Annotated in this window: 106 protein-coding genes (1 of these 106 only partly in view); 50 read left to right on the top strand and 56 right to left on the bottom strand. The window is 37.8% G+C overall.

Annotated features, from left to right (window positions below; all coding sequences use genetic code 11):
- The 4 genes from ACI6PS_RS01035 to ACI6PS_RS01020 all read left to right on the top strand — a co-directional run.
- A protein-coding gene (locus ACI6PS_RS01035; protein ID WP_421010682.1) for a hypothetical protein crosses the window boundary here: on the top strand, nt 1-841 show its 3' portion. 719 nt of this gene lie to the left of the window's left edge; only the last 841 of its 1,560 coding nucleotides appear in the window; its start codon lies off the left edge, out of view; its stop codon occupies nt 839-841.
- A 224-nt stretch (nt 842-1,065) separates the two neighbouring features.
- Nucleotides 1,066-1,185: an SEC-C metal-binding domain-containing protein gene (locus tag ACI6PS_RS01030; protein ID WP_421010681.1), complete on the top strand. Its 120-nt coding sequence runs from the start codon at nt 1,066-1,068 to the stop codon at nt 1,183-1,185.
- 53 nt (nt 1,186-1,238) lie between these two features.
- Complete coding sequence (locus ACI6PS_RS01025) at nt 1,239-4,811, top strand: hypothetical protein (protein ID WP_421010680.1); 3,573 nt, start codon at nt 1,239-1,241, stop codon at nt 4,809-4,811.
- 1,355 nt (nt 4,812-6,166) lie between these two features.
- Complete coding sequence (locus ACI6PS_RS01020; RefSeq protein ID WP_421010679.1) at nt 6,167-6,589, top strand: DUF6943 family protein; 423 nt, start codon at nt 6,167-6,169, stop codon at nt 6,587-6,589.
- A 554-nt stretch (nt 6,590-7,143) separates the two neighbouring features.
- On the opposite strand, the gene ACI6PS_RS01015 is transcribed toward ACI6PS_RS01020, so the two are convergent.
- The 4 genes from ACI6PS_RS01015 to ACI6PS_RS01000 form a co-directional block, all read right to left on the bottom strand.
- Complete coding sequence (locus tag ACI6PS_RS01015; RefSeq protein ID WP_421010678.1) at nt 7,144-7,311, bottom strand: hypothetical protein; 168 nt, start codon at nt 7,309-7,311, stop codon at nt 7,144-7,146.
- Nucleotides 7,312-7,373: 62 nt separating this feature from the next.
- On the bottom strand, nt 7,374-7,769 hold the full coding sequence (locus tag ACI6PS_RS01010) for a DUF5675 family protein (protein WP_421010677.1): 396 nt from the start codon (nt 7,767-7,769) through the stop codon (nt 7,374-7,376).
- Complete coding sequence (locus ACI6PS_RS01005; protein WP_421010676.1) at nt 7,769-8,527, bottom strand: hypothetical protein; 759 nt, start codon at nt 8,525-8,527, stop codon at nt 7,769-7,771. The genes ACI6PS_RS01010 and ACI6PS_RS01005 overlap by 1 nt, the downstream gene beginning before the upstream one ends.
- A gap of 862 nt (nt 8,528-9,389) precedes the next feature.
- On the bottom strand, nt 9,390-9,887 hold the full coding sequence (locus tag ACI6PS_RS01000) for a thermonuclease family protein (RefSeq protein WP_421010675.1): 498 nt from the start codon (nt 9,885-9,887) through the stop codon (nt 9,390-9,392).
- 300 nt (nt 9,888-10,187) lie between these two features.
- On the opposite strand from ACI6PS_RS01000, the gene ACI6PS_RS00995 reads away from it, so the two are divergent.
- Nucleotides 10,188-13,631 carry a T9SS type B sorting domain-containing protein gene (locus ACI6PS_RS00995; protein WP_421010674.1) on the top strand — a complete coding sequence of 1,148 codons (3,444 nt, stop codon included), beginning with the start codon at nt 10,188-10,190 and terminating at the stop codon, nt 13,629-13,631.
- Between the two features lie 120 nt (nt 13,632-13,751).
- Here ACI6PS_RS00995 and ACI6PS_RS00990 read toward each other — a convergent pair whose 3' ends face one another.
- From ACI6PS_RS00990 to ACI6PS_RS00955, 8 genes are all read right to left on the bottom strand, one after another.
- Nucleotides 13,752-14,180 carry a hypothetical protein gene (locus ACI6PS_RS00990; protein WP_421010673.1) on the bottom strand — a complete coding sequence of 143 codons (429 nt, stop codon included), beginning with the start codon at nt 14,178-14,180 and terminating at the stop codon, nt 13,752-13,754.
- A 33-nt stretch (nt 14,181-14,213) separates the two neighbouring features.
- Nucleotides 14,214-14,945 (bottom strand): hypothetical protein, encoded by a 732-nt coding sequence (locus ACI6PS_RS00985; protein WP_421010672.1) that lies wholly within the window; start codon nt 14,943-14,945, stop codon nt 14,214-14,216.
- Between the two features lie 450 nt (nt 14,946-15,395).
- A complete protein-coding gene (locus ACI6PS_RS00980; protein ID WP_421010671.1) occupies nt 15,396-15,725 on the bottom strand; it encodes a hypothetical protein in 330 nt (109 codons plus the stop codon).
- A 319-nt stretch (nt 15,726-16,044) separates the two neighbouring features.
- Nucleotides 16,045-16,557, bottom strand: coding sequence for a hypothetical protein (locus tag ACI6PS_RS00975; protein ID WP_421010670.1), 513 nt, complete (start codon nt 16,555-16,557; stop codon nt 16,045-16,047).
- Between the two features lie 487 nt (nt 16,558-17,044).
- Nucleotides 17,045-17,197: a hypothetical protein gene (locus tag ACI6PS_RS00970; protein ID WP_421010669.1), complete on the bottom strand. Its 153-nt coding sequence runs from the start codon at nt 17,195-17,197 to the stop codon at nt 17,045-17,047.
- Between the two features lie 105 nt (nt 17,198-17,302).
- On the bottom strand, nt 17,303-17,536 hold the full coding sequence (locus tag ACI6PS_RS00965) for a hypothetical protein (RefSeq protein WP_421010668.1): 234 nt from the start codon (nt 17,534-17,536) through the stop codon (nt 17,303-17,305).
- A 40-nt stretch (nt 17,537-17,576) separates the two neighbouring features.
- Nucleotides 17,577-18,734, bottom strand: a complete 1,158-nt coding sequence (locus ACI6PS_RS00960) for a zinc-dependent alcohol dehydrogenase (protein ID WP_421010667.1) — start codon at nt 18,732-18,734, stop codon at nt 17,577-17,579.
- 70 nt (nt 18,735-18,804) lie between these two features.
- Nucleotides 18,805-19,428, bottom strand: a complete 624-nt coding sequence (locus ACI6PS_RS00955; RefSeq protein WP_421010666.1) for a ferritin-like domain-containing protein — start codon at nt 19,426-19,428, stop codon at nt 18,805-18,807.
- A gap of 230 nt (nt 19,429-19,658) precedes the next feature.
- Between ACI6PS_RS00955 and ACI6PS_RS00950 the strand changes: the two genes are divergently transcribed.
- Both ACI6PS_RS00950 and ACI6PS_RS00945 read left to right on the top strand, forming a co-directional pair.
- Complete coding sequence (locus ACI6PS_RS00950; protein WP_421010665.1) at nt 19,659-20,108, top strand: hypothetical protein; 450 nt, start codon at nt 19,659-19,661, stop codon at nt 20,106-20,108.
- Between the two features lie 106 nt (nt 20,109-20,214).
- Nucleotides 20,215-20,916 (top strand): DUF421 domain-containing protein, encoded by a 702-nt coding sequence (locus ACI6PS_RS00945; protein WP_421010664.1) that lies wholly within the window; start codon nt 20,215-20,217, stop codon nt 20,914-20,916.
- On the opposite strand, the gene ACI6PS_RS00940 is transcribed toward ACI6PS_RS00945, so the two are convergent.
- The 4 genes from ACI6PS_RS00940 to ACI6PS_RS00925 all read right to left on the bottom strand — a co-directional run bounded on the left by ACI6PS_RS00940 (nt 20,913) and on the right by ACI6PS_RS00925 (nt 26,180).
- Nucleotides 20,913-21,761, bottom strand: coding sequence for an SDR family oxidoreductase (locus tag ACI6PS_RS00940; RefSeq protein WP_421010663.1), 849 nt, complete (start codon nt 21,759-21,761; stop codon nt 20,913-20,915). The two genes, ACI6PS_RS00945 and ACI6PS_RS00940, sit on opposite strands and share 4 nt — an antisense overlap.
- 177 nt (nt 21,762-21,938) lie before the next feature.
- Nucleotides 21,939-24,785 (bottom strand): gliding motility-associated C-terminal domain-containing protein, encoded by a 2,847-nt coding sequence (locus tag ACI6PS_RS00935; RefSeq protein WP_421010662.1) that lies wholly within the window; start codon nt 24,783-24,785, stop codon nt 21,939-21,941.
- A 205-nt stretch (nt 24,786-24,990) separates the two neighbouring features.
- Nucleotides 24,991-25,128 carry a helix-turn-helix domain-containing protein gene (locus ACI6PS_RS00930; RefSeq protein ID WP_421010661.1) on the bottom strand — a complete coding sequence of 46 codons (138 nt, stop codon included), beginning with the start codon at nt 25,126-25,128 and terminating at the stop codon, nt 24,991-24,993.
- Nucleotides 25,129-25,271: 143 nt separating this feature from the next.
- Nucleotides 25,272-26,180 carry an NAD(P)/FAD-dependent oxidoreductase gene (locus ACI6PS_RS00925; protein WP_421010660.1) on the bottom strand — a complete coding sequence of 303 codons (909 nt, stop codon included), beginning with the start codon at nt 26,178-26,180 and terminating at the stop codon, nt 25,272-25,274.
- Nucleotides 26,181-26,286: 106 nt separating this feature from the next.
- Between ACI6PS_RS00925 and ACI6PS_RS00920 the strand changes: the two genes are divergently transcribed.
- Nucleotides 26,287-26,670, top strand: coding sequence for a Fur family transcriptional regulator (locus ACI6PS_RS00920; protein WP_421010659.1), 384 nt, complete (start codon nt 26,287-26,289; stop codon nt 26,668-26,670).
- Nucleotides 26,671-26,707: 37 nt separating this feature from the next.
- On the opposite strand, the gene ACI6PS_RS00915 is transcribed toward ACI6PS_RS00920, so the two are convergent.
- The 4 genes from ACI6PS_RS00915 to ACI6PS_RS00900 form a co-directional block, all read right to left on the bottom strand.
- A complete protein-coding gene (locus tag ACI6PS_RS00915; protein ID WP_421010658.1) occupies nt 26,708-27,100 on the bottom strand; it encodes a VOC family protein in 393 nt (130 codons plus the stop codon).
- An 11-nt stretch (nt 27,101-27,111) separates the two neighbouring features.
- Entirely contained in the window at nt 27,112-27,771 is a 660-nt protein-coding gene (locus ACI6PS_RS00910) for a VOC family protein (RefSeq protein WP_421010657.1), read from the bottom strand.
- Nucleotides 27,772-27,873: 102 nt separating this feature from the next.
- A complete protein-coding gene (locus tag ACI6PS_RS00905; RefSeq protein ID WP_421010656.1) occupies nt 27,874-28,236 on the bottom strand; it encodes a hypothetical protein in 363 nt (120 codons plus the stop codon).
- 277 nt (nt 28,237-28,513) lie between these two features.
- Nucleotides 28,514-29,206, bottom strand: a complete 693-nt coding sequence (locus ACI6PS_RS00900; protein ID WP_421010655.1) for a hypothetical protein — start codon at nt 29,204-29,206, stop codon at nt 28,514-28,516.
- A gap of 477 nt (nt 29,207-29,683) precedes the next feature.
- Here ACI6PS_RS00900 and ACI6PS_RS00895 point away from each other — a divergent pair, with 477 nt between their 5' ends.
- From ACI6PS_RS00895 to ACI6PS_RS00885, 3 genes are all read left to right on the top strand, one after another.
- Nucleotides 29,684-30,847, top strand: coding sequence for a DUF4062 domain-containing protein (locus ACI6PS_RS00895; RefSeq protein WP_421010654.1), 1,164 nt, complete (start codon nt 29,684-29,686; stop codon nt 30,845-30,847).
- 174 nt (nt 30,848-31,021) lie between these two features.
- Complete coding sequence (locus tag ACI6PS_RS00890) at nt 31,022-32,368, top strand: hypothetical protein (protein WP_421010653.1); 1,347 nt, start codon at nt 31,022-31,024, stop codon at nt 32,366-32,368.
- Between the two features lie 733 nt (nt 32,369-33,101).
- Nucleotides 33,102-33,671 carry a pentapeptide repeat-containing protein gene (locus ACI6PS_RS00885; protein WP_421010652.1) on the top strand — a complete coding sequence of 190 codons (570 nt, stop codon included), beginning with the start codon at nt 33,102-33,104 and terminating at the stop codon, nt 33,669-33,671.
- Between the two features lie 32 nt (nt 33,672-33,703).
- Here the strand turns inward: ACI6PS_RS00885 and ACI6PS_RS00880 are convergent, their stop codons facing one another.
- From ACI6PS_RS00880 to glyA, 7 genes are all read right to left on the bottom strand, one after another.
- Nucleotides 33,704-34,204 carry a GNAT family N-acetyltransferase gene (locus tag ACI6PS_RS00880; RefSeq protein WP_421010651.1) on the bottom strand — a complete coding sequence of 167 codons (501 nt, stop codon included), beginning with the start codon at nt 34,202-34,204 and terminating at the stop codon, nt 33,704-33,706.
- Nucleotides 34,205-34,286: 82 nt separating this feature from the next.
- Nucleotides 34,287-34,874 (bottom strand): tRNA-(ms[2]io[6]A)-hydroxylase, encoded by a 588-nt coding sequence (locus tag ACI6PS_RS00875; RefSeq protein ID WP_421010867.1) that lies wholly within the window; start codon nt 34,872-34,874, stop codon nt 34,287-34,289.
- A gap of 175 nt (nt 34,875-35,049) precedes the next feature.
- Entirely contained in the window at nt 35,050-37,494 is a 2,445-nt protein-coding gene (locus ACI6PS_RS00870; protein ID WP_421010650.1) for a TonB-dependent receptor domain-containing protein, read from the bottom strand.
- 76 nt (nt 37,495-37,570) lie between these two features.
- Nucleotides 37,571-39,283 carry a M56 family metallopeptidase gene (locus tag ACI6PS_RS00865; RefSeq protein ID WP_421010649.1) on the bottom strand — a complete coding sequence of 571 codons (1,713 nt, stop codon included), beginning with the start codon at nt 39,281-39,283 and terminating at the stop codon, nt 37,571-37,573.
- A gap of 10 nt (nt 39,284-39,293) precedes the next feature.
- Nucleotides 39,294-39,674 carry a BlaI/MecI/CopY family transcriptional regulator gene (locus ACI6PS_RS00860; RefSeq protein ID WP_421010648.1) on the bottom strand — a complete coding sequence of 127 codons (381 nt, stop codon included), beginning with the start codon at nt 39,672-39,674 and terminating at the stop codon, nt 39,294-39,296.
- A 144-nt stretch (nt 39,675-39,818) separates the two neighbouring features.
- Nucleotides 39,819-41,690: an OmpA family protein gene (locus ACI6PS_RS00855; RefSeq protein ID WP_421010647.1), complete on the bottom strand. Its 1,872-nt coding sequence runs from the start codon at nt 41,688-41,690 to the stop codon at nt 39,819-39,821.
- A gap of 209 nt (nt 41,691-41,899) precedes the next feature.
- Nucleotides 41,900-43,174 (bottom strand): serine hydroxymethyltransferase, encoded by a 1,275-nt coding sequence (gene glyA / locus ACI6PS_RS00850; protein WP_421010646.1) that lies wholly within the window; start codon nt 43,172-43,174, stop codon nt 41,900-41,902.
- A 110-nt stretch (nt 43,175-43,284) separates the two neighbouring features.
- Here glyA and fahA point away from each other — a divergent pair, with 110 nt between their 5' ends.
- Nucleotides 43,285-44,568, top strand: a complete 1,284-nt coding sequence (gene fahA, locus ACI6PS_RS00845; protein WP_421010645.1) for a fumarylacetoacetase — start codon at nt 43,285-43,287, stop codon at nt 44,566-44,568.
- Nucleotides 44,569-44,620: 52 nt separating this feature from the next.
- Here fahA and ACI6PS_RS00840 read toward each other — a convergent pair whose 3' ends face one another.
- Entirely contained in the window at nt 44,621-46,060 is a 1,440-nt protein-coding gene (locus ACI6PS_RS00840) for a tetratricopeptide repeat protein (RefSeq protein WP_421010644.1), read from the bottom strand.
- Between the two features lie 185 nt (nt 46,061-46,245).
- Between ACI6PS_RS00840 and ACI6PS_RS00835 the strand changes: the two genes are divergently transcribed.
- Together ACI6PS_RS00835 and ACI6PS_RS00830 are read left to right on the top strand one after the other, a co-directional pair.
- Nucleotides 46,246-46,638, top strand: coding sequence for a hypothetical protein (locus ACI6PS_RS00835; protein WP_421010643.1), 393 nt, complete (start codon nt 46,246-46,248; stop codon nt 46,636-46,638).
- Nucleotides 46,639-46,927: 289 nt separating this feature from the next.
- Complete coding sequence (locus ACI6PS_RS00830) at nt 46,928-48,112, top strand: hypothetical protein (RefSeq protein ID WP_421010642.1); 1,185 nt, start codon at nt 46,928-46,930, stop codon at nt 48,110-48,112.
- A gap of 39 nt (nt 48,113-48,151) precedes the next feature.
- On the opposite strand, the gene ACI6PS_RS00825 is transcribed toward ACI6PS_RS00830, so the two are convergent.
- Both ACI6PS_RS00825 and ytxJ read right to left on the bottom strand, forming a co-directional pair.
- Entirely contained in the window at nt 48,152-48,781 is a 630-nt protein-coding gene (locus tag ACI6PS_RS00825) for a hypothetical protein (protein ID WP_421010641.1), read from the bottom strand.
- A 60-nt stretch (nt 48,782-48,841) separates the two neighbouring features.
- Entirely contained in the window at nt 48,842-49,234 is a 393-nt protein-coding gene (gene ytxJ / locus ACI6PS_RS00820; RefSeq protein ID WP_421010640.1) for a bacillithiol system redox-active protein YtxJ, read from the bottom strand.
- Nucleotides 49,235-49,391: 157 nt separating this feature from the next.
- Here ytxJ and clpB point away from each other — a divergent pair, with 157 nt between their 5' ends.
- Nucleotides 49,392-51,980, top strand: a complete 2,589-nt coding sequence (gene clpB / locus ACI6PS_RS00815; protein WP_421010639.1) for an ATP-dependent chaperone ClpB — start codon at nt 49,392-49,394, stop codon at nt 51,978-51,980.
- A gap of 69 nt (nt 51,981-52,049) precedes the next feature.
- Here clpB and ACI6PS_RS00810 read toward each other — a convergent pair whose 3' ends face one another.
- Nucleotides 52,050-53,177 carry a cysteine desulfurase family protein gene (locus ACI6PS_RS00810; RefSeq protein ID WP_421010638.1) on the bottom strand — a complete coding sequence of 376 codons (1,128 nt, stop codon included), beginning with the start codon at nt 53,175-53,177 and terminating at the stop codon, nt 52,050-52,052.
- Nucleotides 53,178-53,351: 174 nt separating this feature from the next.
- Between ACI6PS_RS00810 and ACI6PS_RS00805 the strand changes: the two genes are divergently transcribed.
- Complete coding sequence (locus ACI6PS_RS00805; RefSeq protein ID WP_421010637.1) at nt 53,352-54,356, top strand: hypothetical protein; 1,005 nt, start codon at nt 53,352-53,354, stop codon at nt 54,354-54,356.
- On the opposite strand, the gene ACI6PS_RS00800 is transcribed toward ACI6PS_RS00805, so the two are convergent.
- Nucleotides 54,357-54,899 carry a Smr/MutS family protein gene (locus ACI6PS_RS00800; RefSeq protein WP_421010636.1) on the bottom strand — a complete coding sequence of 181 codons (543 nt, stop codon included), beginning with the start codon at nt 54,897-54,899 and terminating at the stop codon, nt 54,357-54,359.
- Complete coding sequence (locus ACI6PS_RS00795; RefSeq protein ID WP_421010635.1) at nt 54,889-55,074, bottom strand: hypothetical protein; 186 nt, start codon at nt 55,072-55,074, stop codon at nt 54,889-54,891. The genes ACI6PS_RS00800 and ACI6PS_RS00795 overlap by 11 nt, the downstream gene beginning before the upstream one ends.
- A 121-nt stretch (nt 55,075-55,195) precedes the next feature.
- Here ACI6PS_RS00795 and ACI6PS_RS00790 point away from each other — a divergent pair, with 121 nt between their 5' ends.
- The 7 genes from ACI6PS_RS00790 to ACI6PS_RS00760 all read left to right on the top strand — a co-directional run bounded on the left by ACI6PS_RS00790 (nt 55,196) and on the right by ACI6PS_RS00760 (nt 59,926).
- Nucleotides 55,196-55,462, top strand: coding sequence for a DUF2752 domain-containing protein (locus ACI6PS_RS00790; RefSeq protein ID WP_421010866.1), 267 nt, complete (start codon nt 55,196-55,198; stop codon nt 55,460-55,462).
- Nucleotides 55,463-55,487: 25 nt separating this feature from the next.
- On the top strand, nt 55,488-55,817 hold the full coding sequence (locus tag ACI6PS_RS00785) for a CCC motif membrane protein (RefSeq protein ID WP_421010634.1): 330 nt from the start codon (nt 55,488-55,490) through the stop codon (nt 55,815-55,817).
- A gap of 246 nt (nt 55,818-56,063) precedes the next feature.
- Nucleotides 56,064-57,137, top strand: coding sequence for a 3-phosphoserine/phosphohydroxythreonine transaminase (gene serC / locus ACI6PS_RS00780; protein WP_421010633.1), 1,074 nt, complete (start codon nt 56,064-56,066; stop codon nt 57,135-57,137).
- Nucleotides 57,138-57,457: 320 nt separating this feature from the next.
- Nucleotides 57,458-58,420: a D-2-hydroxyacid dehydrogenase gene (locus ACI6PS_RS00775; RefSeq protein WP_421010632.1), complete on the top strand. Its 963-nt coding sequence runs from the start codon at nt 57,458-57,460 to the stop codon at nt 58,418-58,420.
- A 53-nt stretch (nt 58,421-58,473) separates the two neighbouring features.
- Nucleotides 58,474-59,031: a hypothetical protein gene (locus ACI6PS_RS00770; RefSeq protein ID WP_421010631.1), complete on the top strand. Its 558-nt coding sequence runs from the start codon at nt 58,474-58,476 to the stop codon at nt 59,029-59,031.
- Nucleotides 59,032-59,150: 119 nt separating this feature from the next.
- Nucleotides 59,151-59,579 (top strand): DUF6146 family protein, encoded by a 429-nt coding sequence (locus tag ACI6PS_RS00765; RefSeq protein WP_421010630.1) that lies wholly within the window; start codon nt 59,151-59,153, stop codon nt 59,577-59,579.
- A 29-nt stretch (nt 59,580-59,608) separates the two neighbouring features.
- Nucleotides 59,609-59,926, top strand: a complete 318-nt coding sequence (locus ACI6PS_RS00760) for a DUF6787 family protein (protein ID WP_421010629.1) — start codon at nt 59,609-59,611, stop codon at nt 59,924-59,926.
- Between the two features lie 68 nt (nt 59,927-59,994).
- Here the strand turns inward: ACI6PS_RS00760 and ACI6PS_RS00755 are convergent, their stop codons facing one another.
- Both ACI6PS_RS00755 and msrA read right to left on the bottom strand, forming a co-directional pair.
- Nucleotides 59,995-60,291 carry a hypothetical protein gene (locus tag ACI6PS_RS00755; protein ID WP_421010628.1) on the bottom strand — a complete coding sequence of 99 codons (297 nt, stop codon included), beginning with the start codon at nt 60,289-60,291 and terminating at the stop codon, nt 59,995-59,997.
- A gap of 44 nt (nt 60,292-60,335) precedes the next feature.
- A complete protein-coding gene (gene msrA / locus ACI6PS_RS00750) occupies nt 60,336-60,980 on the bottom strand; it encodes a peptide-methionine (S)-S-oxide reductase MsrA (RefSeq protein ID WP_421010627.1) in 645 nt (214 codons plus the stop codon).
- Between the two features lie 146 nt (nt 60,981-61,126).
- On the opposite strand from msrA, the gene ACI6PS_RS00745 reads away from it, so the two are divergent.
- The 8 genes from ACI6PS_RS00745 (at nt 61,127) to ACI6PS_RS00710 (ending at nt 70,437) form a co-directional block, all read left to right on the top strand.
- Complete coding sequence (locus ACI6PS_RS00745; RefSeq protein ID WP_421010626.1) at nt 61,127-61,792, top strand: ABC transporter ATP-binding protein; 666 nt, start codon at nt 61,127-61,129, stop codon at nt 61,790-61,792.
- Nucleotides 61,789-62,553: a TIGR02757 family protein gene (locus ACI6PS_RS00740; protein ID WP_421010625.1), complete on the top strand. Its 765-nt coding sequence runs from the start codon at nt 61,789-61,791 to the stop codon at nt 62,551-62,553. The genes ACI6PS_RS00745 and ACI6PS_RS00740 overlap by 4 nt, the downstream gene beginning before the upstream one ends.
- Nucleotides 62,554-62,680: 127 nt before the next feature.
- The gene (locus ACI6PS_RS00735) at nt 62,681-63,742 is read left to right on the top strand and encodes a HEAT repeat domain-containing protein (protein WP_421010624.1); all 1,062 of its coding nucleotides are present in this window, start codon (nt 62,681-62,683) and stop codon (nt 63,740-63,742) included.
- Nucleotides 63,739-65,166 carry a glycosyltransferase family 2 protein gene (locus ACI6PS_RS00730; protein WP_421010623.1) on the top strand — a complete coding sequence of 476 codons (1,428 nt, stop codon included), beginning with the start codon at nt 63,739-63,741 and terminating at the stop codon, nt 65,164-65,166. The genes ACI6PS_RS00735 and ACI6PS_RS00730 overlap by 4 nt, the downstream gene beginning before the upstream one ends.
- A gap of 2 nt (nt 65,167-65,168) precedes the next feature.
- The gene (locus ACI6PS_RS00725) at nt 65,169-66,428 is read left to right on the top strand and encodes a YaiO family outer membrane beta-barrel protein (protein WP_421010622.1); all 1,260 of its coding nucleotides are present in this window, start codon (nt 65,169-65,171) and stop codon (nt 66,426-66,428) included.
- A gap of 53 nt (nt 66,429-66,481) precedes the next feature.
- Entirely contained in the window at nt 66,482-68,620 is a 2,139-nt protein-coding gene (locus ACI6PS_RS00720; protein WP_421010621.1) for a DUF4838 domain-containing protein, read from the top strand.
- Between the two features lie 11 nt (nt 68,621-68,631).
- The gene (locus ACI6PS_RS00715; protein ID WP_421010620.1) at nt 68,632-69,003 is read left to right on the top strand and encodes a response regulator transcription factor; all 372 of its coding nucleotides are present in this window, start codon (nt 68,632-68,634) and stop codon (nt 69,001-69,003) included.
- Between the two features lie 84 nt (nt 69,004-69,087).
- Nucleotides 69,088-70,437 (top strand): DEAD/DEAH box helicase, encoded by a 1,350-nt coding sequence (locus tag ACI6PS_RS00710; RefSeq protein WP_421010619.1) that lies wholly within the window; start codon nt 69,088-69,090, stop codon nt 70,435-70,437.
- A 48-nt stretch (nt 70,438-70,485) separates the two neighbouring features.
- On the opposite strand, the gene ACI6PS_RS00705 is transcribed toward ACI6PS_RS00710, so the two are convergent.
- The 4 genes from ACI6PS_RS00705 to ACI6PS_RS00690 all read right to left on the bottom strand — a co-directional run bounded on the left by ACI6PS_RS00705 (nt 70,486) and on the right by ACI6PS_RS00690 (nt 73,688).
- Nucleotides 70,486-70,845: an ankyrin repeat domain-containing protein gene (locus ACI6PS_RS00705; RefSeq protein WP_421010618.1), complete on the bottom strand. Its 360-nt coding sequence runs from the start codon at nt 70,843-70,845 to the stop codon at nt 70,486-70,488.
- Nucleotides 70,846-70,896: 51 nt separating this feature from the next.
- Nucleotides 70,897-71,259 (bottom strand): hypothetical protein, encoded by a 363-nt coding sequence (locus tag ACI6PS_RS00700; RefSeq protein WP_421010617.1) that lies wholly within the window; start codon nt 71,257-71,259, stop codon nt 70,897-70,899.
- A gap of 196 nt (nt 71,260-71,455) precedes the next feature.
- Entirely contained in the window at nt 71,456-72,424 is a 969-nt protein-coding gene (locus ACI6PS_RS00695) for a phosphoribosylaminoimidazolesuccinocarboxamide synthase (protein ID WP_421010616.1), read from the bottom strand.
- Between the two features lie 313 nt (nt 72,425-72,737).
- Complete coding sequence (locus tag ACI6PS_RS00690) at nt 72,738-73,688, bottom strand: PhoH family protein (protein ID WP_421010615.1); 951 nt, start codon at nt 73,686-73,688, stop codon at nt 72,738-72,740.
- Nucleotides 73,689-73,837: 149 nt separating this feature from the next.
- On the opposite strand from ACI6PS_RS00690, the gene ACI6PS_RS00685 reads away from it, so the two are divergent.
- The 6 genes from ACI6PS_RS00685 to dnaN all read left to right on the top strand — a co-directional run bounded on the left by ACI6PS_RS00685 (nt 73,838) and on the right by dnaN (nt 79,705).
- Nucleotides 73,838-74,686, top strand: coding sequence for an SAM hydrolase/SAM-dependent halogenase family protein (locus tag ACI6PS_RS00685; RefSeq protein ID WP_421010614.1), 849 nt, complete (start codon nt 73,838-73,840; stop codon nt 74,684-74,686).
- 119 nt (nt 74,687-74,805) lie between these two features.
- On the top strand, nt 74,806-75,102 hold the full coding sequence (locus ACI6PS_RS00680) for a putative quinol monooxygenase (protein WP_421010613.1): 297 nt from the start codon (nt 74,806-74,808) through the stop codon (nt 75,100-75,102).
- 15 nt (nt 75,103-75,117) lie between these two features.
- Nucleotides 75,118-75,948 carry a class I SAM-dependent methyltransferase gene (locus ACI6PS_RS00675; RefSeq protein WP_421010612.1) on the top strand — a complete coding sequence of 277 codons (831 nt, stop codon included), beginning with the start codon at nt 75,118-75,120 and terminating at the stop codon, nt 75,946-75,948.
- Nucleotides 75,948-76,673 carry a gliding motility-associated ABC transporter permease subunit GldF gene (gene gldF, locus ACI6PS_RS00670; protein WP_421010611.1) on the top strand — a complete coding sequence of 242 codons (726 nt, stop codon included), beginning with the start codon at nt 75,948-75,950 and terminating at the stop codon, nt 76,671-76,673. Before ACI6PS_RS00675 ends, gldF begins: the two co-directional genes overlap by 1 nt.
- On the top strand, nt 76,673-78,337 hold the full coding sequence (gene gldG, locus ACI6PS_RS00665) for a gliding motility-associated ABC transporter substrate-binding protein GldG (RefSeq protein ID WP_421010610.1): 1,665 nt from the start codon (nt 76,673-76,675) through the stop codon (nt 78,335-78,337). Before gldF ends, gldG begins: the two co-directional genes overlap by 1 nt.
- A 249-nt stretch (nt 78,338-78,586) precedes the next feature.
- A complete protein-coding gene (gene dnaN / locus ACI6PS_RS00660; protein WP_421010609.1) occupies nt 78,587-79,705 on the top strand; it encodes a DNA polymerase III subunit beta in 1,119 nt (372 codons plus the stop codon).
- A 79-nt stretch (nt 79,706-79,784) separates the two neighbouring features.
- Here the strand turns inward: dnaN and ygiD are convergent, their stop codons facing one another.
- Nucleotides 79,785-80,618, bottom strand: a complete 834-nt coding sequence (gene ygiD / locus ACI6PS_RS00655; protein WP_421010608.1) for a 4,5-DOPA dioxygenase extradiol — start codon at nt 80,616-80,618, stop codon at nt 79,785-79,787.
- Between the two features lie 164 nt (nt 80,619-80,782).
- Nucleotides 80,783-81,634 carry a S1 RNA-binding domain-containing protein gene (locus ACI6PS_RS00650; RefSeq protein ID WP_421010607.1) on the bottom strand — a complete coding sequence of 284 codons (852 nt, stop codon included), beginning with the start codon at nt 81,632-81,634 and terminating at the stop codon, nt 80,783-80,785.
- A 415-nt stretch (nt 81,635-82,049) separates the two neighbouring features.
- Here ACI6PS_RS00650 and ACI6PS_RS00645 point away from each other — a divergent pair, with 415 nt between their 5' ends.
- Entirely contained in the window at nt 82,050-82,502 is a 453-nt protein-coding gene (locus ACI6PS_RS00645; RefSeq protein WP_421010606.1) for a ferritin-like domain-containing protein, read from the top strand.
- An 88-nt stretch (nt 82,503-82,590) separates the two neighbouring features.
- Here the strand turns inward: ACI6PS_RS00645 and ACI6PS_RS00640 are convergent, their stop codons facing one another.
- From ACI6PS_RS00640 to ACI6PS_RS00625, 4 genes are all read right to left on the bottom strand, one after another.
- A complete protein-coding gene (locus ACI6PS_RS00640) occupies nt 82,591-83,094 on the bottom strand; it encodes a hypothetical protein (protein ID WP_421010605.1) in 504 nt (167 codons plus the stop codon).
- A 13-nt stretch (nt 83,095-83,107) separates the two neighbouring features.
- Nucleotides 83,108-86,422: a hypothetical protein gene (locus ACI6PS_RS00635; RefSeq protein ID WP_421010604.1), complete on the bottom strand. Its 3,315-nt coding sequence runs from the start codon at nt 86,420-86,422 to the stop codon at nt 83,108-83,110.
- A gap of 285 nt (nt 86,423-86,707) precedes the next feature.
- Nucleotides 86,708-88,183, bottom strand: coding sequence for a helix-turn-helix transcriptional regulator (locus ACI6PS_RS00630; protein ID WP_421010603.1), 1,476 nt, complete (start codon nt 88,181-88,183; stop codon nt 86,708-86,710).
- 101 nt (nt 88,184-88,284) lie between these two features.
- Nucleotides 88,285-88,737 (bottom strand): response regulator, encoded by a 453-nt coding sequence (locus tag ACI6PS_RS00625; protein WP_421010602.1) that lies wholly within the window; start codon nt 88,735-88,737, stop codon nt 88,285-88,287.
- A 279-nt stretch (nt 88,738-89,016) separates the two neighbouring features.
- Between ACI6PS_RS00625 and ACI6PS_RS00620 the strand changes: the two genes are divergently transcribed.
- On the top strand, nt 89,017-89,187 hold the full coding sequence (locus ACI6PS_RS00620; RefSeq protein ID WP_421010601.1) for a hypothetical protein: 171 nt from the start codon (nt 89,017-89,019) through the stop codon (nt 89,185-89,187).
- Between the two features lie 239 nt (nt 89,188-89,426).
- On the opposite strand, the gene ACI6PS_RS00615 is transcribed toward ACI6PS_RS00620, so the two are convergent.
- From ACI6PS_RS00615 to ACI6PS_RS00600, 4 genes are all read right to left on the bottom strand, one after another.
- Nucleotides 89,427-89,930: a hypothetical protein gene (locus ACI6PS_RS00615; RefSeq protein ID WP_421010600.1), complete on the bottom strand. Its 504-nt coding sequence runs from the start codon at nt 89,928-89,930 to the stop codon at nt 89,427-89,429.
- Nucleotides 89,931-89,944: 14 nt separating this feature from the next.
- Nucleotides 89,945-93,430 carry a DUF11 domain-containing protein gene (locus tag ACI6PS_RS00610; protein WP_421010599.1) on the bottom strand — a complete coding sequence of 1,162 codons (3,486 nt, stop codon included), beginning with the start codon at nt 93,428-93,430 and terminating at the stop codon, nt 89,945-89,947.
- A gap of 691 nt (nt 93,431-94,121) precedes the next feature.
- Entirely contained in the window at nt 94,122-95,618 is a 1,497-nt protein-coding gene (locus ACI6PS_RS00605) for a helix-turn-helix transcriptional regulator (RefSeq protein WP_421010598.1), read from the bottom strand.
- A 204-nt stretch (nt 95,619-95,822) separates the two neighbouring features.
- Nucleotides 95,823-96,311 carry a hypothetical protein gene (locus ACI6PS_RS00600; protein WP_421010597.1) on the bottom strand — a complete coding sequence of 163 codons (489 nt, stop codon included), beginning with the start codon at nt 96,309-96,311 and terminating at the stop codon, nt 95,823-95,825.
- A gap of 410 nt (nt 96,312-96,721) precedes the next feature.
- Here ACI6PS_RS00600 and ACI6PS_RS00595 point away from each other — a divergent pair, with 410 nt between their 5' ends.
- Nucleotides 96,722-97,699 carry an IS110 family transposase gene (locus tag ACI6PS_RS00595; RefSeq protein ID WP_421010596.1) on the top strand — a complete coding sequence of 326 codons (978 nt, stop codon included), beginning with the start codon at nt 96,722-96,724 and terminating at the stop codon, nt 97,697-97,699.
- A 190-nt stretch (nt 97,700-97,889) separates the two neighbouring features.
- Here ACI6PS_RS00595 and ACI6PS_RS00590 read toward each other — a convergent pair whose 3' ends face one another.
- From ACI6PS_RS00590 to ACI6PS_RS00575, 4 genes are all read right to left on the bottom strand, one after another.
- Nucleotides 97,890-98,342: a carboxymuconolactone decarboxylase family protein gene (locus tag ACI6PS_RS00590; protein ID WP_013407616.1), complete on the bottom strand. Its 453-nt coding sequence runs from the start codon at nt 98,340-98,342 to the stop codon at nt 97,890-97,892.
- Nucleotides 98,343-98,410: 68 nt separating this feature from the next.
- Nucleotides 98,411-98,986 (bottom strand): Crp/Fnr family transcriptional regulator, encoded by a 576-nt coding sequence (locus tag ACI6PS_RS00585; protein WP_421010595.1) that lies wholly within the window; start codon nt 98,984-98,986, stop codon nt 98,411-98,413.
- 165 nt (nt 98,987-99,151) lie between these two features.
- On the bottom strand, nt 99,152-99,631 hold the full coding sequence (locus ACI6PS_RS00580) for a hypothetical protein (RefSeq protein WP_421010594.1): 480 nt from the start codon (nt 99,629-99,631) through the stop codon (nt 99,152-99,154).
- A gap of 457 nt (nt 99,632-100,088) precedes the next feature.
- On the bottom strand, nt 100,089-100,826 hold the full coding sequence (locus tag ACI6PS_RS00575; RefSeq protein ID WP_421010593.1) for a hypothetical protein: 738 nt from the start codon (nt 100,824-100,826) through the stop codon (nt 100,089-100,091).
- 277 nt (nt 100,827-101,103) lie between these two features.
- On the opposite strand from ACI6PS_RS00575, the gene ACI6PS_RS00570 reads away from it, so the two are divergent.
- The 4 genes from ACI6PS_RS00570 to ACI6PS_RS00555 all read left to right on the top strand — a co-directional run bounded on the left by ACI6PS_RS00570 (nt 101,104) and on the right by ACI6PS_RS00555 (nt 103,177).
- On the top strand, nt 101,104-101,559 hold the full coding sequence (locus tag ACI6PS_RS00570) for a GNAT family N-acetyltransferase (RefSeq protein WP_421010592.1): 456 nt from the start codon (nt 101,104-101,106) through the stop codon (nt 101,557-101,559).
- A gap of 4 nt (nt 101,560-101,563) precedes the next feature.
- Nucleotides 101,564-102,118 carry a YdeI/OmpD-associated family protein gene (locus ACI6PS_RS00565; protein ID WP_421010591.1) on the top strand — a complete coding sequence of 185 codons (555 nt, stop codon included), beginning with the start codon at nt 101,564-101,566 and terminating at the stop codon, nt 102,116-102,118.
- An 89-nt stretch (nt 102,119-102,207) separates the two neighbouring features.
- Nucleotides 102,208-102,759, top strand: a complete 552-nt coding sequence (locus ACI6PS_RS00560) for a DNA-3-methyladenine glycosylase I (RefSeq protein ID WP_421010590.1) — start codon at nt 102,208-102,210, stop codon at nt 102,757-102,759.
- 28 nt (nt 102,760-102,787) lie between these two features.
- Nucleotides 102,788-103,177, top strand: a complete 390-nt coding sequence (locus tag ACI6PS_RS00555; protein ID WP_421010589.1) for a DUF1398 domain-containing protein — start codon at nt 102,788-102,790, stop codon at nt 103,175-103,177.
- 170 nt (nt 103,178-103,347) lie between these two features.
- Here ACI6PS_RS00555 and ACI6PS_RS00550 read toward each other — a convergent pair whose 3' ends face one another.
- Entirely contained in the window at nt 103,348-105,279 is a 1,932-nt protein-coding gene (locus ACI6PS_RS00550) for an LTA synthase family protein (protein WP_421010588.1), read from the bottom strand.
- A gap of 125 nt (nt 105,280-105,404) precedes the next feature.
- Between ACI6PS_RS00550 and ACI6PS_RS00545 the strand changes: the two genes are divergently transcribed.
- From ACI6PS_RS00545 to ACI6PS_RS00535, 3 genes are all read left to right on the top strand, one after another.
- On the top strand, nt 105,405-107,180 hold the full coding sequence (locus ACI6PS_RS00545) for an AMP-dependent synthetase/ligase (RefSeq protein WP_421010587.1): 1,776 nt from the start codon (nt 105,405-105,407) through the stop codon (nt 107,178-107,180).
- 163 nt (nt 107,181-107,343) lie between these two features.
- A complete protein-coding gene (locus ACI6PS_RS00540; protein WP_421010586.1) occupies nt 107,344-108,132 on the top strand; it encodes a DUF2490 domain-containing protein in 789 nt (262 codons plus the stop codon).
- A 163-nt stretch (nt 108,133-108,295) separates the two neighbouring features.
- The gene (locus ACI6PS_RS00535) at nt 108,296-110,029 is read left to right on the top strand and encodes a mechanosensitive ion channel family protein (RefSeq protein ID WP_421010585.1); all 1,734 of its coding nucleotides are present in this window, start codon (nt 108,296-108,298) and stop codon (nt 110,027-110,029) included.
- Between the two features lie 7 nt (nt 110,030-110,036).
- Here the strand turns inward: ACI6PS_RS00535 and ACI6PS_RS00530 are convergent, their stop codons facing one another.
- Nucleotides 110,037-110,774: a DUF1003 domain-containing protein gene (locus ACI6PS_RS00530; protein ID WP_421010584.1), complete on the bottom strand. Its 738-nt coding sequence runs from the start codon at nt 110,772-110,774 to the stop codon at nt 110,037-110,039.
- A gap of 43 nt (nt 110,775-110,817) precedes the next feature.
- Nucleotides 110,818-111,897, bottom strand: coding sequence for a magnesium/cobalt transporter CorA (gene corA, locus ACI6PS_RS00525; RefSeq protein ID WP_421010583.1), 1,080 nt, complete (start codon nt 111,895-111,897; stop codon nt 110,818-110,820).
- A 162-nt stretch (nt 111,898-112,059) separates the two neighbouring features.
- On the opposite strand from corA, the gene hutI reads away from it, so the two are divergent.
- The 3 genes from hutI to ACI6PS_RS00510 are packed head-to-tail and all read left to right on the top strand — an operon-like array spanning nt 112,060 to nt 115,010.
- The gene (gene hutI, locus ACI6PS_RS00520; RefSeq protein ID WP_421010582.1) at nt 112,060-113,295 is read left to right on the top strand and encodes an imidazolonepropionase; all 1,236 of its coding nucleotides are present in this window, start codon (nt 112,060-112,062) and stop codon (nt 113,293-113,295) included.
- Between the two features lie 58 nt (nt 113,296-113,353).
- Nucleotides 113,354-113,947 carry a LemA family protein gene (locus tag ACI6PS_RS00515; protein ID WP_421010581.1) on the top strand — a complete coding sequence of 198 codons (594 nt, stop codon included), beginning with the start codon at nt 113,354-113,356 and terminating at the stop codon, nt 113,945-113,947.
- A gap of 7 nt (nt 113,948-113,954) precedes the next feature.
- Entirely contained in the window at nt 113,955-115,010 is a 1,056-nt protein-coding gene (locus tag ACI6PS_RS00510) for a DUF3137 domain-containing protein (protein WP_421010580.1), read from the top strand.
- Nucleotides 115,011-115,343: the final 333 nt, after the last annotated feature.

Below are 115,343 nucleotides of genomic sequence, written 5' to 3'. Positions count from 1 at the left end.
ATTAAAAGAAAAATATGATTTAGAAGATAAAACAGAATTTAATGAATATCTAGCCAACTACATAAATGAAAATGAAATTATATTTTTGATAAATGATTTGTTGGACAAAAATCATATTCTTTATGAAAGAAAAGAAATTATTCAAGAAGCTCTTAATATTTATGAAAATGGAAAAAAGATTATGTTTGCAAATGCAGTTCCAACTATTATTGAGGGTATTTTTCACGATTTATGTTTAGTATGTGGTGGTTCTGATAACGAGTTATTATCTGAAGGTTTTCAGGAAAAGCTAAATAGATTAAAAAAAATCTTTAGTTGGGAGTTACACTATGAGTATTATTCATTCAAATTTAGAATAATTAGAAATAAAGTTGCTCATGGTAGATTAACAATCAATGAGATAAACCAATTATCTGATATGCTCATTCTTGATTTATATCAGGTTGCACAGCTAGTTTCAAGTACAAAACTAAAATTAAATAAAAAAAGATTTATTATTTCTGAATTCAACAAAAGTAAATCAGAACCTAATTACAATTATGTAGTAGAATATATACTGTACGACGATATAGTACTACCTGAATTTTATAATTTAAATCCAGAGATTTTAATTATAGAAAGCATCATTAAATCTCAAGAGTTTTGGGATTACCTAGAAAATGAATTTAATAATGGTTATGAAAATGATAAGCATGGAATATTTTATGTAGTAAAAAAAATATCTCATAGAAAACCTTTTGATGTAAGATGTACTGTTTTTTTCAAAAATGCAAAATTCGATGGAATCTATGATAACAACAAAGCAAAAAACTATATTAATTATTTAATTAAAGATAATTAAAGTTTAGTGTATCCATTCATTATCTCATTCAAACTGCACAAAAATCGCTCCTAGTCCAAGTATTCCTAGCATCAATTCTTTGTTTGTTTCATTTCGCTAATTTCATTTCAAATTATATCTTAATTTATTGTTTAATAAGACGATAAAAATACCTAATCCAATTAAAAAAATTAATGTTAATCTTTACCTTAGCAAGGTATTAATTTAATCACAAAGACCTGTATATGAATAACAAAATAGGAAGAAATGACTCTTGTCCATGTGGGTCTGGTAAGAAAAATAAAAAATGTCATAATGTAGACAGATGGCCAACAATTGTATCTAATAAAACGAACATAATATAAGTATTACAGAAGAATATATAACAACGCACGAGTCAAAACACCTACTTAATGAAATGATTTCCCTGCAACTTTTGCCTGAGAATCACGGTAAGAATATACGAATTGAAGAATTAGCTACACTTGTAGTCACAAATTTAAATAACGGTAAAGAGAAAGATATCAAAAAACTTTATGATTCAATCAGGAAGGAATATTTCCACAATCATAATGAGGATCCAGCAGAGAATATGTTTTCCGAAAGTGTAATTTTCTATGGCGGTAATTATACAGTTTTTCCTGGAATAGCATTAGAACCAGTAGAAATTTTTAGGAATCTAACTCAAATAATTTTCAACACCACCATTAAACTTCCCGATGCTTTTAGGGCACAGGTCTATCAGGGTATTACCTTGCTTTTATACTTAGGTCAGGAGTTAGCTACTAAAGCTGGAATTAAAGGAAATGCAGACTGTCAAAGAGAATCACAAGAGTTAATTCATTTTGATAAAGAAGTAGATTTTTCTATTTCAAAAACTGAATTAGTTAAGATTTGTAGTTTGCTTGAAATCAGCCCCGAAATAATTAATGATTTCATCATTGCACCAGATGATAGCCATTTTCAAGATTACGATCCTCAATTTAATCCATTATTATTCTTTCCTATAGTAGAGTTTAATAATGAGTATTTTTTTCTTTTAATATCAAATCAAGTTAATGCTATAAATGAATACATTTTAAGATCAGCAAAACAATATGGTTGCGAAAAGGATTTACTATTAGCCTATCAAGAAGAAATTTGGACTGAAGTAAGAATAGCTTGCAATAAAATGGGATGGGTAGAAACTGATATTGAACTCCCTGAAGATAAAACTGATATAGGCTTTAAAGAAGCTATTCTCCATTTTGATAATAATCGATTAGCCTATGTTTCATTGCAGGCTCCTTCAGAATTGTCAGATTTATTCAGTTACCAATCTGCAAATAATCGAGAAAACTCACATCAGCGTTTAACAAAAGTAATTACAGAATTAAAAAACCGCCCTAAACTTTCAGACTGCAAGTTTCTAACCGTAAGTTTATATGATTCTATTGGAAGATTTTTCATGGGAGCAATGCATAAGCCTCAAGAACGAGAACTCAAGTTGTCATTTTCAGCATTCAACTTCATTTCACTTACTGAGGGTGAAGATTGGGAACAATTGAGTTTGTGGAAATTTGCAAAAGCAGCAGATATTTTTCTTAGTAAAACTCGTAGTATGTCATCAATGATTGATATCTATAACATTTATAAATCAAAGGGTCAGGGTTTCTATTTTTCAGACAACATAAGACCCGATTATACGATGTTAGTTCCTGGAGAAGGCAGCGAACTAATAAGACAAACAAAGCTAAAAGCAAATTATCATGCAACAAAAATCAAAATTGATGAAGAGATTGCATTTATTCCAGTTACACGGATTGCAGACTTTGCACCTATCTACAAGCCTACTAGGCACATTGGTTATTTTTTGCAGGTACTGGAAACTTTTACCTTTCCAATATGGATAACAAACAGACAGATTACGAAAAATTCTATGGTACCTGCAATACGTCTTTACGCAGATGCAATAGCATTTTGGCTACATAAATTTTATAAATCTCTTAGTGGTTATTTCAATCAAATTGGCTCTAATCCTTTAGAAATTGAAATTATAGTAAATCCTGCAACATTTCAGGCTATGACATCAATTGAAATGATGGAGCAAAAAGGAGATAAATATTCATCCTCATACATTGATGGTAAAATCACGTTTAACATTCCATTTTCTTCATTGGTAGAATTCATGGGTTCAAAAAATGAAGGTGAGCGAGTGATGATGAAAGAAATTCTCAAATCTCTAAATTTAGTTAACGGTATTTCGATTACCGATGAAGATATAAATAATATTATAGAGCATCATATGCCTCTGAATCAAGCAAAAATGATTTTGATTTCTGACAGTCAGCAAGATTTAATGATTGAACGCAGATGGCTTGTGAAAGCATTTTTGTTAACCGATGCTGAGGTTGAAATTTTACTGGATGAGTTACCTAGTTTGATTGAAACAAAAATGACTATCCCTGAAAAAATTATTAATGCTGATGAAAAAAAGGCTTTATTTAATGCGGCTACTACTGTCTTAATAGAAAAACTTAAGAAAGAAATTGGAGTATTCAATCACGAAGATCTATTAATATCTCTTTTGAAACTACATGAGGCGTTAGTTCAAAAAAGAGAATATAATAAGACTATCATCCCAGCACAATTGCTCTGCTTTGGGGGTATTGAAGCTAAAGTAAATGAAATACATGAAAATGAAAAAAATCTTGTAAGGACTTCGGTAGCCCTTAGAGGATTAATTGAATACCTTGCAGCACAACCTATATCAGGAGCATTAAGTTCTAGTTTAGATGATATTGATAGGCTTTTGGCATTGATGCATGAAATTGTGAATTATGGTTTTTTAAGTGATGCGGTACATTTTAAAATGGATGACCCTGAAGTTGGAAAATTACCTTCTGGACGTATCGGTATATCGAGAGATTTTTTTGAGGAAAAACTTAAACCTTATTCTGAATCCAATACTAAAGCTGAAATTGATGATTACATATCAAATTTCGAAAACAGATTTGAAATATATAGTCCAGTTGATGAAAACGATGCTGACCCAGAAATAATCCAATCGATAGAGGAATTAGATGAAGCGTTTCTGAAAGATTGGGGAATAACTTTTTCTAATCTTTATGCTTTATTTTATCATGCAGCAGTGTTGTGTATGCAAGCAGAAAAATCAGTCATTACAATGGCAGAAGATGAATTGATTGAAAAACTTGTTGTTGATTTCAACTATCCAAGAGAACAAGCTATAGCTGGAATTAACCGACTTATTTTATCGTCAAGGGATTCATACCTAACAGCTCCTGAAAATTACAATAATAGTGAAGTTTTCCCATGGAAATACAATCGGGAATTTAGTTTAACAAGAAGGTTTTTAGTGAGACATTCTAATTTAGATAAAAAAGATTTTTTGAGTTGGGGCTTTAGAGCTGCTATAGCTACTCAAAAGCAATTACAATTTTTATTACATAGTGGAAAATTAAATAATGGAGGTGTTGAGATTAAGCGGATAATGGGTGCATTTCGTGTTAAGAATGGAAATGTGTATAGAAATATTGTAAAAGACTGGTTTGCTTCACACTCCGATTTCATTGTTATTGATTATGAAGTCAAAATCGCTCCGAGAGGACCTTTAAATGCCGATAAACCATATGGTGATGTGGATGTCCTAGCGTTTCATAAACCAAGTAGTACTGTTTTTAGTATTGAATGTAAGAACACAACTAAAGCCAAAAATATACATGAAATGAAAACTGAAATGGATAGCTATCTTGGACGTGAAGGTGGAAAAGGAATGATTACTAAACATGTTGACCGACATAATTGGCTTATTAGTAACAAAGAAAAATTACAGAAACTTTTTAAAATTGAAACACCTATTACTGTGAAATCGTTAATGCTTTCATCAGAAGTAATTCCTTTTCCATATATTAAATCAGAGGCATTACCTTTACCTATAATAGCATTCCACAATTTAAAACGAGAAGGCACAAAACTATTATTTGAATAATAGCAATCCATCAGATATAGTTTGTTTCTAAACAAGAAAGTTCAAAAGTCATTAATAATAGATGAAATGAATTTTATTGCCCCTCCTTCCCAACGCTCCAAAAGTTTTTGTATGCCAGAAGTTAATCGCTCCGATAGATAAATGGTGCAAGGCAACAAAAACTTTTCCCAAAGCTTAGTTACATAATGTGGCATTATAGGGCAATAAAGAAAATAGTGCTCCAAAACAAGATGGTGCATTGCCCTATAATAACATTATGTAAAAAAGCCGCTCACCCCACGCTCAAAAGCCCCGCTCCAGCCACACATTTTTGGCAGCTTTCCTCGCACCACCCAGCTACCAAAAACACGTGGCTTCGCGGGTCTTACTTCGTGTTTTCATAAGAACATATCTGCAAAAAAAAATCATCACTTCGAAGGAAATCTATCAATTGTTTTTATCAGCTGTTTGTTTAAAGCGGTAGTGCTTGCATTATCTTTTGAAGGTGCATATCGTTTTCAAAAGAAAAATTTTGCAAACTGAAGATGAAACTGCCAACCATCGAAATCATGCACCCTCAAAAGATAAAATTGCCCAGCAAGAGTGTGTTTTTTTGATTTGTCAGAATATAAAGTAGTAATTGCTTTCCGGTTGCTGATGCTTTTAGAATTCCTAACAAAATTATTCAAACTTCAAGCCTTTCTATTCAATGACAAGTGAAGCATCAGCACCCAAAAAAGCAATCAGAAAGTAAGTGCAAACAAATCAAAAAACCACACACTTGCTTTCGCTACTGCCAACGCACTCGGTAGTATTTGCATTGTTTTTTTGAGGTGCTTCCCATTTTCAATAGCAAAACACGACTAACTGAGACTACTACTGCATACTTTCACGTTCAAGCACCACAAAAAATCAAACAGTGAAGCAAGAGTTTCAAATTTCAGTTATGGACAAAAGCGTTTATAATTGACTTTTTGTTTTTTGCCCAGCCCCAAAATTTGAAACCCTTGCAAGACGACCCCAACTCCAAAACAAAAATAAATCAGACTTCCAAAGGAAAATCCTGCTTCGAAAGCAAAAAAATAAAATAAAAAAAAGAGAGCAAAGGTAAGTTCCGGGTTTACAAAAAAGCAAGTTCAAGCCCTCCGGGTTTTTTAAAAAATCTCCACCACCCATACGTTTTCAAAACAACTTTCTCACCAAGCAACGAATTCCGACTTCCAAAGGATGAATCAGGGTGGTAGTATTTTTTTAAAAAAACTTGCTTTTTTGAAACCCTCCACTTGACGAGAGTGCTTTCTTTTTTTTCTTTTTTTCTTTTGAAAAAATTTTAATGGCAAAGTGTGTCCAGTCGATAAATCCTTAAAAGCCACGATATGATAAATTTTAAAATGAAACACCACCAAAACGGCGTAAAGTACGCAAATCCTCATTTCTTTATCCTAAACAAAGGTTTGAATACAGGCAAACCTTTGGATGAACCATGTCCAAATTGTTTTGTAATCATCTTTCAATGTTTGGAAGACTGCGAGAACATGCAGGCTATTATTTCAAACCTTTGGCGTATAAAATTTTGGCACCAATTTCTAATTGGTTCAGTCATTCCATACATCAGAATCAGTGATTTTGTAAAAAATTTAACCATTAAATCAAACGAAATGATGTTAGATTTTAAACAGCATAAAAAAGATGTAGAAAAGCTCAAATTTTTGGAACAAAAAGAGATACAATTTCACGAAAATATCAATTTAATAAATGATTTGAGAAGGGTTATCCTTTATCGGTATATAAAAAAATAACCCTGAATCATCAGGGTTATAATTTGTGGACAGTCAGGAATCGAACCTGAGAAGCTAACTGCAATATGTTCGTCCCTAATTCACTATCGATTAGACTTTTCTACTTTTGGTCTGTCCGCGTTAACTCCAATCCACCTTTTCAAAAAAATTCCAATGTCTTTCATATCTTCTAGATTTTTTATATAGTTAAAAACTGTTATTCCACCGAGTGCAAACTGGAAAAATGTTGCAGGAGGACATCTAAAAAGAATAACCGATAATAAACTAAGTAGTACTAATATTCATAAATAGTTATCTCAAATATAAGTATAAAATAAAAAAAGTCAAGTCTTTTCAGACCTGACTTTCATTTTGTTTAACCCAAAGGTCACCACAACTAGGGCTAAACTTATTTTTTGTGCTTCTTACAAAGGTATTTGAGCAATACCGAAATTGAAAAACTCACTACAGCTCCAACAGTTGCTAAAATAACTGTTTTTATCAAATCTTCCGAGTTCAAATTGGGTATCATACTCAAAAAAGTACCTCCAGCAGTTCCAAACAGAGTTGAATTACTATGGCTGCTCATTTTTTTCTACAGTCAACTGACTTACCGCTGAGATAACACCACCAGCAACTGCAACATAACCACCAACCGTAGTCACAATTACTGGCAGAGCGACTGGTGCAGTTAAAACAGCAGTGCCAACAGTGGCCAATACCAATCCAATAGTTCGAAGCACTTTAAAAAACTTTGGTGTGGGAGCGGTTGCTCTCTCTACAATTTTATTCATAATCGTAATTTCTAGGATTGAACAATTAATTCGACACTTTCGTTTTTATCCAAAGCTTGGTAAACAATCCTTTTAAGCTTTTCAAAAGCTATTCGAGACATCAAACCAAGTCCAGGACCAGAAAGTTTAGTAACAGGGGCAATACAGCCTTGCAATTCCTTTTGAGCATTATTGGCAGGATGAAAAAGAATGAATTTTCTATTCGGTACATCCATCACTTCCAAATGCCATTTGTATTTGGTACTGTATCGCTTTCTGATAAAATATTTCCCTTCAGGAATGCAGGAAACCTTCGTTTCGTTCATCTTCCAGGGCAATTCAATTGTGTTGCAAATCAATTTACCTTCGCATTCGAGTTTACCATTCGTTCCTTCAGGGAAATAAGTTCTAGTTAACCAAATAACCATTACACACCGCTATCAACCTTAGCAATCGATAATGGGTTAAAAGCACCATTTTTCAATGGGTACATTTGTCCATTTATCTCTTGATAAAACTCAAGTCCCAATGCCAAAAACAATGGTTTTGTTGAGTTAGCAGTAACCGCATTTGTTTGACTGATAACAGCAGTAGCGGTTCCATCCCAAGACAAGATTGCAGTTTCAGAAGTAGCAACCACAAAAGTTTCAGCTTCAAAATCCACTTCAGCACCGCCAGAGATGATTTTAAAATGCGTAGTTCCACTTGGAGCTGCAATCATATTCGCAGGAATAAACGAAGCCAAATCTACCGTGATTTCACCAGAAACACGGTCAATCGTTGCTACAAAAGGAGCAAACAAACTTGTTCCCAGTTTCCCACGAATATTGAATTCAAAACCAAATAACAACTCAGCTTCTCCATCAATCACGTTACGCAAACCTCTTTCACTCACTAAATCCGCTTGGATGACTTTCACCATTCGTTGAGTCAATCGGCTTACCATTCTGCTATCCGCAGAATTCAATAACAACGGTCTAAAAGCTGTTCTCAAAAGCTTTCCGGCTTTACCAGCTCTACCAAACTCAGAACCATTTTCACGGGTTCTTTGAAACGCAGGATCAGTGGCAATTCTACTAGCGTCAATGCCGCCTTTTTCTCTGGCCAAGTGTCCATCTTGCGTTTTATAAAAGGTAATATCCCCGATAGTACCTTTCAATTTAATTATGCCTTTCTGTCTAGCCATAACTTCAAAATTTTGTTAAACATTCATTTAAAATCTCCTTCATTCTTCCAATCAGTTGCAACTATTCTTGAATGATTTAAAACAAATTTGAAGCAAGATTATTTACAAAAGGAAACGATTGTCATTTTATGACACATATGTCCAAAATCGATACAAAAGACATCACAACAAGTTCATTAATCGTTTCTGAACCAGTTCAAAGAATGATTAATTTTATGGCTTCAAATGTTTAATTCAGATAGGTTTTAGGTAACTCAAAGCCTAGTCAAAGGCATAGATAAAGTATGAAAATTGAAAAAAAGAGGTTGTGTATCTACCCAAAGGACATACAACGCATTACAGGAAAGAGTTATAGACAAAGTGCAAGATTATTGCAAAAGATAAGAAGTGACCTGAATAAGCTTGAAAATGAGTTCGTATCAGTTGAGGAGTTCTGTAACTATACCAGCTTAAAGATTGAACAAGTAGAACCTTTAATTATCGGATGAGGTTTATAAAAAATGTATCAATTATTAAACTTCATTCTACATACTTTTTACAGTAATAACCAGTTCAATAAATGAACAATAATTTCAGTTATTCACTTTGTTTAATCATCTAATTTTCATAGTTTTGTACTATAAGATTTCGAAAAATTTGCACGTCATTTATAGATGCAAAAGCGAGACCCTAGGAATTTAAAAGATATTAAATCAACAATATCAATCGGTTAGAAATGGATGACAAATCCCTCTTTCTCCGCCAGTAAAAACAAAACCCTTAAAATCAATTGATTTTAGGGGTTTTTGCTTTTTATGATGGATTCGTAGCTTAATGCAATCTTAGAGTTTTTTATCATTTATTGAAACTAGCTGTTTGCTCTTTACGGATTTTTCTTTTTCCGTTTTAGCTTTCGCCATTCCCAGGGGGCTGTAGGGTTTTTGTCTATCCAGAGGCCTACTTTTTTTTCTCGCGCCTTGGTTTCTAGGTTTGCGTAGAGGATGGATTTGGAGTGCATTTTGTAATGCCAGGCCAGACCTTGCTCTACCAATTGCTGGTTGATGCATATTGTACCGACGTAGACTTCTGCTACGAGGCGTTTGTATCTGTCTATTGTGCCGTCGCTTACTATTCTAACTGTTTTTCCGAAGCATAGGTTGGAGGCAAGCTGTTTTGCATTGTTGCTGAAAGGCTGTCTCTTCTCGGGTGCGTCTATATGGGCCAGCCTTATGGTGGTTTCTTTTCCCTTGGCGAAAACTTTGAAGGTGTCACCGTCTTTTACGGCTGTTATCTTGCCTTCGAAGGTTATGGGTGTTTTCTTATCCGAAGGAGCTTCGGGATGGCAGAAGGTTAGGAACAGTAAGGCTATCAGGTATTTCATTCTTGCACTATAAGTTATATGTTCGTCAAATTTAGTAAAAATACTAGCGAACGATTATCATTTGATGTTGCTCTTACCTCAGATTGTATTTTTTTAATTTTTATATACTTTAAAATGTGTATTTTAGCTCCAATTAGAACGTTATTTCTGATTTAATAAACATTAAATTTCAACCCTAATTGTATTCTATTGAGATTGTTAACTACTCTACTCCGTAAAGTTTCTTGCTGCCTATTTGGGCTGGCTCTCCTATTTTCCGCTGAACTGTTTGCACAACAAAACATTATCAATGGTGGTAACATGGAGGGAGATTTTTCTTGGACTTGGATTACGAACCATAATGTTACCACTACTGACTATGTCTATCTGAATGCTCCTTACACAGGAAGCACTTTGCCTGGACAAAGCACGGTCTATCATGAACCCGATACTTTCAATACTGCCTTTATCCCGATAGATGATATGACAGAAGGCGGTGGTAGCACGTTGCTGATTGATGGAAGTACAATACCACATCAATACTTTTGGAAAGGTGGTTATGGTGGAAACGGTTTTTGTGGGCTAACTCCCGGAACTACCTATACCTTTACTTATTATATACGATCGGCAACTGCTTTGGTAACCGGTCCTGCAACACAGGCAGATGTTCGGATTGATTTTTCAAATGCTTCCAATATTACCTTACTAACCGGCAGTACCGTCGCACCTCTCCCGGCAGATGGATGGCTGAAAGTGTCCTATAGTTTTGAAGCTACGGCAGATTGTGTAGACATCAACCTTTGGAATTTCAATACTAATGCGGTAGGAAATGATTTTGCCTTGGACGAGCTTTCCTTATTGCGGGAGCAGTGGCCTTTTACGGTAACCTATGCTTTATTTCAGAGTACTTGCCAGGGAGGGATTTCGCTCGATTGGTATGCCAGTGGCGGCAATCAAAGTACTATTTCAGTATCGCTTGTAGGACCTTCTTATTCCAATACAGTAGGTCCATTTGACAATCTACAGCCAGGAAATTATACTTTAACCGCTACCGATGGCGACGGAACAATAGTTTCCCACCCAATAACCATACAACCATTGACATCTGCATTGACGATAAGCCCAGATATAACTATTTGTGATGGCGACACCACCACTCTTCAGGTCAGTGGCAGTACCACTCCTTATTATTGGAGCTCACAACCTTATGATAGCGATTTGCCAACTACCAGTACCCCAACCGTAACCGTGAGTCCTTCTGTAACCACTACCTATAAGGCCGTGTCAATAGACAATACCACTACGGGAAATTTAATCTACAATGGTGATTTTTCGATGGGGAATGTAGGCTTTGGCTCCAGTCATTATTATTATCCTACCAATTTTGAAAATGCTCCTGGCGCCTATGGCGTTGTAGATAATCCAGCTGTATGGGCAAGCACTCCTGTCTGTGGCGACCATACTACTGGAATGGGAAACATGCTTGTTGTTAATGGCATTAACCGTGCTTATGATGGTGGTGGTCATGCCGTTTGGATACAAACCGTACCCGTTCAACTTACTACAAATTACACCTTAACCTTTTGGGTAAAATCACTTTCTGCCATAAATCCTGCGAATATTACTGTAATTATTAACGGAACGATTCAGAATATCATTCTTTTTCCAGCACCTTCAACTACCGGATGTAATGATTGGGTTCAATACTCGCTCACTTATTTTTCGGGATGGATTAATAGTAGGGCCAACATCAGCATCAACAATGTAAACACCTACTTTGACGGAAACGAATTTGCCATAGACGACATCGTTTTTGAAGCGGCAGAAAAATGCCTTAGCAATGAAACAACCGTTACAGTAACACCAACAACTACAGTAGCACTCACGGCTTCTTCAACAGTTTCTTCGACGGTAGCGTTCGATTGGGAAGCACTGCCATTGGTTACAGGCTATAGTGTGAGCTATACCATCAACAGCGGCACGCCCATCAGCGGTGGTACGGTTACGGCTACTGATTTTACCGTTAACGGTCTGAATGCCGGCGATGCGGTACTGCTCACGGTAGCTCCAATTGATGCAGGTTGTTTTGCGCCTGCGAGCCTTCTGAAGAATTCCTTTTCACCTTGCGACATTCCGGTCGCGAGCATCACCCAACAGCCTACCTGTACGGTTCCTAAGGGAGTGATTACCGTTGATGCACCACTGGGAACTGAATTTGAATACAGCCTCGACGGCACTACTTTTCAAGCGAGTCCGGTTTTCAACAACCTAGCTTCGAATACTTATACCGTTACCTTGCGCAATAATCTGCTGGGCTGTATCGGTACGGGAAACACGCTGACATTTAGTACCGCTGGATTGCAACAACCTGATGTTACGGCGGTACAAACCATTGTCAACTGCCAGGTAAACTTGACGGCGAACAGCACTACGCCCAATACTTCGCTGGTTTGGAACGGTCCTACCTTGGCTCCCAACACTGCCAATCCTGCTACGACACTTTCGAGCGGCACATATACGGCAACGGCTACCAACCTGCTTACGGGTTGCACGCAGGATTTTGTGCTTCACATACTTCCATTGGACATCCCGCCTATTCCCTCAGTGGCTATTTCTTTGGGTACTTGCAGTAGCGCAACAGGCAGCATCCGTGTTTCTAGCCCCTTAAATCCTGATTATCTGTATAGCCTTGATGGAACTAACTATCAGGCGAGTCAGGATTTTCTGAACCTGCCTCCTGCTATTTATCCGGTAACGGTAAAGAATACCTTGACAAATTGCGTGAGCGCACCCTTTATGGCCGATTTGAATTTGCCATTGGTAACCCAACCTCCAGTCGCTCTTTTTCCTGCTATTGCAGTGTGCCAGAATGCTACCGATAATGAATGGGGCGTTACCGCCATGCCGGGGGCTACCTTAAACTGGTACGGACAAAATGCTACAGGCGGTACTCCATCGAGCATACCTCCTGTAATTGACACTTCGGTACTCGGCACCTTTATCTACTATTGCAGTCAGTCGGTTGGTTTTTGCGAAAGCCCTAGGATTGCCATTTCGGTAACAATTTATGTCGGTTCGTTTGCGCCTGATTTTGATGATATTGAAATTTGCCAAGAAGGTGTCGCGCCGTTATTGCCTGCTGTTTCTCCTAACGGAATACCGGGTACTTGGTCGCCAAGCGTAGTAGACATAACTACAAATGGCACATATACCTTTACCCCTGCTATTACTGCCTGTGCTTCCATGCAAACCATTACCGCTACCATAGTAACCCCTGCCGTACTCTCTTTTGATTGGTCGGTTGATACTGATTTTTCTGATAACCAAACCGTGACGGTCGTGCCTGCTGGTAGTGGCAACTACTTGTATCAGTTGGATGGTGGCGCTCCTCAGAGCAGTCCTATTTTTCATCATGTAACGGCAGGGCTTCATTCTATTACGATGCTGGATGCCGATGGCTGTTCAAAAGCAGTTACTAAAAATGATGTACTCGTGATAGGCTATCCGCGTTTCTTTACCCCGAATAACGACAGCTATAACGACACATGGACCATCAAGGAGTTGTTTTTTCAGCACGGTGCAAAGGTGGACATCTTTGACCGTTATGGCAAATTGATCAAGCATTTGAACCTAAAAAATGCCGAAGTATGGGACGGTACTTATAACGGACAGTTGCTTCCTGCTACGGATTACTGGTTTGTCCTGCAGTATACCAACTTGGGTGTACCGAGGCAGTTTCGTTCGCACTTTTCTTTAAAGCGATAAGATTCTTGTTCCTGTAATTTTTAAAATTGTTATGGATACGGTTATGGACATTCAAATTGATTGAATCCAATTTCAGTATTAAATGCTATAAACCTTGATCATAATACCCCTAAAAGCATCCTAAAAGAACCAATGCTCTATCTTTTCTATACTTAAAGCAAAACAACTACTCATTTTTCCAATCGCAACCATCAAACAACCAAACGCAACTATCAAACAACCAATCGCAACTATCAAACAGCCATGCGCAACTATAAAACAGCCATGCGCAACTATCAAACAATCAAACGCAACTATCAAACAACCAAACGCAACTATCAAACAACCAAACGCAACTATCAAACAACCAATCGCAACTATCAAACAACTAAACGCAACTATCAAACAATCAATCGCAACTATCAAACAATCAAACGCAACTATCAAACAACCAATCGCAAGCACTTTAAAATAAAAAACACCTACTTCAAAAAAAAAAGCAGGCACTTTAAAATAAAAAGCACCCACTTCAAAAAAAAAAGCACTCACTTTAAAATTAAAAGCAAGCACTTTATTTCAAACATACCTAAGTCTTTAAAACTATTATCGAATATTTCTAAAGCTTATTTTATTGATATTTTTAAATTTTTCAGAGTCAGCCCCAAATAAACCTTTGATAAAGCTCTTCGCATCAAGCATCACGTCTACATACCCAGTTTCTGGAGTATACATAAAAACATTTCTTTTTTCTCTGATATCCGTAATCTTTGCTTCTGCCTGCGCCATCTGGCTGTTATAGTCCAATAATCCCTTAGCATAACCCTTTAAACTAACAATTTTAAACTCGTCAACAACTGGGTCATACCCTTGGCAGATAGTAAGCAGTTCTATCAAATCCGAAAAATTCTCATAAAGGCTATCGTAGCTCTGGCGGGATGCCGAGTGCTTCTTAGCCTCTGGCTCGTTGGCCTCCTTCTCGATATCCACTTCTTTTGGCTTGATCAATTTAACACCTTGAATCTTTACATTGATAGCCCTTGCAGTTTCAATTTCCTTTTTAGTCATGTTAGTTCCCGAAAGAATCCCCATGATGCGGGTAGAGAATTTCTTGATGCCCCTAAACCCTTGCTGTCTTCCATCCACAATCAACGACCAGTTACCTTTCGCCTGTTGAACCTCTGTAATATAGTTATTTCCTTTTTCGTGGTAGTCCTTTAGCTCTACCAGTGTAATCTTTTTCTTTGAAGGTTTATACTCTGATGGAAATGTTTCAATCCTTTCAATTAATAACAATCCGTTTGCAACGTTTTTGTAGTGTCCTGTTTCTGAAGCCATAATGTTTTCTTTAAGTTTAGGTTTATGATTATTGATGTTGATAAACCTAAAAATAATTTCGACTCGTTTTTTTGTCTTTATCAGCTATTTTATAAAATAGCTGATACTCACTTTTTTGCGTATCCATTTACTATTGATTTTCAATAGCTTACATTTTTAGCTACTCCCTAAAAAACAGCAAAGTGAGTACGTTGATTTATGTTTTGACTTGTGTTTTATTTGTTTTGACTTATGGGCTTTAATTTTTTTTTGGGGGGATTTGGTGGGAATTGTAGTTTAGGATAAAAAAAACAGCTCCAAAATCACCTTCCACAACGTTGTAATGTCATTGCAAGGAACGAAGCAATCCCAGAATCAACTTCCACAAAGTTGACAAAATTTCCCGACAATTAAGGATGCAATTGCTTCATTCCTCACAATGAAGGTGTGGGGTGATGTCAGCAAACAAACCTACTCCACTTTTAACTTCCAAGAATTTCCATCACAGTCATTTGCTTCAAGTTCGGTCTCTCCTACCCATTGCAGTCTTACATCTACTTTATTTTTGTTTTTATCAAGTAGGGTCCCTACTCCGTATCTGCCGTACATATTTACATTTCCTGTAACACTATTGCCTGAGAGGTCCTTACCCTTTACATCGTAATTATAGGTATAACCTCCGTATTTGCGTGTACGTGGTTTGGAATGACTCATGGTGTCGATGCTACTGGCCATTTTGCTTTTCTTGATTGAGGGTGCTGGGTGCGATACCGCTAAAGTATTTACTCCTTGGGGTGTCACGGATCCCGTATTATGTTGGCAACTTGTGAGCACAAGGACTTGTAGCAGGATTACTCCTGCAAGAGTGTTTTTGTAGTAAGCGTACATTTTTGTGTATTTTTGGTTTGATTCTTATTATGAATCTCTTTCTGGATGGCTTTAAATGTAGGGGTATTGTTTTGTGCGGCAAATGTATAGGATTCCTACAAAAAAACTTACTAATTCTGTGATTTTTTTTACTATCAAATGGTGTTTCTCTGAATATGTGTGTATTGGTTTATTCATTCCTCCTCTGTATAATGACAAGACTGGATTTATTTTATTGAGGCTTTAAAATTACCTATACGGATTGCTTGTAGGTTACATATTCGACAAAAAGGTTTTGGGAGGCGCCAATGAATTCTGTGAGGCCAAGGTCTTTTTGAAGGAGTTCCCACAGGAGTATTTCATATTGCTGGTGCAGATAGGCCCGTTCTTCTTTTTCCATTTGTGTATAGGTAGCACTGCTCATGCCCAGGAGAAGGAAATCGACGGCATAGGGAAGATGGGCTTCAAAGGTCACCTGAAGCTCGTCTGGGAGCGTGCGGTGGAATTCTTCTAAGGAAATCTGGGTTTGGAAATAGATTATTAGTTGCTCGTGTGAAAAGGCCTCTGACTGCATGAGGTGTTCTATTGCGTGGTAGAAAATATCAGCCTCAAGGCGGAAATTGCTGTTGCGTTCTTCGGCAACGGCATTGGTTCGGTGCAGGGAATGGATGCTTTGCAGGACTTCGACGGTGTGGCCAAAAAGGAGGCATTGTGTAGGGGTTCCGTTGAAGTGGATTTTGGGTATGTTTGATAGGGCGGTAACCATGATTGTTTTTTTAGGGGTTTTTGTTTTGTTGTTTAAGGGTTTTCAAACGTAGGGATTATAGCAATTTTCAGACTAGGTGTTTCCCCTATTTTTTTGATGGGGATTTAGCTACTTGAGTATGTTGGTTGATTAAAGTTTTAAAATCTGATGAATCATTTACCAGAACACTAAGTATGATCCGCTCATTGCCATACGGCAGGAGTTTTTTGGCTTAAGTTGCTTTCTTAACTGGCATCTTTTTCACTACCCAATGGCTTTGCATGGGCTATCGACTGCCTGCTTTCCTGCTTTTGTATTTCCTGATCCTAAAAAACCAAAACTGCTTATATGAGGTAGAAGTTGGGGACGATAGACTTCATATTGTAAGTTTTATCAAATAAATCTAATAAAATAAATATAAAATTACTACTATAATGATGTGATGTACTATCATAAATTAAAAAAGGATGCCTTGAGGCATCCTTTTTTAATTGCATATATCCTATTATCAATATAGGATTGAAAGACTGTCGGTCACTGTGGTATTTTGCTCATCTTCAAAGTTATTACCGTCGTCACAATCTTCGCAGGAACCTGTAATGAATCCCGCAAATAGGGCAAGAACCAAATAGGTTAAGATTTTGATTTTTACTGATTTCATGTTCATTTAAAATTTGGTAGTACTAATAGGGTTTAAAGCAAAAATATACCTAAACATTTCTTAAATATTATAAGATTTCGCTTGAAAGTTATAGTATTACAATATTTACCTTCCAGCATCTGTATCTTTCCCATGTGTGTCACGCTGCCCTTTCATGTTGTGATCAATGAGGGAATCTTTTATTACCGAAGTAGTATCAACCTGCTGGGTGGATGAATTGTTATCACTTGTTGGATGATTTTTCTCCATCCTTTCATTTGCAGGTGATGCAACAGTACTGTCTTTACAGGAAGTAACCAACGCTCCCATCAGCATACATCCTACTATTGTGTTTTTCATTTTCATGATATTTTTTTAGTTATACTCTGAACTGAACACTTTAAGGCTTAAGAACTACTTTTACGCAGTTGTCTTGCTTTTTATTGAATATATCATACATCTTGGCGGCTTCATGTAATGGAACTTTATGAGTAATAATATCTTCCAAGGTCACTTTTCCAGTTTCTACCAAATCTATCAGATGGTCGATGTAATTGTGAACTAAAGCTTGTCCTCCCTTTAATTTTATGCCCTTGTCAAACCATTGGTGCAATGGAAAATTATCATAGGGCGTACCATATACGCCAACAACAGTTACAGTTCCGCCACGACGAACGGCATCCATACAACGTTCCAGAACCCGCATGGTCCCCACTTCTCCTTGAATAAAGTTTTTAGCTTTTGTCAGAAATCCATGATCGGCCTCCATCCCTACTGCATCTACGCAAACATCTGCTCCGTAACCATTGGTAAGGTTTCGAATCACTTCAACAGCATCTTCTTTTTCTCCGTTGATTGTTTCAACGTTTGCAGCTTTTCTTGCCATTTCTAATCTATAGTCACGGGTGTCTACCCCGATAACACGTCCTGCACCTTGGAGCCATGCGGCTTTCATGGCCATAATTCCGACAGGACCACAACCGTATACTACGACGGTTTCGCCTCCTTTAAGTTCTGCCCAATCGATGGCGGACCATCCGGTAGGAAATATATCCGTAAGGAACAAAGCTTGATCGTCTGTAAGGGCATCAGAAATCTTTCTGGGACCAAAATTTGCATAGGGAACACGAACGTATTCGGCCTGACCGCCACTGTATCCTCCGTATAAGTCTGTGTAACCAAACATTCCGCCTCCTTTGCCATCTGCTACACCTCCTTCTGGTCCGTAATGGTCTGGATTGGAGTTTTCACAATGCGTAGGAAGGTTCATATTGCAGAAATGGCAGGTGCCGCAGGAAACCGGAAACGGCACAACAACTCTATCGCCTACTTTTAGATTGGAAACACCCGAACCTACTTCCTCTACAATTCCCATAAACTCATGACCAAGCACCATGCTTTGAGGTTGTGGAATAAATCCGTTATAGATGTGCAAATCTGAGCCACAGATTGCCGTAGAGGTTACTTTTAGGATAACATCTGTACTTTCTTCTATGTGTGGATCATCTACATTGTCTACACTTACATTTTTTGGATTATGGAATACTAATGCTTTCATAATAATGATTTATAGATTAATTTAGATTAGAAAACCTGCTTTTAGGCAGGTTTTCTTTTTTTAATTATTGTTATTCTTCCTCCTGATCTGCCGCTTCAATGTTGATTGATGCCATCGCAATTTCGGTTAGGTTAACATCTGCATTTTTCTCTTCCTCTAATGTGGTCGCTAATAATTCGGCGGCTTCTGTTTCTCCCAAAATATTTGCAAATGCATATAGGGTTCCGTAGGTAGCTATTTCATAGTGTTCCACTTTTTGCGAAGCGGCAATGATTCCTGCATCCCTTACTACTCCCAACTCTGTTTCTTCCATTATGCCTTCTCCTTCTTTTATGAGTCCATCCATAGCATCACATTTTTTTGCGACAGCTTTTTTACCAACGGCCTCAAACACTTTCTCTAAACGTGTGATTTGTTCTTCTGTTTCAGACAAATGGTTCTCTATGGCAGCTTTTAACTCTGGTGAAGTTGCATTCTTTGCCATTTTGGGCAATGCCTTTGTTAGCGCTTTCTCTGCCCAATAAATGTCTTTTAAACTGTCTTCAAATAAAGATCTTAATCCCTCGGCGGCATTTGATTTTGCTTTTACAGTTCCGTTTGTGCCCGTCTTCTTAGTTGTTGAAGATTTTGCAGTTGTTGTTTTTTTTGCTGCGGTCGTTTTCGTTGCTGCAGTCTTAGTTGTGCTTGTTTTCATAACAGTCTTATTTGATAATTAATAATGAATATTTATTCTATGCCCACAAAGATTTACTATCTCAACAGGAATAATTTATAGTATTCCAACTGAACATTACAAGATTACAGTAAACATTATACTATTAATTATCAACATGTTAATTACACAACTATGAGTTTTTATCTTATAATGTTTAGCAAATTGATGTTTATACATTTGAAATATTAATCATTTAAAAATTTATTGCTATGAACACAAACCAAAACGACAATTACGGTCAAGACAGCCGTGAAAGTCAGAATCAAAACCAGGATTTACAAAGAAATCAAGGACAACAGTTGGGCGGAAATGAATCTGAGCGTTTAAGTGGCACAGATGAACACGCAAATGATGACGAACGACTGTCTAGTCATCCTGATGGAAATGAATCAAGTGCGAACACCTACGAAAATGATGATGAAAATCGCAGATTAGGTGAAAGAGATTTTAACTCTGGAAACAATGGTGGTAACCGTCAAACCACTGGAAACAGCGAGGAAGATAGAAGGAACAGCGATTCAAGAAATTACGGCGGCGGAGAGGATGATGCATATGCTTCAACCGATGAAGAGGATGCAGAGGAATTGAAGAATACAAGTGATTTTGATGAAGATGATGATCTGTCTGAAGACGATTTGAGTACGGATCGCAACATTTAATCTCATCCTTGACATTGCAAAAGGATAATTGGGCAACTCACCCAGTTGTCCTTTTTTGTGTTGTACAATTTTGTACATTAGAATCGTTAAACCCAACACTATCATTATGCTTTTATTTTCAGACTTTGAGCTCGATAAAATTTTAAAAGGAGAAACGGAATGGATCTTTCTAATTGAAATTGCCATTCGCACTGTTATAATGTTTGTCGCTATTTTGATAGCACTTGCCATCCTTGGAAAAAGAGGTGTCAAGCAACTTTCGGTTTTTGAATTAGTGATCATCATCAGTTTGGGTTCGGCTGCAGGCGACCCAATGTTTTATAAGGAAGTGGGAATACTCAGTGCCTTTACCGTTTTTATAATGATTATCCTCTGTTATAAATTGACCACCTATTTAGTTTTTAAAAGCGATAGGATAGAAAAAATGATAGAAGGAACTCCTATTTGTTTGATTAAAGATGGTAAATTCTCCATTACAAATTTCAAAAACGAACCCATCGGTTATGACGAATTTTTTGGTGAAATGAGACAATATAGTGTTTCCCATCTTGGTCAGATTGAGTTGGCTTACATTGAAATCTCAGGCGAAATCAGTCTTTACTATTATAAAGATGAAGATGTGAAGTATGGGTTGCCGATACTACCGCACCTGTATGAAGAACAGCATGTACAGATTATGAAAACGGACAATTATTCCTGTGCCTTTTGTGGCACTACAGAAGTAATTGAACAGACAGACAAACATTTGTGTGGCAGTTGCGGTAAAGAAAAATGGGTAAAATCCTTAAACACTACAAGGATTACCTAACTGCCAACAATTTCTCCACCATTGATATGGATGATCTGTCCTGTGATGTAACTGCTGTCTTGGGAAGCCAGAAAAACATAAGCGGGTCCAACTTCAGAAGGTTGCCCTGCCCTGCCCATTGGGGTGTCCTGTCCGAAATCTGAAACCTTATCAAAAGTGGCTACAATGAGCGGTGTCCAGATTGGTCCTGGGGCAACAGCGTTTACACGGATTCCTTTTTTTGCCAGCATCGTTGCCAATGAACGTGTAAAAGTGACAATGGCGCCTTTTGTGCTGGAGTAATCCAACAAGTGTTCACTTCCACGATAGGCCGTTACTGAAGTGGTGTTGATTATGGTATCGTCTTTTTTAAGATGTGGTAGTGCTTCCTTGACAATATAAAAAAACGGATAAATGTTGGTTTCAAAAGTTTCCTGCAAATGCTCTTTTGTAATGTTTTCTACTTTGTTTTCGGAAAATTGAAGCCCTGCATTATTGACAACGATATTCAATCCTCCCAATTCTTTGATAACTTTTTGAACAGAAGATTGACAAAACTTTTCGTCTTTTAAATCACCTTCAATAAGGATGCATTTTTGATTTTCTTTTTCAATAAGTTTTTTTGTGTTCTCGGCATCTGTCTTTTCATTTAAATACAGTATCGCTACAGCTGCTCCTTCTCGAGCAAAATGAACGGCGATACTTCTACCAATTCCGCTATCGCCACCCGTTATCAAAGCAATTTTGCCTTTTAGTTTTTCGCTTCCTTTATAATTTGCGTTGATTACTTCAGGTTGCGGCGTCATCATTGCTTCCTCGCCAGGAAGGGATTGCTTCTGCTCGGGAAATTTATTGGGCTTTTTCATAGATAGGTTTCTATTTAGTTGTAGTTTAAAAGTAATTATTTTGCTCACCTGAAAATATCAACATCTGATGTGTTTTTTATGAATTTGCTACATGTAAACTGAACCTTAATTACAAAAAAAAATAGGCCCAACAAAGTCGGACCTATTTTTAAATTTTATAAAAATATTTATTGGAAATTACCTGTTGACATATACCCAGCCCGTAATGTTCTCTCCTGTATTTTTCTTGATTACATAGAAGTAGGTTGCTGTTGGCAATTCATCTCCTTTATCCGTTTGTCCTCTCCATTGATTTGTGTAGTTTCTCTGGTGGAAAACTTCTGTTCCATAACGGTTGTAGATCTTTATTTCATCAACTCCAAGGCCTGTCAAATCAAATGAATCGTTTTTCTCATCAGCATTAGGAGAAATTCCTTTTGGGATTCTACAAAAAGCACCGAAGATAACTACATTGTCGGTTGTTGAACATCCGGCAGTGTTTGTTATAGTTACGGTATAGGTTGCTGGAAAAGTGATTGAAGCAACACTCATCAAATCAGTAATATTCAAAGTCTCTTCATTGGTTCCAACCGTAACTCCTTGGCTGTCTTTCCAAAGGTAATTCACAGTATTTGGATCAAATGAATTATTTAGAGGAAGCGCTGTCACTACGAAATCAGTTCCTACACATCTTTGATCGAAATCAATTTCAAAAGCACTAAGTGTTACCTGCAAAGTCAAAGGATTGGCACATTGTCCTGCATTTGGTGTAAATACATAGCTTGCAGCTGTGGTATTGTCTATCGACGATGGGCTCCAAGTTCCTACCACACCATTTGGCGAAGTTGTTGCCAAAGCAGGAGGCGTTTGTCCGTTGCAGATTGTTAGTGTTGTAGCAAAATCTGGAGTTTCATTTGGCGTAACCGTTACTGTTAAAGTAAATGTCTCTCCACATTGTCCTGCTGTTGGGGTAAACACATAAGTTCCGTTTGCGGTATTACTAACAGTTGCTGGAGACCAAGTTCCATTAATTCCGTTATTTGATGTTGTTGGCAAAATTGGAGCTGTTGCTCCGTTACAGAAAGTATCATTAATTGTGAATGTTGGTGCAATAGAATTAGTAATCGCTACATTCAAAGTAAAAGGTGCGCTACATTGTCCAGCATTTGGTGTAAACACATAAGCTCCATTTGTTGTATTGTTAATAGTTGCTGGCGACCAAGTTCCCGTAATTCCATTGTCTGAAGTTGTTGGTAAAGCCGGAGCTGTAGTTCCGCTGCAAAGTGTCGTAGCTATTGCAAAAGTTGGTGTAACGATAGGATTTACCGTTACACTCAAGGTAAAGGGTGCGCTGCATTGTCCTGCATTGGGTGTAAACACATAGTTACCATTTGCTGTATTGCTTACTGTTGCTGGCGACCAAGTTCCCGTAATTCCATTGTTTGATGTTGTTGGTAAAATTGGTGCAACTGTACCGTTACAGAAATTATTGGCAATTGTAAATGTTGGAGCAACTGTTGTAGTCACTGCTACATTCAATGTAAATGTAGTTCCGCATTGTCCTGCCGCCGGAGTAAATACATAAGCTCCATTTGCAGTATTGTTTACCACAGATGGCGACCAAGTTCCTGTAATTCCATTATTCGAAGTTGTTGGCAAAATCGGTGCTGTTGTACCACTGCAGAATGTATTCGCGATGGTAAATGTTGGTGTAATGCTGTTGCTAATCACTACATTCAATGTAAAAGGTGTACTACATTGTCCTGCAGCAGGTGTAAAAGTATAACTTCCGTTTGCAATATTGTTGATCGTTGCTGGCGACCAAGTTCCTGTGATTCCATTATTTGAAGTTGTTGGCAAAGCCGGAGCTGTTGCTCCTGAACAGATTGCTGTTGGCAATGAAAATGTTGGCGTAGTTGTAGTTCCTATTGTAACATTCAATGTGAAAGTTGAAGCACATTGTCCTGCTGTTGGTGTAAAGATATAAGTTCCGTTTGCAGTATTGCTTACTGTGGCTGGCGACCAAGTTCCAGTAATTGCATTTGTAGAAGTACCAGGCAAAACCGGTGCAACCGCTCCGTTACAAAGCGTAGTTGGTAAGTTGAATGTTGGTGTAACACTATTTCCTACTGTCAATGCAATAGTATCTACTACATTAGCTCCACAAGTATTGGTAGCGGTTAATGTAAGTGTAATAACCTGACCAGCAGCATTGGCTGGAATGGTATAAGTAGTTGCTAAACTGGAAGTGTTTGCAAAAGTCCCACTTGCTGCTGTCCAAGCTACAGATTGCTGTCCCTGAGCTGTACCAGCTAAATTGATGGTAGTTCCAGCACAAGCGTTCATAGTTGCCGGACCTGCATTAACCGTAAAAGGTTGTATCGGTGCAGAACAGCCATAATTTACATAAGAAGCTACTCCTGCAGCCGTGAAATTTACTGTAGCTCCTGGTGCATCTGCATTTACTCCGTTTTGATTTATAAGTAAAGATCTGTTGTATGTAACAGTATCATTACATCCTGCCCCAAAACTCATTGTGAAAGTTTTCATAATATTAGTTGTACCATAGTTCGTGAAATGCCCACTTCCTGTACTAGAATTATTTTGAAAAATGATATAAGTATCTTCTGCTAATGCTCCAAATGAATTGGAATTGGTATCCATCGTATGACTTGTAACCAAGATGACTGGAGCATTTGCTGGAAGCACCCCGTTTGTTGGCTGAAGTAGATTTCCGCAACCTCCTGCTGCATCAATGTCAGCATTTAGCGTTGCAACTTTTGCGGTAGTAGTTGCATTTTGAACGAGCCCTTGCCAAAGATTATTGGTAACCCAGTTTACACTTAGGTTACTTGTATTAACAGCTGTTGCCCCTACTCTAAAACGAACCATTTCATTGAATCCTTCAGTTTCAGGACCACCAGGTCTACACGCGGCAACCAAAATACTTTCAATTTGAAAACACTGTGCAAAAGATTTCTGAGAAGAAAAAACAATAAGAAAAAGTAATACTACAATAGGGTTAATTGTAAATTTTGATTTCATTTTTTTTAATTTAAAAAGCCTTGCAAGGTAGAGATTTTTAATTGATTGAAAATATTTTTCCATTATAAAAATGTTAAGCATTTGCAGGTTTATTGTTCTAAAATATTAAGCGATGTTATAAAAAAATTGAATTCATATTTTTTCAAAATTTTAAAACTAGAAAATGTGATAAATACATCAAAACAATTACCTGATTCATAGACCACTATTGCTTTTTAAATTCACTTGGCTTGATGTTCTTTTTCTTCTTAAAGTAGTTCGAAAGATGGCTTTCATCCGTAAAGCCAAACTCATGGGCAATTTGCTTGATGGGCATCTGGTTATTGACAGTCCGTTTTTTCATCACGCTGTTTTTTATCCACCACAGAAACAAGGCGTTGAAGTTACAACCTATTGAAATACGATAAAAAGTAAGGTCCCGAATATTAGGGACCTTACTTTTTTTTAAATGCCTTGCGACAATATAGAGTACATCAGTAGAAATATTTAAAAGTGTTCTTTGGTTATTTCAGCATTGACCATAGCTCCGGCAAGATTTCCTGCATGTACCGCATTCGCAACCGAGCGCATTGGGGAAGAATTGTCGCCGCATGCAAAAATTCCCTCTATGGTTGTCTTTTGAAAAGCATCAATCTTGATGTGTCCCATCTCGGTCAGCTCGCAACCTAATTCAAATGGCAGCGTCGCACTTTGCTCAAACGGTATTCCGGCATATACTGCTTCAAAGTTTCTCTTTTCGCCATCTTCAAAAACTAGATGTTGCACATAACCTTCCTCGTGCTGAATGTCAGTTATCGCTTTCGTAATGATTTCGATGTTGTGGGTTTTTAATTTGAATAATTGCTCTTCTGTAAACTCACTGACTGAAGGTGCTATGATGGTAATGTCGTCAGTTAAATTGTTTACTAGCATCGCCAAGTGAAAAGCCCTTTCGGCATTGGCCATAATCGCCGTTTTCTTGCTTTTGAATTCATAGCCGTGGCAGTACGGACAATGAATAACCGAAATACCCCAGCAATCGGCAAAGCCTTTTATATCGGGCATTGTGTCCTTGACGCCTGAGGCAAAAATGATCTTCTTTGCATTAAACACCCTCCCCGATTGGGTCGTAACAGTGAAACCATTTTCAGTTTTCTTTGCACCTGAAACAAGATCGTCTATGAATTGAACCGTGTCATACTGCAAAACCTGCTCCTTTGCCTTCTGTGCTATATAGGCTGGCTTTTCACCATCATGGGTAATGAAATTATGCGAATGGGGTGTCTGTCGGTTGCAGGGTTTTCCGCTGTCAATAATCAAAACTTTGCGCAGGGAGCGCCCCAAGGACATTCCTGCTGAAAGCCCTGCATAGCTTCCGCCAATGATAATGACGTCAAAATTGGTAAGCTCTTTCATTTGCTTTAAATTTGTAAAATGATTAGTATGTATCTTGCTTGTCAAAGTTACTAATTATTTTTACTATTGCAACATTGTTGCGATAACAATCCGTGAAAGTTGAACTATGAAAAGAAGAAACACAACCTCAAAAGATGCTGTTTTGGCGCTACTCACCAGCAGTGGCAAGGCCATGAGCCAGGATGCCATTGTGAAGAAAATGGAAATCACTGCCGACCGTGCCACCATTTATAGAATTCTTAAAAGTTTTTGTGAGGACGGAATTACACATAGAATAGTAGCCGAAGACGGAAAGCAATACTTTGCAATCTGCAACAAATGCGAGGAAAAGAAACAAGCCGAACACCATTTTCACTTCAGGTGCACGCAATGTCAGACACTGGAATGCCTGCCAACGGCGGTAGAGTTTTCTATTCCTAAGGGATATGCCGTGGAGGGTGTAAATTGTGTACTGACTGGTGTATGCAAAAACTGTACTGAAACACCCTAAAAAAAAGCCCGGCATTCGCCAGACATTTAAAGCTTTTCTATCCCATCGGGGTACAAATCTCGATCAGAAAACCATCTAAATCGCGTAGATACGCAACCGTTTGTCCCCAAGGTTTTGTTTTCGGTTTTTCAATCACAACTGCTCCCGCTTTTTCTGCATTCAAAATTGTTTCTTCTACGTTTTCGGTGGTGAAACCGATTTCAATTCCGAATGGTTTCTCGTTTGGGTTACTCTCCTGGAAACCATCTGCTAGATTTGATTTTGCCAATGTTACGGAAGCAAAAGAAAGGGTTGTTTCTCCAACGAGCAGTTCGGCATAATCGTTATCGGGTGAAATGAATTTTCTTGTTAGGCCGAATGCTTCTTCATAAAATGTCACTGCTTTGGTGACATCTTGTACATATAATATGGTGTAAGCAAATTTTATCATTGTCTAATTATTTATGATGTGATTTCAATCAGACTGCTTTGTGCATTGTTTGTCAGTCCTATTTTTGTCCAATTGCTTTTTGCTGGTAGTGTTGTGGGATACCAGTTGCGGTTGGTTTTTACAATAATCAAAAGTCCATTGTCGTTGCCAACTGCCGTAAAGACTTCGCTGTTTTGATTTTTTTCAAACAGGCTCAATCCATATTCTGCTGCAAACTTTTCACCGAGTGTTGCGGGATTGTCGGTTACAATTCCAATTTCACTGATGTTTAGAAGTTGGTTACTGCTAAAGACCTCCGCTTGTGTATTATCAAGATCCTTTCGCGCAATAAACTCCAACAGATTGCCATTGTTGTCATAAAAATAGACGGCATTGGCATTCCAGCTTTCAAAATTAGCAATCAGGACGGCTTCTTCTTGTTTGATCAATTCAATTCGGTTTTTGCTCCATTCTATGGCTTCGGATAATTTATTTTGAGGGATATTAAAGGCCAAATGATAGACTGCTTTTGGCTTTGCTGTACCGTCTTTGAAGGTGAGCAGTGAGGAACCTATTTTGATGGTGAGCGATTCGGCATCCTGTGAAACAATTGTAAGACCGAGTGCTTCTTCATAAAAACGCTTGGTGGCATTCAGGTCGTGGCTTAGAATTTCGATATGGTCTAGATTCATTTTGGGGTGTTTTAATTATAGTTGCAACTGTTTTTCAAAGGTAGGCATCTTCGCGCCATAAAAAAAGTCCGGCATTTGCCAGACTTTCAGTACTTCTATCTTTTACTCTACCTTTTTGTACTCTAAGGTTCCCATAGTGTCATGGGTGATGATCCTTTTCTTTGCATCAAAATAGTCGATGGTGAATTTTATAGGCAATAGCGCCGATACGATCGTGAGTTCTTTGTTGTCTTTGGAGAGCTTCCATTTGCTGTGGTGTACCTCATCGCCAACGATGCTTTCAAACTTTCCGTCGGGTTTAAAGAGTTGGAAGACTTGGTCGGTCTTGAAAGTATCGACAAGGCTTTTTTCTTTGCCGTTGTGGGTCCATTTTACCAGTTGCCATTTTCCAATGAGTTCGGCTGAAGTTTGTGCTGACATGTTGCAGATGAAGAAGAACAATACCATCGAGAAGATTGTTTTCATAAGGGAAGGTTTTGGGGTTAATTGTTTTATAAAAGTATAAAAATCATTGTTTTGAAAACATTCATTGAGGTTATTTTTTCGAAATATTTCAGTAAATCATCCTGCTACTGCCTCCATAGTATTAATAATTTTCGACGGATTTTCTTTACATCAGTACAATCCGTGATAATATCCTATTAGGCTGATAACCACAAATTGTAATAATTCCTAAACTCATGTCTATAAAAAAAGCCCGGCACAAAGCCGAGCTATTCAATCTCTAAGTCCTTAAATCTTTTCAGTCTGTCAAACCCTCATCATCTTTCCTCTCCGGAGCCCTCATCCTCTTGATCAACTTCGAAATAGTATATTCATCCTCCTTAGCCTTGCCGTCAAAAACAATCCTTCCGGCCTTGCAAATATTCTGGATAAACGCATACAGCTTCTTGTACTCCGCCTTCTCAGCCTCAGTAACACCTTTACCAGCATTCATGTGTAAGTTTTGCCTCTCATTCAGCTGGCGCATCGTTTCATTCCGATTCTTCAAATCCTCAGGATATTCCTTCTTCATCCCCTTCGATTCCAGTTCGCCGCTGCGTTCCTTAACCAGCTGAACCAAACCCTCAACGCTCTTGCAAGCCCCCTCAACATTACCGCTGTTCAGTTGCTTTTTCGCCTTCGTCACCAGTGCTGTGTCCACCCCAATTTTCCCTAATCGAAACGAAAGCGAGTTCATTTCCTTGTCCATCTCGTCCGTCTTCACATGCAACAATTTCGTTGCATCCTTCTGCTGTTGAGTAATCCCGAGCCCCTGCTCCATTTCCTCAACCACCTCAAGCTGATTGTCAAACGCATTTTCATACGCAACATCAAACTCGTTCGACAGTTTTTCCAGTTCCTTTCGGTCCTCTTTAAAACTCTCTTGAACAAACCTGCCCGCAACAGAATACTCCTCGTTGCGCATTTTCAAACTTGGCTTTTTCTTTCCCATAATATTTAGATTTAAAGTTAATTACATCGTCATATTGGGTATCACATCAAAAAACTTGGGGTTTTTCTCTACGTCCAAAATACAAAAAAATCCTTTTAAATAGTATTCAGGTAAACATTTTTCAAAAAAATATTTAATTATATTCTACATATCTATTTAATTGGCAAGAAACACAGATACACAGCCACTCCATGCCACATTCTTCAATTTCGTAAATAAATCACTACTTTATCATTAAACATTTTTTTACAGATTACGGAAGACCGTACTTCCTTATTAATCATCAGTAAATAACTTTGGGAAAATTTAGATGACAAAAAATATAGTACATTTATAAAAAAGAATAGAGAAAGTCTATATATTTAATACCAAGAATTAAAAAAGTTTATTTACCATATAAATAAGTAAGATGAAACCCAACCATGATGCAAATAGTAAGTAACCTAAAATTTATCACATAAATTTAATTTTATAATTATGCCAGAAAATATAAGTAAGTATAGAATATTTCTTGCGTCACCTTCAGATTTGACTGAAGAAAGAGAATCAATCGACGCAGTAGTTTCAGAATTAAACTTTAATTATGGAAATCAAAATAATATAATTATTGAAGTCTTAAAATGGGAAACCAATTCAGCTCCTGGAATTAGCAATACTGGTGTTCAAGATTTAATTAATAATGATATTCCTCAATACGATTTATTTATTGGTCTACTTTGGATGAGATTTGGAACACCAACAAAATTATTTGGTTCTGGAACAGAGGAAGAGTTTGAGTTAGCACATTTACGATTTTTAAAAGACCCCAGTTCAATTCAAATATTATTTTACTTTAAGAATGCACTTCCGGCTACATTTGACGATATTGATCCAGATCAATTGTCAAAAGTCAAAAAATTTAAATCTTCGTTAGGAGAAAAAAATATTTTATTTTGGGATTTTGACCAAAATGAAGATTTATGTAGATTCTTGCGAACACATATTCCAGCAAGAATTGAAACCTTAAAAAAAATATCAGTATTGCCAGTAGCAGAAGTTGAAAAGAATGAAGACATTTTACAAATTGCCGAAATTATTATAGAAGAAGAATTTGGAATTTTAGATTATCAAGAACTGATTGAGGACTCCTTTGCTATTTCAAATCATTCATTAAATATAATTAGTGAAGCAACGAGGTGGGTTGGAAATGAAATGAATAAAAAAACTAAGGAAATTGACAAATTAGTTGCACAAAATCATAATCAACCAATTAGTTTCAAAGTGCAAAGAAACATTTTTGTTAAAACAGCAAATGCGATGAATGATTTCGCAAATAGAATTGAACCAGAAATTCCAATTTATTTTTCAAATTTTGAAAAAGGAATTGACTCATTTTCTAAACTTATAAATATTTATAAATCTGATTTTGAAAATAAAAAGGAAGAAATTAACGAACTAAAAGTTTCTTTAAAAAATTTGATTGACAACATTCCTAAAACCATAGAAAGCACTAATGGATTTCTTATAACTATCGAATCACTACCAAGAATGTCGAAGGAATTAAATGCCGCTAGAAAAAATGTTACTGATAAACTTAGGGATTTGATCAATAGAATTGAAGTTAGTTTATCTATAGCTTCAGAGGTATATAAAAACATTTAAATGAGCTTTAGCTAAAAGCTTAGTTACTTGATCGTTTTGTTGTTCCTAGAATGTATTTCTTTCATAACTTGATAATGACCAACCAAGAGTTTGTAGTCCAATTTTCGTAACTAGCGCAAAGTAAAAAAAACATTAGTAATAATATTCCAAGAAGTAAAAAAAAGAATTAACAATATGGCAGAAAAAATAAAAAATTATAATCTTGGAGAAGTATTCACGCCAAGCAAACCGGCAGATGTATCATTTGTCGAAAGAAATGAAATTAATCGAAGGGTTGATAGAGCAATAAGAACGAGTGGTAAACAAATTATCATTTATGGTTTTTCAGGAGTTGGTAAAACTACTTTGTTATTTAAAAAACTAAAAGAATTCGGTATAAATTATATTAAAACTAGCTGCATCACAGGAATGACCATTCAAGATATAGTAGTTGATGCATTTAACCAACTTGATATATACTACCCAAATCAAAAAGATGTAATTGAAACAAATGCGGTCGGAGGAAATCTAGAAGCATCATTTTGGATATTAAAAGCTGGTTTAAAAGCTGAAACAAAAGGAGATACAAAGTTTTCTCAAAAAAGAGCTGTCGAACTTCCAATTACGCCTCAAACACTTGCTAAATTTATTGGCACAGCTAATCTAGTTTGGGTAATTGAAGATTTTCACAAAATAGAAGAATCACACAAGAAGCAAATGGCTCAAATAATGAAAGTCTTTATGGATGCTTCAGTGGAATTTCCAAATTTAAAAATCATTGCTTTAGGAGCAGTAAATTCTGCCAGAGAGGTTGTGCAATACGATTCAGAAATGAAGAGCAGAATTTCTGAACTTGAAGTGCCACTTATGTCCCACGATAATTTGAAAAGAATAATTGAAACTGGTGAAAAATTACTAAATGTCAAATTTTCAGATAATGTAACAAATAGAATTGTAACATACTCTAGTGGTTTACCTGCAGTTACACATCAACTTTGCCTTTTACTTTGTGAGTTAAATGATGTTTTTAAGACTAAAGGTAAGCTTACTAAAATTCAATCCCAACGATTTAACGAGGCAATGGTTGAATATGTTGAAGAAAACTCCGATTCTTTTAAAGCAATTTTTGAACAAGCTACAAAGACTATTCACACAAGAAAAAATGAAAACCCATTAGATTTATTAGGTTATATTATAACTTTAGGAAAAGAAAATTTTACAATTGCAGAGTTAAAGGAAAGTATTCAAAAAGGTAATATTAACTATCGTGGAAATAATCTTAAAAAATATATTGACGAATTTACTGAGCCAAATAGATCCGAGATTTTAAGATTTAATGAAAATCATAATACTTACTATTTTTCCAATCCTTTTATAAAAGCTTATGTTCAATGTTCTCTTAAAATTGATAGTCAGCAAAGTCAAACTATCCATTTTAAAGAAGATTTCAAAAATGTTTTAAAAGAAGAGTTAATTTTAGCACAAAGAGTATTTAAAGAGGATTTTGGCGATTTCGATTTTGGCGATTTTGATGATTTATAATCACTCCACAACTAGTGAGAGCATTATGCTCGTGCCCAACAAAATTAGCAAAGAAGTCCCAAGAAGTCCCTTCACATAGACACAATCTAAAACAAAACTGCAAGCCAAACTTGCAGTTTTTATTCCGCTCTCCAAACTCCACCAGTAATCCATTTCCATAAACTTGTCATCCCGACGCAGGAGGACACGAGCGATAGCAAACTGGCGAAGCAATCTCCACAAGTAACGATGCAAGCCATACTTCAGATTATAGTTTCCTCCTTCGTTCGCCTCAACTGCAGTTTAAGAGTCAAGTTTGAGCTACTCGTGGAGATCCCTCCTGCGTCGGGATGACAAGATTGGGGATATTACTTATAATCAATAAACAAAAACACTCCTCCGAAAGAATTTCTTAGTACGCCGAAAGAGCTTCTTGGTGCGCCGAAACAATTTCTGAGGCGCCGAAAGAGCTTCTTGGTACGCCGAAACAATTTCTGAGGCGCCGGAAGAACTTCTTGATGCGCCGGAATGATTTCTGAGGCACCGAAGGAGCTTCTTGGTGCGCCGAAACCATTTCTGAGGCGCCGAAGGAGTTTCTGAAGCGCCGGAAGAGCTTCTTGGTAAGCCGGAAGAACTTCTTGATGCACCGAAGGACTTTCCCAATATACCAACAAAGCATCCCCCTGCACCCAAAACCCAAAACCTTCCACCTAAAAATAATCCTTACCTTTACCCCCGTAAGCAAACCGCACCAATGCCCAAGTACGAACTCGACAAGACCTACACCCACCAAACCTACACCAAGGAAACCCTAGACCATACCGATTTTGAGGGGTGCGTTTTCAACCAATGTGATTTTACCGAAGCCACATTTGTAGGCGTCACCTTTATCGATTGCACGTTCAACAATTGCAATTTCAACACCGCCAAGATCAATTATGTCGCCTTCCGCACTGTAACTTTCAACAAATGCAAGATCAAGGAGGTCAACTTCGCCATGTGTGACAAGCTTATCTTCGAAATCCATTTCAACAATTGTATCCTTGATTTCTCCAAATTCTACACCCTAAAAATCAAGGGAACCACCTTTACCAACTGCAGTCTCATCGCCGTAGATTTTATGGCTACCGACCTAACCGAAGTACTCTTCGATAACTGTGACCTCTACCGCTCAGAATTCGACAAAGCCATCGCCATCAAGGCCGATTTCAGCACCAGCTATAACTACACGATCGATCCGGAAAAGACTAAAATCAAAAAAGCAGTCTTTTCAATCGAGGGACTGAAAGGACTGCTTGCTAAACATGATATTGTTGTGAAGTGATTCTTTATTTTTTATTTCTATTATTTATTCTTTTATCTAACCAACAATTTTTCCATCACATAATCTTCCATCAAGTACCCAAATTCTAGCTCTATATCTTCCTCGTCTACAATTTCAAAACCTATCTTCTTGTAGAAATGCTGTGCCTTGTTGTAACGGTTGACATTTAGTGAAAGCTTATCGGCGTGGTTCTCCAACGAAATCTTCTCTATCTCCTGGATCAAAAGCTTGCCCAATCCCCTTCCCTGCGTTTCCGGCAAAAGATAGATTTTATGGATGCGCGTGGTATTGGTTTCTTTATACAGATGCTCATAGGAAGCAAACCCCAGCACGGTATCGTCTTCCTTTACCAACAGAAAACGGTGTCCCTTTTCCATATAATTCTCGAGCAATGCCTCCTCAGAATAGAACGCACCCAGCATATATTCCAGTTGCTCCTGCGATAGAATAGCACCATAAGTATCCGGCCAGATGGCATAGGCCAAGGCTTTTATTGTTGGGAAATCGGATGGGGTTGCGGGGATGATGGTCATGGTTGTAGGTTTTGGGTTCTAGGTTATAAGTTGTAGGTTGTAGGTTGCAGTTGAAAACCTATAACTTACAACCTAAACTACTCTATCCGTGTATCGTCTCTGATTTTCCGTATTTTGCGATTACGGTTGCTTCGAATTCCAGCCATTCCCTCCAACGCTTTTCAACGTCAATTCCGTGGCCGTATTTTCTAGCGTATGTGATAAATGTGGTGTAATGTCCTGCTTCGCTCTCCATCAAATCCCAGTAGAATTTCGACAGTTCCTCGTCGTTGATATTTTCTGAAAGGACCTTGAAACGTTCACAACTTCTGGCTTCGATCATGGCCGAGAACAGCATTCTTTCTACAAATCCCGAAACACGGCTTCCCGTATTGCTTCGTTTCATGTATTGGGCCAGCTCGCCAACATATTCGTCTTTTCGTTCACGGCCTAATGTCAAACCGCGCTTCTTGATGATTTCGTGTACCATCTCGAAGTGCTCGATTTCTTCTTTGGCAAGCGCCAACATATCAGTCACTAAGTCTGGATATTCTGAATTGATGGTAATGATGGTAATGGCATTTGAAGCGGCCTTTTGTTCGCACCAAGCGTGATCAGTTAGGATTTCTTCTATATTTTTCTCTACAATATTCACCCATCTTGGGTCGGTTGGCAATTGAAGACGTAACATCATAATAGTAAAATTGAATGAGGGGCAAATTTACAAATTTCTGAAATAAGAAGGCGTTAATTGTTGTTGGTCTTTCTTAAAAGTTTACGAATCTTACTTTGCGTCTTAGCGCCTTTGCGAGAGAATATTGCTCGCAAAGGCACTAAGACGCAAAGTTTAAAAACCTACAAATTAATTACCCTTTCACACGGCTTTGTTCGCTTTCAGCTCCTGAACGTTCTTGTGATTTTGCTTGGAAGGCTTTTCCGAAAGAATACGTAAACGTCAAGGCTACAAAACGGCTGTCGGGTTTGTTTTTCCAAGTGGCATCGGTCAGTTTCAGGTTGTTGATGACACCGTTACGGATGCCCATGTAGAAGATGTCGTTTGCGTTTAGTCGTAACATTCCTCTATCACCAAATACTTTTCTTTGAATTCCAAGGTTGATGCTTGCCACTTCGCCCAGCGTAAATTGTGAAGAAGTCATTTCTGACGTATATCTGCCGCTCAACTCTGCCGACCAGTTTTTGTCGATCTTGAATCTGTTGTTTGAAGAAAAATGGAAGAACGTTCCTGAAGAATTCAATCCTTCGGTATATAATTCGCTATCGTATTGCATATAGGCTACTTCGGTATAAATACTGCTTGAAAACCATTTGGTCACATTAAAATCCGATTGTGTGCTCCAGCTCAGAAATTGGCTTTCGCCTATATTTCCCGGTCGGCTGTAATAGATGCCTTCTCTTATTTCGATGGTTTCATTGATGTCATCTTTCGATTTTCCGTAGGCCAATGTTGTACTGAAATTGCCTTTGTAACGGTAGGAAAGTTCCACATTATGTCCGAAAGATGGGTTCAGATAAGGGTTTCCAGAATAGAACGTAAACTTGTCCAGCGGACTCAAAAACGGATTCAAATCCTGATAATACGGACGACTGATGCGTTTTCCGTAGTTCATCACCAACTGATTGTCCCCTATCGAATCCAATTTATATTGCACATAAATCGTCGGGAAAAGATTGGTATAATCACGCTTGAACTGCGAAGCCGGTTTCATGATATTGCCCAATTGGTTTCCTTTGGAAATAGTGGTTTCGAGTCGCAATCCTGTTTGAAATGAAAATCGGTTGTAGCTTTTGTTGAAATTCACATACGCCGCATTGATGATTTCGTTGTAGCGGAAATGGTTGCTGGTGTCGTAGTTTGGTGTTTCGTTTCCACCCACAACATCTGCATAATCGGCCACATTATCGGTTTCCGAATGACTGATTTTATAACCTGCTTCCAGTAATCCTTCGTTCTTCAAAGGATGTGTATAATCGGTTTTGAAGGAATAAATTGAAATCTTGGATGGCAACTTCCCTACTAGTTCATCACTGTTGCTCAGGGTATTGTCCGGCTGGTAGATGTAATTCCTGAAACGTTGATCGGTTCTGTTAGAATAGGTCAAGAAATCGGCATCGGCGGTAAGCCTTTTGCCTTCATTAAAATCACGGCTGTAATTGAACGTTACACTACCATTTTTGAATTTATCTCTAGTGGAATTATCTGCAATAATAGTAGAATCAATTACAGAAGATGCATTCGTAAGCACGCTTCTAACATCTGAATTTCCTGAACCCGTACGCAAAAAACCGTTGACACTAATTCCCAAAGTTGTCTTTTCTGAAGCATAAAAATCCAAACCAATCTTGGCATTGGCATTCTTATTTTCATTCTCCATCAGACTGTTCTGGTCAAACAAGGTTTTGGTGCTTAAATCTTCGTTCTTATATCTTCTGAAGATGTACAAATCGGTAACCGCTTCTTGCTTTGCATAACTTACATTTCCGTATAGGCGGATCTTCCCATCGGTATAATTAAGGTTCAAACTGTTGCGGTTGACCATTCGTTTTCCTTGTGAAACACGGGTAGAAAAACTGCCGTTGAAGCCTCTTGCATTGCTTTTCTTGGTTTTGATGTTGATGATTCCTGCGCTTCCTGCCGCATCGTATTTTGCAGGCGGATTGGTCATAAACTCAATCTGGTTGAGCGTTGACGCCGGAAGTGATTTTAGGTAGGCTTCCAATTCGGCACCTGAAAGATACGTCGGCTTATCGTCGATAAAAACGGTAACACCGCTTTTCCCTTTGTAGGTAATGGTTCCGTTTTGGTCGATGATGATTCCTGGTGATTTTTCCAATACATCCATAGCATCCGAACCTGCGGCTGACATCATTGCATCGACATTTACAACCGTTCGGTCAATTTTATTTTCTACGAATGCCTTTTTCTTTTCGATGACTACTTCGTCCAACTTGTTGACTTCTTCTGTTTCCAACTGGATAAGCGGAAATACAACATTGTTTTGCTGGATGGCAATGGGTTGTGATTGATAAGTTTTGAATCCCAACTGATCGATCACTAGCAGATAGTTGTTATCGGCAAGATTGGTGAACTCAAAGTTTCCGTTTGCTTCGGGAAAAGTGGTTTTGACAAGGGAATTATCGGAAGCCGAAACCAGTGTGATGAGTACGATTTCTAATGGCTCATTATTAGAACTCTTGATTGTTCCCGTAATTTTCCCGTTGGTTTGTGCTTGCAGTGAGGAAGTAAAGAGTACTAAAAAGTACAGCAGTACCAGTTTGAATAGATGATGCATTGGATGTTCGTGATTTGATTGATGATTGATTTTTTTATGATTGCATTATTCGTTGATTAGTCGAATAATAAATGATTTAGTTACAGGCTACAAGATTAGAAATGTCATAGTTATAAACAATAGATATCTTGTCGGAAACAGGATGCTTACTTTGAACCTTTACCAAATATTTCTGCTTGAATCTTTTATGAACCGAGTCGGATTGAATTTTTCCATTAACCTCTAATTTGGTGTCTGAAAGACTAAAAGAAAGATTGATGGTTCCTGAGATAATTTTTTCTGAAGCCAAATCGACAATGATGTTTTGAGAAATTTTGTCGGGATCATCCCAAACCTTATCAGCCGTGATGACGATTCGTTCTCTTTCGGTCTTTTTATTATCGGTTACCGAAGTTTTCTCATAAGTGGTCACCGTTTTGCTGATGCTTCTTTTTGCATCTGCTTTTCTTATAGCTTCCTGCTTGTCTCTTTCAAAATCGGTTTCTTTTCTGTCTAGTTCTGCTTTCTGGCTTTTTAAATCTTCTTTTTGAGCCTCATCCATTTCAGAAATTCTTTTTGCTTCGGCTTCGGTCATTGCTGCTGGTTTTGGCGCCACCACATCACTGTATTCACTTCCATTAGTTGTGGTCGTGGTTACAGTTTTGGTTTCGGTAGTTTCAGAAACCTTCTTTACTTCTTGAATCTTATTCTTTGCATCAGAGGTTGTAGTAACTTCTTCTGAAGTGGTTCTCTCCGTTCTCTTTTCTTTAAAACTATTTTCAGAAGGATTCATTTTTGAATTACCAAAGGCCAACATCGTTATAATTACCGCACAAACAGCAATTGAAAGAAATGTCTTTTCAATGCCATTCAACGATTTTGTATCGTTGTTGATGATGCGCTTTGCACGATTCAGAAGATGATTTTTCTTTCCGCCAAAGCCCATAATCAATTCGTTGTTCTTCATATTGTATTCTTGAAATGAAATCAAGGCGTGGACGAATCTTGTCTTGCATTGCGTTACCGAAACGGCAATGTCATCACAGCAATTCTCCCTCTCCTCCTTAATGATAGATGAAACCCAAAGTACGCCCGGATTGAAGAAGAACACAATTTCGGCAAAGCTTTGAAGTAGGTTTACGAAATAATCTTTTCTTCTGATGTGTGCCAATTCGTGCAATAATATAGCTTCTACTTGGTCTTGTGGCAATTGCGAAAGCATTCCAATTGGCAATAAAATAATCGGTTTAAAAAATCCTGTTACAGAAGGCACTTTTACCAATTGTGATTCCAACAAGACAATATGCTTTTTGAGGTGAATAGTTTGACTTAGCGTTTTCAATCTTTCCTTCCAATAGTCGGAAACGGGTTGATTTCTATAATTTCTAATCTTATAAATATGACTCAAATTACTCGTAATACTGAAGGCTTTTATACAAAAAATGATGAACCAAATCAGTACAATCGTATTCGCATTTGCATTTAGAAAATCAATGACCAATACTGAAAGGTTGTTGGAAACAGTGCCATTCTCCACTTTCCAAACCGATTGCATATTTTCAATCGAAAAATTGAGTGACGTTACGCTTTCGGTATTTTCATTTTGGTATTCATAATTAAAGGTAAATCCTGCGGCTGCTATAAACGCAATAAATAAACCCGAAAGTAAATTATACCGCAAAAGAGAAGTTGCCTTTTTTGTCGTCAGAATAACAATTCCGGCCAAGAAAGCCAAAACAAATCCTTGCCAGATTGTGTGGACAAGCGTCCAAGAAATTGCTTTTAATAATGTGTCGCTGATCGTAAACATATTATTGAATTTAAGATGGATGATTATCTAATTTATCAAGCATTTTTCTGATTTCTTCGATTTCAGTTTTAGAAGTTTTTTTATTGCCCAGAAGTTGCATCATCAAACTGCTGCTTGAACCGTTGTACATCGTATCGACAAATTTTTCAAGCAGAAAGCCCTTGGTTTTTTTCTCTTCGATTGTTGGAGTATAAATGTGCTTCATACTTGATTTATCACTTTCAAGCATTCCTTTTTCGGTCATGATCTGCATCAATTTTAAGGTTGATGTATATTGGACGGCCCTTTTCTGTTCGTTCAACTGATCGTTTACAAAACGAACAGTCGATGGTCCAAACTGCCATAGGATTTGGAGGATTTCTAATTCGGATTTTGTAGGTTCGGATTGCATTGTACTTTTTATTTTATTTGAACAATTCAAAGGTAGGAAAAATTTCGTACGATTAGATTATTAGTTGTTAAAGTTTTCTAAAAATTAAGTTCATAAAAAAACCCGCAGTGATTGTGCGGGTTGATTTAATAAATTTGATTTGTATTAATCTTTTACAATTAAAAATTCAGAACGTCTATTTTGAGCATCTTGCTCTTCGGTACATGGCTTACAATTCACTTTTAACTCTGTAAATCCGAAACCTTTTCCAGAAATCCTATCCTTGCTAACTCCTTTAGAAATCACATATTGAACGGTGGATTGTGCTCTTTGATCTGATAATTTCAGATTGTAATCTGCTCCACCATTTGTGTCTGTATGCGCTTTTACAAAAATTTTCATCAAAGGATTTGTGTTCAAGACCTTTACTAATTTGTCCAATTCCTTTGCTCCTTGAGCAGTTATATTGCTTTTGTTGTATTCAAAATAAATATTATCCAACAATACTTCTCTATCAGTAACAACTACTTCAACCGGTTGCAAATCAAGTGAAACTGATATTTTCCCTGACTTGGTTTTTGCAATATTTGAAGTTGCGGGATCATAATCATTTTTTGAAGCTTGCAGAACATATTCTGTATTGCATTCTACTTTATATGAAACTTCTCCCGAAGCGTTACTTTGTTTTGTTGCGATCACGTTATTTTTGCTGTCCAAGATGGAAACTTTTGCATCTGCTAAAATCTTACCTGTTTTTTTGTCTTTCACAACGGCAACTGCTTCAACTCCACATACGGGAACAGCCAAGTAAATATTGTCTTTTCCTGTTCTATTGGATGAAAAATAACCAACATTTTTAGTCAAATTCAAACTGAAAGAGAAATCATCTTTCTCGGTATTGACAGGCTTCCCAAGGTTTAAAACCTCTGCATCTTTGTCGTTCAAATCCAATTTAAAAATATCCAAACCTCCTAAGCCTTGTCTTCCGCTAGAAGCAAAATAAAGAACATTGTCATCGGCTATGCAAGGAAATGTTTCTCTGCCTGAAGTGTTTACTTTTGACCCTAAGTTTTCTGGTTTTCCGTAGGAATTATTATTAATGCTGATTTTCCAGATATCAGTTTCGCCTTTACCTCCCGGCATATTAGAAGCAAAATACAAAGTCTTGCCATCTTTACTCAGACTCGGATTTCCTACTGAATATTTTGTACTATTGATGGGCAAAGCTTGAATGTTGGTCCAATTTCCATTCACTTTCGTTGCTTTGTAAATCCCTTGCTGCCCTACTTTCACATTGTTTTTGGTGTCTTTTTGATAAGAACCTTCGCTGTGGCTGTCGCGTGCAAAATAAATCGTATTTCCATCGGCACTCATTGTTAAAGGTCCGTCATGATAAGCCGTATTCAAATCACTAACAGCTTTTGGCTCAGATAAAGTTCCATCTTCGCTACGCGTCGATTGATAGATATCCAGATAAGGCTGGTCGATCCATTTGTCGGTTTTTTTGCCTGTATTTCTTGAACTTACAAAATACAAAGTATTGTCGTTTGACAATACAGCACCAAAATCGGCCTGATCTTTACTGTTGATTTTTGTATCAAACACATCAAACAATTTGTCGTTGCTTGTCAAGCTTGGAATATAATTTGGATTTGCCTTGTGGTCTTTTGCTCTTTTATCACTAGAAGCCATCGAGGCGAATTTGTCCATTTGCTTGTTTGCTTCAGAATATTTGCCCAATGTTCTCAAGGTTTGTGCATAACGGTAATAGGTTTCAGCATCCTGCTTGCTTTCAACTGCTTTAGAATACCATTTTGATGCCTCTTCCATATTGAAAACATTGTAGTAGCTGTCGGCCAATTGCTTATACACATAACCATCTGCTTTCTTGCTTTTCACTAACTTTAAATATTCCTCCGATGCATTTACATATTCATAGCCTTGGAATAATTTATCGGCTTTTTCGGTATTTTTATTTTGACTGTAGCCAGACAAAAAACTCAGCAACAGTCCTGCTGTTATAAATATTTTTTTCATTCTTGATATCGGTTTTTGGTTAATTATTGACGATAAGTTTTTCATTCCTACTCATACTCAATTAAGTCAGCATATAATTGGCTTTAGCTACAAATATATCGTTTTTGTTTCTTTTACAGATATTCTACTGATAATTTCGTAAACTGACACTAAAATCATAAAAAAAACCCATACGATTGTATGGGTTTAGACTTTATATAAAGGTATTTCTAGAACACGAAAATCGCTCTTTCGCCCATCATTTCGTTTACTTCATCGGCAACTTGTTCGATTATTTCTTCGTTAGTTGGATTCATCAAAACCCTGTCGATCATATCAACGATTGTTTCCATATCACTTTCAACTAAACCGCGTGTTGTGATGGCTGGAGTTCCGATACGGATTCCTGATGTCGTAAAAGGTGACTTGTCGTCAAAAGGAACCATATTCTTATTTACTGTAATTTCAGCTTTCACCAATGCGTTTTCAGCTTCCTTACCTGTAATGTTCTTGTTTCTCAAATCGATAAGCATCATGTGATTGTCTGTTCCTCCAGAAATAAGGTTGTAACCTCTTTTTATGAAGGCTTCTGCCATCGCTTTTGCATTTTTTTGCACTTGAAGTGAATAGGTGAAAAACTCATCTTTCAAGGCTTCTCCAAAAGCAACTGCCTTGGCGGCAATGATGTGCATCAATGGACCACCTTGATTTCCAGGGAAAACAGATAGGTCTAAAATAGAAGACATCATTCTGATTTCGCCTTTTGGTGTAGTCAATCCCCAAGGGTTTTCAAAATCTTTCCCCATCATGATCATTCCTCCTCTTGGTCCTCTCAATGTTTTGTGAGTAGTAGTTGTAACGATATGACAATGTGGAATTGGATCGTTCATCAATCCTTTTGCGATCAAACCAGCTGGATGCGAAATATCTGCCAATAAAAGAGCTCCAACGCTGTCTGCAATTTTACGGAAACGTTCAAAATCCATATCACGGCAGTAAGCTGATGCTCCTGCAATAATCATTTTTGGTTGCTCTTTTGTAGCAATTTCTTGGATTTTATCATAGTCGAATTGTCCAGTTTCTTTTTCAACACCATAAAAAACAGGCGTGTATAGTTTTCCTGAAAAATTTACCGGAGAACCGTGTGTCAAGTGACCACCGTGTGATAAATCAAAACCTAGAATCTTATCACCCGGTTTCAAACATGCGGCATAAACAGCTGTATTTGCCTGAGATCCTGAGTGTGGTTGCACGTTTACATATTCGGCACCAAACAATTCTTTTGCTCTATCGATAGCGATTTGTTCTACAACATCTACTACCTCGCAACCTCCGTAGTATCTTTTGCCTGGATAACCTTCGGCATATTTATTTGTAAGGCATGAACCTGCGGCTTCCATCACTTGGTCGCTCACAAAATTCTCTGAAGCAATAAGCTCCAATCCGTGTATTTGTCTGTCTTGTTCTTCAAGAATAAGGTCGAAAATTTGTTTGTCGTGTTGCATTTGATAATATTTCGTTAAAAGCTCAGCAAAAATACAAAAAGCGTTTGTTAAATTGACATATAATTATATATTTGATAACTCAATTTTCAACAAACTAACTAACATACAAAATGCCCATAACAGCTAACAATCCCCATAGAAAATCGTGGCTAGAAGTTCCTGAAAACAGCGATTTTCCCATACAAAATATTCCTTTTGGCGTATTCTTGACTAAAGATGATGTCATCACAATTGGAACCCGAATTGGCGATAACGCCATCGATTTAGGTGCTTTGCAACAGCTTAATTATTTCGAAGGAATTGATTTGACCGACGATATGTTTATGCAGGACACGCTAAACGATTTTATTTCCGATGGAAAGAAGACCTGGCGCTTGGTGAGAAACCGAATCGCAGATTTATTTGATGCAGAAAATGCAGAACTGAGAGACAATGCAGAACATAGAGACGTTATTGTTTTTAATATTGAGGATGTTGAAATGCAATTGCCTGTTTTGATTGGCGATTACACTGATTTCTATTCGAGCAAGGAACACGCTACGAACGTTGGAAAAATGTTCCGTGATCCAGAAAATGCCTTGTTGCCAAACTGGTTGCACATTCCTGTAGGCTACCACGGAAGAAGTTCTTCAATCGTTCCATCAGGGATTCCGGTTCATAGACCAATGGGACAAACCTTGCCGAATGGCGAAACGACTCCCGTTTTTGGGCCTTCAAGATTGATTGATTTTGAATTGGAAACGGCTTTTATTACAACTGATGCCAATATAATGGGCGAGAATATTCCGGTTCACGAAGCGGAAGACTATATTTTCGGTATGGTATTATTGAACGACTGGAGCGCGAGAGACATCCAGAAATGGGAATACGTGCCACTTGGACCGTTTTTGGCGAAAAACTTTGCTTCGTCTATCTCTCCTTGGATTGTTACGATGGATGCCTTGGAACCTTTTAGAACAAAAGGACCGAAACAAGACCCAACGCCACTTCCCTATTTGCAACAAAAAGGAAAACATGCTTTTGATATCAACCTAGAGGTTTCAATCGAACCAGAAAACGGAGAAGAAACAGTTGTGAGCCGTTCTAATTTTAAATATATGTATTGGTCGATGAGCCAGCAATTAGCACACCATACTTCAAACGGATGCCGTGTAAACTCTGGTGACATGATGGGCTCTGGAACTATTTCTGGACCAACCGAAGACAGTTTCGGTTCGATGCTTGAATTGACCTGGGGCGGAAAAAATCCTATCAAGATGAAAGACGGTACTGAACGTAAATTCATCAATGATGGAGATTCCGTGAGGATGAGAGGATATTGTATCAACTCTGATGTGAGAATTGGTTTTGGAGAAGTTTGCAGTAAACTGCTTCCTCCATTTACAAGAAAATAATTTTATTAGAATATTAAAAAAAGCCTGACTCTCAACAGTCAGGCTTTTTTAATTAGAGTTGTTTGATCCAAAGATAAAGATCTTCATCGGAGGGAATATCCAGTCGCTTTCTGAGTCTATTTTTCCTGCTCTGGATGGTTCTGATAGATTTAAAAGTATAAGCGGCAATGTCTTTTGTTTGAAAATCAAGATAGATGTAGGCACAAAGCGTAAATTCGCTTAACTGCAGGTCTGGGTTTATCTCTAATAATTTTTGTTGAATATTGGGATAGGTTTCTTGAAAACGGCTGTAGAAACTTGGATGATTTTGACGTGCGAGCTCCAGCAAACTTTCAAATGCAGGATTGATCTTCTTTTGAACAGACTGTAACTCATTGTCTTTTTCGGTTAAGAGACTTTCTGACTTTGCAATTATAGATTTCTTTCTTTTTTCATTTCTCACATATATGTATACTGTTGCTCCAAGGATAATCACCGCAAATACTATCGAACCCCATAACTTAAGTTGAAGATTGGTTATCTTTTCTTGGCTTTCTTTTTTCTCATCTTTGATAATGTTGTTTACCGTATGTCCGACCTCTTTTGCGTAGGCGGCATTTATACTGTCCAGGAGTGTGCTATAAAGTTTTAGGTATTTGGCTGACTCACCTGTATTTCCTAGTAATTGATAGCATTCTGACATTTGCAATAACGATTCTGATCTTGAATTTACATCCTTTACTTGCTTTTCATATTTTAAAGCCTGCTCATAATATTCAATTGCTTTTGCATATTGCTTGTTCAATCGGTAATAATGTCCCCACTTATTATGTACCAATATCGATTCAAAAGGTTCGGGATGTATTTTTAATAATTTGTCTGCTACTTGAAGATAATGACGGGCAGAATCGAGATTTACATCATGTTTCAAATAATAGTGTGCCAATGAAGATGCATCATATGTATTCTCTTCGATCTTCATTGCTTTGTGTAAATATATTTTTGCAGAATCTGGAACATTGATGCCAAAATAGGCTGATGCTTGATTTTCGTAGGAATAAAGCAATTGTGTTTCCCGGTCGTATTTGTCTTTTATAGAGTGGGCAAATTCTTCTGCTAATTTGAATTGCTTTATGGCCTGGTGGGGTGCTACTTTTTGATCGTTGTAGTTCTTTCCAATTTCATTTGCCACTAAGGATTTCAACTCATAATCGTTGATGATGTTTGCTTTTTCCCTAGCGAGGTTCAAGTAGTCGAGGCTTTCCTTATATCTCCCTAAATTTCCAAGGGAATTTCCCAATCCTTTATAGCCCCACCCTATTCCGCGGATGTACTTTTTTTGTTCTGAAAGAGCAATTATTTTTTTATTCAAGATGATACACTCCTCGAATTTGCCTTCCTTTCTAAGCCTTGAGTTCTCATACGTAATCAGAGAATCGATATGGGCTTTTGAAACTTGTGCATATCCAAAAATTGAAACTAAGATGCAAAAAAACAAATGTAATAATCTCATCCTAATGGACTCTTTCTGAGTAAAATTAATAATCTGACTTAAATTTATAAAACCTCCAAGGGGTATTTTGAAAGTTTTTATTTCCAAAAATACATTTTTTTGAAATAGTAACATACTTTATTAGGATGTAGTTTCCTTGTTATGTTTTAAATATATGCTTTTGAATACAAAGTGTGATTTTTAAAATGGTATATGGATTTTTTAAAATTGTCGATACAATTTCTAAAGTTGTCGGAGCGAATTCAAAAGTTGTCGGAGGAAATTCAAAAGTTGTCGGAGGGATTTCAAAAGTTGTCGGAGGGATTTCAAAGATTGTCGGAGTTAATTCAAAAGTTGTCGGAGCCTATTCAAAGGTTGTCGGAGGGTTTTCAAAGGTTGTCGGAGTGAATTCAAAAGTTGTCGGAGCCTATTCAAAGGTTTCCGGAGCGAATTCAAAGGTTGTCGGAGTGAATTCAAAAGTTGTCGGAGGGTTTCAAAGGTTGTCAGAGGGTTTCAAAGGTTGTCAGAGGGTTTTCAAAGGTTGTCGCATTAATAACCACCCCGCCCTTCGGGCACCGCTCAATAGGAGGGGAATTTGAGCTACTTGTGTTATCGTTTTTTGTTTTTATGCTTTTGGAAATGATAAGTAGTTTTCAGGGATGATTGGAGTGGAGATTGGTAAAAAGCCTGAACTTATTTTGTGGCACTATTGTTGAATTGTGTCCCGAAAGCCCTAGCCCGGATGGTCCCGAAGTTTCGGGAGAAATCCTTTTATTTTTTTTCTTTAAAAAAATAAAAGATTGCAACGGACAGCCGGACACGAGCTTTTTGCGACTGGCGCAGCAAATAGCTCCTTAAAAAAATTATATTTGCTAAAATTTTCCAAAAATGAAAAAAACTACCCTACTCTTATTATTACTGCTGGTTGCCATGGCTTGTGGCGTGAAGCAAACGCAAAGCATGGTTGCTTCGGGCGATTATGATGCCGCGATTGCAAAGGCGGTTGAAGGACTGAGAAACAACAAGGACAAAAAAGGAAAGCAGGACTATGTGTATTTGCTGGAGGAGGCTTTTGCGAAGGCGAAGGACCGCGATTTGAGAAGTATTTCGATGCTGGTTAAAGATGCGAATCCGAGGAATTTTGAAGAGGTTTTTAATACGTATGTTCAGTTGAACAAGCGTCAGGAAAGGATTCGTCCGCTTCTTCCGTTGAAACTTTTGAAGGAAGGGCGTGATGCGAAATTTCCTTTTGATGATTATACGGATCAGATTATTGACAGCAAGAATGCGCTTTCAAGGTATTTGTATGACAATGCGAAGGGGCTTTTGGGTACAAGAGACAAGGTGAATTTTCGTCGTGCTTATGATGATTTGGTTTACCTGGATCAGTTGACTCCAAATTATAAGGATGTGCGAAAATTGATGGACGATGCGAAGTTTAAAGGGACTGATTTTGTGCACGTTTATACTAAGAATGAAACGAAGATTATTATTCCTGTTGATTTGCAAACGGCGCTTTTGGATTTCAGCACGTATGGTTTGAATGATAAATGGACGGTTTACCATAGCAACAAGCAAAAAAACACGACGTATGATTATGCGATGTTGGTGAATTTCCGTCAGATTAATATTTCTCCTGAGCAGATAAAGGAGCGCGAGTTTGTGAATGAAAGGGAGATTGTGGATGGCAAAAAGAAACTGCTGGACGCGCGTGGAAGGGTTGTTAAGGACAGTTTAGGAAAAGATGTTATGGTGGATAATATCAAGATTGTAAAAATAAAGATCAATGAATTCCGTCAGTTTAAGTCGGCCCAAGTGGTGGCAAAAGTGGATTACCTGGATTTGAAAACCAATCAACTGATGCAGACCTTCCCTATCTCGAGTGAGTTTGTTTTTGAGAATATTTATGCGAAATACAGGGGCGACTTGAGGGCTATTGAGAAGGAATATCAACCTTATTTTAGAAACCGACCTGTTCCATTTCCTTCAAACGAACAAATGGTTTATGATACGGGCGAAGACTTGAAGGCGAAGCTGAAGAATATAATTGTTCAGAATAAATTCAGGAAATAAATAAGAAATCCGAAGTTTGAAGCTTCGGATTTTTTGTTTTTATGCACTTGTTTGTGGTTGCATTTCTGAAATTTTTTGTGTGGAAAAAACTGGATCGTTTGTTTTCCAATGCAGGTTAATCCAATACAAAACAAGGAAAGTCGCGGTATGGAACAATCCGAGCAAACCGATTGCATAATAAGGGATTCCGAATATCTTATACTCTGAATGATAAGTCCAAACGCCCATCTGTACGGTTACAATTTCGCCTACTGTTGGCAGTAATGTGGAGGCAAAAATGGTCAGGATGATTTTGTTTTGGAGTGATTTTAGTTTTAATGTTCTGATGTAAAATATTTCAAAACTGTAAAGGAATGAAAAGGCCAATCCCCATGCGAAAGGCAACCAATAGGGAAACTCGCGACCGTTTGAAAGATCGTGATAGGTCCAGAGACCGCTTTGGATTCCCCAAGTTTCGGCCAAAACACCTCCCAATGCTGAAATTACAAAGCCTAAAAAGTAAAGTTTATAATTGCCTGCTTTCTTTTTACGTAGGTAGACCAATCCTGTGAAAGCCGCCAAAATGAACATCACTATAAGGTCCTGGCTGTGGAGAACGGAGATGACTACTCCTGCAATGGACAGGATTATGAGTCTTTTTAACGTAAAAAGGAAAAGCTTTTGGAACATAAACTATGATTAGCGGTCGCCAAAAATAGTACTTTTTTGTTTTGGAGCTTCTTTTTTAGGTTAATTACTGACTAGAGCATCTAATCTTCCTGCTTCGATGTCCTGATGGGAAGCGTTGTAGATGGCGTTACCGTTTTTTATTAAAATTACTTGAGGTGATTGGTGCTGGACTCCAAATCGGTCGGCGATTTCATTTGAAATATCACGGTACATCAATAAATCCAAGAAATATGGCTTGATTGATCCTTCCAAATTGAACTCACTTTCAAACTGCTTTAGCGCAAACCTGCTGATGCTGCATCGGGTGCTGTGCTTGAAAATCAAAATCGGATTTCCGTTTGATTCTTCGGTAATTTCGTCCAACTGTTTAATATCTGTTAAAGCATTCCAATCCATATTTGAAGATGCATTATCTTTATTATCGTCTTTCCCAAAAAAATTGAATAAACTCATTTTGTCGTTTTTTAGGACATTTTGTCTGTGTAATTTGATTAAAAACTACTGAATTACAGACAATTTGTCAGTTTTTACTGATTGGAATATAATTTGAAATTCCCTTATCAAATTTAGAGAATCAAAATCTTTAAAGCGTTAAACTTAAAATAAAAATATGAACATAAATAATTTTACAATCAAATCGCAAGAGGCTTTACAGCAGGCACAATTGCTTGCCCAAAGCTTCGGGCAACAGCAAATTGAGAACGAACATTTGCTGAAAGCCATCTTTGAGGTGGACGAAAATGTTGCACCTTATTTATTGAAGAAACTGAATGTTAACGTGGATCTGTTCCAACAAATTTTGGACAGCCTCATTCAGGGGTTTCCAAAAGTTTCTGGCGGAACTATTACACTTTCGCGTGACGCTAATTCGGCCTTGAACGAAGCCGAAATCATTGCGAAGAAAATGAACGACGAATTTGTTTCAATCGAACATCTCATCCTTGCCATTTTTGGTTCGAGAAGCAAGGTTGCGCAGGTTTTGAAAGACCAAGGCGTTACCGAAAAAGGATTGAAAGCCGCCATTGAAGAATTGCGCAAAGGCGAAAGGGTAACTTCCAAATCGGCCGAGGAGAACTATAATTCCTTGAACAAATATGCGAAGAACCTCAATGATTTGGCTCGAAATGGAAAGCTGGATCCCGTTATTGGTCGTGATGAAGAAATCCGCCGTGTGTTGCAAATCTTAACCCGAAGAACCAAAAACAATCCGATGCTGGTCGGTGAACCAGGAGTTGGAAAAACCGCCATTGCAGAAGGCTTGGCACACCGAATTGTTGACGGTGACGTTCCTGATAATTTAAAAGACAAAGTGGTTTATTCTTTGGATATGGGAGCCTTAATCGCTGGCGCAAAATACAAGGGTGAGTTTGAGGAACGTTTGAAATCTGTAGTAAAAGAAGTGACTTCTGCCGAAGGTGATATTGTGCTTTTTATTGATGAAATACATACTCTTGTTGGTGCCGGTGGCGGTGATGGCGCAATGGATGCTGCAAACATTTTGAAACCCGCTTTGGCGCGTGGAGAATTGAGAGCCATCGGGGCGACGACACTTGATGAATATCAGAAATATTTTGAAAAAGACAAGGCGCTTGAGCGACGATTCCAGAAAGTAATCGTGGACGAACCGGATACGGAAAGTGCGATTTCAATTTTACGTGGAATCAAAGAAAAATACGAGACACATCATAAAGTCCGAATCAAAGACGATGCTATTATTGCTGCAGTTGAGTTATCACAGCGTTATATTACAAGCCGTTTCCTACCGGACAAGGCTATTGATTTGATGGACGAGGCTGCCTCAAAACTTCGTATGGAAATCAACTCAAAACCAGAAGAATTGGACGTCTTGGATCGAAAAATCATGCAATTGGAGATTGAAATTGAAGCCATCAAGCGTGAAAATGACGAGAGCAAGCTGAAGATTCTAGGGATTGATTTGGCCAATATGAAGGAGGATCGAAATGAAATCTATGCCAAATGGAAATCGGAGAAAGATGTTGTGGACAATATCCAAGCCATCAAAACAGACATTGAAAACCTGAAATTTGATGCAGAACGAGCAGAACGTGATGGCGATTACGGTAAGGTGGCCGAAATCCGTTACGGAAAAATCAAGGAAGCACAGGAGAAACTGGATGCTTTTCAAAAGGAATTGCAGGAAAATCAAAGCGGTAATTCACTTATAAAAGAAGAAGTAACCCGTGAAGATATTGCCGAAGTGGTTGCCAAATGGACCGGAATTCCGGTTATGAAAATGCTTCAGGGCGAAAGGGAAAAACTCTTGAAACTTGAAGACGAATTGCACCACCGCGTTGTGGGTCAGGAAGAAGCAATACAAGCCATCAGTGATGCCGTGAGAAGAAGCCGTGCCGGTTTGCAGGATATGAAAAAACCTGTTGGGACTTTCCTTTTCCTGGGAACTACCGGAGTTGGAAAGACTGAATTGGCCAAAGCCTTGGCGGAATATCTGTTTGATGATGAAAATGCAATGACTCGAATTGACATGAGCGAATACCAAGAACGCCACAGTGTGAGCCGTTTGGTTGGTGCGCCTCCGGGATATGTGGGATATGATGAAGGCGGACAATTGACAGAAGCCGTGAGAAGGAAACCCTATTCGGTTATTTTATTGGATGAGATCGAAAAGGCGCATCCCGATACCTTTAATATCTTGTTGCAGGTTTTAGACGAAGGACGATTGACGGACAACAAGGGAAGATTGGCGGATTTCAAGAATACGATCATCATTATGACTTCGAATATGGGGAGCCAGATTATTCAGGAAAAATTTGAAAATCTGAAAGGTGGCGTTGAAGCCGCAACCGAAGCGGCAAAAACCGAAGTTTTAGGATTGTTGAAACAGACGGTTCGTCCTGAATTCATCAATAGAATTGACGAGATTGTAATGTTTACACCTTTGAGCGGGGATAATATTCGTCAGATCGTGGGATTGCAATTGAAATCGGTTAGCAAAATGCTCTTGCAGCAAGGTATCACGATGGATGCCACTCCAGAGGCAATTGATTATTTGGCCGATAAGGGATATGATTCGCAATTTGGTGCACGACCTGTGAAACGTGTAATTCAAAGAGAAGTTTTGAATCAGCTGTCGAAAGAAATTTTGGGTGGCAGCATCAAAACTGATAGTATTATTTTGATTGATGCTTTTGACGGAAAATTGGTTTTCAGAAACCAGTAAGATACGTTTTGGTTGGTTTTTTAGTTGAAAACCGGAGCACTTTTTATAAAGTCTCCGGTTTTTTTATTTTTAAATTCCCTTTAGAACGTCAATCAAGGCATCGATGTCTTCGGTTGAATTGAAATGGCTGAAGGAAATTCTGAGGGAAGGTTTCTTGATATCTTCATCGTTTAGAATCTCAGCCAAAACGTGAGAAGGCTTTAAACTCCCCGATTGGCAGGCGCTTCCCCTGGAAACTGCAATTCCTTTCATATCCAGATTGAACAAAATCATAGAAGTTTTTGCTTCTGAAAAAGGCATGCAAACGTTAAGGATATTGTAGAATGTTTTTTCCTGATTTCCGTTGATTTTCAACCCTTCAAAATTGTCCTTCAATTGCTTGATGGTATAATTTTTTAAATTCAGGATATGGCTTTTTTCTTCCTCCAATAAATCATAAGAAATTTCGAGCGCTTTGGTCATCCCGACGATGTTATGAAGTGATTCTGTTCCCGGACGAAGGCCTTTTTCCTGTTCTCCGCCATAGAATAAAGGATGTAACAAAAGTCCTTTTCTTATGAAGGCAAAACCGACGCCTTTAGGTCCGTGGAATTTATGGGCACTTGCCACTATAAAATCGACTGGTATTTGTTGTAGATCGATAGTTGTTTTTCCTATCGATTGTACCGTATCCGAATGAAAATAGGCCTGATGTTGCTTGCATATTTTCCCAATTTCTTCAATGTCCAAAATACTGCCAATTTCGTTGTTGACGTGCATTAAGGAAACAAGCGTTGGAACATTATCCGAAAGCAATTCAACCAAATGATTGATATCTGCAGTTCCATCTGGTTTTATTTTCACATAATCAACCTTAATACTGTAGGTTGAAGCTAGAATTTCGATGGTGTGTAAAACGGCGTGGTGCTCTATTTTTGAGGTAATGATTCGCTGTACTTTTAAATCTGTAACGGCACTTTTGAGAATCCAGTTATTGGCTTCGGTAGCACCGGATGTAAAGATAATTTCCTGAGAAGTGGCATTGAATAACTTTGCGATTGTTTTTCTGGAAAGCTCTAAAATACTTTTGGAACTTCTCCCGAAACTATGTGTTGAGGATGGATTTCCATAATCCTCTGACATTATTTTGACCATTTCATTGATTACTTCTGGTCGGATTTGTGTGGTTGCGGCGTTGTCTAGGTAAACTTTTTTCATGGTTGCAAATTTAATGCATTTTTTAGTTTGGTGATTTCTTATGGCTGTTAAAACGAATTAAAAATAGAATTGGTGTATTTTTATTTCACTTTTTTTAGGTTTGTGATTTCATTATGATACCGCTGTTATGAATTGTATTATTTTTATTTACTTTTGCGTAAAATAGTATCACTAATGAAAAGATTTTTAGGTTTCCTTGTTTTGTCAATTTTCCTTGTAGGTTGTGATGATGGCGATATGCAAGAAGTTTCATTTGAGTTTAATGAAACTGCTGCAGCTCCTTGTAATAGCACTACAGGAAGCTTTTTTATTTATAAAACTACAGACCAAAGAGCCTTAATTCTAAAGCTGTCAGAAAATAATTTTACCAATAGCGTTACTACTGATAGCTTGGAAATTGGATATATAGGTTTAGAAATTGGCGCTACAAATCAATTAATTTACAGGACTTATAATGACAATGTTACCGCAACAAGCCTATGCCCTCTCTCGGGAGTTCCTGCTTCCTATCCGGTTGTAACAGAAGAACGAATTGCAGCTGGAGGTAAAATGTTTATTAGAACTACCGTTATAAAATCTGAGGAAAATCCCGAAGGCGCTACCAACATTACGCAATACCTGCATACTATTTCATTTTCTGATATTACTTTTAATACACCTGATGGGAACCAAAGAAATGAATCGTTACCTACTGTAACATACAGGACAGAGGCTCCAAGATTTTTATTTGACAATTTGGGCAGCATAAAAGAATGTACAGATAATGGTCATAAACTACTTTTCAGATATGCAAATGACCAGTCAATGTCGCTCCAATTAAGTGAAGCAGATGCCGCTTATTTATTTTCCAATGATATTTCAGCTCCAAAAGTTCGGTATTTGAATGCTGAAAATATTTTAACCTACCGCTTTTTTTCAAGAGCAAACATAAATCCGCTGACAGAGGCTTATTTTTGTAGTACAACCCAGCCTGATCTTCCTGCCATTAAACATTTATGGGCAGCAAATAGTAGTGTAGATGAAAATACAGGAAAAATAGAAGTTGTAACTGAGCAGACAGACGACAATCTTTACAAACATACCATCACATTGAAAAATGTGACAATGGCCAGGAATTCTCAAAATTTTAAACTTAGAAGAGATTTTATTTTTGGATCAATCGAGACTACTGTTCCTTAATTATTTTTGCTGTTTGATGTAAACTTCCGTGGCGCCAAGTCCGTATTTTTGGTAATTGGCATCTTGGAAAGCAACATTGTCATATCTTCCTAACAGAAAATCTAGTTCAGCTTTTAAAACACCCTCGCCTACTCCGTGGATGAAAACAATCTTCGGGATACGGTTTTTGATGGCAAACTCTATGTGGCGTTGGGCAGTTTCGGTTTGCAAAGTAAGAATGTCATAATTGTTCATTCCTCTGAAATTCTTCACCAGTTTTTCGATGTGCAGGTCAAATTCTGGCACACCTGCCTCGCTTTTTGGTTTCTTTTCTTTTACGAAACTTCTAGGTCTTGGTATTTCTTTTTCTTTTAGGATCTGTGTCAGATTTGGAGCAATATTGATATTTAAATCATTTCCTCCTATTTTGATGAGCTCTCTAGCTTCGAATGTTAGGTCAAAACCATCCGTCGTTTCAATAGTAACCTTATCGCCTTTTACAGACAAAACTACACCATCGATTGCATCGTCTAGAACCGTTACCTTATCTCCTTTATAAAACATTATTTTGGTCTTTATCGTTATTTTTATGGGGTATTTTTGTATTGAGTTTCATGAGTCCGAACATCAAAACTACTATCGATGCGGCAGTGATATAAATATTTGGATTGTCCTTGCTTTGTTCATAAAACAGAACAAAACCTGACACAAAAAGGATAGGAATAAGTAGTTTCTTCATTATCATAAAATTGGATTCCAAAAGTAAAGAACTTTGAAATAATAAACTTTAAAAACAAAAAAGTTTATTTTTATTTTGTAAAATTGCAGTAAAAGAAAGCATTTTGGAGTTAGAAGATTATATGATCCCCTGCATGAACAAGCAACTTTTCGGAATAGATTGTCCGGGTTGTGGAATGCAACGATCACTGGCTTTAATCTTTAGAGGTGAATTTACGGAAGCTTTTTTTATGTTTCCTGCCATCTATACTTTGATTGCTTTTTTTGGTATTGTAGCCTTACATTTTTTAGACAAAAAAAGAAATTACCATAAAATAATCATTACACTCGGGATTCTTAACGGATTAATTATGATTATTTCTTACATTTATAAAATCTTAAACCAATAATAACTAAATAACTATTTTTAAAATCATGGAAAAACAAAAATTACCTAATGCGATTGCCGTTTTAATACTTGGAATTCTTTCTATTCCTGGATGTTGCTTTTACGGAATAGGTCTTGTATTTGGAATCATCGCTCTGGTTTTGGCCAAAAAAGACACAGCTCTTTACAATTCTAATCCTGATGGATATGACAACTACGGAAACGTAAAAACAGGAAAAATTTTAGCTATTATTGGAATTGTATTGAATGTAATTGGTATCCTTTGTATTGTTGCTGCTGTAGCGATGTTTGGATGGGAAGCCTTGAACAATCAAGAATTATTGCAACAAAGAATCATGGAAATGCAAGGGCAATAGGCTGATCAACATATTTGATAAAGTCATTTTTGCTTTATTTCAAAAACCATTTATATTGTTTAAAAGCAATATAAATGGTTTTTTTTTATTCTAATACATTCAAATAGATCTAATTAAACCGATGATAAAAACATCCAACTACAACGTTTTTGTTGATAACCTTATGAAATTATTATCAAAATGTAAATTAATCTTTACTCCTATTTTCTGAAATTTGTTTTTAGAAAATTTACACCATAAAATAGGATGAAAAAACACAATTACAGTGCAGGTCCATGCATCTTGCCTCAGGAAGTCTTCGAAAAATCAGCAGAGGCGGTTTTAAATTTCAATAATTCTGGTTTGTCCATTTTGGAGATTTCGCACAGGAGCAAGGATTTTGTTGCCGTAATGGAAGAAGCTAGGGCTTTGGCTTTGGAGCTTTTAGGTCTTGAAGGCAAAGGTTATCAGGCTCTATTTCTGCAAGGCGGTGCAAGCATGGAATTTTTGAGAGTTCCGTATAATTTATTGAAGGAAAACGGAAAAGCATCTTATTTGGATACCGGAACTTGGGCTTCTGGAGCAATCAAGGAAGCGAAAGCTTTTGGTGAAACAGTGGTTGTGGCATCTTCTAAGGAACAAAATTACAATCATATTCCGAAAGGTTTTGAAATTCCGAGTGATGCCGATTATTTTCACTGTACTTCAAACAATACTATTTTTGGAACACAAATGAAATCATTTCCAACGACGGATATTCCATTGGTCTGTGACATGAGTTCAGATATATTTTCCCGCCAACTGGATTTTTCTAAATTTGATTTGATTTATGCGGGAGCTCAGAAAAATATGGGTCCTGCTGGAGTTACTTTGGTGGTTGTAAAAGAAGAACTGCTCGGAAAAACAGGAAGAAGCATTCCAAGTATTTTGGATTACGAAAAGCACATCAAGGCCGAAAGCATGTACAACACTCCGGCAGTTTTTGCAGTTTATACTTCGTTGCTGACGATGCAATGGCTGAAAAATCAAGGCGGAATTCCAGCAATTGAAAACATTAATGAGGCAAAAGCCAAATTATTATATGCAGAAATCGACCGAAATCCTTTGTTTGAAGGAACAGCTGTGGCAGAAGACCGCTCGAATATGAATGCAACTTTTCTATTGAAGGATGAATCTCATGCGGAAATTTTTGACAAGATGTGGAAAGAAGCTGGAATTTCTGGACTTCCAGGTCATCGTTCTGTTGGTGGTTACAGAGCGTCGATGTACAATGCTTTGCCATTGGAAAGCGTTCAGGTTTTGGTAGATGTCATGAAGGAATTGGAAGTTAGGACTGCTTAGACTTCTTAGAATCTTAGACTTCTTAGATTACGATTTCTTTGAATTTAGAATTTGAGAAAATAGTTCTTTATAAAGATTAAAGCACAATCTGGGTTTTAGCCCCGATTGTAGTGGAAAGCCTCGCAGGCAAAAAGCCTATTTTTTCTTGGCAAAAAAGAGCTACTCCCGAAACTTCGGGAGAAGCTCCTTTTTTGACTTAGAAAAAAAGGTTTTTGACAAGAGCTTGGAACGGAAAGCGGGAATAGCTCCTTAAAAAAACAATATCAATTGCAAAAATCAATTTCAATTGTAATAAAAAATAATTTTTTAAATAGAAATAAATGAAAGTTTTAGCCAACGATGGGATTTCAAAAAGTGGAATCAAGGCTTTGGAAAGTGCCGGTTTTGAGGTAATTACCACAAAAGTGGCGCAGGAACAAGTTGCTAATTATATCAATAACAATGATGTTTCGGTGCTTTTGGTGAGAAGTGCAACGAAAGTTCGCCAGGACATTATTGACAATTGCCCGGGATTGAAAATCATCGGCCGAGGTGGTGTCGGGATGGATAATATTGATGTGGATTATGCACGAGCAAACGGAAAACACGTGATCAATACTCCGGCTTCGTCGTCTGAATCGGTGGCGGAATTGGTTTTTGCACATTTGTTTTCGGGTGTTCGATTTTTGCACGATTCCAATAGAAATATGCCTTTGGAAGGCGATTCTAATTTTGAGGGTTTGAAAAAAGCCTACGCTAACGGAATTGAATTAAGAGGAAAAACCCTTGGTATCATTGGTTTTGGAAGAATTGGCCAAGCGGTTGCAAAAATTGCTTTGGGTCTTGGAATGCGCGTTATTGCAGCGGATAAATTTTTGGGCAAGGCCGAAATTAAAGTCGATTTCTATAACGGTCAGTTTATAAACGTAGAAATTTTGACCGAACCTATGAATGACTTATTAAAGCATTCGGATTTTATCACGCTTCACGTTCCGGCTCAGGATGGTGGTTATGTGATTGACACGGCAGAATTTGAATTGATGAAGGACAATGTTGGAATCATCAATGCTTCTCGCGGCGGTGTGATCAATGAAGTGGCACTCATTGAGGCTTTGGACAGCGAAAAAGTTTTGTTTGCAGGATTGGATGTTTTTGAAGAGGAACCTACACCTGCCGTTCAGGTTTTGATGCATCCAAAAGTTTCGTTGACACCGCATATTGGAGCTGCAACTTTGGAAGCTCAGGACAGAATTGGGACAGAATTGGCGGAACAAATCATCAGCTTGTTGAAAGTGGAAATTTAATTTTTTTATATCACTTTTTTGCATAGTTTTGTTAAAATCAAAAACAAAAAAATATGCTAGAACAATTATCAGATTTAGTGAAGCAGTTCGGAAACGAAGCTGTTGTGAACAATAAAGCAGTTCCGAATGAGTTAAACGAAGGCGTTATGGATGAGGCAAGTACCTCCATCTTCTCAGGCCTTCAAAAGATTATTTCAGAAGGCGGAGCCGATAAAATTGGTGAATTATTTAACGGCAACAACGCAGGTTCATCGTCAAATCCTGTGGTGCAACAATTAACAGAACAATTATCTGGGAATTTAGGTCAGAAATTTGGTTTGAGCAGCAGTGATGCTTCTGGAGTTGCAGGAAGTTTGATTCCAAAGGTTTTAGGTTCGCTAATTGGAAAAGCCAAAAACCCAAACGATAAGAGTTTTGAAATTTCAGATATTGTGAATTCACTTTCTGGCGGTGCTGGAAATTCGGCCGTGATGGATGCCATCCAAAAATATGGCGGACAATTTGGCCTTGACCAAAATAACGACGGAAAAGTAGATATGGGCGATGCCATGGAAGCCTTGAACAAAAAAGGCGGACTGGGAGGTTTGCTCGGGAAGTTTTTTGGTAAATAATTCAATTCAAAATATAGCAGAAAGCCGGACATTACGTTCGGCTTTTTTTTTGTTAAATCGATGATAATCAAATGGACACTAAAAATTATAATTTGTAATTTTAGTAAAAATTCAAAATCATGAAAAATTTTATCTCCTTTATAATCGTCAGTCTGTTCATCATAAGTTGCTCTTCAACAAAAAATACTTCCATGAATCAAGGTGTTACTTCGGCTGCTAAGAATGATACGGTAAGAATCGCAAACGATGAGCTGGAATATGAAATAATTATCATTGATCCGGGATTCAGCAGTTGGCTTGTTTCAAGAGCACAACCACGTAATTTTCATTCACAAAATTATATGGAAACAAGAAATAGAACGTGGGTTACCAATTGGAACATCAACGTAAATTCAAGCATCCGAAACAGGGATTTATTCGAAATGACCATCAATTATGACAATCATATTGATTATGGCTATGAAGTGAATTATTTGCTTTTTAATTATCTAACCTATTTTCAATTGACCAATAATATTCAACTGGGAGGTTTTCCTGCTCGGATATAATATTGTATTTTTACCGATATTTATTTGGTATGAATAAACTTAAACAACGCTGGGGAATTTCTTCCAATTTTGATCTTGTCATTATCTTTATCGTCTTCGCTATAAACGGTTCGTTATCGGCCAAAATCTCTTCCTTCTTGATGGGATTGATTGGCATCACTTACGAAAACACTCATTGGTTTATTTACTATTTTATCCTCTTTGTTTTGGTTTTGCCATTGTATCCATTCATGCTGATGGGTTTTGGCTATCTTTTCGGACAGTCGAAGTTTTTCTTCCCATTTGGAAAAAGAATGATTAGAAGTATGCGATTGGGGTTTCTTTTACCGAAAGAAAAACAACAATAAAAAACCGCAAATTCGCAAATTAATTGAGAATAAAAATTTGCGAATTTGCGGTCTATTTCTAACTAATTCTAGTCTTTAGTTTTCAGTAAATACTTGTAAATCCACATCAGTGTAAAGGATGGAATAATATCCGTAAATGGAATCAACTCTTCCAAGAAAGAGAACATCCCTCCTATTTTTCCAGCTCTGCCTTTATACATCCAAACCATCAGAAGTCCGGAAACGGGTGCCCAAATGACATCTGAAAATTCTCCGATTAAAGGAATCGAAAACGACATCATCCCGATGGCATCGAAAAGCAAACCGAGAATCAAATCCCTCGATTTATTGTCGTCCAACGCTTTTATATTTGTTTGATTATTCATAACTGTATTTTTTTTCAAACACTTATGCAAAACTAATGCCAACATTATTTCTTCAGCTTATCCTGAAATTTCGTCCTTACTTTATTGACTTTTGGCGTAATCACATAACTACAATACGATTGGTTTTGGTTTCGGCTGTAATAATTCTGGTGGTAATCTTCGGCTGGATAAAAAGTGGGAGCTTTTGAAACTTTGGTCACGATTGGCTTCCCGAAAGTATCTTCAGCTGTCATCAAAGCAATATAATCTTCGGTGATTTTCTTTTGCGCTTCATTATGATAAAAAACTTCACTGCGGTATTGTGTTCCTACATCGGCACCTTGACGGTTTAGGGTTGTTGGATCGTGTGTAGCAAAATAAATCTCCAATAATTCTCCAAACGAAATTTTCTTTGGGTCGAAAGTTATCTGTGTGGCTTCGGCATGACCGGTATCGCCACGCGAAACTTCTTCATAGGTTGGGTTGGCATTTTTTCCACCAATATATCCCGAAACAACGCTTTTCACACCGTCGAGTTCCAAGAACACGGCTTCTGTACACCAAAAACATCCACCGGCAAGAGTGGCCACTTCTACATCTTTTTGTAATTCCATTTTTAGGGGTTCTTTAACGGGTTTAGGAAATTCTTTTTCCTTTGATTGACACGAAACACTCATCAAAATCAATACAATCCCAATTAGGTTTTTCATATACTTTTTGTTTATCAAATTTAGGTACAAATCAACTACTTCAATTTGGTTTTAACCAAACTTTATTACTGCATATACGAAAGTTTAGTTTTCAAAGATTCTATAATCCTCAAAATCTTCGTTTCTTTGCTAAAACTGTCTGTTTAATGATACAAGCAAAAAACATCCATAAATACTACGACAAGCTTCACGTTCTTAAAGGCGTGGATTTACACATAAAAAAAGGTGAAATTGTTTCCATCGTTGGAGCTTCGGGAGCCGGAAAAACGACGATGTTGCAGATTCTTGGAACGTTGGACCATCCAACTTCTGAAAATGGAACGGAACTGCTCATCAATGGTGAAAACATCTTGAAGATGAACGACAAAGCGTTGTCAAGATTCCGCAATCTAAACCTTGGTTTTATTTTTCAGTTTCATCAGCTTTTACCCGAATTTACTGCCTTGGAAAATGTTTGTATTCCTGCTTTCATTGCCGGAAAAAACAAATCGGAAACCGAAACGGAAGCCAAACGATTGTTGGAATATTTGGGACTCTCGCACAGAATCAATCATAAACCGGGCGAACTTTCGGGCGGAGAACAGCAAAGAGTGGCAGTTGCAAGATCCTTAATCAACAAGCCAGCCATTATTTTTGCCGATGAACCTTCGGGAAATCTGGATACGGTTTCGGCGGAAAATTTACACCAATTGTTTTTTAAACTTAGAGAAGAATTTGGCCAAACCTTTGTTATTGTTACGCATAATGAAGAATTTGCCAATATGGCCGACCGAAAATTAGTAATGGTGGATGGTTTGATCAGCGGTTTATGAATGCAGACGAATTAAAATTTTTCCTTGACGAAAAGGTCGAATTATACAACAATCCCAACTTTATAGAAAGCGATCCGATACAGATTCCGCATCTTTTTTCGGTAAAAGAAGATATAGAAATTGCCGGTTTTCTGAGTGCCACAATTGCTTGGGGAAATAGAAAAATGATCATCAAGAATTCGCACAGAATGATTCAATTGATGGGAAATTCGCCTTATGACTTTGTGATGTCGCATCAGGATTATCAGCTGGAAGAATTGCAAAACTTTGTTCACAGGACATTCAATGGCCAGGATTTTATCAGTTTTATAAAAGGTTTACAGCACATCTACAAAAATCACGGTGGATTGGAAAATGTTTTTCATAAACATCAGCAGGAAAATTCAATGCAGAAAAGCATTCACGAATTCAAGAAGATTTTCTTTGAAATTGACCACCAATACCGCACCCAAAAGCATATTTCGGACCCATTGAACAACTCGGCTGCCAAGCGAATCAATATGTTTCTGCGTTGGATGATTCGTCAAGACAACAAAGGAGTTGACTTGGGAATTTGGAAAAACATATCGCCTTCGGTACTGTCCTGTCCGCTTGATGTGCATTCTGGAAATGTAGCCAGAAAGTTAGGTTTGCTTACGCGAAAGCAAAATGATGCAAAAGCTTTATTAGAATTAGACACAAAACTTCGGGAATTGGATGCAAAAGACCCCGTGAAATATGACTTTGCATTGTTTGGACTTGGTGTTTTTGAAAATTTTTGATATTAATTTTAAAAAAACGAATAAAAGCAAAAAAAAATAATTGTTACTTTGCGGTAAGTTTTAGGCAAACCTACTGAAAACAAGGTTGCAAGCCTAGGCTTTTAACCCCGCTACTCCCAATTCTTTGATGGAAGTTTTTGTTGATATAGTAATTCACATTTTGGTACCACTTGTGGTATTGATTTTTTTAACTTTGGTTGTCATACTTGTTGTCAACCGGATGATTTATGAAGTTTATAAGTTTCGTATAAAATCCGTTAAATCAAAAATAGACAAGTTCCTTACATCATTGGTTTTTTCACCATTTGATGAAGATGAATTTGCAAAAAAAATAAAAAATTTTAAAAAGAAGATTCCTTTTGAAAAAAGCTGGTGCAAGGAAATAATCTTAAGCGAAATCATCAACCTAAAGCAGAATCTAAAAGGAGAAAGCAGCAATCACTTGCATTTTATATACGAGCAGTTTGAACTCTACAGGTTCAGCATCAAATTACTTAATAATCCGCTTTGGTATGTAAAAAGTGCTGGAATTTACCACTTTAAAGCTTTGCAATATAGCAAAGGCGAGCCAGCGGTTAGGCCCTATTTGAAACATAAGAATAAAAATTTATCAACCAATGCCTACATTGCCTTGATTGCTTTGGCATCTGACAAATTGGACTTCCTGATCGATTATCCGGAAACACTTTCGCTTACAAGCGAAATAAAGATCATGGATATCCTGCATTCCAGGAAACCTCCTATGCCTAGCAATTTGAAAGATTGGATACATTCTCCAAATCCATCAATAGTAAAAATGGGTGTGAAATTTATGGTTTACTATAATTTCTCAATCAGTAAAGAAGACATCATACGACTATTAAAATCTGAATCCGAAATGATTCGAAATGAAGTTATTATGGCAACCCGAAATCTCTATATTGAAGATGCGGAAACGATTTTAATCCAACAATTTAAATCGGAAAGCAAGAAAAACAAGATTGAGATACTCACAAGCCTTGGTGCAATTGGAACAGAAGTTGCCGAAAATTTCCTTTCGCAATTATTAATAGATACAACTGATGTGGATGTAAAGCTGGCAACCGTGTACAGCCTGAATGCCATCAACGGCCATTATTTTGAAAGTTCATTTACGGATAGCCCTGAAGTGATGGCTATGGTAAGACATGTAAAAGATCCTTATATATGATACTGAAAGAAATACTACATTACTACGAGATGTTCATCGCTTTTTTTTCTGTATCGTATATTGTCTTTTATATGATACTGGCCTTTTTGTCCTATTATGCAATCAAGAAGCACATGAATGCGAGGTATTTTATTCACGATGAAATCCTTGCTAAATCCAATTATGTCACTGGCGTTTCAGTAGTTGCTCCAGCATTCAACGAAGGTGCAAATGTTGTCTATAACGTAAAATCCTTGCTTTCATTAACGTATCCGAAATTTGAAGTCGTAATTGTAAACGACGGAAGCACCGACGATACTTTGGAAAAATTGATCCGTGAATTTGAAATGGTCAAGGTTGATTTCTTTTATGAAGAAAAAATTGTGACGCAGCCAGTCAGGGGACATTACAAATCAACAAATCCTGTATATTCCAAACTTTTGGTCGTAGATAAGGAAAACGGCAAAAGTAAGGCAGATGCTTCCAATGCAGGAATCAATTCTTCAAAATATCCATTGTTCCTTTGCACCGACGTAGATTGCATCCTAAAAAGTGATACGATCATCAAACTTGCCAAACCGTTCATGGAAAGTAAGAAGCGTGTAATCGCCACTGGTGCAGGTATCAGGATTTCTAATTCCTGCGAAGTAAAGGATGGTTTTTTAGTGAAGGTTCATTTTCCAAGCGGTTGGTATCCTAGATTTCAGGAGCTTGAATATGTCCGTGCATTCCTTTTTGGCAGGATGGCTTGGAGCCAAATCAATGGCTTGCTGCTCGTTTCGGGAGGCTTGGGTATGTTTGACAAGGAAATTGCAATTGCGGCTGGTGGTTATTGGCACAAATCTTTGGGAGAAGATATGGAACTCATCACCCGTATGCGAAAGTACATGTATGACAACAAATTGCCGTTTTCAATAAAATACATTCCTGAATCCTTGTGCTGGACAGAAGTTCCTGCTACAAAAGAAATACTTATAAGACAACGTGTCAGATGGGCACGAGGATTAATACAGACGTTATATTTACACAAGAATTTATTCTTCAACAAGAAATATGGAAAGTTAGGTTTTCTTATATTGCCCTACTTTTTTGCATTTGAGTTTATGGTGCCAATACTCGAACTTCTGGGCGTTATCATTCTAATATTATGCTTCTTGTTCGTAGACGTCAACTATGAATTCTTTTTTTATCTCACGTTCCTTGTCTATATGTTTTACCTGACCATAACGGTAATTTCAATCGTATTGGATGATCTTTTGTACAAGAATTACGCCAACGTCAAGGAAATATTAATTTTACTTGTTATGGCAATTATAGAACCGATTCTTTATCATCCGGTAAATGTATATGCTTCTTTAAAAGGCTATTGGCACTTTTTTAGACAGAAGGAACAGGCTTGGGGAAACATGCAAAGGCAGGGATTTAATACCACCAAAAAAAAATAACTATGAAGAATTTTGCCGTTAGAACATACTTTCTGATTGTTTTTACAATAGGTTTAAATTATTCGGCTGTTGGCCAAAAAGTAGATGTTGACAGCCTTTTGGTCAGCGCTCTGGGTGATGTACGAAACAATCAATATGAAAGTGGATTGAAAAAAGTGCATCAAGGAATAAAGCTTACTCCTGATTATATTGATTTCTATTTATTGGCCGGAAGAATCCATCAATTGACTAGGCAAAATGACAGCGCAAGGTATTATTTCAACTATGTAATTGAGAAAAATTCGGCTTATGAAGATGCCTTTTTATACCTTATAAATCTAAATCTGGAAGAGAAGAAATATGCAGAGGCCGAAACGCTTGTCAACAAGGCAATCGCAATCCATCCTGAAAAAAAATATTTCAAGTTAAAGAAATGGAATGTTCTATTGACTAAAAATGAGGAAAAAGAAGAATACCAGTACCTGAAAACCATTGATGCTGAATTTCCAAATGAAGAGGAATTGAGACAACGCCTTTTTTTCTTGGAATCGAAAATCAATTCTGACAGGGTTGGTGTAAACTACAGCTACACTACATTCGACAGGGACAACTATGGACCTTGGCATTTAGGAAGCGTTCAATACATTCGCGAAAGAAGCTGGGGTTCGTTGATCGGAAGGATCAGCTATGCCGACCGATTTGCTTTTGACGAAAGCATTGCAAACGGTGTCCAATATGAAGCCGAGTCGTATATTTTTACAGGAAAAATGAGTTATTCCTATCTCGGTTTTGCCTACAGTGACGATATTGTTTTTCCAAAAATAAGAGCCGGTTATTCTTATTTTCAAAACTTTAAGAAAGGCTGGGAAGCTGATTTGGGGTTTCGATTCACAAAAGCCGAAGACCGTGAATTTAAAACAGGTGTCATTGGAATTGGAAAATACATTGGTCCGTATTGGATTAACCTAAGAACCTACCTTCAAACCGAGAAAAGTGACTTTTATCCTGCTTTTACATTAACAACTCGCTATTATTTTGACACCCGTTTTGATTATGCAACAATAATTGCCGGTTATGGAACATCGCCTGACGAACGAACAACTTTAGGACAATTTGACCAAAGGGTTGCTTTAGATTCTTACCGAATTGGCGGTGGCTACTATAGACTTTTTGGAGACCATTACATCACAGGAATTCAAGCTACTTACAACAACCAGGAATACACGCCTGGATTGAAACAGAATGAATTGGAACTATCTTTGATGTTCCAATATAAATTCTAAAAATGTACTGCAAGAGTTTCCAATATATTTTTCTGTTTCTTTTAAGCTTCAAAATGATGGCACAGTCTGAAATAATTATTGGTAATAGTGCAAGTAGTATTGTTTGCGCCGAAAATTCCAATAGGGCCGGACAGATTCTAAAATCCTATTTGGACAAGATCATCAATGCTCCCATTGAAATTTTACAGAAAGACGAAAAAAGAAATGCTTCGATCTATTTAGAAATTGATCCAGAACTGAAAACTAAAAATGGTTTTCTGATTGAAAGCAATGAGCAAAACATTTACATAATTGCGCCAAACGAAAAATTATTGCGTTATGGCGTATATACTTTACTGGAATATTGGGGTTTCAGAAAATTTACAGCAACTGTAGAATATGCTCCGGAAATTGCTTTGCTTTCTTTTCCGAAAAAAAGCAGGCAAGTTCACTTGCCTTCTTTTGAATATCGGGCACTTTTTTATCCCGATGCTTTTGATGAAGATTTTCGGGATTGGCATAAATTGGATTGGCACATCAATGATTTTGGCATTTGGGGACATTCGTTCGACAGGCTTTTGCCTCCAAAGGATTATTTTGAAACCCATCCTGATTTTTTTGCCCTGTATGAGGGGAAAAGACGGGCTGAGTCCTTGTGCATGACCAACGACACGGTTATTGATTTAGTTTCCAAAAATATAAATAGCATTATCAAGAAAGCTCCGGACGCGCAATTTTATTCTATCAGTCAGAACGACGATGTAATTTATTGCGAGTGCAACGAATGCAAGAAAACAAACGTTGCTTTTGGTGGTCCTCAAGCTTCTCTATATTATTTTTTGAATAAGATTGCGCAGAAATTCCCTGAGACAAAGTTTACCACTCTGGCCTATCTCCATACTTACAATCCACCCGTTGGTTTTAAGATTGAACCCAATATTTACACAATCTTCTCTCCTATTGCATTGAATCGGGGCCCCCTTTTAAAAGACAATAATGCCTTTTCCAATACACTGGAAGACTGGAGCAAGGCTAATCCTAATTTGTATCTATGGGATTACACGGTCCAGTTTTCCAATTATTTATCGCCTTTTCCAAATATCCATACCTTTTCGGAAAATTATAAACTGTTCAAGGAAAAAAATGTAAAAGGCTTGTTTGTACAAGGCTATGCCGATGTTCCAGGAGATTTTTCGGAACTGCGGCAATATCTTCTGGCCAAATTACTCTGGGACCCGGGTGTAGATATTGAAGAGGTCACCAATGATTTCTTGAGGGGTTTTTATGGAAAGGCGGCACCGTCAATTAAAAAATATATCAATTTACTGGCGGAAAACCAACAGAAATTCAACCAATTTTTGGATATTTATTCAGGCCCAGTTCAAAGCAGGAATACTTTCCTAACGCCCGAAGCAATGGATCAATACGACCAATTGATCGCAGAAGCAGAAAATGCCGTAAAAGATAATCCGCAACTAAGGCTACGGGTTTCAAAACTCCGTCTCGCATTGGAATATGTTTATTTTGAACAATCCAAATTTTATGGGAAAGATACTCATGGAATGTTTGTCGTCAATAAGAAAAGACAAAAAGAAATCCGAAAAGGGCTTACAGAAAGAGTAGAAAGGTTTGTACAGCAATGCAACAGCTTTGGCATTTATGAATTGGGAGAAGAAGGAATCTTGCCAGACAAATATTTAGAAAATTGGATTGAAATTGCAAAAAACACCTCCACACATTTAGGCGAAAATTTAGAAGTCAATCTATTGACCGAGCCAGCAGAAGAATTTAAAGGAAAAGGAAGCTATGGCCTTGTCGATGGAAACCGCGGACATAAAGACTTTAATATCAATTGGATGGGATGGTACGGAAATGATCCTGAAATAGAAATCACAACCAATCATCTGGATTTTAATACAATCCGTATTAGTTTCTTGGAGGATCAGAGGCATTGGGTTTTCTTGCCACAAAAGATTACATTGCTTGGAAGATCAGAAGATCAATGGGAGATTGTAGAAGAGCGCTATTTATCGGAGATAAAAGAAAGATACAACAACAATATCATTAGTTTTAGCTTTCTTAATAAAAGTTTTAGTAAGTTTACGCACGTAAAACTCTTGATTCAAAATCAGGCGGAATTGCCTTCATGGAGAAAGAGAAAATTCAAGAAATCAATGGTTATGATTGATGAAATTGAACTTCAAAAAAAGTAATTGCTACCCCTATGAGCGATCAGAAAAAAATTTTAATAGTAGAAGATGATGATCTGATGATTAAGATTCTTCAGTTTGTCCTAAAAAAAGAAGGCTATCAGCTTACGATTGCCAAAGATGGATTGAATGCAATTGAAAGAATTCCAACCATCGAACCTGATATGGTTTTGACTGATGTCATGCTACCCTACAAATCTGGCTTAGAGGTAATTAATTTTATAAAAGACAAATATCCTACGATGCCCGTGATCGTTTTATCGGCTTTAGGCGAAGAAGAGCGTACAGTTGTGGAGGCATTCAAACTGGGGGCGGATGATTTTGTGGCAAAACCTTTCAATCCTAACGAATTGGTCCTAAGGGTAAAAAGACTTTTAAACAAATAACCATTTTATTTCAAAATCTGCTTTAAACTGTTATAATCGGCGGTTTCCTTTCAAAAAACGTATATTTGCAAAAAATTAAGGCAAATGACTACTTTTGAGCAATTCAATCTTCCGAAATCCGTACAAAAAGCAATTGACGAATTAGGGTTTATTACTCCTACTCCAATTCAGGAAAAATCTTTTTCGGTAATCATGTCCGGTCGCGACATGATGGGAATTGCCCAAACGGGTACTGGTAAAACCTTTGCCTATCTTTTACCCTTACTAAAACTATATAAATTCACCCACACCAATACTCCAAAAATTGTAGTCTTGGTTCCTACTCGTGAACTTGTGGTACAAGTTGTGGAAGAGGTTGAAAAACTGACCAAATATATGTCGGTTAAGACTTTAGGAATCTATGGCGGTGTCAACATCAATACACAGAAAAAAGCCGTTTACGAAGGGATTGACATCTTAGTTGGAACTCCTGGGCGTGTGATGGATTTGGCATTGGATGCTGTTGTTCGATTCGATGAAACCCAAAAATTAGTCATCGATGAATTCGATGAGATGCTGAACCTTGGTTTCCGTCCTCAATTGACTTCCATTTTAGCTATGATGAAAAACAAGCGTCAAAACATCTTGTTTTCGGCCACAATGACTGATGAAGTGGATGCCGTTTTAAACGATTATTTTGATTTTCCAGAAGAAGTAACGTTGGCCGAATCAGGAACTCCTTTGGAAAACATCAAGCAGATTACCTATAACGTTCCGAATTTCAATACCAAAATAAACCTGTTGAAACATCTTTTAAGAACAGATGATTCGATGGAACGCATCTTGGTTTTTGTGAACAATAAAAAGATTTCAGACATGCTTCATGAACGAATTGAAGCCGAATTTGAAGGGCAATTTGGAGTAATCCACTCCAATAAGTCGCAAAATTATCGTCTGAACACGATGGCTACATTCCAAGAAGGAAATCTTCGCGGTATCATCACAACCGATATCATGGCGAGAGGTTTGGATATTTCGAATATCTCACATGTCATTAACTTTGAAATGCCCGAACTTCCTGAATTGTATATGCATAGGATTGGTAGAACGGGTCGTGCTGATGCAACCGGAACGGCTATCAGTTTCTTTACGCCACGCGAAGAAGAATTCAAAATTGAAGTGGAATTGTTGATGAACACCGAATTGGATGTAGAAAACTTCCCTGAAGAAGTTGAAGTTTCTACTCTATTGATAGGTCCTGAAAAAGACAAACAGCCTATAAAGTTCTTAATGAAAAAAGTGAAGCTTGAAGGTGATGGTGCTTTCCACGAAAAGGCTAAAAAGAATAAAAAAGTTAATCTTGGTGGGCCTTCCAAAACCAAGAAGAAAACTTCAGGCTCTGTCAACCGAAACATGTTGAAGACCAGGGATAAAAAAAGAAAAGATAAAAAGTAAACTTTTGGTTTACCTTTTATCTTTTAAACTAACTCAAATTAAATTTTCTTATTTCTTGTACGATTTCAAGAAATCTACTGCATCTTTTGCGTTAGACATTTCCGCATGTTTTAAAGCAGTATTTCCTTTTTCATCCTTTGTTTTAATGTTTGCTCCTTTTTCAAGTAAAACTGTAAGCATTTCTACGCTGTTGTAACGTGCAGCCACCATTAATGGTGTCATTCCATTGTAGGTTGCATTCACATCCGCACCATATTCGATAATTTTCTTTGCAGTTGCAGCATCTCCCTTGCTGATTGCTACACAAAGTGGATTAGACGATGCATAAAAGGTTGGAGTAAAATCTCCTGCAAATGCATTAACAGAAAGCGCAAGTGCCAAACTTAAATAAACGATTGATTTTTTCATGATGATTGATTTTAATGATTATTGATTATTTGATTAAATTACTTGATTGAATTACAATGAGACATTTCCTTCGATTACCTGCATGTCTTCTGTAATGATTTCGTCAATTGTTTTCTGACGTTTTAAATTTTCAATTTCTGAAAATTCAGTTTCGAATGGATTACTTTCGATAACTTTTAAATCTTGAGCAATAACTTCGTCGATTGTTTGGGTATGCTTAAGATTTTCAACATCAGCACTTAATTGTCCTGCCTCTTCTTTTACCTTTTTAAATTTTGATAAAATTACTTCAGAATTGTTTTGATTATTTTCAATTGAAGTTAAATAATGATTAGCTTTTGATTCAGAAGTTGAAGCTAATGTTACGTTAGTAAAAGCTACTAATGCCAACGCGATAAGGGTGATTGATTTCATGATGATTGATTTAAAATGATTGATTGATGATTATACAAGTAAGACGGAGGTCGATAGTATTTGTTACAGCATCAATTGATTAAAAATATATTTTAACATTTTAAAAAAATCCACAAAACAAAAAACCGCCTGATTTAGGCGGTTTTAGAAATAATTTTAAGAAATATAAATTTAAATTTTAACAGATATAAAAAAATTATGATTCTCTTTTATTATAATTTTCAAGAAACTGAACCACATTATTCTGGATTCTTTCGTTGATGTTTGAAATGTCTGCCTTTACAAATTGCTCGCCTAGAATCTTTTCATACAATTCAATGTAACGCTCCGAAACAGTTTCGATGTATTCAGGTGTCATGTCTGGAATTTGTTGTCCTTCTTTGCCTTGAAAGCCATTCGCAATCAACCATTGACGCACAAATTCCTTTGAAAGTTGCTTTTGCTCCTCGCCTCTTTCCTGTCTTTCTTCGTAACCATCTTTGTAGAAATAACGCGAAGAATCTGGTGTGTGGATTTCATCAATCAGGACAATCTTACCGTCTTTTGTTTTTCCGAATTCATATTTGGTATCCACTAAAATCAAACCTCTGTCGGAAGCAATTTCGGTTCCTTTGTTGTATAAAACGCGGGTATAATTTTCCAAAACGATATAATCTTCCTCCGAAACAATTCCCTTTGACAAGATTTCTTCACGTGAAATATCTTCATCATGCTTGCCATTATCTGCCTTTGTGGTTGGCGTTATGATGGGCTCTGGAAATTTATCATTTTCTTTCAAACCTTCAGGCATTGTAACACCACAAAGCGTTCTTCTGCCTGCTTTGTATTCTCTTGCGGCATGTCCCGAAAGATAGCCTCGGATGACCATTTCTACCTTGAAAGGCTCACATAAATGACCAACTGCTACGTTTGGATCTGGAGTCGCGATAAGCCAGTTTGGAACGAGGTTTCCTGTCATTTCCATAAAACGTGTAGCGATTTGGTTCAGGATTTGTCCTTTATAGGGAATTCCTTTTGGCATCACGACATCAAATGCCGAAAGCCTGTCCGTGGCTACCATAACCAATAGTTCGTCGTTGATATTATAGACTTCGCGTACTTTTCCTCTGTAGACCGATTTTTGATTGGGAAAATTAAAATTTGTAGTGGTGATCGTGTTGCTCATTAGGTGTGTTGTTGTGTTGTGTTTAGGAAGCACAAATTTAAAATTATTTCAGAGAGTTTCACCAAGCTGGGGTATTTATTTGCCACAGATTCACAGATTTTAAAAGATTTAATTTTTTTTGGATTTTATCATTTTGAGGAGACATTATATTTTCCTAATAGCCCCGTCCCGAAGCTTCGGGAGTAGTGAAAATCCTTTTTTATCTCGTTTTTTTAACGAGATAAAAAAGATTGAAGCGAAAAGCGGGAAAATGGTTTATTCTCTTCCCAAGCCTTTCGCTCCAAATGTAAAAACTAAAACTATCTTTTATATTTTAATCGTGATTTTCAATCTGTTTGTAAGCATCAATCACCTTTTTTACCAATCGATGGCGAACAATGTCCTTGTCGTCGAGATAAATGATTCCGATGCCTTCTACATCTTTCAGAACCAAAATCGCTTCTTTTAAACCCGAAATTGTTCTTCGAGGCAAATCAACCTGTCCTGGATCGCCGGTGATCATAAACTTGGCGTTTTTACCCATACGCGTCAGGAACATTTTCATTTGGGAATGCGTTGTGTTTTGAGCTTCATCGAGGATTACAAAGGCATTGTCCAAAGTTCTACCACGCATAAACGCCAATGGTGCAATCTGGATGATTCCTTTTAGGATATAATCTTCTAGTTTTTCGTTGGGAAGCATATCGCGCAAGGCGTCGTAAAGCGGTTGCATATACGGATCTAATTTTTCCTTCATATCTCCCGGAAGAAAACCTAGATTTTCACCCGCTTCAACGGCAGGACGTGTTAGAATAATGCGTTTTACTTGTTTTTCTTTCAAGGCTTTCACAGCCATAGCCACACCTGTATAGGTTTTTCCAGTTCCAGCTGGACCAACGGCAAAAACCATATCGTTTTTATTGACGGTATCTACGAGTAGTTGCTGGTTGGGTGTCATCGCCTTGATGATTTTTCCGCCAACACCGTGAACGAGAATCTTGTCGTGGTCGCCCATTCGCTCCACTTGCTGGCTTCCTCCTTCTATTACCCTTTCGATGACGTTATCGTCTATATTATTGTATCTCGAAAAATGCAACATCAAGCGCTGGAAGCGGTTTTCAAATTCGTCGAGCACTTCTTTCTCTCCAAATGCCTTGATTGTTGTCCCTCGGGCAACGATTTTCAATTTTGGATAGTATTTTTTAATTGTTTCAAGATGAGAATCTTGAGCACCCCAAAAATCTTTCGGTGCAATGTCTATAAGTTCGATCGTTCTCTCGTTCAAAAGCAGATTTTTTTAGGGTTAATGTTTGAGTGAGTTTGTTACTACAAATAAAAATTTATATTTCTTTAAAGCCGAAAATACTTTAGCTTTGCGTTTCTCAAATTTAATAAAATTAGGCGACCGTTGCGCCATTAGTTATAAACAAATTTATGTCAATAATTACCCTTACTACCGATTACGGACTGAAAGACCACTTTGTGGGTGCTTTGAAGGGTAAGATTTTATCTGAATTTGAAGAGGCGCAAATTATCGATCTTTCGCACGATATCGATCCATTCAACACAGTAGAAGCAAGTTATGTTGTGGGGGCCGGTTATTTGAGTTTTCCAAAAGGTACTGTGCATCTTATTGGTGTCGATTTGGAACGAAACAAGGAAACCCAGCATTTGGCGATTGAATGGAACGGTCATTTTTTTATTTGTGCCGATAATGGTATTCTAAGTATGCTTACACAGAAAATCATTCCACAGAAAATTGTCACCATCAATATCCACGACCGATTGCCTTCTGATGCTACTGATTTGGATGTATTTGTAACCGTTGCGTGTCATTTGGCAAAAGGCGGTTTACTGAATGTTATTGGCAAGGAAATCAACGCAATGAAAGAAGTTACCGAAATTCAACCTGTAATTGCCTCCGACGGAAATTCCATCAAAGGGCATGTGATTTACATCGATCATTTTGGGAATGTTATCATCAATATTTCCAAGAGTATTTTTATGGAAACAGCCAAAGGCCGTCCTTACGAAATCGAGATCAACAATGGCTTGAAACGAAACAAAACGACTTTAAAAAATATATGGCCAAAATATTCGGATATTGCCATTTCGGACAAATACGCTGTTAAGAATTTCGAAGGACAAAAATTAGCCATCTTCAACGAAGCGGGTTATCTTGAAATTGCCATTTTCCGAAGCAATCCTAATTCTGTAGGAAGCGCCTCGAGTTTGCTGGGTTTGTATTACAGGGATGAAGTGACGGTTGTTTTTGGGAAATAAGAGAAGTTGTAAGTTAGAAGCTAGAAATTTGATTTATAAATGAGTGCTTTAGTTTTGGAAATTCATAATTCATAATTCATAATTCATAATTCATAATTCATAATTCATAATTAAAATAAATGTTTGTACGAATAGTAAAATTGAGTTTTCACGAAGACAAGATTCCTGCATTTCTGGAAAATTTCGAATTGATGAAGGAAAAGATACGAAATGCACCCGGAAACCGTTTCTTAGAATTGTATCAGGACAAGAACAACAAGAGTATTTTTTTCACTTACAGTTATTGGGAAACTGAAGAAGATTTGGAAAACTATAGGAAATCGGAACTATTTAATGATATCTGGACGTATACGAAACAGTTTTTTAATGACAAACCCGAAGCTTGGAGTGTAGACAAATTGGCCAGCTTGAACTAATTTTAAAAATTAAAAATGAATATAATTCTGCGTAAAGCTTTTTATTCTTTACCCGTAAACTTCCGTTATGTGGCACGGCGAATTGCCTATTTACCGCAAGATTTGTTTACAAAAAGACATCCCTTGATGCCACCGAAAGGAATGATTTTTACAGGCGCCGGAAATTATATAGAAATCGGAAAACAATTCTTCGGATATTTTAAAAATTATGGAGAGTTGACTCCTGACGATTCCATTTTGGATATCGGTTCGGGTATTGGAAGAATGGCCGTTCCGTTTACCAAATTCCTTTCTGAAAAAGGCAGGTTTGAAGGTTTTGACATCGTTAAATCGGGTGTGGATTGGTGCAACAACAATATCGCAAAGAAATTCCCGAATTTCAATTTTAGGTTGATTCCCTTAAAGAATGATTTATACAATTTAAGTACAGAAGAGGTCGCATCAGATTTGAAATTTCCTTATCAAAATGATACTTTTGACTTTGTTTTCCTGACCTCTGTTTTTACCCACATGATGCCAGATGATTTGGAAAATTATGTAAAGGAAATCCACAGGGTTTTGAAGAAAGACAAAAAATGTTTCGCCACTTTTTTTATTCTAGATGAAGAATGCGAAAATTCGATGTCGAAAAACGGACACAAAAATTTTCCGCATAAATTTGGCAACTATTCGTTGATGGATAAGGCTGTAAAAGAAGCTAATGTTGGCTTTCAAAAGGAATACATCTTAAATTTGTTTGCTGAAAATGGTTTTGAGGTAACCGATTTCATCAGAGGCAACTGGTCTGGCGCACAACCCGGAATTCTAAACGAACATCAGGATATTTTAATTATTAAGAAAATTTAATGAAATCAATTTTACTACGAGAAATAAAATCCTTTTTCGGTTCACCGATAGGCTATCTGGTGATTGCCATTTTTCTTCTGCTCAACGGATTGTTCCTTTGGGTTTTTGAAGGCGATTTTAATATTTTAAACAGCGGTTTTGCCGATTTGAGTCCGTTTTTCACCTTGGCTCCATGGATCTTGATTTTCCTGATTCCGGCAGTAACCATGCGAAGCTTTTCAGATGAAAAGAAACAAGGAACACTTGAATTACTCTTGACTAAACCAGTCACAATCTGGCAGATAGTGAACGGAAAGTTTTTTGGAGCTTTGTTGTTAATTGTTATTGCAATCATTCCAACCTTGATTTACGTTTGGGTTATTTATGGTTTGGGATTGCCAGAAGGCAATATCGATTTAGGAAGCACTCTGGGTTCTTATTTTGGACTGTTATTTTTGATTTCGGCTTATACTGCCATCGGAATTTTCACTTCTACCCTTTCGGATAATCAAATTGTAGCATTTATTCTTTCGGTTTTCCTCTGCTTCTTTTTCTACTTTGGATTTGAAGGTTTGGCGGGTTATCTGACAAGTATCGAAAACATCATTTCATCATTTGGAATGGACAGCCATTTCAAGAGCATGAGCCGTGGTGTATTGGATACGAGGGACATTGTTTATTTTGTAAGTGTAACGGTTTTGTTTCTATCGTTTACTGTTTTTAAACTTAAATCTTTGAAATCGTAATGACCAGCTATACAAAGAATAACATCAAGAAACTGCTGATTACCATTGTAATCATTGTCATCTTAAACATCGTTGGAAATCAATTTTTTAAACGTTTCGATCTTACATCAGATAACCGGTATACTTTGTCTGAAACGACGCTTAACATCCTAAAAAATGTAAAAGAACCACTCATCATCGATATTTTTTTAGAAGGTGAATTTCCTGCTCAATTCAAACGCTTGCAAAGTGAAACACGACAGATTTTAGAAGAATTTAGAGCCTATAATCAAAATATCATTTTTAGATTTAATGATCCCTTGGCGGATGCTTCAACTTCTGAGCAATACATGGCCGAATTGATGGGCTACGGAATGACTCCAACCAATATCAACCAGAATGTAAAAGGAAAAAAATCACTTACGCCTGTTTTTCCTTGGGCAATTGCCAACATTGGAGAGAAATCCGTTATAGTACCGCTATTGGTCAATAATTTCGGCAATAATCCTGATCAAAACATCAATCAATCGGTCCAACTTTTGGAATTTGCTTTCACAGATGCGATTACAAAACTGACCACAATTGAAAAGAAAAAAATTGCCATCCTGAAAGGGAATGGAGAAATTAACGACAAATATCTGGCAGATTTTCTGATAAGCACAAAAGAATATTACGCCTTGGGCGAATTCAATTTGGATTCTCTAAAGGGCGATTTGCCTAAAACACTTGAAAACCTAAAACGTTTTGAAGCCACAATCGTAGCGAAACCTACCGAAGCTTTTTCAGACGAAGAAAAATACATTTTGGACCAATACATAATGGGTGGTGGAAAAGTCATCTGGCTTATCGATCAAGTGAACATCGACTTGGAGCATTTACAAAATCCGGAACAAGTAAGCTTGGCGACACCAATTGATTTAAATCTGGACGATATGTTTTTTAAGTATGGTGTTCGAATAAATACACGATTGGTTCAGGATTTATTATCTACTCCAATTACAGCAAAATCTGCCGAAGGTGCCGATTTTCCTATTGATTGGCTGTATTCTCCGATTATCAAATCAGAAGAAAATCATCCGATTAATAAGAATGTAAATCTCGTGAAATTGGAATTTGCCAACCAGATTGACACCTTAAAAAATAACATCAAAAAGACGGTTTTATTGAAAAGTTCACCTCAATCAAGAGTGGTTGGAGCGCCTGTTTTGGTGGGCTTGAATCAATTTATGCAGGAATTAGACGAATCTGTTTTTACAAACGGAAATCAAATCACAGGAGCTTTGCTGGAAGGTAACTTTACTTCCGCTTTTAAAAACAGAGTGAAGCCTTTTGCAATCGCAAAGCCTGCAGATGAAGGCGTTGCAAACAAAATGATTGTAATTGCCGATGGTGATATTGTAAACTATAATTCGGTAAACAAAAAACCGCTCGTAAATGGCTTGGACCAATGGACACAGCAGGTTTATGGCAACAAGGATTTCTTGATGAACTGCGTAAATTATCTTTTAGACGATAAAGGACTTATCAACATCCGAAGCAAGAACATCGAATTGCCTTTGCTAGACGACAAAAAAGTGGCTGATAAATATACGTTTTCACAAATTATAACTGTCGGATTACCAATAGTGATTCTTGGTATTTTTGGTTTTGTCTTTACTTTTTTAAGAAAAAAGAAATACAGCTAGGGGAAATTTCAAAAGACAAAAGACAAATAACAAAGCTAATTCTGCGAAGAAAAAATTTTTCTAAACTTCACATTTAAGTTTTTGAAATTTAAGCAATTAAATCTACTTATTTTTAATTCAAAATTTTTAATTTTTAATTAAATCTAAATGTTAATAAATTTGTTTCCGATATTTGATTCTTTAAGATATATTTGTGGAACATAAAAACAATACACTCCACAAAAAGTGTTTGATTTAAAAAAAATGACAATGAAGTTTATAGTATCGAGTTCGTACTTATTAAAACAATTACAGGTATTGGGAAGTGTTATCAACAGCAACAACACCTTGCCTATCCTAGATAATTTCCTTTTTGAATTAGACAATAATTTGCTGACTGTTTCGGCATCGGATTTGGAAACAACGATGTCTGCTACACTTGAAATTGATTCTACAAGTACCGGAAGCGTTGCCGTTCCTGCTAAGTTGCTTTTGGAAATCCTTAAAACATTCCCAGAACAGCCTCTTACTTTTACGGTTGAAGACAACAATACTATAGAAATCAGCTCTAATTCTGGTAAATATGCCTTGGCGTATGCTCCAGGAGAAGAATTCCCAAAATCAGTTAGCCTTGACGATCCATCTACTACTTTGGTTCCTGCTGATGTTTTGGCAACTGCCGTGAGTAAAACGATATTCGCTGCCGGAAATGATGATTTACGTCCGGTAATGTCAGGTGTTTTCTTCCAATTTTCTCCAGAAGGATTGACTTTCGTTGCAACGGATGCTCATAAATTGGTAAAATACGCAAGAACAGATGTGAAAGCGTCTCAGGTTGCCGATTTCATTATGCCTAAAAAGCCTTTGAATATCTTGAAGAGTATTTTAGGTGCTTCGGATGCGGAAGTTAAAATTGAATACAACGATTCGAATGCTACTTTTTCATTCGATAATTATATCTTGATGTGTCGTTTGATTGATGGAAAATACCCTAACTACGAAGCGGTAATTCCAAAGGAAAATCCAAACAAATTATTGATCAGCCGTACTCAATTCTTGAGTTCTGTTCGTCGTGTTGCGATTTTCTCTAACAAGACTACACACCAAATCCGTTTGAAAATTGCGGGTGCAGAATTGAATATTTCTGCAGAAGATATCGATTACTCAAACAAAGCAGAAGAGCGTCTGACTTGTGACTATCAAGGAGACGACATGCAAATTGGCTTCAACTCGCGTTTCCTTACCGAAATGTTAACCAACCTTCAATCGGATGAAATTCAATTGGAAATGTCTTTGCCTAACAGAGCAGGTATCTTGACGCCTGTTGACGGACTTGAAGATGGAGAAACCGTTACCATGCTGGTAATGCCGGTAATGTTGAACAACTAAGATTCGCTAATCAACCAACCATTTTTTATATTTAAAAACCGTCTTGTTTATTACGAGACGGTTTTTTTGCTTTACATCATTACCCCCACTTGACAGAAGTCATGTTCAAGGAACCTCCTACCATCTTGTCATTGAAGAAACTGATATCGTCTTCGGAATCCTGCAGAGCCATCGCATAAAGCAACGGATAATAATGGTCAGGCGTTGGAATGGCCAGTTTTGCTCCAGCTCCTAATTTCTCATAATCAATCAAAGCTTTGAAGTCGCTGTTGCCGATTTTTTCCTTGAAGATGGAGTTCATCTCGATGGCCCAATCAAAACCATAATTCGCTTCCTGCATCTTGTCCCAGGCAATCATTCTGAGGTTGTGTACCATATTCCCTGAGCCGATAATCAAGACTCCTTTCTTTCTTAAATCCTTTAATTGTTTTGCCAACTCAAAATGATATTGGGGTGGCTTGCTGTAATCAATGCTCAATTGCAAAACAGGAATGTCGGCATTTGGGTACATGTGTCTTACGACTGTCCAAGTGCCGTGGTCCAATCCCCAATCATGATCGAGGCCTACATCCGTAGAAGTGATTAATTTAGAAGTGGCTTCGGCCAAATCCGGACTTCCGGGTGCGGGATATTGCACGTCAAAAAGTTGTTGCGGAAAACCTCCAAAATCGTGTATGGTTTTTGGGTTGGGCATGGCCGTGATATGGGTTCCTCTAGTCAGCCAATGTGCTGATATGACCAACACTGCCTTTGGTTTTGGAATTTCCTTGCCAAATTTTGCCCAGGTTTGCGAAAACTCATTGTCTTCTATTCCGTTCATCGGCGAGCCGTGTCCTATAAACAATACTGGGTGTTTTTCGTCTTCCTCGTTCAGACTTTTGGTCCAATTATAAAATGGGTGTAGTGATGCCATGGTGACTCCTCCTATTATGGTTTTGATAAAATCCTTTCGTTCCAAATCATATTATATTTGTATATACAAATGTAAGCATTTATTAAATCGGAAAAGTTAAATAAATGCCATAAAAAAACGCCTTCAAAATGAAAGCGTCTTTTCTATTTTTCTAGGCTATATTCTCAATTCACCAAATAAATCCCATCTTCTTTGATCTCAATCAATTTATCTTTATACAAAGCACCAATGGCTTTCTTAAAGGTTTTTTTGCTCATTTGAAGTACGGTTTTGATGTCTTCGGGGTGGCTGTTGTCATTCAAACGAAGGAAACCACGGCTTGCACGAAGCTCATTTAGGATTTTTTCAGCATTGGGTTCGATTCTTTCATAGCCGATTTTTTCTAAAGAGACATCTATCTTGTTATCGGGGCGGATGGTTTTGATATAGCCTCTCATTCTGTCGCCTGTTCGGATGGAATCGTCATACACCTCATCTTTATACAACAAACCTTTATGCTGCTCGTTGATGATGACGTTGATGCCGATTTCGGTAATGTGCGAAACAATCAAATCGACCTCCTCGCCTCTTTCGACCGTTAGGTTTTCGTTGTTTAGAAACTGATTCGTTTTGCTGGAAGCCACCAAACGATTGGTTTTTTCATCCATATAGAGATAAACCAGATAACGCTTTCCTTTTTCCATCGGGCGGGCTTGCTCCTTGAACGGAACGAGGATGTCCTTTTCCATTCCCCAATCCATAAAGGCACCGACTTGGTTGGTATAATTCACACGCAAAAGTGCAAATTCATTCAACAAGATATAAGGTTCTAATGTGGTGGCAACGGGACGTTCCTCGTGGTCAAGATAGACAAAAACAGTCAGTTCATCGCCGATTCTAAAATCGTGTGGAACGTATTTGTTGGGCAAAAGGATGTCGTGGATGCCTTCGGGATCTTTTTCTTCATTGCCCAAAAACAAACCTACTTTGGTGTCTCTTAATATGGTAAGGGTGTTGTATTTTCCTATTTCAATCATTATAATGCTATTTTCAAAGTGCCAAAGGTACGAATAATGGGAGTGAAAGATTTAAAGAATTAAAGATTTAAGGATTCAAAACATAATTGGAATTATACTATTTGGGTTTTAGTCATACTAACGGTATTTAATTTCAGTAACGACATTTTAGATTTACTTTTTAGGGTTTCAATTCCAGTAATGGCATTTTAGTTCTAGAAACGATGTTTTAGATTTACTTTTTAGAATTTCAATTACAGTAGCGACGTTTCGATTCCAGTAAAGGCATTTCAATTTTTTAAATGTCGAATTCTACTAGCTGAGATTGAAATGTTGTGGTTTTACTAAAATATCTTATATCCCATAAAACAAAAACGAAATAACATAAAACCTCCGAGTATTAAAACTCGAAATTTGAAATAAAAAATTTAATACTATGGAAAACAGCAAGCAAGTTGCAGCATTAAACAATTTAATCGAGATCAACAACGACAGAATTGAAGGTTATGAAACGGCGGCAAAGGAAACAAACGACACTGATTTGCAAAGACTATTTGCAACGTTGAAAGTAACGAGCTTTGACAATCTTTCTGAACTTCGCGCCGAGGTAATTCGCTTAGGCGGCAACGTGGAAGAAGGTACTCGTATCACAGGAAAGTTTTTTAGAGTTTGGATGGATGTGAAGGCGGCACTAACGGGAAACAACCGTGGTATTATCCTGGACTCATGTGAATTTGGAGAAGACAAGGCATTGGAGGCCTACGAAACAGTGCTTGAAAATAGAGCAGATTTGTCATCGGAGCAAGTAATGTTGATTCAGAGCCAACAGGCTAAATTGCGTGCTGATCACGACAGAGTGAAGGCATTGCGCGATCAGGCAAATAACTAAATTTTTGTATTTAGTGGTTGCAACAGATCAATCAACAAAAAATCCTCCTTGTCTAAGGAGGATTTTTTAATTCTATGCATTTTGTTTTTCACTTCCAATAATTCCAAACCGTACCGTCAAAAACAGCTACCGCTTTTCGTACAGTGTCATAGCACATCATACCTGCAACAGGACTCTTTACGTTAAGATGCGGATTGGCGACATGGGGCAACACCATGGCCTTGTCTGCAGACTCCAATACCAAAACGCCTTCAGCTGCACTTTCTCTGGCACCAATTACTGTTTTCTTGGCATTATCTACCGAACCGCTGTAAGGTATCAGGTTGCTATTGCTGCCTGTACCCGATAACTCAACCCATACACCATTTTGACGCATCTTGACCTTGCTATCGTTTCGATCAAATAAAAAGGTTCCATTTTCTGGGGTTGCAGGTAGTGTTTCTACCGCAGGAAGAATAATTCCCTTGGTGGTTCCTGTAGCAAATTCCAGTACTGCCGATGGGCCTACCGTTTTTGTTTCTATACCTGTTTGTGCGTTGATCGTGTTGACCAATACCAAACTTACTACTGCTAACATCACTATTTTTTTCATCTTATCTATTTTTTTAATTACAATCTCTAGCCAAGCAATTCCAACTGCTTCCATTGTATAATTTCACGCAAGGCGGACTGTTGGACAAATCATATACCAGCATCCCTTCTGTTGGACTGGTGATGACACCCGTATTCGCCACCCTTGTAATCACGAAGCCTTGGTTTTTCGATTCGATAGCAATAAAGCCATTGGGTACATTTCCAGGCCATCCATTACCGAAGCCTTCTAAACTTGAAATACCAGTTTTGGTATAGCTATCCGGTGTACCGCCTGCAGGTGGATTGACACAAGATACTACCCTAAATGTTACTGATGCAAAACTTGTATTAGTTCCAACAGCAGCATCGGGATCTGTATCAGTTATTTGGTAGGTATAAGTATAAGTACCTGGCAGTGTTGTAGCGGGAACGGTAACTATACCGTTAGCCGGGTTAACGGTTGCATTTCCAGTTGTCCACACAGAATAATTAAAGCTAATATTTCCGCTTGTTGCAGTAGTAATGGTAACACCATTATAAGTGTCATTACCAAAAATAGATGGCAAGATTGTTTCTACCCCTTGAGTTACTGGTGTTCCTGTAAAATCATCATTATTGGCACAAATTGGTGCGTAAACAACTATCTCATTAGTAGGCGAATAACAGGTATTTGCCGCATCGAAGAAAGAAGCATAGTACTTGGTTGTACCAGTTAGTGCCGTAACATCTGTGATTTTGTTAGCATTAGTTGCTGGGGTTCCTGTATGCCAGGTTAACGTTGTCGTTGCTGGCTTATTAGATGCCGTTAGCCCGCTTAAGTTTGCTGTGCTAGCTCCGCATGGAATATTATAAGAAGAATTTACATTGTCATAGTTAGTAGCAGAATTGATTGCTGGGGCAGCAGTTCCTGCATCGCAACAATTATATGTTAAAGTGATTGTATTGGTGTTTTTAAAAACTACTCCCCTGTGATTTTCAGTAACTCCACGACCAGATGCACGGTAGGCAAGATATCTCCAAACATAGTTTTGGCCTAACTCAAATTCGCTATTTAAAGTAAAAGAAGTTGCAGCAGGTGAACCCAATGCAGGAGCGTGTTGAATAAGGGGCTTAAGCCCGTATCCGCTATAAAGCTGAGTACCTCCATTTTGTAAATTAGAGGCATTCCATCCTTGCACATTAAATGTTTCGTCAATAATTTTAACCCCGGAAGGAAGCGATGATGGTAAAGCTATATTCAATGTAAAAGTTCCGAGTTGTTCTAGTTCGCCAGTTCTTAGAAACTCTGTATATGCCCTATCCAACGATATGTTACCAGGAAACGGATAGGTATAATAAGTAGGTGAAATTCTTGTATTAAGTGAGGGTAAAGAATTATAAACACTACCTGTACCGCCGTTAGATGTGTCAATGCCTAATATCAAATCCCCATTGTCAACTCTTATTTCTCTCCATTGATTGTCGATGCCACTTTTGTTATTCAAATCACTATAGGTTACTGGAACAATCAATGGTTCGGCTACACCAGGAATTGCTGCACCGCTAGTTCTTGTATAATAAAGATTTAGTGTACCTCCATTAACTGCTATTGTATTATTAGCGACTGTTTGGGCTACGTTCAATGTATAAGTACTTTGCGCACAAGACGCATTATTTTCAATTCTTGTAGTAACGATTGAGGTATTATTTGAAAGATCGCTATCAAGAGTGGCAGTTGCCGTTGCAGTATTCGTAATTGTGCCAGAAGTACCAGCTGTTCCAGTAACAGTAAACACCACAGCACTACCATTTGGAAGCGATGGAATAGTTAGACCCGCACCCTGCAAGCCTGCTATCGTAACTGATGCTGGGCAACTTGCAGAACCTCCATTACCAGGGCCAGCTTCACAAGCTATACTCGTCACGGTAAAATTACTAACTGCAGGATCGGTTATCACTACATTGGTAGCATTAGCGGGACCATTGTTGGTGACATAAATTTTATAAGTCAAGGAACCATTAGGCACTACACTCAATGGTCCTGATTTATTAACTTGAATGTCTGCACTTGGAGTAACTCCAAAACGGTAAACAGTATTATTAGCAAGATCGGCAGCACCTAAAGTTACCGTAAACTCTCCATCTGCTGTACCATCATTTGGACCACTAGTAAAACTTTCCCCTACTGTTGCCCAACCAGCAGGTAATTCTTTTGCTGGTGCAGGTTGCCCTTCAACACCTTGATTTTTACTGAGTTGAAATTTAACGACATCACCTGTAATAAAATTACCGGAAGGAAAAGTAAACAAACCTGTTGCATCCACCAACGCGGTAGTCAAAACATTGCCATTACTAGCAATTGCGTTTACATAAAGTGAGTTGGCTGTATTCCAAGTGCCACCACCAGTGCCACCACCATCAATTGTAGTATTGCCATTATTATCTCTATATACTGTTCCGCTTGGTCTGATGCCTGATAAAGAAACACTCACTATAAAGCCATCACCAGAGTTTGTATTTGGGTTATAAGACCAATTTATATTTCCTTGACCCTGTGCTTTCAGGTAGATGCGGAATGTAAGAGTGCTAATATCTGTACCATTTACCTGAACCGAACCACTAGAACCTCCAGAACCAGTATTTGCATGAAAAGTTGGTGCCGAATTGCGTATTTCAGTACCGTTTACTATAGAAAATTCTGGCGACCCAGATAATCTGGTTAATGTTAATCCTGGTGAAATCAATACAAATTCTGAGCAAATTGGCATATACCCAACATTAACAATATTGCCCAAACCCGAAAAATGCAAAATAGGATTAGAAACAGGTGTATTAAAAGTGAGTACCAAATCTGCCATTTGATAAATCACCGATGAGCCAGCAGCAGGTAGTGGAGCATTACTCTCATGCAAAGGTCTTGTGCTGGGGTAAATTTCTACACCACGATTTGTAGAGGTGGAAATACCCTCACTGCCTGGAGTTGCACTGCCTCCAAAAGATCTAAAATGGCTCGCATTTGCGCCACCAAGATAATTGATTACAGGATAAAGTGACTCTGGACCAGCTCCAGCGCTACTTGTTGAAATACCACCACCAAACATTACACCCACACCTGGAGATGCGGTAGAAGTTCTTTGCTGGTTAGTCAATGAAAACGTAACCGTTTTTGCTGGTGTTTGTGTTGTAAAAGTATTGCCAGTTGGATTATTGGTATTCCTTTGAAGAGTTACAACTTGATTGGCTAATGTGGGACCGCTTGCAATTGTACTAGCTCCACCAGAAGCAAACTCCAATGATGGGCTCTGAGCCAGCAAATCATTGGTTATAAACACTGAAAACAGGATAGCATATAGAAAACAGTATTTCATATGAAGCAATTTTATACTTGTAAAGGGTTAAAATTTCAATAGAGTATATCAAAATAATTGCAATAAATGGAGATTCGTTTGTACTAAAACTCATTCCATCTCGGTGGTACGATATTGTTGGGAAAGATTTTTATTTATTGTCTATCATTCGTCTCAATCTTGCATTAAATCTTTTTTTGAAGTGCCGATTTTAGAAGCGCAAAATTAGATTACAGCACATGGTTTCGCAAAAAACAGACTACTCGAAAACTACTTAATTTATGTAAAACACTACATATCAAAATATTAAATACTGTCGATATAGTTTCTAATCCAGAGAATAAAGTTCTCCTCTGGTGCGACATGAAGCTTTTTACGTAAGCGGTAGCGAACTCCCTCAACGGTACGCAAAGCCTTAAAAGTATAATTGGCAATATCCTTTGTAGTAAAACCTAGATAGTGATAGGCTACTATGGTAAGCTCTGCAACGGTAAGCTTTTCATTAAGCATCATCATCTTTTTTAGAAAATCGGGATAGACCTCCTGAAAGCGTACCAAGAATTGAGGGTTGTTCTTTTTGGCGAGTTGCACCAATTCCTCGAACGTTTCATTGACCCTTTTGTTTAATCCTTCAACAGTAAGATCCTTTTCCTCCAATTTCTCTGTAAACCGTGCTTTCTGTCGTCTTTGTTTGTTTCTATAAAAGAAAAATACTACTGATCCCAACAGGAGTATACTCCCTCCTGCTATTCCCAGAATGCGATACTGATTTATCCGTAATTTGTCCTGTTCTTCTTGATTTTGTTCGTGGATAGCACTGAGAATATATTCCGTACTTTTTTTGTGTTGGTCATTGACAACCTGTGTTTTTTTGAGATAGAGAGACAGGTACTTTTTTTCGTTTGCCAAATCTCCCATTTTACCATATAGCTCCGAAATTGACAAATAAACGTCTAGAAAATCGAAAAGATTGATATTTCTGGCTTCAGCATCTGCAACACATTTCAGGTAGTATTCCAAAGATTTAGCTGTATTTTTATCGCTATAAAATTTACCCAGATAATAATACTCTGAAAACAAGCTGGAATGATGGTACTTTGCCTTGATTGCTAAACTTTTATTGAAAAGAGTCAGGGCGGAATCTATATTCTGGCTTCTTTCATATACAATAAAGGCTTCCTTAGAATAAAAATCAGCTATCGTATTATACATTTCCGCCTCTGGTTCTGAAAAGAGCAGACTTTTTACGATTTGATTGTATTTTTTTACGGAGTCATGCTGTTCTCTTTTAGTATAAATAGAAGTAATAAGTTCGCATGTATTTCTTAAGTTAAGTCTTTCACCCTTTTTATCCGGATATTGAGAAAGTGTGGCAACATTTATATACGCTAATTTAAGTGCCTGTTTTTCTAGCCCCATACGCCAAAAGACTGCAGATTCCAGTAATCGCAGTTTGCTCATGGTTAGCTCATTACCTGGAGGGCTCGCTTTTTTCCCTTTAGTTGCATAGGCTAATGATTCGCTGTTGAGTCCCATGTTATAACTCAATAGGCATAGTGAAAAATAGCATTCAGCCATTTTTTCTTGAATGTTGTACTGATTTGCCAATGATGAAGCCTTTAGGGCATAATAAAACGCTCCTTTATCATTACCATCATTAATTTGCGTGTCGCATAATTGCAATAAAGAATCTATCGCAATTTCTTCTTTTGTTTGTGCAGAGGCAGTGTCTGCAGAAAAGGCAATCAAAAGGAAAGCCAGTATAATTTTTAAAGAATTCATGAGGGGATTGCTAGTGCTTTAGCAAATATACTATTAATCACATTAAATTCTTTCGGACTGCGTTTTTTTTAAGTTTACTGTACAGATTTATCTGCGATTCGTTACAACCTGAAATAGAAAGTATCTTTACTAAAACGATTTTTCTGGAATTGCCAGTTCATTTCTAACACTCTCTTTAATATTTGTTCCAGCATGCTGAAACTTGTGGGCTTGGTAATATAGATATTTGCACCGCTTACTAACGCCTCTTCTATATCCTTTTCGGAACTAGAAGTTGAATATATTGCCACTGATAAGTCTTTCGTCTTTTCATTTCTCCTTATTTCAGTAAGTGTCTGAAATCCATTTACAAATGGCATATTTAAGTCCAAGAAGACAAGATGTGGTAAGTCAGACTCTATTGTGTGCAGATAATTTAGTAGATCCTTTCCGTCATTGAAAATTTCCAAAGTAAAGTTTGTATTTACTTCCCTTAAAGCTAAATCAAACATTTCACAATCATCTAAATCATCATCTGCAAGCACTATACGGAACTTTTCTATAGATTTCTTCATTTTTATATATGTTTAGTTTTTTGGCATCAGTAAATGTATATTTTCAATAGCACAATTCCAGAAATAAAAACCGTATCGCACGTAGGAATACAATAAATTCCCTCTAAAATATTTATAATGAACTCTTTTAGAAGTACCTGAAAGATAAAGAGCTTTACTATACTTGAGATTTCCTTTAAAAAGAAATAAAATGTAGTTCAACTAGAAACACTAAATTTCTCTTTAAAGTCTAAAATTACTAAATAATAGTATTTTATCCTCTTAATTTTAATAAAAAAAATGTCTTGCATCGTCATCGAAAACATGCGCGAACCAGGGAAATCACTCCATAAAAATATCATGATAAGCTGTACGACGGCAACGAACTGGAAATCATCAGGCAAGATTGAGCTGGGAAACTTCTTGATTAGAAGTGCCAGCTTGGACAAACCATTTGGCATTTTCAAGTAGATGTCGGATAATTTTTGAGTAATATTTGTTTTTAATGCCTAGGTTTTCTTCCCTTTCATGCAATTGTTCGTTTCAGATAATAATACCGTGAATACAGATTAGAATCATTATATTTCGCCTTGATCGCAAAACTTTTATCAAACTGTGAAAGGGGTTCTACAAAAAAAAGCGAACATTAAATGCTCACTTTTACTAATTACCCCTTAACAATATTAATCCCAATCGTTTATTCACTCTTTTCACTTCCAATAATTCCAAACCGTGCCGTCAAAAACAGCCACAGCTTTTCGGACAGTATCATAACACATCATCCCCGCCATCGGACCCTTAACTGTCAGGTGTGGATTGGCAACATGAGGCAAAACCATTGCCTTGTTGGCCGATTCCAATACCAATACGCCATCGGCACTACTCTCCCTCGCTCCCATAACCGTTTTCTTGGCATTGTCAACTGTACCGCTGTAAGCTACCAGAGTGCTGTTGCTTCCCGTACCCGACAATTCCACCCATGCATTGTTCTGGCGCATTTTGACTTTACTATCATTCCGATCAAAAAGAAAGGTTCCATTGGCAGGTGTGGCAGGCAATGTTTCCACAGCTGGCAAGATAATCCCTTTGGTGGTACCCGTAGCAAATTCAAGTACAGCCGAAGGTCCGACTGTTCTGGTTTCAATACCGGTTTGCGCATTGACAGTATTGGTCAATACCAAACTTGCTACTGCTAACATTACTATTTTTTTCATCTTATATCTTTTTTTTAATTGCAATCTTTAGCCAAGCATTTCCAAGCGCTTCCGTTGTATAGTTTCACGCAGGGCGGACTGTTGGAAAGGTCATACACCAACATCCCCTCAGCAGGGTCCGTGATAACACTTGTATTGGCTACCCTTGTAATCACAAAGCCTTGGTTTTTTGACTCTATGGCAATGAAGCCATTCGGCACATTGTTAGGCCATCCGTTGCCAAAACCTTCCAAGCTGGAGATTCCTGTTTGGGTATAGCTGTCGGGAGTACCAGTAGCAGGGTCATTAAAACAGCAAGCCACAATGGACACACTTTGAGACGAACCTATTCCCTGTCCTACATCTGCACCTATATCTGCTGCACCACCACTATTTACCAAATTCGGCACTCCATTTGCGTTTACTGTGCCGGTAATGCTTCCTGCTCCGTTCAAATTTGAACTCACTACGTTTTCGTCTCCTTCAACGGCATCAAAGCAACCATCTCCGTCACTATCTAAATCTAAGTAATCTGGGGTACCGTCACCATCGGTATCGCGGTGGTTTACATAGGTTATCGTATTCGACAAAACACTGATTAACCCACGATATCCTGAATTTTCGGCATTACCAGCAACTGCACTATTATCAAAAGCCGTGTATAGCCAATTTTCGGTTCTGCCATAATTTGTTGTATAGGTCGCAGTAGTACCTTCACCTCCACCACTTACTAAATCAATCATTCTGGCATAATATGCCGACTGATAATCTGTAGTATTGGTATAGCTAGCATTGTGTACCGACCATAAACGCAAATTGGTTTGTGTACTGTAACTGGAAAGTTGACCTGTTGTAGATGGTAAATCACCTATGGTGGTTTTGAAAGTACCCAGTTGATCGATCCGGTTGGTCAATAGCAACCATCTGATTTTATCATCTGTAATAGTTAAAGCACTGGGCGAGCCCGTAATTTCCTCTGCTGTTGTGTTATTAACAGGTAAACTGGTGTATAAAGATGCGGTATTCGGTAAAATTGATAAGATGCCGCTCCAATCGAATGCACTTTGCCAAGTGTGGTTTACCCCGGTGGCAGTATTGCTAAAATCCGTGAATGTAAACGGTACGTTAAAGCTGGTTCCCAGACCGGCAACTGCCGTACCTGAAGTTAAGTTATAAACCAAGTTAAAAGAGCCTCCATTGGTTCCAAAGCTTGCATTGGCATTTGTCACAGATGAGGGAATATTCATGGTATATACAGAGGTTGAAATGGCGTAGCCCTCATCTGTATCTAAAATCCCGTCATTATCGTCGTCCAGATCCACATCGTTGGTAATTCCATCACCATCCGAATCAACCGATGCACATTCATTCCATATCTTGGCAAAAGCCCGGCCAATACCTTGTCCAAGGTCGCCGCCAATGTCTGCAGCTCCACCGCTATTCACCAGATTGGGAATACCATTGGAATTTACACCTCCGGTGATTCTTCCGTTGCCATCGATATTGGCTGGTAAAACATTTTCGTCTCCCTCACGTGCATCCGGGCAGCCGTCGCCATCGGCATCGTTATCCAAGTAGTTGGCAATGCCATCCGCATCGATATCTGAAAGACACGCACCTGGTTTTGGGTTTGCAGATGGCATATAATTAGTAGCATTGACTACGGGCGTGATTTCTTGGATATTAGCTGTTCCGAGCAAACCGCTTGTTGCATTGCCCCCTGAAGCCGTACCAATGTACCTGATTTGATAATAACGATAAGGTGTGCTTGAGGTAACAGTAAAAGTAACCGTTGCCGTGTGCAATTGCTCACCTGCCGCGGCAGATATTGCCGTATAGTCTACACCATCGTTAGAGCCATACAACACACCATACCTGGAAGTGGTTGATACCATCCCGTTGGTGGTTTGGGTAACAGCCAGTGACGATAATAAGATACTGGTTGGATAGGAGATATTAAAAATTGCAGTACCCGATGTGATGGTTTGTCCTGCAAAGTTAAATGGGTTTGTATCAGAAGTATTCCGATTGTATAACGCCGGAATATCATTACTAGCCGTTGGGTCGCCAGAGGCACCATTAAATGGGGAAGTAATGCGTACCAAAGTTTGCGCTTCCTGCGAGGTGTAAAAACAGCCCGGACTTTCATCCGCATCCAGAATTCCGTCGTTGTCATCATCCAAATCGCAATAGTCGGACACACCATCTCCGTCGGTATCCGGGTTAGTTGGGGATACCATACAGGGATTAATTACAGGGGTTACTGTTGAGGTATTGTTTCCCGGTATCAGGTCGTTTTCATTTCCCGTAATGGTAGCCGTATTGGCATAGGTTCCTGAAGCCTTTACGGTAGCTGTAATGGTTAAGGTTTCCGTGGCCCCACTATTCAAAGTACCAATTGTCCAAAGCCCTGTACTTTGGTTGTAGTTGGCGTTCCCGTTTGTTGCGGTATGGCTTACATAAGTATAACCCGACGGCAATAAATCCTGAACGGTTACACCGCTACCGTTATCCGGGCCGTTATTGGTCGCTACCATAGTAAAAACCGCATTTCCTCCTGGCGCAAGCGTTGCACTATTTACGGTTTTGGTTACAGCAAAATCAGAAACAAGCGGAATCGAAAGCCCGAATACGAATGCTTCATAAGCTTGAATCCCACCCCAGTCACCAACCGCATTAAAGCGACCTCCATCACCCCTGATATGTACTTTCATAGTAATGGTGGTAATCCCTGTTCCGTTAATCCTTATCGAGCCAGATAAGAAATTAGCAATACCAGTAGTGTTGTCGTAAAGATCAGTCGAATTATTGAAAATACGATTTCCGCTTGCTGAAAGAAAGGTGGTACCCGATAATTTGCTTAAACTAATAGTCGTATTACTGGCTATATTTTCAAACTCCATAGACCACCCCTGTACGGTTGGCGTATTTCCGTTACCTCCTCCTGATCCTCCGATATGCAATACCGGGTTATCCACAGGCCGGTTGAAAGTAATGGTCATATCTGCCACGTGATAGCTTCCGGTAGCTGGTCTTGAAGCAGTTACCAATGGATAAAGATACATCTGCATTCTAATGGCATGATTTGAAGCTAGGTCGATGCCCTGACCCGCCAGAATGGGATCACTACTGGTACTGGTATAGGTACTGTTGGCACCTACACCCGCTGGAACACCTGTACCACTCATCGGGCCATAAATTGCGTTCGCAGCTAAACCTGCATATCCCAAAACAAAAGCACCACCTGAAAAATTTGGATGGCTATACTGTTGGTTGGAAAACGTAATAGTGGCACTAACGGCAGGGCTTGTCGTGGCAAAATTAGAATTGGTGGTATTATTTGTGTTTTTTAGAAAATTAATGGTTGTGGAATAGACTGGTCCGTTGCCTGTGGGATTTCCATCACCGGTAATTTTTCCAAACTCCAAAGAAGCTCTTTGAGCCATAGATTCAGTTGTACTTAAAAGCATTACCATTATTAAAGTGAGGTAATACCCTAATATGGTTTTGATTGTTTTCATTTTTAACTCAAAAATTAAAGTTTATTAATAGTTGATTTTATCAAAAAATTTAAAATAGGGTGCAATAAGTATATTTTAGATTTAATTTGCAGGGATTGTTAAGAGAATTAAAACCAAAGTTGGCATATTGGTATTGCATCCAATGCTACCGCAAAGCTGTGCAAAGGCAGTGTTGCTTATCGCAAGTAGTAATATTGTGATAATAAAAAATGGAGTTCGTCCTAACATTTGTTGGGATTGATTCATAAATGTTTTTTTTAGTACAAGTTATATAGCGCTACAGGAGAGCTTTTTTTGTAAGTTTAAATTCCTGTTTTGAGGCTTCTGTCTTTTTAAATTTTGGAGTGTATCTTTTAACGCTGGTAAAATAAAAAGCGTAAAATTTTAGGTAGGTGAAAGTATTTAAATTGACTCTGCAAAGCTATGGCTACTACAGAAAAAACACAAAAAAAGAGGATACCATCATTGCACTATTTTTACATAAAAACCTAACTATCAGTATAAAAAAAACTGAATCATAACAAGGTTTAAAAAACTAGTAATAGAATTACTGTTATTTTTATAGCTGTATAGCGACTATCAAAATAGCAAAGTAGTAGCTTTTTTGGTAGGAGTTGTATTCTTTTAGGCCCTGTTCGCATAAAAAAACCTTATCTTTTTATGGATAAGGTTGAGAATGGAGGTTGTAATCTTATAATTTTTTAAACCATAATTCGATATCTTCTTCAGAAGGAATATTCAATTTGCCCCGTAAATTTTGCCGACGGTTGCGTACGGTATTGACCGATTTGAAGGTATACTTGGCAATATCTTTTGTCGTAAATCCTAAAAAAAAGTAGGCACACAAGGTCAGTTCTGTAACCCTTAGTTTGGGATTGATTTGAAGCAATCTCAAAACAACTTCGGGATACACTTCCTTGAAACGGGTAAAGAATTCAATGCTGTTTTCCTTCGCCAATTGGATTACCTCTTCAAAAGAATCATTGACTCTTTGCTTTAGATCGTAGTTTTCTTCCTCTTTTTGATGGATAATTGTTTCTTGCTCCGTTAGCAGTTGTTCGGTTTTAAGAGCAATTACTTTTTTCCTTTTCAGGTAGACATATAAAAAAATACCACCAACCACTAGAAATCCTAAGACCAGTGACAGCAGTAGCGTATAATTCTTTTTAGCGGCCAATGTCTCTTCTGATTTTGTCTGCATCATCAAGGTTACCGCTACATCTACGTTTTGCTGTTGTACAATTTTTAAACTGTCATTAAATACAGTGTATTTTTTCAGATAAAGATTTTGCCTTTCTGGATTTTTCAGTTCCTCATAAACGCCTGCCAGCACTCTGTTAATGTCATTGTCTTCCTTAAATTTAGATTTTCGTTCTTTAGCATTCTGCTCTGCTTTGTGATAATATGCTATGGCTTTCGCATTATCTCCTTTCAAATAATAGTAATCACCAAATCCTAAATATTCACGTGCTAAATCTTGGTTGTGATATTTTTTTCTAAGATCATAGGTTTTCTGGAAATAATAAAGCGCCGAATCATTCTCTTTTTTAAACTCTAATAATAAATACCCCTTCATCCTTAAAGTTGTTACCATCTTATGGTAGGTTTCTTTCTCTGGGAATTTGTTGAAAATGGCTTCTTGTTTTTTAACGTAATAAAAGGCAGAATCTGCATTTCTGAGATTATAATGGTAGATACTGATTTCACTGTAAGCATTATTTAAAAGCAGTAATTCTTTGTAGGATTTAGATTGGGACAGTAAACTTACAGACTTTCTCTGGTAGGTTAAAGACTGTGCACCCAAGCCCATTTTGGCATAATTGAACGCATAAACTTGGTAAACCCTTGCTTTGAAAAAAACATCTTTATTCTCAAAGTTCATCTTCATTACCCTATTCAGATACTCAATACTTTCTTTTTGAAGTTCCAGTCCCGCCAAGCCATCTGCAAAATAGAGGTAGATTTGTGGTAATTTTTCTGTGTTGTGGGTTTTTAAAGCCAAAACTTCTGCTTCTTTCGCATATTTTATAATTTCTAAATAGTCCATAGCAAAGAATTCCTTATGCGCTTTGGCAATAAGCACATCTATTGCTTTAACACTTTCATCCTGAGAATCACTGCAGGACAAACATGCCAACAACACACATACCAGTAATGTTTTTAGAAAAGAAAGACGGTTTAAAATCATAAAGAACACTAAATTTATAAAGCACAAAAAAACAAAATAAAAGCGAATAGAACTGTAATGCTTCAATAAAAACACATGCACTACGGGTGAAACTACAAATAGTTTAGTCTTGATGAAATCTAAGATAATTTCTTCGTGAAAAGGAACATCATTTTACAGAAAACTCCGCGATTGAGGTTACATACGGTTAGTTGCTGCCACTGGTTAATCTTGTATTTTTTGAACTGTAAATTTTTCTTTATTGTCAGCGCTATGAAAATTGAATTTTAAATTCAAATTTATAAAACCTCTTTCTATTTTTGCTATTGACGAATGATTGTCACATCTAAACCAAACTTCATTAGCATACAAACTATATTTACCTCTTTCGCAGATTTGATTTGCTAATAAATCAGATATTTCAAATTTACCATTTTCATAAAGTTTTAATTGCACTTTATTTTCATTCGATGAATTTGAATTTATCAAAACGTAGTTTCCAATTAAATCATTTTGAGTTAGATTTTCGCTTCGTTTTTTTTCAACGATTTTATAAGCGATTGCGAAAATGATTATAGAAAAAGGTATTAAAAAAAATAGGCAACCCAATTTTAAAATTGGCTTACGACGTTGAATTTTCCCAACGACCATTAATACAAAACCAACTAAAAATAATAAAATCAGAATTGAAATAATTAATTGAATAAATGTCATAACTGGTTCTTGTTTTATCGGATTTTTCAGGTGGTCGTGCTAACGTTCTGGTGCTTTGCGATGGTGGGACAATCCCTGCTTGCCGGCAGGCAGGGAAGCACAAATCTTCAATTTTGCACAAAAGTTGAACCGAAGAACTGTCGTTGAACTTTGCTGTTTCGCCCCACTATTGCAAAACCCTTCCTATGTTTGCAATTCCTTAAATTCCTTAAATATAAAACTATAAAAAGAAAGAACAAATGAGCAGCACAAGATAGGCAAACCCTTTAAGCATAAAGCTTCGCTAACATGATTATCCCTGCTCATTTTCTTGCCTCAAACCGTACAGTTTATTTGAACATAAAGTTCGTGCTAGGATCGTTGGTTGAAGTCAAGACCTGTTCTCTCAATTAAAAATAAAAGTATATAAAATGCAACACAAAAACAACTATTGCGGCATCGATGTTTCCAGCGAAACCCTGGATCTTTTTTTCAAAAACAAGGAAGGAAATCTGCAGCATCTGCAGGTCACAAATTCAGCTACGGGTTTTAGAAAAATGCTCAAGGAATCGGGTAAGGAAACCCATTTCGTGATGGAAGCCACCGGGGTCTACCATCTGAACCTGATTTTCTTCTTAAAGGAACAGGGCATTGCCTTTAGTGTCGTGAACGCACTCCAGATCAGGCGCTACATCCAGATGCACCTGGAACGCAACAAATCGGACAAAAAAGATGCAAAACGAATCTATGAATATGGTGTCGACCGCAATCCAGAAAGCTACGCCATGCCCGATACAGCCTACTTCGAGTGCCGTTCCCTGAACAATGCCATCCATGATCTGACCAAGGAAATAACCAAGTTCAGCAATCAGATTCACAGCACTAAAAAGTGTCCTTATGAGACCAAAACCATAGAGAAAAGCTTCCAGAAAATCATCAAGAAACTCAAGGAGGAAAAGCATAATTTAGAAGAACTGCTGCAACAAAAACTCATCGAATGGGAAGCAGAAACCCTCAAATTAGTAACCAGCATAAAAGGCATCGGAACCAAGGCCGCGGCCGAACTGATCATCTACACCCAGGGATTCAAGGACATGAATTCCTACAAGCAACTGATCTCCTATGCAGGGCTGAGCCCAACCGAATACCGGAGCGGAAGCAGCATCCGCGGACGTGTCCGGATATGCAAGCAGGGAGGAAAGCAACTGCGCCACATCCTGTACATGTGTGCCCTGAATGCCAAGAAGACAAACGCACAGTGCAGGGCACTTTTTGACCGACTGGTGGAGAAGGGAAAGAACAAAAAAGCAGCCATAATTGCCGTATGCAACAAGCTGCTCAAGATCGTTTTCGGGGTAGTTAAAAACAGAACAATGTACCAGGATAATTTTATTGTAAAAAGTGCTTAAAATGTTTGGTTTTTTACACAGTTCATGTTACCTGCAGTCTTTTATTGTTCACGTCTAAAACCACTCATTTGAGTATCCTTCAATTACTCATCGAATATTTCGCATACCATTGTTAGGCACAATCTAAATTACAAAAATATCCTTTGTGAAAAAAAAGCAGGTTGTTGAACCTGCTTTTTTTATAATAGTCTTATGCAAGACTTTGTCCTATCGGTAAGTGGGTGCTTAATACAACCCTGTTCCAGAGGTTGATTGTAATTATGGCAGTTATAATATCTGCAATTTGAGTTTCGCTAAAAAACTGTAATGCGGTTGAATAGGTGTCATCTGACAATCCATTTTGATGGATTAATGTTATCTCTTCCGTTATCGCCAACACTACTTTTTCTTCTTCCGTAAAAATATCTTCAGCCTCTCTCCAAGCATTCAGTAAAAAAATGCGCTGATTTGTTTCTCCACTTTTAATTGCGTCTTGAGTGTGAATGTTGATACAATAGGCACAGCCATTAATTTGTGAAGCACGGATTTTTATAAGTTCTTTGGATGTTTTAGATATAGAAGCCTTTGAAAGATACATTTCTAAACCAACCATCGCTTTTAGTGCACTTGGTGCAACTTCCTTAAAGTTAAATCGTTTTTGCATTATATAATTCTTTTTAAATTGTTTACTGCAAAATTGGAAAATAAGGAAATAAAAAAACTTAAACTGGTTTAAGAAAGAAGCCTCTTTCGGATTTCGCTTAAATACTCGGGAGTGAAACCTAGATAAGAAGCGATTAAATATTGGGGAACACGTTGCACAAATTCGGGATGATTTCTAACGGCTTGGAAATAAAATTCTTCTTTTGAAAACGAAAAAAGAAATTTAATGCGCTTTTGAGCCGCTGCATAAGCCCGCTGGTAAACAAAACGAAAATAGCGTTCCATTACAGGAAATTCTTTTAATAATTTTTCCTGTTTATCTTGAGTGATATAAAATACAATAGATTTTTCTACAGCCTGAATATAAAATTCCGTAGGAATTTGGTTTTCGTAGGCAAAGTTATCTGTAAGCCACCAGGTTTCAATGGCAAATTCAGTGGTTTGTTCAGTGCCTTTTTCGTTGATGTAAAACTTTCGTAACAAACCGCTCAAAACAAAATAATGATGCCTGCAAATTTGCCCCTCCTCTAATAGGTTTTCTTTTTTGGCGACCTCTTTCGTGTCAAAGAATTTTTTGATTTCTTCAAATTCATCGTCAGAAACTTTTGCGAATTTAGTTATATGTTTTTTGAAAATTTCGGACATCTTTGATTTACACGATTTGGGTTTAAGATTGCAGGTAACGTTCCGCGGCTTCACGCAGTGGCGGATATTTGAAGCTAAATGTAATAAGAAATTCTGATGTTCAGAATATTTTCCGAGAAAAACAAAAAGAGCCATTGCTTGAAACCGCTGTTACCAGCTGGCCTTTTATATATTTGTTGTTAACTGCGTTAATAAAAAACCAAGTATAGAATATTTAATTTTATGTTTTTCTTTGATATTAAATGTCATAGTTAGATTTATGCCTCCAAAATCCAAATTCTTATCAATACCTATCCTTGCAATTTCTTCAGAGTCCCAAACTATCTTCGCATATTTACTTTTATCCAATAAATGCCAAAACTGATATTGAATAATTTTCATTTTTTCAACTCCAATTTCAAAATTCGAAAATATAATGTTGTGTGACTTAATTATCAAAGGAGGATTTAAATTTTGACTGAGAATTTTTAAGTTTAAAAAGAAATCCGAAGCCTCAACTAATAATTCTTGGTCTTCAAATATTCTTCCGTTATTTTTTGAGCCTAAAAGAAATTCTCTTTCCATCTTAAAAATCTGAATATCGTCTTGATAAGCAAAAACATTACTATTCTGATCATTCGGAAATGAGATTTTTATTGTTGTCATTTAGTTGGGTTTAGGGTTGCTGGTAACTCATTTATAGGTATCATAAAATAATACATATACACCCAAAAACAGATGGATAGGTACCATAAAACTTTACAATTAATTACAACCAAATATAGTGAAAAAGTTTACAAATCATCAAAAGGACTCTTTATTTGTTGCAAATTTTTCGTACTAAAATGTGTATAAATTTCGGTAGTTTTACTGCTGCTATGTCATAAAAGTTCTTAAAACATTGGACAATATTTTTTCGCGTAAAAAGCAGCACATCAAACAGATCATTTAAGAAATCCCCAATATACAACCATTAATCGAAAATAATAATTTGCGAATTTGCGGTTTCTTTTTCCAATAAACCACAGGGCATCCTGATAGTTCGCTCCACTAATAGAAACAACTAGGTGTAAATCCTCCACAGAAAGATAAAATGTGGTTAAAAACAATCCACCCACAAAAATCACCCAACTCCAACAACCTTTAACCCAAACCCACTCTGCTCCTGGAAACCATAAAAATCCCCATTAACCTCCTGCGAAAAGCGATAATGCAAAACCGCAATACGAACACCATTTACACCTTTAGGAACAACCACAGGCAAAACAACATCCTCAACAGCTCCATCTTTATCCACCCGAATCACCTCACTTTTATAAAGCATAGCCTTATGTTCCACCAAATCCAAAACAACAACTCCAAATTGTAATTCAAAATGCGTAGCACCTGTCTTAAATTCCAACTTTTTAGGAGCAAAGCTATGCAATGTATAAGCAGAAGCGGTGGCATCGTAAACACCATTTTCAGTCGGCAGGCAAAAGGAAGTAAAACAAAATCCATCAAGCAAAGCCTTTCCGGCAACATCCTCCAACCCCGCTCCTATCTGGCGTTTCCCGCGCTCAGAAACCTTATCAGCATCCTTGATTTTAAGAAACAACTGCATCAGCCTCCTCTGCAGTTCATCATTGCGCAACTTGCCCAAAAAGGGAAACAAGCTGTCCTTAAACAGTTTTTTCACACGAGAACAATGGCCAAATTCAGTACTGTTTTCCCTAACCCGAGCCATCGAAGCACATTTCTTGATCGCACTTCCATTAAAACCGCCACCCGCCTTCCGTGCCACGGGTTTCCCTTTACGCATATAGAAATTTATTCCATCCAGCGTGCCAACAAAAGGCACAATACCAACTTGTTTTGCCATAACCTCATCATTTAAAGTACACTACCTCAAATATACAAAATATTTCATATAGATATATAGCGCATATATAGCGTATATATAGCGAATATATAGCGCATATAAAATGTATAAAATATACAGTAGATTTAATAAGGATGTAAGTAAACTATAGTGCTGAAACCTCATCCATACGGTAGGGAAACCAAGCCTTTTGACAACCCTACATCAAAAGATTGCAACTTTAATAGTAAGCATCCAACAAGAGTTTTATATATATTTACATTAAAAATCAGTAGAAATGAACACAACCATTTTTAGGGAAGCAACAATCCAAGACATCCCGCAGATGGCAGTCGTGCGCAATGCCGTCAAGGAAAATGCCCTCTCCGATCCCAGCCTGATAACCCCCGAAGACTACATCGAGTTCATTACCGTCCGCGGAAAAGGCTGGGTCTGCGAAGTCAACAAACAAATAGTAGGCTTCTCCATCCCTGATTTGGTCGACAATAACATCTGGGCCCTCTTCCTCCATCCCGATTTTGAAAACCAAGGCATTGGACGAAAACTCCACGACACCATGCTCGACTGGTATTTCGCCCAAGGCAAAACCGATGTCTGGCTCGGAACCGCTCCAGCAACACGAGCAGAACAATTCTACCGACAATCAGGCTGGAAACAGAACGGCATGTACGGCAAGGAAGTAAGGTTCGAAATGACAAAGACAGACTGGGAACGCATCAAGCAAAGCAAATAAACCTATGCAACATCACTTTTTTAAGGAGCCGGCAGATTTTAGGAAATGGCTAGAAAAGAACCATCAGAAAGAAACAGAACTGACCGTTGCCTTTTACAGAAAAGGCCTCGGCAGGAAAAGCATCACTTGGGAACAAGCTGTGGATGTGGCACTCTGTTACGGCTGGATCGACAGCATCAGAAGAAAGATCGACGACGAAAGCTATTCCAACCGCTTCACTCCCCGAAAAAAAACCAGCATCTGGAGCGCAAAGAACATTGCCAATGTGGAGCGTCTGCAAAAGGAAGGACTGATGACTCCTGCCGGAATGCAAGCCTTCGAACTCCGAAAAGACCATCTCTCTAAAGTATATTCATTTGAAAATGATGCCCCAGAATTGGACGAAGACTTGGCTGCAATCTTTAAAGTCAACAAAAAAGCATGGGAGTTCTTCAACCAGCAACCAACTTCCTATAAGAAAATCACCATCCATTGGATCGTGACGGCCAAGCAGGAAGCTACAAGGCTCTCAAGGCTCAACAAGACAATCACGGCTAGCGAAGAGGGAAAAAGGATCTGACACCATTAAATTTTCTAAGGAAAAAACACCACACAGCATTCATAAAATACTAAATTTGTTCAAAATACAATACTAAAAACAAGCAAAACATGTCCTACTGTACCGCCATCGAAAACATGCCCGAACCACGGAAAACACTCCACAAAAACTACCACGACAACCTCTATGGTTTTCCCATCCACGACGACAATGAATTGTTTTGCCGATTGGTATTGGAAATCAACCAGGCAGGACTAAGCTGGGAAACCATCCTCAAAAAGGAAGCGACCTTTAGGAGTGCCTACGATAATTTCGACCTCAACAAGGTGGCCAATTATACAGAAGCCGACCGCGAACGGTTATTGTCCGATGCAGGCATCATCCGAAACAAATTGAAGGTAAATGCCGCCATCGAAAATGCCAAGACCATACTGCTGCTTCAAAAGGAACACGGCTCCTTCGAGAAATGGCTCGAACACCATCACCCAAAGACCAAGGAAGAATGGGTAAAGCTGTTCAAAAAGACCTTTAAGTTCACGGGAGGCGAGATAGTAAACGAATTCCTGATGAGCATTGGCTATCTGCCAGGAGCCCACGATGCAAACTGCAAGATACAGGCAGCCATTTCAAAGGAAAAACCAATGTGGATGCACAAACGATAAATAATAGTAATAAAAATAAATAATAGTAATGTTTACCGTAGAACAAATTCAGCAAGCCCATTCAAAAGTAAAAAGTGGCGCCGATTTCCCTAACTACATCCAAGATTTGATACAACTCGGCGTCCTGCGTTTTGAGACCTTCGTATCCGACAGCCATTCTGATTATTATGGCGCAAACGGTTATAGAACTTCATCCGAAGGCAAATACGCCCCAATAGCAATCACAGATAAATTGGATATCGAAACCTTTAAAAAGGAATTAAAGGAACACCAGCAAGGCAAAACCGACTATATGGGATTCATAGAAAGCTGTGCCAAAAACGGCATAGTCAAATGGATAATGGACTTGAAAGAGTTCACCTGTATCTATTATGACCCGAAAGGAAACGCTGTCCTGACGGAAATAGTGCCTCATTAATAGAACTGTTCTTTTAAAAAAAATTGCACGAATGGACACCTATCAACTAGTATACATTCGTGCAATTTGTGTTTAATAAAGAAAGAAATCTATAAAATCGGTGCAATCCTTGTTTACTTAAGATGTAATTCCAATAGAGAAAAATCTGTGAAAATCTGTGAAATCTGTGTTTAATTCCCAGCCAGTTTCTTATCGATAATCCGCTCCATATAATCCTGTACAAAGGCCTTACATTTCAATTCAATCAAATCCATTTCCGCATTGCGGTTCGCTATCAGGTTCTTTTCCATCCCCTTATCTTCTTTAGCATAAAACCCAATCGCTTTCTTCCCGTCAAACGTACAGATATAATTCCCACTCATAAACTGATACAGATTCGAAGAAAACTTAATCACAAAAGGTTCCTCGCCTTCATTCTTACTGGCCAAACTCCTGCCCCAGCTTCTAAACGGTTTCTTATACCCTATCATATCTAGAATTGTCGGATAGATATCCATCTGTTGGGCCCATTCGTTGCTTGCTCCCGGCTTTGCATATTTCCCGTTTGGAGAATAGAACAAAATCGGCACGGTATGGCGGTTGAACTCCTTTAGATACTCGTCATAGGCCACTGTATTGCCGTGGTCGGCCACCAAAACAAAGATGGTATTGTCGTACCACGGTTGCTTTTTGGCCTCCTTAAAGAACTGTTGCAAGGCATAATCCGTATAACCGATACATTGGTGGATATTCACGTCCCCCATCGGAAACTTGCCTTTGTATTTTTCAGGAACCTTATACGGCTCATGCGAAGAGACAGAAAACAGCGTTGCCATAAAAGGTTGCGGCTTCTTGTCGAGCGTAGTTTTCATATACTGAAAGAAAGGTTCGTCCCAAATCCCCCAAACACCATCAAATTCATCATCGTTATTGAATTCCGTTTTCCCATAATAATGCTCGATGCCCAGTATGTTTCCAAAGCCTAGAAACCCCATCGAACCATTGGGTGCTCCGTGGAAAAAGCTCGTATCATAACCTTCTTCTTTCAGAACAGAAACCAATGATTGTATGTTTTGTTTGGTATAAGGAGAAGACGTAAACGCATCCTTAAACGAAGGCACTCCCGCCAGAATAGACGACATTCCATGTATCGATTTATAGCCATTGGCATAGGCATTCGTATAAATCATACTGTGCTGTGCCAGCGAATCCACAAAAGGAGAATACCCTTTATAGTTGGGAATGTTTTGCTCCTTATTAAAGCTTGAAATATACTCCCTTGCATAGCTTTCCAATATAAAAACCACTACGTTTGGTTTGGTCGATGGATTATGGTTGTACTGTTTTATAGGCTTTATATATTTTGCAATAACCTCTTGCTTTACAAAATCCTGCTTCTTAAAACTATTCGCGCTGATCGTCCTGATGATGGCAAAAGGAGTGTTCAACACCAAATCCCCTTGCGAGATATGGCTCACATAACGGTTGGCATCCAATAGATTGATTGGTCGTGTACTCTTCTTGAAATCACCTCTGATACCGCCGATACACATCGTAACAATAAACAAGAAACCCAAGGTAGACAGTCCGAAATACTTGATGTTTTTTACTGGAGTAACTGGAGTAACCTTTACCTTCTTATACAAATAAATCCATAGGTAAGAGAACAAGATCAGCAACACAAACACATGCCAATAGTTCACCAAGAAGTTACCAAACAAGGCCGCCTTATTCGACTCATGTTCCAAGGAATCCATAACGGCTATTGTGGTCCTGCCAAAAATAAAACGGTAATAGATCAGATCGATAAAGTTGGTGGACCAGGCTATGAAGTTGGTAATGAAATACAGATAGAAAAGGAATTTCTGGAAGCCTTTCCTTGTATTTACAACCAATGGCAATATCGAAAGCAGTATAAACAATCCGTTGGAGTACAAGATTGCCGTAGTGTCAAAGGCCAAACCATGATAATACAATCTGAAGAACTCATAAAGCGAATCCACAACGATAAGGTTTGAATTATAAAGGTAAAAAAGAACTCGTGTGATGAAATAAAAAAGGTAGACTAAAAATATTCTGTAAAACAGGACTTTATATTCATTGGAACGAAAAAATGACTGCATTTTGAGGTGAGTTTTAAAACTACAAAACTACATATTTCATAAGGAAATTCTAATATTCCGAATAAATATTGTGATTGATTATATATTTAATTAATTTGCAGTCAGTAAATCCTAATTAATCAAAAATGAGTGCAATTACCAAACTGTTTGATTTTCCCTACCATCAAAAAGAAAAATACAATATTCCCGACGCTTTGGTCACAAAGCAGGACGGCGTTTGGGTAAAAACTTCAACAGAAGAATACATCGAAAAGGCCAATACCATTTCGAGAGCCTTGTTACGATTAGGAATACAGAAAAACGACAAGATTGCCATTATTTCTTCCAATAACAGAACCGAGTGGCACATCATGGACATCGGGACGCTTCAAACCGGAGCCCAAACCGTTCCCGTTTATCCTACCATTTCAGAAGCTGATTACGAATACATTCTGAACCATTCGGAAGCAAGCTATTGTTTTGTTTCAGACAAGGTGGTTCTGGACAAGCTGAATGCCATCAAAAACAATGTTCCTAAACTAAAAGAAATCTACTCTTTTGATAGTATTGAAGGTTGCAAAAACTGGTCGGAATTATTAGAGTTGGGACATGACACAAGTAACCAAAGTGAAGTAGAAGAACGCAAAAACAATGTACAACCATTGGAACTTGCTACTATAATCTATACTTCCGGAACCACAGGAAAACCTAAGGGTGTAATGCTTTCGCACAACAACATCGTTTCCAATGTATTAGATTCTGCCAGCAGGATTCCATTTGAAGCAGGAAAAAGCAAGGCCTTGAGTTTCCTACCTATTTGCCATATTTATGAAAGAATGGTAACCTATATCTACCAGTATTATGGTGTTGCAATTTATTTCGGAGAATCCATCGAAAAGATTTCCGATAACGTAAAAGAGGTGGGACCTAACGTAATGACAGGCGTTCCTAGGCTTATCGAAAAAGTATACGAGAAGATTATAGCAAAAGGTTCTGAACTCACGGGAATAAAAAAGAAATTGTTTTTCTGGGCAATATCTGTTGGTTTAAAATACGAACCGGATGGTGCAAACGGTTGGTGGTACGAGTTCCAATTATCCATTGCACGAAAGCTAATTTTCAGCAAATGGAAAGCAGGTTTGGGCGGTAATTTGGATTTGATTGTAAACGGAAGCGCAGCATTGCAACCAAGACTAGCCCGAGTTTTTGCAGCGGCAGAAATATACGTGATGGAAGGATATGGATTGACCGAAACATCACCTGTAATTTCTGTAAACGACAGACGCAACGGTGGTTTCAAGATTGGAACAGCCGGTAAGATTATTGACAATGTAGAAATAAAGATTGCTGAGGACGGCGAGATCCTTTGCAAAGGTCCAAATGTAATGATGGGCTACTATAAAGATGAGAAACTAACCAGCGAAGCCATTGTAGATGGTTATTTCCATACAGGTGATATCGGACAGGTAGACAAGGATGGTTTCTTGAAAATCACCGACCGGAAAAAGGAAATATTCAAGACTTCTGGAGGCAAATACATTGCTCCTCAGCTGATTGAGAATGCCATGAAGCAATCTCGCTTTATTGGTGAGATTATGGTGATTGGTGATGGAGAGAAAATGCCAGGCGCTTTTATCCAACCTGATTTTGAATTTGTGAAGCAATGGGCTAAGAAGAAAAACCTCAACATTGGCAGTAACAATAAAGAAATCAGTACTAATGAAGAAGTCATAAAACGCATCGACGAAGAAGTAGAACGCATCAATGAAAAGTTTGGCAACTGGGAAAGGATAAAACGTTTTCAATTGACCCCAGATGTTTGGTCGATTGACGGAGGACACCTCACTCCTACTATGAAACTCAAACGCAAAAGTGTCATGGAAATCTACAAGGATTTATACGACAAGATTTATACGAAATAAGCAAAAGCCTTTCAGATTGAAAGGCTTTTTTATTGCATGTAATTATTCAATTCTTATATTTTACTTAAAGTTTCCAAACATAATCGGCAAAAAAGAGGGAAACTTCTATTTTTACGAATTCACATTACAAAAACCAATCATAAATTTTAAAATCCCTGTACAAATGAAAGTTACCCTCTCTCATTTTGTGTTGATGCTTGTCCTGTATGCAGGCACATCACCACAACTACACGCACAAAACCGAACGAAAGAAAAGAACGCCATCGGATGGTATGCTTTCAATTCAACTTTTAAAGTAGCTGAAAAGATTGGCATCCACACCGAATACCAATGGCGCCGTGAGGATTACATTACCAATTGGCAGCAAGGTTTGCTCCGTTTGGGAATCAATTATAATTTTCGTCCCGATGTTCAATTAAGGGTTGGTTATGCCTGGGCGGAAACCTATCCGTATGGTGAAACACCCTTGAACGGCATGGGAAAAGACTTTACCGAACACCGTATTTTTGAAATGATCACCCTTCAGGACAAGATTGGAAGCGTGAACCTTTCGCATCGTTTTATGCTTGAACAGCGCTGGGTCGGTCGCTACAGTAATGCAGGCCTCCAAAATGAAGACGAATTTCCTTTTCTAAATCGGGCACGATACATGCTCAGGGTTCAAGTGCCTTTAAAAGGAACTACAGTTGCTGACAAAACACCATATATTGCTGCTTACAATGAAATTTTTATTGGCTTTGGAAAAAACGTTGGAGAAAACATCTTTGACCAGAACCGCTTTGGAGCCTTAGTTGGTTATAAATTCAATAGCAATGTGCAAATCGAGGGAGGTTATCTCAGTCAGATCGTGCAATTGGGCCGTGAGGTCGACAACAAAAATGTATTTCAATACAACAACGGATTTATTGCCAGCCTGCTGCTCAATTTTGACCTGACTAACAAAGAAGGATAATCTTGTTATCCAAAATACAATCAACCACGTTCATCCTGTTCGTGGTTTTTTAGTTTTAGCTACTTTTTTATTTTTATTTAAAAGTAAATAGCTGTAATTTTAAGGTTCGAACTTCTTTTTGATTCTTATGACTAAAGTCTTAAAATATCTTATTGCAACCTTTTTGTTTTTCATAATAACTGCACATGAAGCATCAGCGCAATTATTACCAACATCCTCTAAGGAAGTAAAGGAACAACCTAAAACGCCCGATGATTCTTTAGGAAGAAGAACCCCGAGAGGTGCAGTCAATGGATTCTTTAAAGCTGTATCCGACCAAAACTATATCCGGGCAAGCCAATATTTGAATCTCAAAAGATCCTTGAGAAAGCCAAAAGAAAGAGAGCGTATTGTAAAGCAGATGCAAAGCCTCCTCGATCAAGGAGGCGATTTGATGCCCTATTCTTTGATTAACAATAAAGAAACTGGGCAAACGGACGACGAATTGGATCCGGAACTGGATTTTGTAGGCATACTAAAAGTCAACAACTTAGACATCAATTTGTATGTAGAGAACAACGAAAAGGCTGGAGCTCCACCAATTTGGGTCTTTTCGGCAGAAACAGTTGATGCAATTACTTCTATCAAAACCGAAGACAATCTGCTGATCAATAAGATACTTCCTGATGCACTTCAAGAACGTCTTCTGGGAGGTGTGCCTATCGGCCAGTGGCTTATCATAGTTATCCTATTGGCTACAGCCTATTTTATGTCGTGGGGAATAGTTTCCTTGCTTACTTTATTGATAGCGCTTGTTTGGAAGAAAGCAAAAACCGAACCGACCTCAAGCATCATCAATACCTTCTCACTCCCTGTACAATTGGCTGTAGCGCTCCTGATATTTGTAGATTTCTCACAACGCGTCGGAATTTCAATCATCATTCGTCAACGTTTCAGTTTCCTGACCGTAACCGTTGGCATTATCGCCTTTCTGATGCTGCTTTGGCGCATTACCGACTTTATCAGTGAATACAGCAAAAACCGAATGACTGTTAGAGGCCGTGTATCTGCCATATCCGTAATATTGTTCTTGAAAAGGGGTTTCAAGATTGCCATTTTTGTTTTCGGAGGAATTGCAATATTGGGTGCCATCGGAATTGACGTTACCACCGGTCTTGCCGCACTTGGAATTGGAGGTATTGCCCTGGCCTTGGGAGCTCAAAAAACGGTTGAAAATTTCGTTGGAAGTGTTACATTGATCATAGACCAGCCCATCCGTGTAGGCGATTATTGCAGGATAAATGACATCAAAGGAACAGTTGAACAGATCGGGATGCGCTCTACAAAAGTAAGAACCGGAGAAAGAACCGTTGTGACCATCCCTAACGGATTACTTTCGGCCACCAATATTGAAAATTATGCCTTCAGGGATCGTTTCTATTTCAACACTGTTTTGGATTTCCGAAGTGAAACAACACCTGATCAAATTCGTTACTTGCTCGTAGAAATCAGAAGTATCCTTTATGCGCATCCAATGGTAAATTCCAGTGATGCCAATGTCAGGTTTATCGGCATCGGAACATCATCGCTCCGTTTGGAAATTACTTCTTATATAAATGTGGTAAGCAATGATACCTATATAGAAATTAGGGAAGATCTGCTCTTACGGATTATGGATGTCGTTGCCCAAAGCGGTACTGGTTTTGCGTTCCCATCGCAGACATTGTATTTTGCGAAGGACAAGGGAATCTCAGAAGAAAATAAAACTGCTGTAACCGAAAAGGTACAGCACTGGAAAGAAAGCGGACAACTGCACGTGCCACGGTTTTCTGCTGCTAAAATTGAGGAGATAGAAGATTCAACAGTTTATCCTCCTGAAGGTTCGTCAAGTCAGACAAATATTCGAGAAGATTCTTAGCATTTTTCTATTGCTTGTTTGCAGATGCCTGATTAACCTTTGCTAGAATATCCTGCATCATATCCATCTGGACTTTCTGGATTTCAAGCATTGATTGTTCCTGATGTAACAGCAAATGGTCAATCTTTTCATGAAGCATCCTGATTTCAAGTTCAGATTTCAAGTTGATCATATAATCTTTTTTCGCTCGGTCACGGTCTCTTTCTTCTGTCCTATTTTGGCTCATCATGATTACAGGGGCTTGCAGGGCGGCAACACAAGACAAGATCAGATTCAATAAAATAAACGGATAGGGATCAAAACCTTTATTGGCCAGGATAAAAACATTCGCACCAATCCAAAGCAATAGAAAAGTCAGAAACGAAATGATAAATGTCCAGCTTCCGCCAAAAGTAGCCACCTTATCCGCGACTTTTTGCCCAAAAGTAAATTCCTGAATTTCATCATCCAGTTTATCCGAAAGTGTAGCATTGTCATTCAAGGCATCCACAACGGTCTGCTCCAAAACCGACAATTCGCCTGTTTCTTTTACCAGCATCTCAGCAATATATTTTTCACGAAACGTATGCAATTCGCTCATCGACATACATTTTTCACCCTTAAAATCAGGATGCTTTTCCTGTATGAAATCCAATATCGATTTCCGAACCAACTTCGCCGAAACCTTCTCTGCATCAGAATACTCCTTCCCAGAAATAGCGCTAATAAATTTTTCCATATAAATAAGTCCAAAGTTTAAAGTCATAAAGTTTTAAAGTCTAAAAATCTAACCATCTAAGAAGTCTTATCTAAAACCAATGCTTTCTTTTAAAATAATACACCATCCCAATCACCGTCAAGAACATCACCCCCAGAACAATAAAATAACCATTCTCGCTCTTCAATTCCGGCATGTTTTCAAAATTCATCCCATAAACACCTACAATAAAAGTCAACGGCATAAAAATTACCGAGAAAATCGTCAGCGTTTTCATAATCTGGTTCATGCGTTGGGTCTGCATCGAAAAAAAGATATTCGAGGCACTTTCAAGCGACTTCAAATCGTAATCAATCTGCTCTAAAATCTCCAAACTTTTCTGGTGCAAACGCTCAAAGAAAGCATAATTCGATTTGTCAATCAACGCCAATTCATCCTCCCTGCCCGTTTTCAAAATAAACAACGCATCCCGCAAAGGCACAATCGCACGCTTCAAAAAATTCAGGTTTTCACGCTCCCGCTCAATGTTTTCCAAAACCACCGATCGGTGGTTGTTCTTCGCATCCACCAGCAATTTCTCAACCGCATCCTCATAGCTTTCAATCGTAATATAAAAGTTTTCCATCACCGCATCCAGCAAAAGATACAGTAAATAATCATTCTTCTTTTTTCTTACGATCCCGCTGTGTGTCTTGATTCTTTCGCGGATATGCGTAAAAAACTCACTCTTTTTCTCTTGAAAAGAAAACAGCAAATTATCCTTCAGCAAAAAACTAATCTGTTCTACCCGCGCCCCATCCTGCTCGTCCTTCTGCAAGACCGATTTGATACTGAAAAACAAAACCTCGTCCAGCTCGTCCATCTTGGTCCTGCGCGACACATTCAAAACATCACTGATGATAAAATTATCAATCCCAATCAAATCGCCCACGCTCTTGATCAATTCTACATTATGAAGCCCGTGCACATTCAGCCACTTCACATCGTCCTTCTGCAACGGATCTTCCAACTCCTTTTTCACACGCTCCAGCGATACCGCATTGTATTCCTCATACCCCAAATCGTCGTACACAAACAACTGCATTTCAACTGCATCCGTTGTATGAACACCCGTATATTCAAAAAAATTCGGCTGAACTTTCCTAACTTTCTTATATTTAATCCGTCTCAAATCACATTAATTTGTCATAAAGATAGGAGTTTTTAAATTTCCATTTTACATTTACAAAATAAATCGGCAAGGCAAGAGGCAAGAGGCAAAAGGTCGTAGCCATTAGAAAAAAGGAACATCCAAATACAACCTACAACTGATAACCGACAACAGAAAACAAATATGAAAACCCTACTTACCAACATACAAGAACTCCTTCAAATCAGAGAAACCAATATTCAAAAAGTTTCAGGCTCAGAAATGGCTATTCTGCCAACCATCAAAAACGCCTATCTATTAATCGAAGACGAAATCATCAAGGCATTCGGATCGATGGAAAACCTTCCCGATTTCGAATACGATAAAAAGATAAACTGCCAAGGCAGAACCGTTTTGCCAACATGGTGCGACAGTCACACACATATTGTGTATGCAGGAAGCCGTGAGCAGGAATTCGTAGATAGAATCAACGGATTATCCTACGAAGAAATCGCAAACCGAGGCGGTGGCATCCTAAATTCCGCCAAAAAACTCAACGAAACTTCCGAAGAAGAAATCTACAACCAGTCAAAAGCACGTCTCGAAGAAGTCATGCAACAAGGTACCGGAGCCGTGGAAATCAAATCGGGTTACGGACTTTCGGTTGAAGGCGAACTCAAGATGCTTCGTGTCATCAAGCGTTTAAAGGAAAATTACCCAATCGCCATAAAGGCAACTTTTCTTGGAGCACACGCCTTCCCTACTGAATTCAAAGAAAATCATTCGGGTTATATCGATGTCATCATCAACGAAATGCTCCCAAAAATCGCCGAAGAAAAACTCGCCGATTACATAGACGCTTTCCTTGAAACTGGTTATTTCTCTGTAGAAGAAACCGAAAGGATTATGGAAGCCGGTTTAAAATACGGTTTGCGTTCCAAAATCCATGTCAACCAATTTACTGCCATCAACGGAATTGAAGCCTGCGTAAAGCACAACGCACTTTCGGTTGACCACCTCGAAATTGTAACCGACGAAGACATCAAAGCGTTGAAAAACACCGAAACGATGCCGGTTGCCTTGCCAACGTGCTCTTTTTTCATCAGCATTCCCTACACCCCAGCCCGAAAAATGCTCGATGCTGGATTGCCTTTGGCTTTAGCCACCGATTTTAATCCTGGCACCACACCGTCCGGAAACATGAATCTGGTAGTGGCAACCGCCTGCATCAAAATGAAAATGACACCAGAGGAAGCCATCAATGGCGCCACCATCAACGGAGCCTATGCCATGGGACTTTCTGAAACCCATGGAAGCATCACCGTTGGAAAGAAAGCAAATCTGATTATTACCAAACCGATTTCATCGTTCTATCAACTGCCGTATGCCTTTGGAAGCAATTTGATTCAGGATGTTATTATTAATGGAGAGATTATATAAGTTTTATCTATATTTGGTTTTTAATATTTGACTTACAAACACTTAAAGAAACTTATAAATGAGTAAAAGCACTGCCTATTTGATACTTGCTGTCTTTATAATTATGACACTTCCTTTTTTCTTCATTACGATTCCAATCGTAATTATGATGCGTAACGGATTGGTAAAAAAAAGAAACCAAGTTGACTACGCTTTTAGTGGCGTGGATGTAACACTCCAGAAAAGAGGAGAACTTATTCCTAACTTGGTAGAAAGTGTAAAACAATATATGTCTCACGAGCAAAACACTTTGAAGGAAATTGTTGAATTGAGAAATAAACTTACAAATGTAAAATCAGATTCAAGCGAAAGATTCAGGCTAGAAAACGACCTCTCCGGATTATTAAAAAATCTTGTAGTAACAGTTGAGAACTATCCAGAATTAAAATCAAATGAAAACATGTTGCATTTGCAACGAACTTTAAACGAGGTCGAAGAGCAAATAAGTGCATCCCGAAGAGCTTATAACGCTAGTGTAAACAATTTAAATAATGCCATACAAACTTTTCCATCAAACATCATAGCTGTCACAAATAATTTTAATATAAAACCCTATTTTGCTGCTGAAGAGTCCCTTAAAACAGCTCCTAATTTAAAACAATTGTTTAACTAGTAAAAATATGGATAAACCATTGATGTCTTTTTTAGATGAGCAGGCTGTATATTTAGAAAAGGAAAGATTGAAATATGTTAGGCTGAGTTACTTATATAAAATAACTAGACCAATAAAATCAATCTTGAAAGTAGTGCTTGTGTTGATGGCTGTAATTAACTTTATATTTCCTCTAATACTACCTTCCTTCATTGGTTTAGGTGTTATTTTTGTAGTTCTTTGGGCTTTCAACAACCCAAAAGATACGTTCGAATTTAAACTAAAAGAAAAAGTACTTCCTACCGTTGTAAAAAAAGTTAATGATAGTTTTAAATATGTTCCGTTGGGCTACAATCATAAAAGCCTTCAAGATAGTGAGTTTTTAAGTAAAGGTTTTTTTGCCAATACGATAAAAATACAAGGCGAAGATTATGTTGGAGGAAAAATTGAAAACATAGATGTTGAATTTTTTGAATTAAAATTTTCGAAAGAAATTACCAACTATACAAAAACCACAGGTGGTTGTTTGCTATCAATTTTGCTTTTGCCAGTTGTGTTCATTAAGAACATTTTTGATAATGACAATTCAGATGATGATATTGTTGCAGGAGTTATAAAAGACGAAAAAGTATTTTTCTCTGGACTATTCATGAATGCCGATTTTCACAAGGAATTTAAAGGCAAAATAATAATGATCCCCAAGAAAAAGGATACACTAAAAGATAAAATATATGAAATTTTTGAACCTCAAATAGGAACAAAAATAAATGTAGAAAATCCATATATTAATGAACACTATAATATTTATGTGTCCGATATTCAAACAGGTTTTTACGTCCTATCCCAAAATTTAATCAATAGGATTCACCTATTATCGGAACAAGAAAATGCACTCCCAATCATCTCTTTCATCAACAGTAAAATGTATTTTGTTATTCCTTGGAAAAAAAATCTCTTTGATTTCAATTTAACTACCAAGATTGAAAACGGAAACTACTTTCTTCCTTACATCGAAGAAATAAATTCATTTGAAAAAATCATCAAAGACTTGAGTCTCGACACTAGAATTTGGAGTAAAGTATAAAATTTCGCCACTAAAAACAGTCAGCTTCACAGCAATTCTTTAATATTATCTTTTTATCAACTGCCGTATGCCTTTGGAAGCAATTTGATTGAGGATGTTATTATTAATGGAGAAATTTTATAAAGTCGGGAAATTTTCCCCAGCTTAGGGAAACTCTATCCCAGCCTATGGAAGCTCTATCCCAGCATGTGGAAGCTCTATCCCAGTATAGGAAAACTTCTCCCCAGCCTATGGAAACTCTACCCCAGCTTATGGAAGCTCTATCCCAGCCTAGGAAATCTTCTCCCCAGCCTAGGGAAGCTTTAGCCCAGCTTATGGAAATTGTTATAACAA

Origin of the sequence: Flavobacterium sp. PLA-1-15 (assembly GCF_049060005.1) — a bacterium.
In the GTDB taxonomy this organism is placed as follows: domain Bacteria; phylum Bacteroidota; class Bacteroidia; order Flavobacteriales; family Flavobacteriaceae; genus Flavobacterium.
The sequence above is the reverse complement of the archived record's forward strand: the minus strand, read 5'-3'. Positions and strand labels throughout refer to the sequence as shown.

Bases quoted from the DNA above. Each gene is read 5' to 3' on its own strand.
- ACI6PS_RS01005 (WP_421010676.1), bottom strand. From the start codon at position 8,527: ATGGCTAGACAGAAAGGCATAATTAAATTGAAAGGTACTATCGGGGAT.
- ACI6PS_RS01010 (WP_421010677.1), bottom strand. From the start codon at position 7,769: ATGGTTATTTGGTTAACTAGAACTTATTTCCCTGAAGGAACGAATGGT.
- ACI6PS_RS00540 (WP_421010586.1), top strand. From the start codon at position 107,344: ATGAAAGTTACCCTCTCTCATTTTGTGTTGATGCTTGTCCTGTATGCA.
- ACI6PS_RS00875 (WP_421010867.1), bottom strand. From the start codon at position 34,874: ATGTTACGTCTTCAATTGCCAACCGACCCAAGATGGGTGAATATTGTA.
- hutI (WP_421010582.1), top strand. From the start codon at position 112,060: ATGAAAACCCTACTTACCAACATACAAGAACTCCTTCAAATCAGAGAA.
- ACI6PS_RS00705 (WP_421010618.1), bottom strand. From the start codon at position 70,845: ATGAAAAAATCAATCGTTTATTTAAGTTTGGCACTTGCGCTTTCTGTT.
- ACI6PS_RS00645 (WP_421010606.1), top strand. From the start codon at position 82,050: ATGGAAAACAGCAAGCAAGTTGCAGCATTAAACAATTTAATCGAGATC.
- ACI6PS_RS00900 (WP_421010655.1), bottom strand. From the start codon at position 29,206: ATGGGAAAGAAAAAGCCAAGTTTGAAAATGCGCAACGAGGAGTATTCT.
- ACI6PS_RS00595 (WP_421010596.1), top strand. From the start codon at position 96,722: ATGCAACACAAAAACAACTATTGCGGCATCGATGTTTCCAGCGAAACC.
- ACI6PS_RS00630 (WP_421010603.1), bottom strand. From the start codon at position 88,183: ATGAATTCTTTAAAAATTATACTGGCTTTCCTTTTGATTGCCTTTTCT.
- ACI6PS_RS00825 (WP_421010641.1), bottom strand. From the start codon at position 48,781: ATGTTCCAAAAGCTTTTCCTTTTTACGTTAAAAAGACTCATAATCCTG.
- ACI6PS_RS00970 (WP_421010669.1), bottom strand. From the start codon at position 17,197: ATGAAATCAGTAAAAATCAAAATCTTAACCTATTTGGTTCTTGCCCTA.
- ytxJ (WP_421010640.1), bottom strand. From the start codon at position 49,234: ATGAGTTTATTCAATTTTTTTGGGAAAGACGATAATAAAGATAATGCA.
- gldG (WP_421010610.1), top strand. From the start codon at position 76,673: ATGACCAGCTATACAAAGAATAACATCAAGAAACTGCTGATTACCATT.
- ACI6PS_RS00710 (WP_421010619.1), top strand. From the start codon at position 69,088: ATGACTACTTTTGAGCAATTCAATCTTCCGAAATCCGTACAAAAAGCA.
- ACI6PS_RS00905 (WP_421010656.1), bottom strand. From the start codon at position 28,236: ATGAAAACAATCTTCTCGATGGTATTGTTCTTCTTCATCTGCAACATG.
- ACI6PS_RS00650 (WP_421010607.1), bottom strand. From the start codon at position 81,634: ATGATTGAAATAGGAAAATACAACACCCTTACCATATTAAGAGACACC.
- ACI6PS_RS00555 (WP_421010589.1), top strand. From the start codon at position 102,788: ATGTTTACCGTAGAACAAATTCAGCAAGCCCATTCAAAAGTAAAAAGT.
- ACI6PS_RS00855 (WP_421010647.1), bottom strand. From the start codon at position 41,690: ATGAAAAAAATATTTATAACAGCAGGACTGTTGCTGAGTTTTTTGTCT.
- ACI6PS_RS00610 (WP_421010599.1), bottom strand. From the start codon at position 93,430: ATGAAAACAATCAAAACCATATTAGGGTATTACCTCACTTTAATAATG.
- serC (WP_421010633.1), top strand. From the start codon at position 56,064: ATGAAAAAACACAATTACAGTGCAGGTCCATGCATCTTGCCTCAGGAA.
- ACI6PS_RS00700 (WP_421010617.1), bottom strand. From the start codon at position 71,259: ATGAAATCAATCACCCTTATCGCGTTGGCATTAGTAGCTTTTACTAAC.
- gldF (WP_421010611.1), top strand. From the start codon at position 75,948: ATGAAATCAATTTTACTACGAGAAATAAAATCCTTTTTCGGTTCACCG.
- fahA (WP_421010645.1), top strand. From the start codon at position 43,285: ATGCCCATAACAGCTAACAATCCCCATAGAAAATCGTGGCTAGAAGTT.
- ACI6PS_RS00795 (WP_421010635.1), bottom strand. From the start codon at position 55,074: ATGAAGAAACTACTTATTCCTATCCTTTTTGTGTCAGGTTTTGTTCTG.
- ACI6PS_RS00965 (WP_421010668.1), bottom strand. From the start codon at position 17,536: ATGAAAAACACAATAGTAGGATGTATGCTGATGGGAGCGTTGGTTACT.
- ACI6PS_RS00765 (WP_421010630.1), top strand. From the start codon at position 59,151: ATGAAAAATTTTATCTCCTTTATAATCGTCAGTCTGTTCATCATAAGT.
- ACI6PS_RS00785 (WP_421010634.1), top strand. From the start codon at position 55,488: ATGGAAAAACAAAAATTACCTAATGCGATTGCCGTTTTAATACTTGGA.
- ACI6PS_RS00605 (WP_421010598.1), bottom strand. From the start codon at position 95,618: ATGATTTTAAACCGTCTTTCTTTTCTAAAAACATTACTGGTATGTGTG.
- ACI6PS_RS00910 (WP_421010657.1), bottom strand. From the start codon at position 27,771: ATGAATCTAGACCATATCGAAATTCTAAGCCACGACCTGAATGCCACC.
- ACI6PS_RS00590 (WP_013407616.1), bottom strand. From the start codon at position 98,342: ATGCAAAAACGATTTAACTTTAAGGAAGTTGCACCAAGTGCACTAAAA.
- ACI6PS_RS00735 (WP_421010624.1), top strand. From the start codon at position 62,681: ATGGAAGTTTTTGTTGATATAGTAATTCACATTTTGGTACCACTTGTG.
- ACI6PS_RS00620 (WP_421010601.1), top strand. From the start codon at position 89,017: ATGTCTTGCATCGTCATCGAAAACATGCGCGAACCAGGGAAATCACTC.
- ACI6PS_RS00585 (WP_421010595.1), bottom strand. From the start codon at position 98,986: ATGTCCGAAATTTTCAAAAAACATATAACTAAATTCGCAAAAGTTTCT.
- ACI6PS_RS00835 (WP_421010643.1), top strand. From the start codon at position 46,246: ATGGTATATGGATTTTTTAAAATTGTCGATACAATTTCTAAAGTTGTC.
- msrA (WP_421010627.1), bottom strand. From the start codon at position 60,980: ATGAAAAACCTAATTGGGATTGTATTGATTTTGATGAGTGTTTCGTGT.
- ACI6PS_RS00625 (WP_421010602.1), bottom strand. From the start codon at position 88,737: ATGAAGAAATCTATAGAAAAGTTCCGTATAGTGCTTGCAGATGATGAT.
- ACI6PS_RS00790 (WP_421010866.1), top strand. From the start codon at position 55,196: ATGATCCCCTGCATGAACAAGCAACTTTTCGGAATAGATTGTCCGGGT.
- ACI6PS_RS00955 (WP_421010666.1), bottom strand. From the start codon at position 19,428: ATGAAAACAAGCACAACTAAGACTGCAGCAACGAAAACGACCGCAGCA.
- ACI6PS_RS00725 (WP_421010622.1), top strand. From the start codon at position 65,169: ATGAAGAATTTTGCCGTTAGAACATACTTTCTGATTGTTTTTACAATA.
- ACI6PS_RS00575 (WP_421010593.1), bottom strand. From the start codon at position 100,826: ATGGCAAAACAAGTTGGTATTGTGCCTTTTGTTGGCACGCTGGATGGA.
- ACI6PS_RS01030 (WP_421010681.1), top strand. From the start codon at position 1,066: ATGAATAACAAAATAGGAAGAAATGACTCTTGTCCATGTGGGTCTGGT.
- ACI6PS_RS00890 (WP_421010653.1), top strand. From the start codon at position 31,022: ATGGCAGAAAAAATAAAAAATTATAATCTTGGAGAAGTATTCACGCCA.
- ACI6PS_RS00550 (WP_421010588.1), bottom strand. From the start codon at position 105,279: ATGCAGTCATTTTTTCGTTCCAATGAATATAAAGTCCTGTTTTACAGA.
- ACI6PS_RS00640 (WP_421010605.1), bottom strand. From the start codon at position 83,094: ATGAAAAAAATAGTGATGTTAGCAGTAGTAAGTTTGGTATTGGTCAAC.
- ACI6PS_RS00975 (WP_421010670.1), bottom strand. From the start codon at position 16,557: ATGGTTACCGCCCTATCAAACATACCCAAAATCCACTTCAACGGAACC.
- ACI6PS_RS00755 (WP_421010628.1), bottom strand. From the start codon at position 60,291: ATGAATAATCAAACAAATATAAAAGCGTTGGACGACAATAAATCGAGG.
- ACI6PS_RS00720 (WP_421010621.1), top strand. From the start codon at position 66,482: ATGATGGCACAGTCTGAAATAATTATTGGTAATAGTGCAAGTAGTATT.
- ACI6PS_RS00925 (WP_421010660.1), bottom strand. From the start codon at position 26,180: ATGAAAGAGCTTACCAATTTTGACGTCATTATCATTGGCGGAAGCTAT.
- ACI6PS_RS00800 (WP_421010636.1), bottom strand. From the start codon at position 54,899: ATGTTTTATAAAGGAGATAAGGTAACGGTTCTAGACGATGCAATCGAT.
- ACI6PS_RS00600 (WP_421010597.1), bottom strand. From the start codon at position 96,311: ATGACATTTATTCAATTAATTATTTCAATTCTGATTTTATTATTTTTA.
- ACI6PS_RS00805 (WP_421010637.1), top strand. From the start codon at position 53,352: ATGAAAAGATTTTTAGGTTTCCTTGTTTTGTCAATTTTCCTTGTAGGT.
- ACI6PS_RS00840 (WP_421010644.1), bottom strand. From the start codon at position 46,060: ATGAGATTATTACATTTGTTTTTTTGCATCTTAGTTTCAATTTTTGGA.
- ACI6PS_RS00940 (WP_421010663.1), bottom strand. From the start codon at position 21,761: ATGAAAAAGCCCAATAAATTTCCCGAGCAGAAGCAATCCCTTCCTGGC.
- ACI6PS_RS00950 (WP_421010665.1), top strand. From the start codon at position 19,659: ATGAACACAAACCAAAACGACAATTACGGTCAAGACAGCCGTGAAAGT.
- ACI6PS_RS00730 (WP_421010623.1), top strand. From the start codon at position 63,739: ATGATACTGAAAGAAATACTACATTACTACGAGATGTTCATCGCTTTT.
- ACI6PS_RS00675 (WP_421010612.1), top strand. From the start codon at position 75,118: ATGAATATAATTCTGCGTAAAGCTTTTTATTCTTTACCCGTAAACTTC.
- ACI6PS_RS00685 (WP_421010614.1), top strand. From the start codon at position 73,838: ATGTCAATAATTACCCTTACTACCGATTACGGACTGAAAGACCACTTT.
- ACI6PS_RS00715 (WP_421010620.1), top strand. From the start codon at position 68,632: ATGAGCGATCAGAAAAAAATTTTAATAGTAGAAGATGATGATCTGATG.
- ACI6PS_RS00560 (WP_421010590.1), top strand. From the start codon at position 102,208: ATGTCCTACTGTACCGCCATCGAAAACATGCCCGAACCACGGAAAACA.
- ACI6PS_RS00530 (WP_421010584.1), bottom strand. From the start codon at position 110,774: ATGACTTTAAACTTTGGACTTATTTATATGGAAAAATTTATTAGCGCT.
- ACI6PS_RS00830 (WP_421010642.1), top strand. From the start codon at position 46,928: ATGAAAAAAACTACCCTACTCTTATTATTACTGCTGGTTGCCATGGCT.
- ACI6PS_RS00985 (WP_421010672.1), bottom strand. From the start codon at position 14,945: ATGGCTTCAGAAACAGGACACTACAAAAACGTTGCAAACGGATTGTTA.
- ACI6PS_RS00760 (WP_421010629.1), top strand. From the start codon at position 59,609: ATGAATAAACTTAAACAACGCTGGGGAATTTCTTCCAATTTTGATCTT.
- ACI6PS_RS00945 (WP_421010664.1), top strand. From the start codon at position 20,215: ATGCTTTTATTTTCAGACTTTGAGCTCGATAAAATTTTAAAAGGAGAA.
- ACI6PS_RS00680 (WP_421010613.1), top strand. From the start codon at position 74,806: ATGTTTGTACGAATAGTAAAATTGAGTTTTCACGAAGACAAGATTCCT.
- ACI6PS_RS00915 (WP_421010658.1), bottom strand. From the start codon at position 27,100: ATGATAAAATTTGCTTACACCATATTATATGTACAAGATGTCACCAAA.
- ACI6PS_RS00895 (WP_421010654.1), top strand. From the start codon at position 29,684: ATGCCAGAAAATATAAGTAAGTATAGAATATTTCTTGCGTCACCTTCA.
- ACI6PS_RS00860 (WP_421010648.1), bottom strand. From the start codon at position 39,674: ATGCAATCCGAACCTACAAAATCCGAATTAGAAATCCTCCAAATCCTA.
- ACI6PS_RS00745 (WP_421010626.1), top strand. From the start codon at position 61,127: ATGATACAAGCAAAAAACATCCATAAATACTACGACAAGCTTCACGTT.
- ACI6PS_RS00615 (WP_421010600.1), bottom strand. From the start codon at position 89,930: ATGAAAAAAATAGTAATGTTAGCAGTAGCAAGTTTGGTATTGACCAAT.
- ACI6PS_RS00885 (WP_421010652.1), top strand. From the start codon at position 33,102: ATGCCCAAGTACGAACTCGACAAGACCTACACCCACCAAACCTACACC.
- ACI6PS_RS00695 (WP_421010616.1), bottom strand. From the start codon at position 72,424: ATGAGCAACACGATCACCACTACAAATTTTAATTTTCCCAATCAAAAA.
- ACI6PS_RS00740 (WP_421010625.1), top strand. From the start codon at position 61,789: ATGAATGCAGACGAATTAAAATTTTTCCTTGACGAAAAGGTCGAATTA.
- ACI6PS_RS00920 (WP_421010659.1), top strand. From the start codon at position 26,287: ATGAAAAGAAGAAACACAACCTCAAAAGATGCTGTTTTGGCGCTACTC.
- ACI6PS_RS00770 (WP_421010631.1), top strand. From the start codon at position 58,474: ATGCTAGAACAATTATCAGATTTAGTGAAGCAGTTCGGAAACGAAGCT.
- glyA (WP_421010646.1), bottom strand. From the start codon at position 43,174: ATGCAACACGACAAACAAATTTTCGACCTTATTCTTGAAGAACAAGAC.
- ACI6PS_RS01025 (WP_421010680.1), top strand. From the start codon at position 1,239: ATGATTTCCCTGCAACTTTTGCCTGAGAATCACGGTAAGAATATACGA.
- ACI6PS_RS00515 (WP_421010581.1), top strand. From the start codon at position 113,354: ATGAGTAAAAGCACTGCCTATTTGATACTTGCTGTCTTTATAATTATG.
- ACI6PS_RS00565 (WP_421010591.1), top strand. From the start codon at position 101,564: ATGCAACATCACTTTTTTAAGGAGCCGGCAGATTTTAGGAAATGGCTA.
- ACI6PS_RS00580 (WP_421010594.1), bottom strand. From the start codon at position 99,631: ATGACAACAATAAAAATCTCATTTCCGAATGATCAGAATAGTAATGTT.
- ACI6PS_RS01000 (WP_421010675.1), bottom strand. From the start codon at position 9,887: ATGAAATACCTGATAGCCTTACTGTTCCTAACCTTCTGCCATCCCGAA.
- ACI6PS_RS00545 (WP_421010587.1), top strand. From the start codon at position 105,405: ATGAGTGCAATTACCAAACTGTTTGATTTTCCCTACCATCAAAAAGAA.
- ACI6PS_RS00510 (WP_421010580.1), top strand. From the start codon at position 113,955: ATGGATAAACCATTGATGTCTTTTTTAGATGAGCAGGCTGTATATTTA.
- ACI6PS_RS00865 (WP_421010649.1), bottom strand. From the start codon at position 39,283: ATGTTTACGATCAGCGACACATTATTAAAAGCAATTTCTTGGACGCTT.
- ygiD (WP_421010608.1), bottom strand. From the start codon at position 80,618: ATGGCATCACTACACCCATTTTATAATTGGACCAAAAGTCTGAACGAG.
- dnaN (WP_421010609.1), top strand. From the start codon at position 78,587: ATGAAGTTTATAGTATCGAGTTCGTACTTATTAAAACAATTACAGGTA.
- ACI6PS_RS00570 (WP_421010592.1), top strand. From the start codon at position 101,104: ATGAACACAACCATTTTTAGGGAAGCAACAATCCAAGACATCCCGCAG.
- ACI6PS_RS00870 (WP_421010650.1), bottom strand. From the start codon at position 37,494: ATGCATCATCTATTCAAACTGGTACTGCTGTACTTTTTAGTACTCTTT.
- ACI6PS_RS00935 (WP_421010662.1), bottom strand. From the start codon at position 24,785: ATGAAATCAAAATTTACAATTAACCCTATTGTAGTATTACTTTTTCTT.
- ACI6PS_RS00960 (WP_421010667.1), bottom strand. From the start codon at position 18,734: ATGAAAGCATTAGTATTCCATAATCCAAAAAATGTAAGTGTAGACAAT.
- ACI6PS_RS00930 (WP_421010661.1), bottom strand. From the start codon at position 25,128: ATGAAAAAACGGACTGTCAATAACCAGATGCCCATCAAGCAAATTGCC.
- ACI6PS_RS00775 (WP_421010632.1), top strand. From the start codon at position 57,458: ATGAAAGTTTTAGCCAACGATGGGATTTCAAAAAGTGGAATCAAGGCT.
- ACI6PS_RS00995 (WP_421010674.1), top strand. From the start codon at position 10,188: ATGGAGGGAGATTTTTCTTGGACTTGGATTACGAACCATAATGTTACC.
- ACI6PS_RS00880 (WP_421010651.1), bottom strand. From the start codon at position 34,204: ATGACCATCATCCCCGCAACCCCATCCGATTTCCCAACAATAAAAGCC.
- ACI6PS_RS00810 (WP_421010638.1), bottom strand. From the start codon at position 53,177: ATGAAAAAAGTTTACCTAGACAACGCCGCAACCACACAAATCCGACCA.
- clpB (WP_421010639.1), top strand. From the start codon at position 49,392: ATGAACATAAATAATTTTACAATCAAATCGCAAGAGGCTTTACAGCAG.
- ACI6PS_RS00635 (WP_421010604.1), bottom strand. From the start codon at position 86,422: ATGAAATACTGTTTTCTATATGCTATCCTGTTTTCAGTGTTTATAACC.
- ACI6PS_RS01020 (WP_421010679.1), top strand. From the start codon at position 6,167: ATGATAAATTTTAAAATGAAACACCACCAAAACGGCGTAAAGTACGCA.